Origin of the sequence: Micromonospora sp. NPDC018662 (assembly GCF_044391475.1) — a bacterium.
Taxonomy (GTDB): domain Bacteria; phylum Actinomycetota; class Actinomycetes; order Mycobacteriales; family Micromonosporaceae; genus Micromonospora.
On sequence record NZ_JBISAC010000001.1, the window covers coordinates 226679 to 323896 of the forward strand.

The 97218-nt window shown below is 72.9% G+C and carries 93 protein-coding genes, 2 tRNA genes and 1 riboswitch (1 of these 96 running past the window's edge); of the genes, 55 read left to right on the forward strand and 40 right to left on the reverse strand.

The annotated features are described in order from the left end of the window. Positions 1–25, forward strand: the 3' portion of a protein-coding gene (locus ACH495_RS01100) for an ATP-binding protein (protein WP_396855747.1). The gene continues 2525 nt to the left of window position 1, outside the view; 25 of the gene's 2550 nt are visible here — the last part of the coding sequence; its start codon lies beyond the left edge, outside the window; it ends in the stop codon at positions 23–25. A gap of 221 nt (positions 26–246) precedes the next feature. Here ACH495_RS01100 and ACH495_RS01105 read toward each other — a convergent pair whose 3' ends face one another. Continuing rightward, positions 247–741, reverse strand: a complete 495-nt coding sequence (locus ACH495_RS01105; protein WP_396855748.1) for a MarR family winged helix-turn-helix transcriptional regulator — start codon at positions 739–741, stop codon at positions 247–249. 101 nt (positions 742–842) lie between these two features. Between ACH495_RS01105 and ACH495_RS01110 the strand changes: the two genes are divergently transcribed. Then, positions 843–1424, forward strand: coding sequence for a YceI family protein (locus ACH495_RS01110; protein WP_107158171.1), 582 nt, complete (start codon positions 843–845; stop codon positions 1422–1424). Between the two features lie 285 nt (positions 1425–1709). After that, entirely contained in the window at positions 1710–3188 is a 1479-nt protein-coding gene (locus ACH495_RS01115; protein WP_396855749.1) for a glutamate--cysteine ligase, read from the forward strand. A gap of 215 nt (positions 3189–3403) precedes the next feature. Here ACH495_RS01115 and ACH495_RS01120 read toward each other — a convergent pair whose 3' ends face one another. Continuing rightward, entirely contained in the window at positions 3404–4699 is a 1296-nt protein-coding gene (locus ACH495_RS01120) for a hypothetical protein (protein WP_396855750.1), read from the reverse strand. A gap of 93 nt (positions 4700–4792) precedes the next feature. Here ACH495_RS01120 and ACH495_RS01125 point away from each other — a divergent pair, with 93 nt between their 5' ends. Together ACH495_RS01125 and ACH495_RS01130 are read left to right on the forward strand one after the other, a co-directional pair. After that, positions 4793–5494, forward strand: coding sequence for a PASTA domain-containing protein (locus ACH495_RS01125; RefSeq protein ID WP_396855751.1), 702 nt, complete (start codon positions 4793–4795; stop codon positions 5492–5494). Positions 5495–5594: 100 nt separating this feature from the next. Beyond that, a complete protein-coding gene (locus tag ACH495_RS01130; protein WP_396855752.1) occupies positions 5595–6353 on the forward strand; it encodes a PASTA domain-containing protein in 759 nt (252 codons plus the stop codon). A gap of 7 nt (positions 6354–6360) precedes the next feature. Here ACH495_RS01130 and ACH495_RS01135 read toward each other — a convergent pair whose 3' ends face one another. Together ACH495_RS01135 and ACH495_RS01140 are read right to left on the reverse strand one after the other, a co-directional pair. Further along, positions 6361–6816, reverse strand: a complete 456-nt coding sequence (locus ACH495_RS01135) for a hypothetical protein (RefSeq protein WP_396855753.1) — start codon at positions 6814–6816, stop codon at positions 6361–6363. 102 nt (positions 6817–6918) lie between these two features. Next, complete coding sequence (locus tag ACH495_RS01140; RefSeq protein ID WP_396855754.1) at positions 6919–7206, reverse strand: hypothetical protein; 288 nt, start codon at positions 7204–7206, stop codon at positions 6919–6921. 595 nt (positions 7207–7801) lie between these two features. Between ACH495_RS01140 and ACH495_RS01145 the strand changes: the two genes are divergently transcribed. The 3 genes from ACH495_RS01145 (at position 7802) to ACH495_RS01155 (ending at position 9427) form a co-directional block, all read left to right on the forward strand. Continuing rightward, entirely contained in the window at positions 7802–8683 is an 882-nt protein-coding gene (locus ACH495_RS01145; protein ID WP_396855755.1) for a helix-turn-helix domain-containing protein, read from the forward strand. After that, on the forward strand, positions 8653–8874 hold the full coding sequence (locus ACH495_RS01150) for a DUF397 domain-containing protein (RefSeq protein ID WP_107158178.1): 222 nt from the start codon (positions 8653–8655) through the stop codon (positions 8872–8874). The genes ACH495_RS01145 and ACH495_RS01150 overlap by 31 nt, the downstream gene beginning before the upstream one ends. 148 nt (positions 8875–9022) lie before the next feature. Beyond that, positions 9023–9427: a hypothetical protein gene (locus tag ACH495_RS01155; RefSeq protein WP_396855756.1), complete on the forward strand. Its 405-nt coding sequence runs from the start codon at positions 9023–9025 to the stop codon at positions 9425–9427. On the opposite strand, the gene ACH495_RS01160 is transcribed toward ACH495_RS01155, so the two are convergent. The 4 genes from ACH495_RS01160 to ACH495_RS01175 form a co-directional block, all read right to left on the reverse strand. Then, entirely contained in the window at positions 9395–9997 is a 603-nt protein-coding gene (locus tag ACH495_RS01160; RefSeq protein ID WP_396855757.1) for a hypothetical protein, read from the reverse strand. The two genes, ACH495_RS01155 and ACH495_RS01160, sit on opposite strands and share 33 nt — an antisense overlap. Positions 9998–10086: 89 nt before the next feature. Beyond that, positions 10087–10893, reverse strand: a complete 807-nt coding sequence (locus tag ACH495_RS01165; RefSeq protein ID WP_396855758.1) for a WecB/TagA/CpsF family glycosyltransferase — start codon at positions 10891–10893, stop codon at positions 10087–10089. Then, positions 10890–11999 carry an NAD-dependent epimerase/dehydratase family protein gene (locus tag ACH495_RS01170; RefSeq protein WP_396855759.1) on the reverse strand — a complete coding sequence of 370 codons (1110 nt, stop codon included), beginning with the start codon at positions 11997–11999 and terminating at the stop codon, positions 10890–10892. The genes ACH495_RS01165 and ACH495_RS01170 overlap by 4 nt, the downstream gene beginning before the upstream one ends. Before the next feature lie 71 nt (positions 12000–12070). After that, positions 12071–12156, reverse strand: a tRNA-Leu gene (locus tag ACH495_RS01175). A gap of 209 nt (positions 12157–12365) precedes the next feature. Between ACH495_RS01175 and ACH495_RS01180 the strand changes: the two genes are divergently transcribed. From ACH495_RS01180 to pknB, 7 genes are read left to right on the forward strand one after another with little or no spacing between them, the layout of a single operon-like run. After that, the gene (locus tag ACH495_RS01180; protein WP_107158181.1) at positions 12366–13169 is read left to right on the forward strand and encodes a DUF3662 and FHA domain-containing protein; all 804 of its coding nucleotides are present in this window, start codon (positions 12366–12368) and stop codon (positions 13167–13169) included. Between the two features lie 6 nt (positions 13170–13175). Continuing rightward, positions 13176–13670 carry an FHA domain-containing protein gene (locus tag ACH495_RS01185; protein ID WP_181571056.1) on the forward strand — a complete coding sequence of 165 codons (495 nt, stop codon included), beginning with the start codon at positions 13176–13178 and terminating at the stop codon, positions 13668–13670. Continuing rightward, positions 13667–15112, forward strand: a complete 1446-nt coding sequence (locus tag ACH495_RS01190; RefSeq protein ID WP_396855760.1) for a PP2C family protein-serine/threonine phosphatase — start codon at positions 13667–13669, stop codon at positions 15110–15112. The genes ACH495_RS01185 and ACH495_RS01190 overlap by 4 nt, the downstream gene beginning before the upstream one ends. A 28-nt stretch (positions 15113–15140) precedes the next feature. Then, positions 15141–16631, forward strand: a complete 1491-nt coding sequence (locus ACH495_RS01195; protein WP_396855761.1) for an FtsW/RodA/SpoVE family cell cycle protein — start codon at positions 15141–15143, stop codon at positions 16629–16631. After that, positions 16628–18133 (forward strand): peptidoglycan D,D-transpeptidase FtsI family protein, encoded by a 1506-nt coding sequence (locus ACH495_RS01200; RefSeq protein ID WP_396855762.1) that lies wholly within the window; start codon positions 16628–16630, stop codon positions 18131–18133. Before ACH495_RS01195 ends, ACH495_RS01200 begins: the two co-directional genes overlap by 4 nt. Before the next feature lies 1 nt (position 18134). Further along, on the forward strand, positions 18135–19493 hold the full coding sequence (locus ACH495_RS01205; RefSeq protein ID WP_396855763.1) for a protein kinase: 1359 nt from the start codon (positions 18135–18137) through the stop codon (positions 19491–19493). Further along, entirely contained in the window at positions 19490–21310 is a 1821-nt protein-coding gene (gene pknB, locus ACH495_RS01210; protein ID WP_396855764.1) for a Stk1 family PASTA domain-containing Ser/Thr kinase, read from the forward strand. The genes ACH495_RS01205 and pknB overlap by 4 nt, the downstream gene beginning before the upstream one ends. A gap of 63 nt (positions 21311–21373) precedes the next feature. On the opposite strand, the gene ACH495_RS01215 is transcribed toward pknB, so the two are convergent. The 4 genes from ACH495_RS01215 to ACH495_RS01230 are packed head-to-tail and all read right to left on the reverse strand — an operon-like array spanning position 21374 to position 24887. Continuing rightward, a complete protein-coding gene (locus tag ACH495_RS01215) occupies positions 21374–22024 on the reverse strand; it encodes an aminodeoxychorismate/anthranilate synthase component II (protein ID WP_396855765.1) in 651 nt (216 codons plus the stop codon). A 5-nt stretch (positions 22025–22029) separates the two neighbouring features. Continuing rightward, a complete protein-coding gene (locus tag ACH495_RS01220) occupies positions 22030–22314 on the reverse strand; it encodes a hypothetical protein (RefSeq protein ID WP_396855766.1) in 285 nt (94 codons plus the stop codon). A gap of 3 nt (positions 22315–22317) precedes the next feature. After that, positions 22318–24084, reverse strand: coding sequence for a class E sortase (locus ACH495_RS01225; RefSeq protein WP_396855767.1), 1767 nt, complete (start codon positions 24082–24084; stop codon positions 22318–22320). Then, complete coding sequence (locus tag ACH495_RS01230; protein ID WP_396855768.1) at positions 24081–24887, reverse strand: DUF881 domain-containing protein; 807 nt, start codon at positions 24885–24887, stop codon at positions 24081–24083. Before ACH495_RS01230 ends, ACH495_RS01225 begins: the two co-directional genes overlap by 4 nt. 231 nt (positions 24888–25118) lie before the next feature. Here ACH495_RS01230 and ACH495_RS01235 point away from each other — a divergent pair, with 231 nt between their 5' ends. The 5 genes from ACH495_RS01235 (at position 25119) to ACH495_RS01255 (ending at position 31531) form a co-directional block, all read left to right on the forward strand. Further along, the gene (locus ACH495_RS01235; protein ID WP_396855769.1) at positions 25119–25382 is read left to right on the forward strand and encodes a cell division protein CrgA; all 264 of its coding nucleotides are present in this window, start codon (positions 25119–25121) and stop codon (positions 25380–25382) included. A gap of 177 nt (positions 25383–25559) precedes the next feature. Next, positions 25560–27758, forward strand: a complete 2199-nt coding sequence (locus tag ACH495_RS01240) for a (Fe-S)-binding protein (RefSeq protein ID WP_396855770.1) — start codon at positions 25560–25562, stop codon at positions 27756–27758. Between the two features lie 287 nt (positions 27759–28045). Beyond that, positions 28046–29353 carry a hemolysin family protein gene (locus ACH495_RS01245; RefSeq protein ID WP_396856487.1) on the forward strand — a complete coding sequence of 436 codons (1308 nt, stop codon included), beginning with the start codon at positions 28046–28048 and terminating at the stop codon, positions 29351–29353. Beyond that, complete coding sequence (locus ACH495_RS01250) at positions 29346–30350, forward strand: hemolysin family protein (protein ID WP_396855771.1); 1005 nt, start codon at positions 29346–29348, stop codon at positions 30348–30350. The genes ACH495_RS01245 and ACH495_RS01250 overlap by 8 nt, the downstream gene beginning before the upstream one ends. A gap of 179 nt (positions 30351–30529) precedes the next feature. Then, positions 30530–31531: a C40 family peptidase gene (locus ACH495_RS01255; RefSeq protein ID WP_396855772.1), complete on the forward strand. Its 1002-nt coding sequence runs from the start codon at positions 30530–30532 to the stop codon at positions 31529–31531. Between the two features lie 69 nt (positions 31532–31600). On the opposite strand, the gene ACH495_RS01260 is transcribed toward ACH495_RS01255, so the two are convergent. Next, positions 31601–33634: an N-acetylmuramoyl-L-alanine amidase gene (locus ACH495_RS01260; protein ID WP_396855773.1), complete on the reverse strand. Its 2034-nt coding sequence runs from the start codon at positions 33632–33634 to the stop codon at positions 31601–31603. A 231-nt stretch (positions 33635–33865) separates the two neighbouring features. Beyond that, positions 33866–34001: riboswitch (cyclic di-AMP (ydaO/yuaA leader) on the forward strand. A 13-nt stretch (positions 34002–34014) separates the two neighbouring features. On the opposite strand from ACH495_RS01260, the gene ACH495_RS01265 reads away from it, so the two are divergent. Then, complete coding sequence (locus ACH495_RS01265) at positions 34015–35049, forward strand: NlpC/P60 family protein (RefSeq protein ID WP_396855774.1); 1035 nt, start codon at positions 34015–34017, stop codon at positions 35047–35049. Positions 35050–35120: 71 nt separating this feature from the next. Here ACH495_RS01265 and dcd read toward each other — a convergent pair whose 3' ends face one another. After that, a complete protein-coding gene (gene dcd / locus ACH495_RS01270; protein WP_091062417.1) occupies positions 35121–35699 on the reverse strand; it encodes a dCTP deaminase in 579 nt (192 codons plus the stop codon). Between the two features lie 78 nt (positions 35700–35777). On the opposite strand from dcd, the gene ACH495_RS01275 reads away from it, so the two are divergent. Further along, the gene (locus ACH495_RS01275; protein WP_396855775.1) at positions 35778–36323 is read left to right on the forward strand and encodes a pyridoxamine 5'-phosphate oxidase family protein; all 546 of its coding nucleotides are present in this window, start codon (positions 35778–35780) and stop codon (positions 36321–36323) included. Between the two features lie 71 nt (positions 36324–36394). Here the strand turns inward: ACH495_RS01275 and ACH495_RS01280 are convergent, their stop codons facing one another. Continuing rightward, complete coding sequence (locus ACH495_RS01280) at positions 36395–37375, reverse strand: zinc metalloprotease (protein WP_396855776.1); 981 nt, start codon at positions 37373–37375, stop codon at positions 36395–36397. A 201-nt stretch (positions 37376–37576) separates the two neighbouring features. On the opposite strand from ACH495_RS01280, the gene ACH495_RS01285 reads away from it, so the two are divergent. Beyond that, a tRNA-Gly gene (locus ACH495_RS01285) sits at positions 37577–37650 on the forward strand. A gap of 270 nt (positions 37651–37920) precedes the next feature. On the opposite strand, the gene ACH495_RS01290 is transcribed toward ACH495_RS01285, so the two are convergent. Beyond that, on the reverse strand, positions 37921–38484 hold the full coding sequence (locus ACH495_RS01290; RefSeq protein ID WP_396855777.1) for a DinB family protein: 564 nt from the start codon (positions 38482–38484) through the stop codon (positions 37921–37923). 67 nt (positions 38485–38551) lie between these two features. Then, positions 38552–39088 (reverse strand): GNAT family N-acetyltransferase, encoded by a 537-nt coding sequence (locus ACH495_RS01295; RefSeq protein ID WP_396855778.1) that lies wholly within the window; start codon positions 39086–39088, stop codon positions 38552–38554. Between the two features lie 52 nt (positions 39089–39140). Between ACH495_RS01295 and ACH495_RS01300 the strand changes: the two genes are divergently transcribed. Next, positions 39141–39701 (forward strand): NUDIX hydrolase, encoded by a 561-nt coding sequence (locus ACH495_RS01300; RefSeq protein WP_396855779.1) that lies wholly within the window; start codon positions 39141–39143, stop codon positions 39699–39701. Here ACH495_RS01300 and ACH495_RS01305 read toward each other — a convergent pair. Together ACH495_RS01305 and ACH495_RS01310 are read right to left on the reverse strand one after the other, a co-directional pair. After that, positions 39688–40761 carry a hypothetical protein gene (locus ACH495_RS01305; RefSeq protein WP_396855780.1) on the reverse strand — a complete coding sequence of 358 codons (1074 nt, stop codon included), beginning with the start codon at positions 40759–40761 and terminating at the stop codon, positions 39688–39690. The two genes, ACH495_RS01300 and ACH495_RS01305, sit on opposite strands and share 14 nt — an antisense overlap. A 40-nt stretch (positions 40762–40801) precedes the next feature. Continuing rightward, positions 40802–41122 (reverse strand): PadR family transcriptional regulator, encoded by a 321-nt coding sequence (locus ACH495_RS01310; RefSeq protein ID WP_396856488.1) that lies wholly within the window; start codon positions 41120–41122, stop codon positions 40802–40804. 124 nt (positions 41123–41246) lie between these two features. Between ACH495_RS01310 and ACH495_RS01315 the strand changes: the two genes are divergently transcribed. Both ACH495_RS01315 and ACH495_RS01320 read left to right on the forward strand, forming a co-directional pair. Continuing rightward, positions 41247–42302, forward strand: coding sequence for a MerR family transcriptional regulator (locus ACH495_RS01315; protein WP_396856489.1), 1056 nt, complete (start codon positions 41247–41249; stop codon positions 42300–42302). A 29-nt stretch (positions 42303–42331) separates the two neighbouring features. Then, entirely contained in the window at positions 42332–43213 is an 882-nt protein-coding gene (locus ACH495_RS01320; protein WP_396855781.1) for an LLM class flavin-dependent oxidoreductase, read from the forward strand. Positions 43214–43283: 70 nt separating this feature from the next. Here the strand turns inward: ACH495_RS01320 and ACH495_RS01325 are convergent, their stop codons facing one another. Both ACH495_RS01325 and ACH495_RS01330 read right to left on the reverse strand, forming a co-directional pair. Continuing rightward, a complete protein-coding gene (locus ACH495_RS01325; protein ID WP_396855782.1) occupies positions 43284–44306 on the reverse strand; it encodes a hypothetical protein in 1023 nt (340 codons plus the stop codon). A gap of 40 nt (positions 44307–44346) precedes the next feature. Beyond that, a complete protein-coding gene (locus ACH495_RS01330; protein WP_396855783.1) occupies positions 44347–44895 on the reverse strand; it encodes a phosphoribosyltransferase family protein in 549 nt (182 codons plus the stop codon). Between the two features lie 158 nt (positions 44896–45053). Here ACH495_RS01330 and ACH495_RS01335 point away from each other — a divergent pair, with 158 nt between their 5' ends. The 4 genes from ACH495_RS01335 to ACH495_RS01350 all read left to right on the forward strand — a co-directional run bounded on the left by ACH495_RS01335 (position 45054) and on the right by ACH495_RS01350 (position 49297). After that, positions 45054–45689: a septal ring lytic transglycosylase RlpA family protein gene (locus ACH495_RS01335; RefSeq protein WP_396855784.1), complete on the forward strand. Its 636-nt coding sequence runs from the start codon at positions 45054–45056 to the stop codon at positions 45687–45689. 67 nt (positions 45690–45756) lie between these two features. After that, positions 45757–46884, forward strand: a complete 1128-nt coding sequence (locus ACH495_RS01340; RefSeq protein ID WP_396855785.1) for a PP2C family protein-serine/threonine phosphatase — start codon at positions 45757–45759, stop codon at positions 46882–46884. Between the two features lie 116 nt (positions 46885–47000). Next, positions 47001–48857 (forward strand): acyl-CoA dehydrogenase, encoded by a 1857-nt coding sequence (locus ACH495_RS01345; protein ID WP_396855786.1) that lies wholly within the window; start codon positions 47001–47003, stop codon positions 48855–48857. A 170-nt stretch (positions 48858–49027) separates the two neighbouring features. Further along, on the forward strand, positions 49028–49297 hold the full coding sequence (locus ACH495_RS01350; protein WP_013283345.1) for a DUF6458 family protein: 270 nt from the start codon (positions 49028–49030) through the stop codon (positions 49295–49297). A 73-nt stretch (positions 49298–49370) separates the two neighbouring features. Here the strand turns inward: ACH495_RS01350 and ACH495_RS01355 are convergent, their stop codons facing one another. Then, on the reverse strand, positions 49371–49901 hold the full coding sequence (locus tag ACH495_RS01355; protein ID WP_396855787.1) for a SixA phosphatase family protein: 531 nt from the start codon (positions 49899–49901) through the stop codon (positions 49371–49373). Positions 49902–50016: 115 nt separating this feature from the next. On the opposite strand from ACH495_RS01355, the gene ACH495_RS01360 reads away from it, so the two are divergent. Next, on the forward strand, positions 50017–50307 hold the full coding sequence (locus ACH495_RS01360) for a DUF6458 family protein (protein WP_396855788.1): 291 nt from the start codon (positions 50017–50019) through the stop codon (positions 50305–50307). 76 nt (positions 50308–50383) lie between these two features. On the opposite strand, the gene ACH495_RS01365 is transcribed toward ACH495_RS01360, so the two are convergent. After that, positions 50384–51061 carry a hemolysin III family protein gene (locus ACH495_RS01365; protein WP_396855789.1) on the reverse strand — a complete coding sequence of 226 codons (678 nt, stop codon included), beginning with the start codon at positions 51059–51061 and terminating at the stop codon, positions 50384–50386. A 75-nt stretch (positions 51062–51136) separates the two neighbouring features. On the opposite strand from ACH495_RS01365, the gene ACH495_RS01370 reads away from it, so the two are divergent. Genes ACH495_RS01370 through ACH495_RS01380 form a run of 3 tightly spaced genes read left to right on the forward strand, consistent with a single transcriptional unit; the run spans position 51137 to position 53446 of the window. Then, positions 51137–51751: an allophanate hydrolase subunit 1 gene (locus tag ACH495_RS01370; protein WP_396855790.1), complete on the forward strand. Its 615-nt coding sequence runs from the start codon at positions 51137–51139 to the stop codon at positions 51749–51751. After that, positions 51748–52722 (forward strand): biotin-dependent carboxyltransferase family protein, encoded by a 975-nt coding sequence (locus ACH495_RS01375; protein ID WP_396855791.1) that lies wholly within the window; start codon positions 51748–51750, stop codon positions 52720–52722. Before ACH495_RS01370 ends, ACH495_RS01375 begins: the two co-directional genes overlap by 4 nt. Continuing rightward, positions 52697–53446 carry a LamB/YcsF family protein gene (locus ACH495_RS01380; RefSeq protein ID WP_396855792.1) on the forward strand — a complete coding sequence of 250 codons (750 nt, stop codon included), beginning with the start codon at positions 52697–52699 and terminating at the stop codon, positions 53444–53446. Before ACH495_RS01375 ends, ACH495_RS01380 begins: the two co-directional genes overlap by 26 nt. A 62-nt stretch (positions 53447–53508) precedes the next feature. Here the strand turns inward: ACH495_RS01380 and ACH495_RS01385 are convergent, their stop codons facing one another. The 7 genes from ACH495_RS01385 to pdhA form a co-directional block, all read right to left on the reverse strand. Further along, positions 53509–55350 (reverse strand): NHL domain-containing thioredoxin family protein, encoded by a 1842-nt coding sequence (locus tag ACH495_RS01385; protein WP_396856490.1) that lies wholly within the window; start codon positions 55348–55350, stop codon positions 53509–53511. Positions 55351–55631: 281 nt separating this feature from the next. After that, positions 55632–57179, reverse strand: coding sequence for a recombinase family protein (locus tag ACH495_RS01390; protein ID WP_396855793.1), 1548 nt, complete (start codon positions 57177–57179; stop codon positions 55632–55634). A 292-nt stretch (positions 57180–57471) separates the two neighbouring features. Beyond that, the gene (locus ACH495_RS01395) at positions 57472–60648 is read right to left on the reverse strand and encodes a hypothetical protein (protein ID WP_396855794.1); all 3177 of its coding nucleotides are present in this window, start codon (positions 60646–60648) and stop codon (positions 57472–57474) included. A 346-nt stretch (positions 60649–60994) separates the two neighbouring features. Beyond that, positions 60995–61132, reverse strand: a complete 138-nt coding sequence (locus ACH495_RS01400) for a hypothetical protein (RefSeq protein ID WP_199199845.1) — start codon at positions 61130–61132, stop codon at positions 60995–60997. A gap of 223 nt (positions 61133–61355) precedes the next feature. Continuing rightward, positions 61356–62825: a dihydrolipoamide acetyltransferase family protein gene (locus tag ACH495_RS01405; protein WP_396856491.1), complete on the reverse strand. Its 1470-nt coding sequence runs from the start codon at positions 62823–62825 to the stop codon at positions 61356–61358. 5 nt (positions 62826–62830) lie between these two features. Then, positions 62831–63820: an alpha-ketoacid dehydrogenase subunit beta gene (locus ACH495_RS01410; protein ID WP_396855795.1), complete on the reverse strand. Its 990-nt coding sequence runs from the start codon at positions 63818–63820 to the stop codon at positions 62831–62833. Beyond that, the gene (gene pdhA, locus ACH495_RS01415; protein ID WP_396855796.1) at positions 63820–64998 is read right to left on the reverse strand and encodes a pyruvate dehydrogenase (acetyl-transferring) E1 component subunit alpha; all 1179 of its coding nucleotides are present in this window, start codon (positions 64996–64998) and stop codon (positions 63820–63822) included. Before pdhA ends, ACH495_RS01410 begins: the two co-directional genes overlap by 1 nt. 483 nt (positions 64999–65481) lie before the next feature. On the opposite strand from pdhA, the gene ACH495_RS01420 reads away from it, so the two are divergent. Further along, positions 65482–66204 carry a hypothetical protein gene (locus ACH495_RS01420; RefSeq protein WP_396855797.1) on the forward strand — a complete coding sequence of 241 codons (723 nt, stop codon included), beginning with the start codon at positions 65482–65484 and terminating at the stop codon, positions 66202–66204. Here the strand turns inward: ACH495_RS01420 and ACH495_RS01425 are convergent. From ACH495_RS01425 to ACH495_RS01435, 3 genes are read right to left on the reverse strand one after another with little or no spacing between them, the layout of a single operon-like run. Continuing rightward, on the reverse strand, positions 66185–67411 hold the full coding sequence (locus ACH495_RS01425; protein WP_396855798.1) for a hypothetical protein: 1227 nt from the start codon (positions 67409–67411) through the stop codon (positions 66185–66187). The genes ACH495_RS01420 and ACH495_RS01425 overlap by 20 nt on opposite strands. A 52-nt stretch (positions 67412–67463) precedes the next feature. Next, complete coding sequence (locus tag ACH495_RS01430; protein WP_396855799.1) at positions 67464–69143, reverse strand: GTPase; 1680 nt, start codon at positions 69141–69143, stop codon at positions 67464–67466. Positions 69144–69198: 55 nt separating this feature from the next. Further along, entirely contained in the window at positions 69199–71040 is a 1842-nt protein-coding gene (locus ACH495_RS01435) for an ABC transporter (protein ID WP_396855800.1), read from the reverse strand. A gap of 211 nt (positions 71041–71251) precedes the next feature. On the opposite strand from ACH495_RS01435, the gene dnaK reads away from it, so the two are divergent. From dnaK to ACH495_RS01460, 5 genes are all read left to right on the forward strand, one after another. Next, positions 71252–73120, forward strand: a complete 1869-nt coding sequence (gene dnaK / locus ACH495_RS01440) for a molecular chaperone DnaK (RefSeq protein WP_396855801.1) — start codon at positions 71252–71254, stop codon at positions 73118–73120. 49 nt (positions 73121–73169) lie between these two features. Continuing rightward, a complete protein-coding gene (gene grpE / locus ACH495_RS01445; RefSeq protein ID WP_396855802.1) occupies positions 73170–73916 on the forward strand; it encodes a nucleotide exchange factor GrpE in 747 nt (248 codons plus the stop codon). Between the two features lie 79 nt (positions 73917–73995). Continuing rightward, entirely contained in the window at positions 73996–75183 is a 1188-nt protein-coding gene (gene dnaJ, locus ACH495_RS01450) for a molecular chaperone DnaJ (RefSeq protein ID WP_396855803.1), read from the forward strand. Between the two features lie 24 nt (positions 75184–75207). Beyond that, positions 75208–75648: a heat shock protein transcriptional repressor HspR gene (locus ACH495_RS01455; protein WP_393515507.1), complete on the forward strand. Its 441-nt coding sequence runs from the start codon at positions 75208–75210 to the stop codon at positions 75646–75648. Positions 75649–75922: 274 nt separating this feature from the next. Beyond that, positions 75923–76129: a hypothetical protein gene (locus ACH495_RS01460; RefSeq protein WP_107158247.1), complete on the forward strand. Its 207-nt coding sequence runs from the start codon at positions 75923–75925 to the stop codon at positions 76127–76129. A gap of 147 nt (positions 76130–76276) precedes the next feature. On the opposite strand, the gene ACH495_RS01465 is transcribed toward ACH495_RS01460, so the two are convergent. The 4 genes from ACH495_RS01465 to ACH495_RS01480 form a co-directional block, all read right to left on the reverse strand. Beyond that, a complete protein-coding gene (locus ACH495_RS01465; protein WP_396855804.1) occupies positions 76277–76705 on the reverse strand; it encodes a hypothetical protein in 429 nt (142 codons plus the stop codon). Positions 76706–76875: 170 nt separating this feature from the next. Next, complete coding sequence (locus tag ACH495_RS01470) at positions 76876–78087, reverse strand: cation:proton antiporter (RefSeq protein ID WP_396855805.1); 1212 nt, start codon at positions 78085–78087, stop codon at positions 76876–76878. Positions 78088–78092: 5 nt separating this feature from the next. Beyond that, the gene (locus tag ACH495_RS01475; RefSeq protein ID WP_107158231.1) at positions 78093–78593 is read right to left on the reverse strand and encodes a cation:proton antiporter regulatory subunit; all 501 of its coding nucleotides are present in this window, start codon (positions 78591–78593) and stop codon (positions 78093–78095) included. 68 nt (positions 78594–78661) lie between these two features. Next, on the reverse strand, positions 78662–78892 hold the full coding sequence (locus ACH495_RS01480) for a winged helix-turn-helix domain-containing protein (RefSeq protein ID WP_396855806.1): 231 nt from the start codon (positions 78890–78892) through the stop codon (positions 78662–78664). A 252-nt stretch (positions 78893–79144) separates the two neighbouring features. On the opposite strand from ACH495_RS01480, the gene ACH495_RS01485 reads away from it, so the two are divergent. The 15 genes from ACH495_RS01485 (at position 79145) to ACH495_RS01555 (ending at position 91970) form a co-directional block, all read left to right on the forward strand. Then, a complete protein-coding gene (locus tag ACH495_RS01485) occupies positions 79145–79405 on the forward strand; it encodes a hypothetical protein (RefSeq protein WP_396855807.1) in 261 nt (86 codons plus the stop codon). Between the two features lie 86 nt (positions 79406–79491). Further along, on the forward strand, positions 79492–82083 hold the full coding sequence (clpB, locus tag ACH495_RS01490; RefSeq protein WP_396855808.1) for an ATP-dependent chaperone ClpB: 2592 nt from the start codon (positions 79492–79494) through the stop codon (positions 82081–82083). A 241-nt stretch (positions 82084–82324) separates the two neighbouring features. Next, entirely contained in the window at positions 82325–82702 is a 378-nt protein-coding gene (locus tag ACH495_RS01495; protein WP_396855809.1) for a hypothetical protein, read from the forward strand. 87 nt (positions 82703–82789) lie between these two features. Further along, entirely contained in the window at positions 82790–83422 is a 633-nt protein-coding gene (locus ACH495_RS01500; RefSeq protein WP_396855810.1) for a DUF4178 domain-containing protein, read from the forward strand. 2 nt (positions 83423–83424) lie between these two features. Beyond that, positions 83425–83919 carry a DUF2617 family protein gene (locus ACH495_RS01505; protein WP_396855811.1) on the forward strand — a complete coding sequence of 165 codons (495 nt, stop codon included), beginning with the start codon at positions 83425–83427 and terminating at the stop codon, positions 83917–83919. Continuing rightward, entirely contained in the window at positions 83916–84341 is a 426-nt protein-coding gene (locus tag ACH495_RS01510; RefSeq protein ID WP_396855812.1) for a DUF4247 domain-containing protein, read from the forward strand. The genes ACH495_RS01505 and ACH495_RS01510 overlap by 4 nt, the downstream gene beginning before the upstream one ends. A gap of 30 nt (positions 84342–84371) precedes the next feature. Next, positions 84372–84794 (forward strand): DUF350 domain-containing protein, encoded by a 423-nt coding sequence (locus tag ACH495_RS01515; protein ID WP_396855813.1) that lies wholly within the window; start codon positions 84372–84374, stop codon positions 84792–84794. Next, the gene (locus tag ACH495_RS01520; protein ID WP_396855814.1) at positions 84794–85573 is read left to right on the forward strand and encodes a hypothetical protein; all 780 of its coding nucleotides are present in this window, start codon (positions 84794–84796) and stop codon (positions 85571–85573) included. Before ACH495_RS01515 ends, ACH495_RS01520 begins: the two co-directional genes overlap by 1 nt. Continuing rightward, positions 85570–87138 carry a polyamine aminopropyltransferase gene (locus tag ACH495_RS01525; protein WP_396855815.1) on the forward strand — a complete coding sequence of 523 codons (1569 nt, stop codon included), beginning with the start codon at positions 85570–85572 and terminating at the stop codon, positions 87136–87138. The genes ACH495_RS01520 and ACH495_RS01525 overlap by 4 nt, the downstream gene beginning before the upstream one ends. Before the next feature lie 40 nt (positions 87139–87178). Beyond that, positions 87179–88177 carry a hypothetical protein gene (locus tag ACH495_RS01530; RefSeq protein ID WP_396856492.1) on the forward strand — a complete coding sequence of 333 codons (999 nt, stop codon included), beginning with the start codon at positions 87179–87181 and terminating at the stop codon, positions 88175–88177. 67 nt (positions 88178–88244) lie between these two features. After that, a complete protein-coding gene (locus ACH495_RS01535; protein WP_396855816.1) occupies positions 88245–89051 on the forward strand; it encodes a hypothetical protein in 807 nt (268 codons plus the stop codon). A 72-nt stretch (positions 89052–89123) separates the two neighbouring features. Then, a complete protein-coding gene (locus ACH495_RS01540; protein ID WP_396855817.1) occupies positions 89124–90032 on the forward strand; it encodes a hypothetical protein in 909 nt (302 codons plus the stop codon). After that, on the forward strand, positions 90029–90838 hold the full coding sequence (locus tag ACH495_RS01545) for an SDR family NAD(P)-dependent oxidoreductase (RefSeq protein WP_396855818.1): 810 nt from the start codon (positions 90029–90031) through the stop codon (positions 90836–90838). Before ACH495_RS01540 ends, ACH495_RS01545 begins: the two co-directional genes overlap by 4 nt. A gap of 157 nt (positions 90839–90995) precedes the next feature. After that, positions 90996–91535, forward strand: coding sequence for an orotate phosphoribosyltransferase (gene pyrE, locus ACH495_RS01550; RefSeq protein ID WP_396855819.1), 540 nt, complete (start codon positions 90996–90998; stop codon positions 91533–91535). 57 nt (positions 91536–91592) lie between these two features. Further along, the gene (locus tag ACH495_RS01555) at positions 91593–91970 is read left to right on the forward strand and encodes a helix-turn-helix transcriptional regulator (protein ID WP_007073957.1); all 378 of its coding nucleotides are present in this window, start codon (positions 91593–91595) and stop codon (positions 91968–91970) included. 231 nt (positions 91971–92201) lie between these two features. On the opposite strand, the gene ACH495_RS01560 is transcribed toward ACH495_RS01555, so the two are convergent. The 3 genes from ACH495_RS01560 to ACH495_RS01570 form a co-directional block, all read right to left on the reverse strand. Further along, positions 92202–92984 carry a DedA family protein gene (locus tag ACH495_RS01560; RefSeq protein WP_396856493.1) on the reverse strand — a complete coding sequence of 261 codons (783 nt, stop codon included), beginning with the start codon at positions 92982–92984 and terminating at the stop codon, positions 92202–92204. Between the two features lie 139 nt (positions 92985–93123). Continuing rightward, positions 93124–95640, reverse strand: a complete 2517-nt coding sequence (locus ACH495_RS01565) for a polynucleotide kinase-phosphatase (protein ID WP_396855820.1) — start codon at positions 95638–95640, stop codon at positions 93124–93126. Continuing rightward, the gene (locus ACH495_RS01570) at positions 95637–97073 is read right to left on the reverse strand and encodes a 3' terminal RNA ribose 2'-O-methyltransferase Hen1 (RefSeq protein WP_396855821.1); all 1437 of its coding nucleotides are present in this window, start codon (positions 97071–97073) and stop codon (positions 95637–95639) included. The genes ACH495_RS01565 and ACH495_RS01570 overlap by 4 nt, the downstream gene beginning before the upstream one ends. Positions 97074–97218 lie beyond the last annotated feature (145 nt).

Below are 97218 nucleotides of genomic sequence, written 5' to 3' on the forward strand. Positions count from 1 at the left end.
GCGGGGACGCGCGGGCCGGGCCTGATCGGGGCCGCTGCCGGTGGAGGGCGCGGGGGTGGCGCGAGCGAAGTAGCCCCCTGGTGCTGCCCCTCGCTCCACGCTCGCGCCAGCACCCCCCGGTGCCCCCCGCGCCGGAAAGCTTAGCCAGCCACCCTGAGGTTTTCGGGGGTAATTGACCGCCTTTGCCCCGGCGTGCCGGCGGTTCTGCCGGTCATTCTGCCGGTGACCGGCGAGTAGCTGTCGGGCTCAGCAGGTGGTGTTCCCGGCCGGCTCGGTGCTGCCGGCCGTGGCACCCGGGTGGACCGCGTCCCGGACCCGACGCAGCCCGTCCAGCAGCCCGTCGAGCTGGGTCGGTTCGAGCTGGCCGGTGAACCACTGCTCGATGATCTTCAGGTGCCCGGGCAGGATCTCGTCCAGCCGGGCCAGGCCGGCGGCGGTCACCACCGCGAACGAGCTGCGCCGGTCGGAGGGGCAGGCCCGGCGGCGGATCAGGCCGTCGCGCTCCATCCGGTCCACCACCCGGGTCACCCCGCTGGTGGAGAGCGACGTCTGGGCCGCGAGGTCGGTCATCCGTAGCTGGTTGTTGGGGGAACGGGCGAGCCGGGTGAGCACCTCGAACTCGACCGGGGAGAGCCCGTGCTCCTCGAACTGGGCGGCGAACCTGGCGGAGAGCCCGGCGTGCGCCTCCACGAGCAGGCCGACGGCGGTGATCCGGGGGTCGTCGAACACGTTCTGATCCACGTCACCATCCTAGCAACACTTGACACCGGGAATATTGCTGTGGCTATAGTTGCTTAGTCAGCCGTTGGGCTACTAAACAATCTTCTCCGGAGGAGCGCATCATGACCAGCAGCACCGAGGCGACTACCCGCGACTGGGAGGGTCTCACCATCCCCGCCCCCGGCACGTACCTCCTGGACGCCGCGCACAAGCGCGTCGGCTTCGTCGCGCGGCACATGATGGTCAGCAAGGTACGCGGTGAGTTCGCCGACGCCACCGCCACCATCACCGTCACCGACGACCCGCTGCAGTCCTCGGTCACGGCCAGCATCCAGGCCGCCAGCATCAACACCGCGCAGGCCGACCGGGACGGGCACCTGCGCAGCCCGGAGTTCCTCGACGCCGAGCAGTTCCCGACGCTGGAGTTCCGCAGCACCGGCGTGAAGTCCCGCGAGGGCAACGAGTTCGTGCTCGCCGGCGAGCTGACCGTCAAGGGCGTGACCCGTCCGGTCGACCTCCAGGTCGAGTTCGAGGGCGTCGGCCGCAGCCCGTTCGGGCAGGACATCTTCGGCTTCTCCGCGCACACCGAGATCGACCGCGAGGACTTCGGCCTCACCTGGAACGTCGCGCTGGAGACCGGCGGCGTCCTGGTCGGCCGCAAGGTCAAGATCGAGATCGAGGGCGAGGCCATCCGCCAGGGCTGACCCTCGCCAGGCCACGGGCCCGCACCGTCCCCGGACGGCGCGGGCCCGTTCCCGTTCCCATCCCGCCGCTGCGGGGGTCGGGGTGGGCGCCGGCGCGGTGCGGTGCGGATTGTCACGTGTTGTTCGCTGGTTAACGGCGCTGGGCGAGGTGACGGCGGGGTACAGGTGCAGACCAGCGTCCGGCCCGCGGTTCGCGGGCCGGACGCTCTTACGCACATCACGTGAATGGTTCACAATGCGTTGCGGAACGCCAACGGTTCCGTCGCACCGGCGCCGGGAGGACACATGGGCAGGGACGTCGAGCAGGGCGCCTTCTCCCGCGAGGATCGGGTCCGCTACCGGCAGAAGGTCCGGCGATGCCTGGACGTCTTCGCGCTGATGCTGGACGACTTCGGCTTCGACGCCGACCGACCGATGACCGGGCTGGAGATCGAGCTGAACCTGGTCGACGCCGCCGCCGAACCGGCCATGCGGAACGACCAGATCCTGGCCGACATCGCCGACCCGCTCTTCCAGACCGAGCTGGGGCAGTTCAACCTCGAACTCAACGCCTCGCCCCGGCTCATCGAGGGCACCGGTTTCACCGACTACGAGCAGGACCTGCGCAGCAGCCTCGGCCGCGCCGACGAGCGGGCCGCCAAGTCCGACGCCGCCATCGTGATGGTCGGCATCCTGCCCACCCTGACCGAGCGGCACCTGGTCGCGGACAACCTCTCCACCGACGAGCGCTACCGGGTGCTCAACGACCAGATCGTCGGCGCCCGCGGCGAGGACATCGAGCTGGACATCAACGGCGTCGAGCGGCTGCGTACGCACACCGACTCGATCGCACCGGAGGCCGCCTGCACCAGCCTCCAGTTCCACCTCCAGGTCGCGCCGGACAGCTTCGCCGACCACTGGAACGCCTCCCAGGCCATCGCCGGCGTGCAGGTCGCGGTCGGCGCCAACTCGCCGTTCCTCTACGGCCGGCAGCTCTGGGCGGAGACCCGGATCGCGCTCTTCGAGCAGGCCACCGACACCCGGCCCGACGAGCTGAAGGCCCAGGGCGTACGCCCCCGGGTCTGGTTCGGTGAACGCTGGATCACCTCGATCTTCGACCTGTTCGAGGAGAACGTCCGCTACTTCCCGCCGCTGCTGCCGATCTGCGAGGAGGAGGACCCGGTCGAGGTGCTGCACGCCGGCGGCGTGCCCAAGCTCGGCGAGCTGCGGCTGCACAACGGCACCGTCTACCGCTGGAACCGGCCGGTCTACGACATCATGAACGACCGCCCGCACCTGCGGGTGGAGAACCGGGTGTTGCCCGCCGGTCCGACCGTGGTGGACATGCTCGCCAACGCCGCGCTCTACTTCGGCCTCGCCCGCGGCCTCGCCGAGTCCGACCGTCCCATCTGGAGCCAGCTCACGTTCAGCTCGGCCGAGGAGAACTTCCACGCCGCCGCCCGGCGCGGCATCGACGCCGTGCTGCACTGGCCCAAGCTCGGCGACGTGCCGGTCACCACGCTCGTCCTCGACACGCTGCTGCCGGTGGCCGCCCAGGGGCTGGACCGGTTCGGCGTCACCCCGACCGAGCGGGACCGCCTCCTCGGCGTGATCGAGGGACGCTGCCGTACCGGCCGCAACGGCGCGGTCTGGCAGACCGAGACGGTGTGGGCGGCCGAGCGGCACCGGGGCATGGACCGGAAGGCCGCGCTGCACCACATGGTCCAGCGCTACGCCGAGTTGCAGCGCACCAACGAGCCCGTCCACACCTGGCCCGTCGACTGATCGACGGCCGGCCCGGCTGGTAGCTCACCCACTCGGGCGTGTCGCCGTCCCGGGAAGAGGTCGCCCCGGAGCGGTATACCTCTTAGGCATAATTATGCCTAAGAGGTATACCGCTTCAAGGCGGTGTCTTCCCGTGCGGACCTGACTGGGCGTGTCGCCGGTTCGTCGGCGTGGTGCCGGCCCGGGGGTCGGCCGAAGGTCGGAGCCGGGGCGGATCAGCGGGCGCGGCGGCGCGTCTTCGGTTCGACGGCCGGCGACGACGGCCCGGGCTGTGGCCCAGCCGGAGCCCGCTCGGTGCCCGGCTCGCCCGTGCCCGGCTCGTCGTCGCGACTGCCGGCCGGGTCGTCCGGCGGCACGACCTCGGGCTGCCGCTGCTGTGGCACCGCCCGGCCACGACGATCGGCGCCGGTCCGGGCGGCGCGACCCGGCGACCCGGGCCGCTCACCGGCGAGGCCGGGCGACACGTTCGGCTTCTCCACGGTCATCGGCGGCGAACCGAGGTCGGCCTCCCTGGCCGGCTCGGAGCCCGAGGTGCTCTCCCGCTCCGGATCGACGGACCTCTGCGGCGTAGGCCCGGCCGGCTCCGCCGTGTCGGGACCGGCCGTAGTAGGCGTCGCGCCGCTCGGCGCGGTGGCCCGACGGTCGGCGCGCTGGGCCAGCGCGGCCATCAGCATCGAGCCGCCCACGCCGGCGATCACCGCGTACGGGGCGATCAGGTGGGCCGACAACTGCTCGGCGGCGATTCCGGCCAGCCGCGGCACGGCCAGCAGGTACGCCAGCGCGACCAGCAGCGGACCGGCCGCACCGGAGGCGGCCGCGCCGACCCGCACCTCCGGGGCCCGGGTCGCGCGCCGGGCGGCCAGCACTCCGATCACCAGCGCGGAGACCAGCGAGAGCAGCGCACCCGGCCAGTAGAAGTAGTCACGGATCCAGAACCGGGCGCTGTCCGCGCTGATCTGCCAGATGCCGAGTTGGGCGGTGGTCAGGCCCCGGCCGGAGAGCACTCCGTCGACCACCGACACCACGGCGAGCAGCCAGAGCCAGCCGGTGGTGGCGATCAGGTTGGTGGCGGCGGCGCGGGTGTGCAGCGCCCAGGTCGCCAGCAGTACGCCGAGCACCAGCCCCGCACCCGCGTACGCGGCGGCGACGGTCTGCGGTGCGGTGGTGTCCGGGACCCGGGCGGCCCGGGCCGGCACCGCCACCAGCAGCACGGTGACCAGCGCACCGACACCGGCGGCGAGGGCGAGCCCGAGCCTTGGCAGAAGGCCCGCCGGCTCGTCCCCGCCGCCGCGCAGGCGTTGGGCGCAGACCGCGCCGGCGATGACCGAGGTGGCGGCGATCCAGGTGGCCCAGGCGAGGCTCGCCACCCAGGCCGACTCGACGCGTACGGTGCCGGTGGGCGCCCAGTTGATGATGCCGAGCCCATAGCCGAAGCCGAGCTGCGCGGCGCCCGCGCCGGCAGCGACGCCGAGCGCGGCGGCGGTCGATCCTCCCCAGCCCCGTCTGGCCATGCCGGGCAGCGTAGCGTCCCGAGGTCGGCCCGGCGAGTCGTGGCAGCGGCCGGCCGGGCGCGGGTGGCTTGGCGGCACCGGTTACGGTCGCCGATGACTGAGGCGGGGGACGCGATGACGGACGAGCAGCAGCCGGTACGCGACGAGACCGGCCCGGACCGGACCCGGCTGCTCGTCGGCGGCGGACTGGCGGCGGTCCTGCTGGCCGTGATCGGGGCCAGCGGTGGCTGGATCCTGGCCGGCGAGCCGGACCGGCCGACCGCCTCGTCGGAGGCCGCGTCGCCGCCGGCCGTCCCGTCGTCCGTCCCGACCGGGGCGAGTCCCACGGCGGGCCGGACCGGCGAGGACCGCCCGACCGGCACGCGCTCGCGTACGCCGGCCGGGCTCACCGTGCCGGAGCTGGTGGGCACCGATTTCGTGCGGGCCCGGCAGGAGTTGCGGGACCGCCGGCTCGGCTGGCGGCTGGTGTTCGGGAGCGGCTCGGGACGGGCCGTTGAGCGCACCTCACCCGGGCCGGGGGCGCCGGTGAGGCGGGGTGTCACGGTCACCGTCTGGGTCGCCGGGCCGGCACCCGAGGTCACCGTGCCCGACGTGGGCGCCGAGTCCTGCTCCGACGCCGCCGACGAGCTGGTGGAGGCGGGGCTCTATCCCCGTTACCGCACCGGTCGCCAGGGGCCGGTCACCGGGCAGGACCCGGTCGCCGGGGGCCTCGCCCACTGGAACGATCAGGTGTCGTTGACCTGTGGGAACGAGCCGTCCGGCACGCCGTCCGGCAGCCCGTCGCCGACGCCCTGACGCCGGCCGGCGCGCTGATCCCGGCCGGCGTGGCCGGGGCCCGCTACCGTGGACGTTCGAGGGCCCGTGCCCCGTTCCCGGTGCGGGAAGGACGTGTGTCATGAGCGACGACCGTCAGGAACCACCCGCGGATGACGCGGACGCCACCCGGGCGCTGCCGCGGAACGCGGCCGGAGCCGGTGCGGACGCGGATGCCACCCGGGCGCTGCCCGCCGGGGCGCCCCGGCCTCTCGACGCCACCAGCCGGCAGGAGCCGGTCGGGGGCGCGGCCTGGTCCGGCCGGGCCGGGGTGCCGCCGCCACGGCCGGCGGGCTATCCGGAGCCGGGCGCCGAGTGGTACGGCGACGAGCAGGCCGGGCGCCGTTGGTGGATGCCGATCCTGCTGGGCGTCCTGGCCCTGATCCTGATCGGGCTGATCGCGGCCGGGGTGTGGCTGGCGTTGCGGGCCGCGGACCGTGACTCCGGTCCGGGAACGCCGTCGGCCGCGCCCAGCGTGTCCGTGCCGGCCAGTGCCACCTCGGCCAGTGCCACACCGACCAGCGCGGCGCCGTCCAGTTCCCCGCCGAGCACGCCGCCGACCACGGCGGCGGAGGTGCCGATGCCGCCGCTGGTCGGGCTCCCGGAGTCGGCCGCCCGGTTGGTGCTGGACCGGCTGGGCGTGGACTACCGCGTGCAGCGCCGGTCGTCGGACCGGCCGGCCGGAACGGTGATCGCCACGGATCCGGAGGCCGGTTACTCGGTCGGTGCGGGCGAGCGGGTCACGCTCGTGGTGGCCGCCTCCGCCGCGCCCACCACCGGCGCGCCGACGACCGGTTCGACCACTCCGGGTTCCGCACCGGCCACCACCGCCACGCCCTGACGTTCACTCACCACTGTCTGCGGCGGGTGCCGACCAGGCCGAGCCCGGCCAGCGAGATGGCGAGACCGAGCAGGCCGGAGTAGAGCAGCGGCCGGCTGAGGTCCGCCGATCCGGTGGGGCGGTCGGCCAGCGTGTCCTCGCCGGCCCCGCCGCCCGCACCGGACGGGGGCGACACGTCGGTCCCGTCCGCCGCCGACGGCTGCTCGACCTCGGCCGGCTCGTCCTCGGCGGGTTCGTTCGCGGCCGGCTCGTCCCCGGCCGGTCCGGCGGTCGGCCGGGCGTCCGCGCCGGCCACGGTGATCTCCGGAGCCGGCACGGGTACGGCCAGTTGCTCGGTGGCGGAGAAGGCCGGGTGACGGACCACGAGGGCGAGCGCGGTCGCGAATCCGAGGAAGACGAAGAGCCCGAGGGCATAGCCGGTGCGGGACCGGTGGTGCCGTCGCGCGGCGGGCAGATTGACCATGACCATCCCTGGTTCAGGGTCCGTGGCGCGCGGGTGGAACGTGCCGGGGTGGGCGTACCGATTCTATGGCGGCGGCACGCCCACCGGCCGGAAATCGTGAGGTCAGCCCACCCGGACCGGGGTCCGGACGACCGGCCGGCGGGCCGGCCGGACGGTGTGCTGCCGGGGGACCGGCGCGGCCTGGATCTGCCGCAGCCCCTCCTGCTGTACGAAGATCGACCGCCGGTTGACCGCGTCCCCCGCCGCGTTCAACTCGTAGCCGTCGAGCCAGAGCCAACCGTCGTAGGCCGGCCAGTCGAGCACCCGGATCATCCGGAACATGATCGGTCGGAAGAACTGGACACTCGCCGCGCGCGTCACGTGCAGTACGTCACCGGAGCGGGGAAGCACATGGGCTCCTGGGAGGGTTCGGCCGGCGCGGGGCCGGCGAGGTTGAACGGGTCGGTACGGTCCGGTGACGGGGGGTCTACCTCGTGGACCGGCGGTCGGTCGGTGCTGGTCGGGCCGTACCCACGGTGGCGAGCCGCCACCCGACCATCACCCGGCTGCTCCCGGTTACCGCTCCCGCCGCCGCAGCCAAACTGGCGTGCAGCGGTGGGGTCTTCTTTCCGGGGCAGGTCGCACGGCACGGGACGGCTCGCCTCCGGTCGTCCCGCGCATCGTGGTGTCACCACGCGCGGAGATCAAGCGAAGACGGTGAGTAACCCGTGCCATACGCACAGAGTGCATCAGCGACGTGCGTCATGCAAGTTGCACGTCGACTTTTGCCGATAGGTGAGCGGGACACGTGAACGGGACGCTTGAAGCCTTCGGTGCCGGGCCGGCACACTGGACGCCGGTTTCGCCCGTCGCGGCCGGTCGACGACCGGCACCACCCCTGCCGCGAACGCTTGCCCGCCGTTCGCCGGTCGCGCCCACGGCGGGTGTGGAACCGGGCGCGACCGACCGGAGGTAGCGGGGTGACTGTGAGTCCTGGGGCCGCGTCGTGAGCGAACGGCGTAGCCCGACCATCCGTCGGCGCCGACTCGGCGCCGAGCTCCGCCGGCAACGGGAAGCCGCCGGCATCACCATCGAAGTGGTCGCCGAGCAGTTGGAGTGCTCGGCGTCCAAGGTCTCCCGGATCGAGACCGGGCACACCACCGCGACACCCCGCGACGTGCGGGACATGCTCCGCATCTACGGGGTGGTCGGCGCGGAGAGCGACGAGCTGGTGCAGATCGCCCGCGAGGCCCGGCAGAAGGGGTGGTGGCACCCGTACAGCACCGTGCTGGTCGGCGCGTACGTCGGCCTGGAGGCCGCGGCCAGCCAGATCCGGGCGTACGAGCAGCAGGTCGTGCCCGGCCTGCTGGAGACCGAGGAGTACGCCGGGGCGATGATCCGCGCCGCCCGTCCGGACTTCACCGCCGACCAGATCGACCAACGGGTGCGTGTCCGATTGGGCCGGCAGTCGTTGTTGACCCAGGACGATCCGGTCGATCTGTGGGTGGTGCTCGATGAGGCGGTGCTGAGCCGGCCGGTTGGCGGCGACGCGGTGATGCGTGGCCAGCTCGAGCGGCTGGTGGAGGTGGCCCAACTGCCGAACGTGACGGTGCAGGTCCTCCCTTTCGAGGTGGGGGCACACGCCGGTATGGACGGCACCTTCACGATCCTCAGCTTTCCCGAACCGAGTGATCCCGATGTCGTGTACGCGGAGAACGCCACGGGTGGGCTCTTCCTGGAGAAGAGCGACGAGCTTCAGAGGTACAGCTTCATCTTCGATCACATTCGAGCAGCGGCCATTCGACCGGAGGAGTCCGTCGCACACATCGCGAGACTGGCAGAGGAGCCGCTGTGGAAATGGCGACCAAGGAGTTCCCCGTGGACCTGACGCAGGCGACGTGGTTCAAGAGCTCGAAGAGTGGGCCGAACTGCGACAACTGCGTGGAGGTCGCGTACGTGACCGGGGCGGTCGGCGTCCGGGACTCGAAGGACAAGGCGGGCCCCGCCCTGGTCTTCGCCCCGGGTGACTGGCACGCATTCGTCGCCCGGGCCAGGGGCGGAGCCTTCGGCCAAAGCTGATCGAACCCCTGAGGAACGGTCCCGCCCGCCAACGTCGCCGGGCGGGGCCGCCTTCGTCCACGGTCACCGACGCCGGACACCCGTCGCCTGTTCCGTTCCGCCTCGTTGAACCGCACGGATCGGCAACCGAACGAGGTAGGCGAGACGGATGACGACGATCGGTTCAGAGAACCTCACCAACGGCCCGGGCAAGCCCGAGCGGTTCGGTGGCAAGTACCGCGGGGCCCGCCGGGACACCGTCCTGACCGAGGTGGTCTCCACCGACGGCGAGGACCTCACCGGCCGGGACGCCGGCGCGCCGGAGCCGCCCGCCCCGCCGCTCTCCCTGCCGTCGCTCGACCCGAACCCGCTGACCGAGCCGTCGTTCCCGCCCAGCGGGTGGCCGGTGGAGCAGCAGGAGTCCCTGGTGGACCATCCGCTGCTGCGCGGCCTGCTGCTGGAGTTGCCGCCCAAGGGCAGCGTGCCGCCGCCCGGCTGGCTGGACCGCTGGTTCGAGGCGACCCGGGCGATCCTGGAACTGCTATACGTGCAGGGCGCCGGCCGGACGCGTTGACCCCGCCGTCGCCCGGGGCATCGCCCGTTCGGCGAGCCGGTTGTGCCGCAGCGCGTGGCGTACCCCGATGGCGGACACGCCGAGCACCGCGACGGTGAGCGCCGGGCCGGCCACGCCCGGCGCGGCGAACAGGTCGAGCCCGGCGGCCGACAGCACCGCCACCAGCACCGCGAGCGCGGTCGCCTGGATTGGAAGCGCGATCAGCGGGTGCGCGGCGGCGGCCCGCAACCCGTGCGGGGCCGGGGTTCCCGGCGCCGCGGCGAAGGCGCCCGCGCCGGCCCGCAGCCGCCGGAGCCGGCGTACCGTGCAGACCGCGACGAGCGTCGCCGGGGCCGCCGCGACCGTGAGCCCGGCGGCGGCCCGGTCGAGCGCCGTGTCGCCGGCACTCTGCAGGCCCGCGGCGAGGACCGCCGCGGTGAGCGTGAGGCCGGTCAGCACCAGGGCGGACAACCATCCGGTACGCCGGCGCAGCGCGCGGGCGCGGTCCAGCCCGGGCAGGCCCTCCGCGACCAGGCCGGCGGCCAGCCAGACGGCGGCGACGGGGAGCAGCAGGGCGAGACGGTCATCCATGGGCCCAGCCTTGCCCAGTTCGACGTCGGCCGAATCCGGGACGGCACCCCGGTCGACCCGGAACGTTCTCCCGTAGGGGTCCGGCCGGGTCAGACGTCGAAGGTGGACGGACGCCCGGTGGCCGGCGCCGGCGGGGTGGCCTTCCACAGGCCGGTCTTCTGCGCCGCGAGGCGGGCCAGGTAGGCCGGGTTGAGGATGACGTAGCGGCGCCAGAGCCGCTTCGGCTCCAGGCCGAGCCGCCAGAACCACTCCAGCCCGGCGCGCTGCATCCACGGCGGCGGGTTGCGCAGCAGGCCGGCGTGGTAGTCGAACGCCGCGCCGACGGCCATCAGCGGCATGTCCAGCAGCGGTCGCATGGCGTACGCGAAGACCTCCTGCCGGGGGCAGCCCAGCCCGACCAGGACGAGGCGCGCGCCGCTGCTCCGGATCCGGTCGGCGATCTCGGCGTCCTCGCCCGGGTGGACCGCCCGGAACTTGGACGGCTCGACGCCGGCGATCTTCAGCGCGGGGAACTTGCGCTCCAGCGCCGGGATCAGCCGGGACAGCGTCTCCTCGGTGGAGCCGTAGAGGTAGACCGGCAGCCCCTCGTCGGCGAACCGGGCGAGCACCCGCAGGGTCAGCTCCGGCCCGTAGACGCGGTCGGTGAGGCCGGCGCCGTGCAGCAGGTTGAGCGCCCACCGCACCGGCTGGCCGTCCGGGGTGACCACGTCGAACGCGTTGAGCCGGGCGTTGTGCGCCGGGTCGAGCACCCCGGTCATCACGCCGTGCACGGCCAGCGCGGTCAGCGCCAGTGGCCGGCGCTCGCGGGCGGCGTCGACCACCGCCTCGGTGGCCCGTCCGTAGTCGGTCGCGTCGACGCCGACGCCGAGCACGTTGCGCTTCGTGCCGCCGCTCATGCCTTCGGCACCCACTTGTCGGCGTTCGCCTCGTAGATCTCCCGGAGGATCATCGGCACGTCGTAGGTGATCTTCCAGGCCGGGTAGTGCTCCTCGAACCGGGCCATGCTGCTGACGTACCACTGGTGGTCGCCGGTGCGGGCCTGCTCGACGTAGTTGATCCGGGCCTCGCGGCCGGTGATCTCCTGGGCGACCCGGAACGCCTCGATGTGCGAGGTGTTGGAGTGTCGGCCGCCACCGAGGTTGTAGACCTGGGCGGAGCGCGGCTCGCGGAAGAACGCCTCGAACGCGGTGAGCACGTCGTGGGAGTGGATCGCGTCCCGGACCATCTTCCCCTTGTAGCCGAAGAGGTTGTACGTCCGGCCCTCCATCACGCACCGCATCAGGTACGCCAGGAAGCCGTGCAGCTCGGCGGCGGAGTGCGCCGGGCCGGTCAGCGTGCCGCCCCGGAAACAGGCGGTCCTCATGCCGAAGTACCGGCCGTACTCCTGGACCATCACGTCCGAGGCCACCTTCGAGGCGCCGAAGATCGAGTGCAGCGACTCGTCGATCGACATGTCCTCGGTGATGCCGCCGTACCAGTGGTGGTCCTCGGGCAGCTCGTAGCGGGTCTCCAGCTCGATCAGCGGGAGCGTGTTCGGCCGGTCGCCGTAGACCTTGTTGGTGGAACAGTGGATGAACGGCGCGTCGATGGCGTGCCGCCGGGTGTTCTCCAACACGTTGAGCGTGCCGCCGGCGTTCACGTCGAAGTCGGTGTACGGCTCCTTGGCGGCCCAGTCGTGGCTCGGCTGGGCGGCGCTGTGGATCACCACGGCGATGTCCCGGCCGTACCGCGTGAAGACCCGCTCCAGGCCGTCCCGGTCCCGGATGTCCACCGCGTGGTGGGTGTACGCGGCGCCGAGGTCGGCGGCGAGCCGGTCGAGGCTCCACGCTGTCGAGCCGTCCTCGCCGAAGAAGTACCGCCGCATGTCGTTGTCGATGCCGACCACGTCGAGACCGAGGCCGGCGAAGTGCCGGGCCGCCTCGGAGCCGATCAGACCGCCGGAACCGGTCACCAACGCGACACTCACACGCCACTCCTGGTCCATGGGAGGCAGGGAAACCATCGGAGCATAGCGTGACGTCCGGTACGCCCCGATACGGCGCGAGGGCCCCGCAGCCTGCGGAGCCCTCGTTGTGGTGGGGATGGGGGGAGTTGAACCCCCACGTCCTTTCGGACACACGGACCTGAACCGTGCGCGTCTGCCATTCCGCCACATCCCCGTGGCACGACCCGGAACACCATATCGCATCCCTCGCCCGCCATCTGCGGCGGGTGCCGGGACATACTACGCTGTCCACTGGTCACGCCACGAACGATCACCGCTCGTGGCGGGCGAAACTGTAGCACGCTCGCGGGCCTGGTCACGAACGGGTCGACGGTAGCCGGCCGAGCGGCGTGTGAGCTGCGGAGGCGGTGTCCGGATACCATCATTGCCTCGGGACCCGAGGAGGAGCCGGTGAGCGTGCTGCAACGCTTCGAGAAGCGTCTGGAAGGCCTGGTCGAAGGGGCCTTCGCCAAGGTCTTCAAAGGGGTGGTCCACCCCGTGGAGATCCTCAACGCCATGCAGCGGGAGGCCGAGGCGCACAAGGCGATCCTGGCCGGTGGGCGCACGTTGGTGCCCAACCGCTACGTGATCGATCTCTCGCCGTACGACCACAGTCGGCTGGCGCCGTACGCCGCCGCGCTGGCCCAGGAGCTGGCCCAGTCGCAGGCGGAGTTCATCGGCGAGCAGGCCTGGACGGTCTACGGCGACGTGATCGTCGAGGTCGAACGTGGTGAGGGGCTGGACACCGGCATGTTCCGGGTCACCGCCGAGGTCTACACCGGCGGCGACGTCGCCCCGGTCTCCGCGCCGGGCGGCTACGACCAGGGCGGCTACGACGCCGGCCCGGCGTACCCGGCCTACGACCAGGGTGGCGGCTACGGCCCGCCGCCCGGCCACGGCGGCGGCCGCAACGTCCGCCTGGTCTCCGGCGACGGGCGCACCTACCCGCTCCAGATGGGCTCGACCGTGATCGGCCGTGGCGACCAGGCCAACCTGCGCCTGCCCGACGTCGGCATCTCCCGGCGCCACGCCCGGCTGGACTTCGACGGCGGCCAGGTCGTGCTGACCGACCTCGGCTCCACCAACGGCACGATGGTGAACGGGCAGCGGGTCTCGGCGGTCGCCCTCAACCCGGGCGACATGATCCAGCTCGGCACCACGACGCTGACCTTCCGCGTGGACGGCTGATCCCCGTTGCCGGAGCTCGTCATCACCGTTGCCCGGTTCGGGTTCCTCATCCTGCTGTGGATCTTCGTCTTCACGGTGGTCGGAGTGATCCGCCGGGACCTCTTCGCGGGGGCCCGGTCGGGTCGGCTGGTCGCCGCGCCACGCGGGGTCGGCGCGTCGACCAACCAGCCCGCCCCGCCCGGTAAGCCGGCGAAGGCCAAGCGGGGTCGCGCCGCCCACCAGATGGTGGTCACCGCCGGTCAACTCGCCGGCACCCGGATCACGCTCGGGGAGGCCCAGATCACCATCGGTCGGGCGGAGGACTCGACGCTGGTGATCACCGACGACTACGCCTCGGCGCGACACGCCCGGCTGGTTCCCCGTGACGGGCAGTGGTACGTCGAGGACCTCGGATCGACTAACGGCACCTACCTGGATCGCGCTAAGGTCACCGGACCAACCCCCGTCCCCCTCGGCGTGCCGATCCGGATCGGCCGCACTTCCCTCGAATTACGGCCATGACTCTGACCCTGCGCTATGCGGCCCACAGTGACCGCGGTCTGATCCGAGACGGTAATCAGGATTCCGTCTACGCCGGACCGCGGCTGCTCGCCGTTGCCGACGGCATGGGCGGCATGGCCGCCGGTGACGTCGCCAGCAACATCGTCATCGGTGCCATGGCGCCCCTCGACGAGGACGTCCCCGGTGACGCCCTGGTCGACGCGCTCCGATCCGCCGTCGGCACCGCCAACCAGCAACTCCGCGACACCGTGGACGCCAACCCGCAGCTGGAGGGGATGGGCACGACGCTCACCGCGACCCTCTTCTCCGGCAGCAAGCTCGGCATGGTCCACATCGGTGACTCGCGGGCCTACCTCCTGCGCAACGGCGAGTTCGCGCAGATCACCAAGGACGACACCTACGTCCAGATGCTCGTCGACGAGGGCCGGATCAGCGCGGAGGAGGCGAGCAGCCACCCCCAGCGCTCGCTGCTCACCCGCGCGCTCGACGGTCGCGACATCGACCCGGAATACAGCGTCCGCCAGGTGCTGCCCGGCGACCGCTACCTGATCTGCTCGGACGGTCTCTCCGGCGTGGTCAGCGCGGACACCATCGGCGACACCCTGCGGGAGTACCCCGACCCGCAGCAGTGCGTGGAGCGCCTGGTGCAGCTCGCGCTGCGCGGCGGCGGGCCGGACAACATCACGGTGATCATCGCCGACGCGACCGACCAGGACATCGTCGAGGCGTCCCCGATCGTCGGCGGCGCCGCCGCCCGGGACCGGGGCATGGCGACGTCGGCCGACGACTCCACCCCGGCGGCCCGCGCCTCGGCGCTGTCCGCGCCCCGGGCGCCCGCGCCCGAGGAGCCGGCCGACGACCGCGACGACGAGCCCGAGCCGCGCCGGCGACGGCCGCTGCGGACCGTGGCGATGGCGCTCGCGCTGGCGGTCATCGTCGCCGGTGGCCTCTTCGGCGGCTGGACGTACACCCAGCGGCAGTACTACGTCGGCGCCACCGACGACGGCCAGCTCGCGGTCTTCCGCGGGGTGCCCGGCCAGGTCGCCGGGCTCGACCTGTCGGACGTGCACGCCCGCAGCGAGTCCCGGCTCGACGACCTGACCCTGGCGGCCCAGGAGCGGGTGAAGCAGGGCATCCAGGCCAAGAGCGAGCCGGACGCCGAGCGCCGGCTGGCGGAGCTGACCAGCGACGACCCGGCCAACCCGAACCTCAAGCCGCTCTGCCCGCCCGGCTCGGCGCCCGGCACCGTGCCGGCCACGCCCAGCCCGACGCCGGTGGCGACCGCCGGAGCGCTGTCCCCGGCGGTCACCGGCAGTGCCGTGCCGCCGACCCCGCCGCCCGGCACGCCGACGCCCACGCCGACGTTGACCATCACGCCCGACGCCGTACCCTCCGACACCGTTCCGCCGGCCGATCCCGCCGGTTGCCGGTCGCCGGAGTGAGCGCCGGCTCGATCCCGAGGACTCATCCGTGACCGCAGCCGCCGCACCGGCCGCCTCGCCCGCCTCGACGGGCGAGCAGTCCGGCGTACGCCTGGCCCGGTCCCGGCGTAACGCCGAGCTGTCCCTGCTCCTGCTCGCCATGGTGTTGGTGGCGGCATACTCGGCGATGATCGAGGCGAAGGCGCTGGACACCATCACGCCGGACTTCTGGGTCCCGGCGGCCGCGCTGGGGCTGGTCTTCCTGGGCCTGCACCTGGTGATCCGGTGGCTCGCGCCGTTCGCCGATCCGGCGCTGCTGCCGGCGGTGGCCCTGCTCAACGGCATCGGGGTCGGCTTCCTGCGCCGCTACGACCTGGCCCAGGCCGCGCCGGCGGAGCGGGCCGACCTGGCCATCTTCGCCGGCACCGGTGGTCGGCAACTGGCCTGGACGCTGGCCGCGGTGGTGCTCGCCGCCGGGCTGCTGGCGATCCTGCGCGACCACCGCTCACTCTCGCGGTACGCGTACACGCTGGGGCTGGCCGGCATCGTGCTGGTGATGATCCCGGCGGTGCTGCCCGGCCGGTTCTCCGAGATCAACGGCGCGAAGCTGTGGATTCGGGTCGGCGGGTTCCAGATCCAGCCGGGTGAGTTCGCCAAGCTCGCCCTGCTCACCTTCTTCGCCTACTACCTGGTGCGTAAGCGGGAGGTGCTCTCGCTGGCCAGCCGGCGGGTGCTCGGCATCGACTTCCCGCGCGGGCGCGACCTCGGGCCGGTCCTCGTGGTCTGGATGGTCAGCATCCTGGTGCTGGTCTTCGAGAAGGACCTGGGCACCTCGCTGCTCTACTTCGGCATGTTCGTGGTGACGCTCTACGTCGCCACCGAGCGGGTGAGCTGGCTGCTCATCGGTCTGATCCTGTTCTTCGGCGGCGCCTACCTGGCCTACCTGCTGGGCAGCACCGTGGGTGGCCCGTTCGCCAACTTCTACGACCGGGCGCAGATCTGGCTCGACCCGTTCGCCGAGCCCTACGACCGCGGCTACCAGCTCGTCCAGGGCCTGCTCACGCTCGGCACCGGTGGTCTCTTCGGGGCCGGGCCGGGCGGTGGCCAGCCGACGCTGCTGCCCGAGGTGCAGACCGACTTCATCTTCGCCGGCATCGGTGAGGAGATCGGCCTGTTCGGCCTCTCCGCGCTGCTGGTGATCTATCTGCTGATCGTCGAGCGGGGCCTGCGGGCCGCGCTGGCGGTGCGCGACTCGTTCGGCAAGCTGCTCGCCGGCGGCCTGGCGTTCACGCTCGGCCTCCAGGTCTTCGTCATCGTCGGTGGCATCAGCAAGCTGATCCCGCTGACCGGTCAGACCACCCCGTTCCTGTCCGCCGGTGGCTCCTCGCTGATGGCGAACTGGCTGCTGATCGCCGTGCTGCTGCGGGTCTCCGACGGTGCCCGCCGGCCGGTCACCGGCGGTCGCGGCCCCGCGGCCCGGCCCGCCGGCGGCCCGCCCGACCAGCTGCACGGTGCTCCCACGGAGGTGATCCGGCCGTGAACGCACCCCTGCGCCGCGTCGGTGTGGTCGTGATGATCCTGTTCGGGTTGCTCTTCGCGAACCTGAACTGGATCCAGGCCTACAAGGCCGACGAATACCGCACCAGCGACTACAACGGCCGGGTCCAGGTCGCCGAGTACGACCGCAAGCGCGGCAACATCGAGGTCGGCGGCACCGCGTACGCGCTCAGCAAGGAGACCGGCGGGGAGCTGAAGTACCTGCGCACCTACCCCCAGGGGGAGATGTACGCGCACGTGCTCGGCTGGAAGCCGGTGAACGGAAGCGCGAGCGGCATCGAGCGGGTGGAGAACGACTTCCTCGCCGGCACCAGCGACGCGCTCATCGCCAGCCGCATCAAGGACATGTTCACCGGTGACGAGACCGGTGGCGGCAACGTGCTGCTGACCCTCTCCAAGCGGGCCCAGGAGACGGCGTTCAAGCAGCTCAACGACAACCAGGTCGGGGCGAAGAAGGGCGCGGCGATCGCGATCGACCCGCGTACCGGCGCGGTGCAGGCGCTGGTCTCCATGCCGAGCTTCGACCCGAACCCGCTGGCCAGCCACTCCAGCACGGAGGCCGACCGGGCCTACAACGCGCTGGAGAAGGACAAGGACCGGCCGCTGGCCAACCGCGCGCTTTCCGAGGTGCTGCCGCCCGGCTCCACCTTCAAGGTCGTCATGGCCGCGGCGGCGCTGGAGAACGGCATCGGCCAGCAGACCCAGATCCCGGCCGGTTCGAGCTACACCGCGCCGGGTGCCGGCGTGCCGATCAAGAACGCCGCGCCCTCGATCTGCCCGGAGTCCCAGGTGACGCTGCGGGACGCGGTGACCGAGTCCTGCAACACCGGCTTCGCGCAGCTCGGCGTGCGGCTCGGCGCGGACAAGGTCAAGGAGAAGGCGAAGCAGTTCGGCTTCGAGCAGGAGGACCTCACGGTCGGCCAGAACGGTGACGGCGGTCTCCCGGTCGCGGCCAGCCGTACCGGCGAGATGCAGAACCCGGACGGCAGCACCGACCAGGCCGCGCTGGCGCAGTCGTCGATCGGCCAGAACAACGTGCGGATGACGCCGTTGCAGGGCGCGCTGATCGCCGCCGCGGTGGCCAACGGCGGCAGCCAGATGCGCCCGTACCTGGTGAAGCAGCTGCTCGGGCCGGACCGCACCACGGTCTACGACGCGGCCAAGCCGCGCGAGCTGCGCCGCCCGGTCAGCAGCCAGGTCTCGGCCGACCTGCGCTCGATGATGCAGAACGTGGTGAAGGAGGGCACCGGTCGCCGGGCCGCCATCGACGGGTACGTGGTCGGTGGCAAGACCGGCACCGCGCAGTCCGGCCCGAACACGCCGGACCACGGCTGGTTCATCGGCTTCGCGCTGGACAAGGACGGCACGCCGCTCTCCGCCGTCTGCGTGGAGCTGGAGCAGGCCGGCAGCGGCGGCAGCTCGGAGGCGGCCCGGATCGCCGGCCGGATCATGGCGGCCGCCATCGCGGACTCCGGGAGGCGCTGACGTGCTGAGCCCGGGGGTGCAGCTCGGCAACCGCTACCGTCTCGACGAGCGGATCGCCAGCGGTGGCATGGGTGACGTCTGGCGCGGCACCGACCAGGTGCTGGGCCGGACGGTCGCGGTCAAGAGCCTGCTGCCCGCCCTGCTCGACGAGCCGGGCTTCGCCGAGCGGTTCCGGGGCGAGGCACGGACCATGGCCACCATCAACCACCCGGGCGTGGTCGACGTCTACGACTTCGGCAGCGACCAGCAGATCGCGTTCCTGGTGATGGAATACGTCGAGGGCGACGCGCTCTCCGCCACGCTCGGCCGGGTCGGCCGGCTCACGCCCGCCCGCACCATGGCGTTGCTGGCCCAGGCCGCCGACGCGTTGCACGCCGCGCACGAGAAGGGCATCGTGCACCGCGATGTGAAGCCGGGCAACCTGCTGGTCCGGCCGAACGGCACGCTGGTGCTCACCGACTTCGGCATCGCCCGGTCGGAGCTGGTCGGCCAGCTCACCGCCGCCGGCTCGGTGCTCGGCACCGCCTCCTACATCTCGCCCGAGCAGGCCACCGGCGCGGTCGCCACCCCCGCCTCGGACGTGTACGCGCTCGGCGTGGTCGCCTACCAGTGCCTGGCCGGCCGGCGGCCGTTCGAGGGGGACAACCCGCTCGAGATCGCCATGAAACACGTGCGGGACGCCCCCCGCGCGCTCCCCGGTGACATCCCGCCGCAGGTGCGGGCGATCGTCGAGCGGGCCATGGCGAAGGACCCGGCGGCCCGCTGGTCCAGCGCTGCCGCGCTGGCCGGTGTCGCCCGGCAGGCCAAGCTCGCGCTCTCCCAGCAGGCGCGCGGCGGGCGGCCGATCTCCGGCGTACCGGCCTCGCCGGCCGCGCCGACCGCGCGGGCGCAGGTGCCGAACGCCGCGCCCCGCCCGCAGCCCCGGCCACCTGTGGTGCCGGCCCGCCCACCGGTGGCGCCGCGCCCGACCATGGTCGCGCATCCCGCCCCGCAGGCCCGCCCACCGGTGGGTCCGCGCGGCGCGGCACCCGTCCCGCACCCCCGGCCCCCGCACAACCCCCTGGGGTACGCTCGCCCGCCCGTCGCGGCCCCGCCGCCGGCGCCCCGCCGCTCGCGGTCCGGGCTCTGGACGACCGCCATCCTGGTGGCGGTGCTGGTCATCCTCTGCTCGGGCGTGATCTCGTTCTGGTACCGGAAGTACGGTTCGGCCGCCCCCGGTCCGGCGAGTGTGAGCGTGACCTCCGGCGCGGTGCGCGCGTACGGGGGCGACTATCCGGTCCGCACGTCGTACCGTCGTGAGGTACGCCTCCAGCCGGCCGGCGGCGGTTCGACGACGAGCGAAGGACGAGAGACGCGATGACAGCGCAGGCCCGCCTGCTCGGTGGCAGGTACCAGGTCGGCGAGCTGCTCGGCTACGGCGGCATGGCGGAGGTGCACCGAGGTCGCGATCTCCGGCTCGGGCGGGACGTCGCGATCAAGATGCTTCGTGCCGACCTGGCCCGCGACGCGACGTTCCAGATGCGGTTCCGCCGCGAGGCGCAGAACGCCGCCTCGCTCAACCACCCGGCCATCGTCGCCGTCTACGACACCGGCGAGGAGACCGCCCCGACCGGCGAGACACTGCCGTTCATCGTGATGGAGTTCGTCAACGGGCGGACCCTGAAGGAGGTCCTCGGCGTCGAGGGGCGGCTCCAGCCGCGCCGGGCGCTGGAGATCTGCGCCGACATGTGCGCGGCGCTGGAGTTCAGCCACCGGCACGGGATCATCCACCGGGACATCAAGCCCGGCAACGTGATGCTCACCCAGACCGGCCAGGTCAAGGTGATGGACTTCGGCATCGCCCGGGCGCTGGCCAGCGGCGCCACCACCATGACGCAGACCAGCGCGGTCATCGGCACGGCGCAATATCTCTCCCCGGAGCAGGCGCGCGGCGAGGCGGTCGACGCCCGCTCCGACGTCTACGCGGCCGGCTGCGTGCTGTTCGAGCTGCTCTGCGGGCACCCGCCGTTCGTCGGGGACAGCCCGGTCAGCGTCGCCTACCAGCACGTCCGGGAGCAGCCGCCGACGCCGAGCACGATCAACCCGGACGTCAACCCCGCGGTCGACGCCATCGTGCTCAAGGCGCTCTCCAAGAACCCGCTCAACCGCTACCAGAGCGCCGGCGAGATGCGGGCGGACCTGCTCCGCGCCGCCGCCGGTCGGCCGGTGCTGGCCACCCCGGTGATGCCGGCCGAGGAGACCATGCCGATGGCGGCCGCCGCGGGCGGCTACCAGGCGGCTCAGCAGACCCAGATGATGGGCCCGCAGACCCGCCAGCAGCCGCCGGCCCGGGTCGGGGACCCGCGCAAGCGCCGGAGTTCCTCGTGGGTCATCGCCACGTTCGCCGCGCTCGGCGTGCTCGCGGTGATCGCGTTGGGCACCGCGCTCTGGCTCAACCAGGCCGGCACCGAGAAGGTCTCCGTCCCGCAGCTCGGCGACCGCACCCAGGCCGACGCGCAGGCCGCGCTGACCCGGGCCGGGCTTCGCTACGTCCCTGGCACTCCGGTGCAGAACGCGGAGTGCAAGGAGGGCACGGTGGTGGGGCAGAGCCCCGGGCCGGGCCTCCGGGTGGACAAGAACACCCCCGTCACGGTCCAGATCTGCACCGGCCCGGGCGAGGTCACCATCCCGCAGAGCCTGGTGGGCGGCACCTACACCAGCGTGAAGGCGCAACTGGAGGGGCTGGGGCTCACCGTCGACCGCAAGGACGTCAACGACAGCGCTCCGGAGGGTCAGGTCACGAAGGTGACGCCCAAGGAGGGCAGCTCGGTGCCGCCGAAGACCAAGGTGACGCTCGAGGTCTCCAAGGGCAACGTCAGTGAGGTGCCGGACGTCAAGGGCTTCACCGAGGACCAGGCGAGGAAGCAGCTCACCGGTGCCGGCTACCGGGTCCGGGTGGTGGAAGGCGACGAGGTCGAGTCGGCCCAGGCGGGCAAGGTGAGCGGCCAGTCCCCGTCCGGGGGGAAGAAGCTGGCCAAGGGCGAGACCGTGACCATCGAGGTCGACGTGCCGCTGCCGGAGGAGTCCGAGAGCCCGTCGCCGAGCCCGACCCCCACCGCGTCGCCGAGCACACCGGGTGCCGGTGGTGGCGGCGGCTTCCCGATCCCGTCGATCCCGCCGACGCGCGGCAACGGCTGACCACTGACCGACTCGACGTGGCGGTGCCCCACCGGGGTGCCGCCGCGTGGCGTATCCGGATGGTCAGGTGGTGGCGAACGCGGCCCGGCGTCGCGCGTCGACCTCGGCGGCCAGTTCCGGGGCCCGCTCCAGCGCCTCCGGGTGGCCGCACGCGGCGAGCCAGTTCGCCAGCATGAGGTGACCACCCTCGGTCAGCACCGACTCGGGGTGGAACTGGACGCCCTCGATCGGCAGCGTACGGTGCCGCATCGCCATCACCACGCCGGAGCCGGTCCAGCCGGTGACCTCCAGCTCGTCGGGGAGCGTCTCGGGCAGCACGGCGAGCGAGTGGTAGCGGGTGGCGGTGAACGGGTCGGGCAGGCCGGCGAGCACACCGTCGCCGCGGTGGCGTACCTCGGAGGTCTTGCCGTGCAGCAACTCGGGCGCGCGGGTCACGGTCGCGCCGAACGCCTCGCCGATGGCCTGGTGGCCGAGGCAGACGCCGAAGAGCGGCAGCTTGCCGGCGTACTCGCGGATGACGTCCAGGCAGATGCCGGCGCGGTCCGGGCTGCCCGGACCGGGCGACAGCAGGACGCCGGCCGCACCGGCCCGGCCGACCGCGGCGACGTCGATCTCGTCGTTGCGGCGGACCTCGCAGTCCACGCCGAGCTGGCCGAGATATTGCACGAGGTTGAAGACGAACGAGTCGTAGTTGTCGATCACCAGGACGCGCATCGGGGTCACCTGTTCGGGGTGGAGGGCGGGGCGTTGTTCGTCTCGGTGCTGTAGGGGAGTTCCTCGTCCTCGGCGGGCCGCCCGGTCGGGTCGGTGAGCCCGCCGCCGGGGGCGTCGCCGGGTACGCCGGAGTCCTGCGTGACCTGCACGTCGTCGAAGGGCAGCAGCGGCTCCGCCCACGGGAAGACCACGAACCAGAGCAGGGCCACGGTGGCGGTGGCCAGCAGCACCGACCCGATCAGCTTGCCGGGCAGGCCCAGGGGCAGTTTCCGCCAGATCCACGCGTACACGGGTCAGCCCTCCAGCTCGGCCGGTCGGCCCGCCGACTTGGCCTGGGCGTGGTCGAAGCGGGCGTGGACGATCAGCCGCTGGTAGTTGTCGAACTTGGGGTTGCAGGTGGTCAGCGTGAGCAGCTTCTCGGTGGCCCGGCTGCCCGGCTTGCCCGGCACCGGCGCCACGACCTCGACCTGGGACGGCTTGACGATGCGCTGCTGGTAGACCCGGTAGACGAGCCACTCACCCTTGGTCTCGACCACGATGGTGTCGCCGGCGGTCAGCTCGTCCAGCCGCCAGAACGTGGATCGGATGCGGTGCCCGGCGACGGAGAAGTTGCCCACCTCGCCCGGCATGGCGCTGTCCGGGTAGTGGCCCGGGGCGTAGCGGATGTCGTCCGGGGTGACGCCCTCGACCACGACCCAGTGCTTGTCGAGCTTGGGGATGTAGAGGCCGGCGACCGGCTTGCCCTCGGCGGGCGGCTTCGGCTTCGTGCTCGGGCCGGGGGTCGGACCGACCGTCGGGTCCGCCGCCCACTCCTGGGCGAGCTGGCCGGTCAGGTCGTTCTGGTGGGCGTCGACGATGACCGACTTGCCCCAGATCTCGTAGCCGGCGAAGAGCAGCACCACCAGGCCGAACGTGATCAGCAGCTCGCCCGCGCCGCGGACGGCCGTGCGGAGGCGGGAGCCGGTGGTGGGACGCGTCAGCTCGGAGTAGACGCTGCGGTATCCCTCGCCGGTCTGTTCCGGCCGGAGCTGCACCACCCGCTCGCCGCGCCGGGGCCGGGGCGGCTCGGCGGGCGGCTCGCCGTCGCCGTCGCCGGGGTCCGGCACCGGGGGCACCGCGCCCATCAGGCCGGTGGCGTCCAGCCGTGGATCGGCCGGCCGGCGGGGCACGGCGGGCAGCACCGCGGTCGCGCCGGGGTCGGCCGGCGCGGTCGGGTCCGGGCCGCGGCCGGTCGGGCCGTCCGAGCGGGGTACGCCGGAGCGCCGCTCGGCTGCTCCGCCACGCCGCTCGGGCCGCTCTCCCACCGGGGCGATGACATCGGTCGGGGCGTCCCCCGGCGCGGCCGGTCGGACGCCGGGGGGCGCGTCGCCGCGCCGCCCGGGTTCGTGGCGATCCGGGCCGGTCCGGCGGTCGTAGCGGTCGTAGCGGTCACCGGTGTCCGGGCGGAAGGGCGCTCCGCGGCCGGGAAGGTCGGCCGGTCGGCCGGCGTCGGGCGGGCCGGCGAACCGTCGGGGGTCGGGGCCGGCCGGCGCAGCCGTGTGTCGGGCATCCGGTCCGGTCGGGTGGCGGCGGTCGGGGCCGGGTGGGCCGGCCGGGTGTCGGGTGTCCGGGCCGGCCGGGTGTCGGGTGTCCGGGCCGGCCGGGTGTCGAACGTCCGGCCCGGGTGTGCCGGCCGACGGGCGGGCGGCGGGCCTGTTCAGGTTCTCCGGCGGCCGGTGCGGTGGCCCGTCCGCGGGCCGGCCGGGCTGGCGGGCCGGCGGGTATCCCTCGGTGCGGGCGGTGGCGGCCGGCGGTCGACTCTGGTTGCCCGGGGTCGACGGTCGGGCCTGGGCGGCCGGCGGTCGGGTCTGGTTTCCGGGCCAGGGGGGCGGCGGCGGGGCGGCCGGGTGAGCGGGGCCGCGTCGCGCCGGGGCGGAGTGGGGCGGGCCGGCGTCCGGCCACGGCAGGTCGAGCGGCGCCGGAGCGGGTGCCGGGCGCTCCACCTTCCGGAGGAACGCGGTCGGCTCGTCCGGCCGGCTGCGTCGGCGGTCGTCGCGCTCCCGGGGGTCGTCGCCGGTCACCGGGGCACCGTCGCCGATTGCAGCGCGGTGGAGTCCTCGAACGCCGGCACCGTGACGGTGGAGATCTGCTCGCTGTAGCCGAGCTGATAGTGGTCGGCCACTTCCTTGAACACCCGGACTCCCTCAGAGGCGGCGAGCGCCCGCTGGAACTGTGCGGGATCGCCGATGGCCACGATCTTGAAAGGAGGGGAGTAAACCCGGCCGTGCAGCAGCAGGGTGTTACCGACGCAGCGTACCGCGCTGGTGCTGAGCACGCGGACGTTCATGATTGACATGGCTTCCGCGCCGCCGGCCCAGAGCGCGTTCACCACCGCCTGCACGTCGCCCTGGTGCACGACCAGGTCGTCGTTGCTGGCGCCCTTGGGCAGCGGCTGGCCGGGGCCCCAGTCGGCGTCGTTCAGCTCGATCGTGATCCCGGTGCCGGTGAGGGCGGTGAACCCGGCGGCCTGCCGGGTGGCGGCGGCCCGGTCCCGCTGCGTCTTCACCGGCCCGTCGGTGCCGGCCAGCGCCTCGGTCTGTTCCTCGACCTCGTCGCGCAGTCGGGCGGCCTTCGCCTCGCTGGCCGCGACCTGCTCGCGTCGGTCCTCGATCAGTTGGGTGAGCTGGGGCCGCCGGTCCTCGCGCAGCGGGGTGCCGCCGGCGGTGGTCGCGGTGGTGGTGAACAGCAGCCCAGCCGCAGCGGCGATCAGGGGTACGCCGATCGACCAGCCGGGGCGGCGCTGGCGTGCCCGCCGGGGCAGCAGACCGGCGACCGCGCGGCGAAGGACCTTCTGCCAGGAGGCGGCGCCGGACGTGTACTCCACCGGGCGTTCCCTTTCCCGTCGTCTCGTTCCGGCCCGCGCCGATGCGAACCGACCTTCTCGACCCGAAAAGTCCGCTCTTTTCGGTAACTCCGTGCACCGGCCCGACCCCATTCGTGGCCTGGACGGTCCGTCGGGACTACGCTAGCTGTCGACACATTATTGGCCATGGACCGTCGCCCCCGCGCCCGGTTGTCAGGCCGGACGAGGTCGTACCCCCCTCTGGAGAGCGTCGTGCCCAAGTCTCAGGTCCGCAAGAAGAAGGTGTACACCCCGCCGACGGACGTCCGTCCGACGGCGACGGCGTCGACGCGCAAGCCTAGCCCGATCTGGCTGCCGGCCACCGCCGTCGCGTTGATCGTGGTGGGCATCGGCTGGCTGGTGGTCTACTACCTGTCCGAGCAGGCGTACCCGGTCGCCTCGTGGAACTACTGGAACCTCGCGGTGGGCTTCGGCGCGATGGTCTCCTCGCTGATCCTGCTTTCCCGCTGGCGCTGACCGGCCCGTTTCCACCCCGGCTCACATCACGCCACGCCGCCCCTGCCCGGCGCCCGGGCGCCCGCCCACCTAAGGTGTCCGCAGGGCGGCGTGGCCGATGCGAGAAGACTCACGTTACTGCTGAGTAACCTTCCGCGTAGGCTGCACGGACAAGCAGCAGACCGGGAGGCCAACTCGATGGGCAGCGTCCAGATCGTCACCACGATCCTCGCGGCCGCCATCACCGCCGTGGCGGTGTGGCTTGCGGTACGCGCGGTCATGAAGATGACGGCCGTCATCCGGCTCGGGCAGCCCGCGCCCGAGCGCTTCGCCGACAAGGGCGCCCGTACGGCCAAGATGCTGGTGGAGACCGCCGGCCACACCCGCATGCTCAAGTGGAGCGTGGTCGGGGCCGCCCACTGGTTCGTGATGGTCGGCTTCATCGTGCTGTCGCTGCTGGTGCTCGAGGCGTACTTCGAGGTGGTCACGCCCGGCGGCGGGCTGCCGATCGTCGGGCACTGGACCGTCTTCGGCCTGGCCACCGAGTGGATCGGCATCCTCGGCCTGATCGGCATCGTGGTGCTGATGGCGATCCGGCTGCGCAACCGGCCGACCCGCCCCGGCGGCCTCTCCCGGTTCACCGGCTCGACCATGTGGCAGGGCTACTTCGTCGAGTGGGTCGTGCTGCTGGTCCTGATCTTCGGCTTCGTCATCCGGGGCTTCAAGGTCGCCACCGACCACTTCGAATATCCGGTCTGGGCCACCCCGCTCAGCCACGCGGTCGGCGCCGTGCTGCCGGACTGGTCGGCCGGCGTCAGCGTGGCCGCCCTCATCAAGATCGCGATTTCGATGACCTGGCTCATCGTGATCTCGCTGAACGTCACCATGGGCGTGGCCTGGCACCGCTTCCTGGCGTTCCCCAACATCTTCTTCAAGCGCGACCCGGGCAAGCCGGCCGGTTCCGGCCTGGGCCCGCTGCGCCCGATGACCAGCGAGGGCAAGCCGCTCGACTTCGAGGAGGCCGACCCCGAGAAGGACCAGTTCGGCGTCGCCCAGGTCGAGCAGTTCACCTGGAAGGGTCTGCTCGACTTCAGCACCTGCACCGAGTGCGGTCGCTGCCAGTCGCAGTGCCCGGCCTGGAACACCGGCAAGCCGCTGTCGCCGAAGCTGCTGGTGCTGAGCCTGCGCGACCACGCGTACGCCAAGGCGCCCTACCTGCTGGCCGGCGGCGGCAAGGACCTGACCGGTGAGGAGAAGGCCACCGAGGCGCAGCTCGCCCACATGGACGTGCTGGCCCTGGCCGAGGCCGACCGGCCGCTGATCGGCACCGCCGAGGAAGGCGGCGTCATCGACCCGGACGTGCTCTGGTCCTGCACCACCTGCGGCGCCTGCGTCGAGCAGTGCCCGGTGGACATCGAGCACGTGGACCACATCGTCGACATGCGCCGCTACCAGGTGCTGATCGAGTCGAGCTTCCCGTCCGAGGCCGGCGTGATGCTGCGCAACCTGGAGAACAAGGGCAACCCGTGGGGCGCGCCGCAGAACACCCGCGAGGACTGGACCAAGGGGCTCGACTTCGAGGTGCCCCGGGTCGGCGAGGTCGAGGACTTCGAATACCTGTTCTGGGTCGGCTGCGCCGGCGCGTTCGAGGACCGGGCCAAGAAGACCACCCGCGCGGTCGCCACGCTGCTCAACGAGGCCGGCGTGAGCTTCGCCATCCTCGGTGAGGGCGAGACCTGCTCCGGTGACCCGGCCCGCCGGATCGGCAACGAGTTCGTGTTCCAGATGCTTGCCCAGCAGAACGTGGAGACGCTGAACGAGGCGTTCGACGGCCGGGAGAAGAGCAAGCGGAAGATCGTCGCCACCTGCCCGCACTGCTTCAACACGCTGGGCAACGAGTACGGCCAGCTCGGCGGCGAGTTCGAGGTGGTCCACCACACCCAGCTCCTGGCCCACCTGGTCAGCGCCGGCAAGCTCACGCCGGTGCAGCCGGTCGACGGCGGCGTCACCTACCACGACCCCTGCTACCTGGGCCGGCACAACCGGATCTTCGCCGCCCCGCGCGAGGTGCTCGGCGACTCGATCCAGGGCGAGCTGACCGAGATGCCGCGCAACAGCGAGCGCTCCTTCTGCTGCGGCGCCGGCGGCGCCCGGATGTGGATGGAGGAGAAGATCGGCAAGCGGATCAACGTGGACCGGGTCGAGGAGGCCATGTCCACCGGCGCGAAGACCATCGCGGTCGGCTGCCCGTTCTGCTCGACGATGCTGAACGACGGGGTGAACGGCAAGGGCGCCGGCGAGGACGTCGAGGTGGTCGACGTGGCCAGCGTGCTGCTGCGCTCGGTCAAGCCGGACGCGCCCGCCGGCGAGAAGCAGACCGCCCCAACGCCCGGCTGACGCCCGCACCCCGCACCCCGCACCCCGCACCCCGCACCCCTCGCGCTGATTCACGGAAAGAGTGGCTATGGCGGGCGCCATGGCCACTCTTTCCGTGAATCAGGGGCGCGACGAAGGGGCGCGACGAAGGGGCGCGACGAAGGGGCGCGACGAAGGGGCGCGACGAAGGGGCGCGACGAAGGGGCGCGAGGAAGGGGCGCGACGAAGGGGGCGGCCTGCGGGTGGCGCACCAGCGGCGCTCGCGTGCCACAATCACGCGCATCGACGGCCTGCTGGTTCTGACGCTGTTGCCCCTGGTCGGCTTCGTGCTGCTGACCGCCGGCAACGCCTTCTTCGTCGCGGCCGAGTTCGCCCTGGTCACCGTCGACCGGGCGGAGATCGACAGGCGGGCCGGCGAGGGCGACGGCCGGGCCGACACGGTCCGCCGGGCGCTGCGCGACCTGTCCTTCCAGCTCTCCGGCGCCCAGCTCGGCATCACCATCACCGCGCTGCTCACCGGCTATCTGGCCGAGCCCGCGCTGGCCCGGCTGGTCGCGCCGCTGCTGCACCCGTTCGGCGGGGCGGACCGCTTCTCCGGGCTGCTCGCCCTGGCGCTGGCCACGCTGCTCTCGATGCTCTTCGGCGAACTGGTGCCGAAGAACCTCGCGCTGGCCCGCCCGATGCCGGCGGCACTGGCCACCGCCGCGCCGATGCGCGCCTTCTCCCGCACCTTCGGCTGGCTGATCCGGCTGCTCAACGACTCCGCCAACCGGCTGGTCCGCCGGCTCGGCGTGGAGCCGCAGGAGGAGCTGGCCAGCGCCCGATCCCCGGAGGAGCTGGGGCTGCTGGCGGCGATCTCCGCGCGGGCCGGCGCGCTGCCGCCGGACACCGCGATGCTGCTGCGGCGCACCATCCGGTTCGGCGACAAGCGGGCCGCCGAGGCGATGACCCCCCGGGTGGACGTGATCGCGTTGCGCGCCACCGCCTCCGTCGCCGAGCTGCTCGAGGAGTCCCGGCGGACCGGCCGGACCCGGTTCCCGGTGTACGAGGAGACGCTCGACCTGGTCACCGGCGTCGCCGGGGTGCCCGACGCGCTCGGCGTGCCGCTGGCCCGCCGCGCCGCCACCACCGTCGCCGCAGTGGCCCGGGAACCGGTGTACGTCCCGGAGAGCCTGGACCTGGACGGCGTGCTGGCCGCGCTGAAGGACGCCGGCGCGGACCTGGCCATCGTGGTCGACGAGTACGGCGGCACCGACGGCGTGGTGACCGTCGAGGACCTGGTCGAGGAGCTGGTCGGGGAGATCGCCGACGAGTTCGACCCGGCCGCGGTGGACGACCTCGGGCCGGCGGAGCTGACCGTGCCCGGCGGGGAACGGACCGTCCTGGTCGACGGCGTGCTGCGCGCCGACGAGCTGGTCGAGCAGACCGGCTTCCGGCTGCCCGAGGGGCCGTACGAGACGTTGGGCGGCTTCCTGATGGCCCGCCTCGGGCACATCCCGGTCCCCGGCGAGACGGTCGACGAGGCGGGCTACGAGTTCACCGTGGTGGAGGTCGACCGGCACCGGATCGAGCAGGTCCGGGTGCTGCGCCCGGAGGAGCCCGACGACGGTGCCTGAGCTGCTGGTGGCCCTGGTGTTGCTGCTCGGCAACGCGTTCTTCGTGGGCAGCGAGTTCGCGTTGATCGCGTCCCGCCGTACGGTGATCGAGCCGCTCGCGGCGACGTCGAAGCGGGCCCGCTGGGCGCTCGCCGCGATGAACCAGATCCCGCTGATGATCGCCGGGGCGCAGCTCGGCATCACGGTCTGCTCGCTCGGCCTGGGCGCGATCGCCGAGCCGGCGCTGGCGCACCTGCTGGAGGTGCCCTTCGAGGCGGCCGGGCTGCCGGCCTCGGCGGTGCACCCGGTGGCGTTCGTGATCGCGCTGGCCGTGGTGGTGTTCCTGCACACCGTGGTCGGCGAGATGGTGCCGAAGAACATCACGCTGGCCGGCCCGGAGCCGTCGGCGCTCTGGCTCGGCCCGGCCATGCTCGCGTTCTGCCTGGCCACGAAGCCGCTGCTGCTGGCGATGAAGTGGTCGGCGCGGCAGGTGCTGCGGTGGTGGCGGGTGGAGGCGACGGACGCGGTGAAGACCGTGTTCACCGCCGAGGAGTTGGCCGGGCTGGTCTCCCAGGCCCGTACCGAGGGGCTGCTGGACGCCGAGGAGCACGCCCGGATCACCGGCGCGCTCGCGCTGCACACCCGTACCGCCGCCGACGCGCTGCAACCCTGGTCGACGGTGACCACGGTGGCCGAGGACGTCTCACCGGCCTCGCTGGAGGTGTTGGCGACCCGCACCGGCCGGTCCCGCTTCCCGGTGGTGCAGCGGGCCACCCGGCGGGTGCTCGGTTTCGTGCACGTGAAGGACGTGCTCGGGTACGCCGGCGCGAGTCGACGGGCCCCGGTGCCGACCGAGGTCTACCGGCCGCTGGCGGTGGTGCCCCCGGACCGTACGCTGGCCGATCTGCTGCTGGCGATGCGCCGCGAGCGCCGGCACATGGTGCTGGTCAGCGACGGTCGGCGACCCCTGGGCGTGGTGACGCTCGACGACGTATTGACGGCCATTATGGGCAAGTGAATGAATACCCTTGGTGTGCAACCGATTGCGGACGCGTGATTGAACAACGGGCCGCCTTGATTCCACCCCGGTGCCTTCCCTAATGTGATGCACCGACCGCCGTGGGTCGTCCGCCTCGATCTTCCCTCTCGCGAGGCGCCCGCCGGTCGGTTGCAAAGGAGTCCGTGCCGGTGGCAACCATGCCCCCTCAACGTCACGCCCCGAGCGCTCCCCCCGGCCGGCCGGCCGGGGTCCACCGGGTGGTACGCCGTCTGGTCACCCTGGTCGCGGCCGTCGCGGTCGGCGCCGGGATGCTGGCGGCCCCGGCGCACGCGGCGCCCTCGGTGGACGAGATCGACGCGCAGATCGACAAGCAGTGGGAGAAGCTCGAGCCCACGATCGAGCAGTACAACAAGGTCCGCGCCCAGCTCAAGGTCAACAAGAAGAAGTCCGCGGACCTGCAGAACAAGATGGTGCCGCTGGAGCTGGCCTCGACGCTGGCGATGAACAAGGTCGGCGACATCGCCTCCCGCTACTACATGCGCGGCCCGTCGCAGGAGATGGGCGCGCTGCTGGTGAGCACCAAGCCGGGCACGCTGGCCGAGCAGTTGGTCATGCTCGACCGGATCGCCGACGACCAGCGCCGGCAGATCGCCGGCGTGCTCGCCGCCCGCGACAAGTACAACGCGCAGAAGCAGAAGCTGGACGCGTTGATCGCCACCGAGGTCAAGCAGGAGGCTCAACTCGCCTCGCAGAAGAAGCAGATCGACTCCGAGATCAAACGGTTGACCGGGATGCTGCCGGTGACCTCGATCCGGCCGGCCGGCTGCCCGTCCATCGACGGGGTGGTGAGCAGCGCCGCGCGTACCGCGATCAAGACGGCGTGCGCCCAGGTCGGCGACCCGTACGTGTGGGGTGCCACCGGCCCGAACTCGTTCGACTGCTCGGGCCTGACGCAGTACGCCTACAAGGCGGCGGGCATCTCGCTCACCCACTTCACCGGTGCGCAGTGGAACGAGGGCCGCAAGGTTTCCCGATCCGAGGCCAGACCCGGTGACCTGGTCTTCTTCGGCAGCGACCTGCACCATGTCGGGCTCTATCTCGGCGACGGGATGATGGTGCACGCGCCCCGCACCGGCAAACCGGTGCAGGTGTCGAGCATCAGCACCCAGCCGCTCGCCGGTTTCGTCCGGGTCAGCTGACCCGCACCCGTTCGACGGAAGGCCCCCGGTCCACGTGGACCGGGGGCCTTCTCGTGTCGGTGGCGAGGCTCAGCGCGGTGCGCCGAGCGGCGACGGCAGGATCAGCACGTCGTCGAGGTTCACGAACATGATCCGGTGGCCGAACTGGACCTGCACGTAGCGGTTCTTGCCGCGTACCACGGTCCGGTCGCCGGGGGCGGAGCCGTCGTAGGAGACCGCCCGGTAGTACTCGCCCGGCAGCACACCGCCCACCGCGTACCGCTGGCCGGCGGCGAGCGTGTACTGGAGCGGGGAGATGGCCTGGTAGGGGATGGTCTCCGGATAGGCGGCCTGCTCCGGGTAGGCGCGACCGTACACCGGGATGGTGGCCTTGCCGGGGCGCGGCGTCACCACGAAGCCGGTGGCCCACCTGGCGGTGGGCGCGGCGGCCGGGTTGTGGAACCACGCCTTCTGGCCGAGGTACCAGATCGCGGTCCAGTCACCCTGCCGGCCGGCCACCGCGTACGTCTGACCGGCGGAGGCGCGGGCGCCGTGGTCGGAGATGTACATCGTGTCCGGCGTGCCGTCCGGGCGCAGCCCGAGGTCGTTGACCAGCGGGGCGTCCGCGCTCGGCGCGGTCCGCAGCACCACCGCCGACGAGCCGCGCGACGGGCAGGGCGCGGCCGGCGGGGTGGGCGTCGGGACGCCCGGCGGCTGCTGGTTGCAGCCGACGAACGCGGGCCGGTTGGTGGCGAAGTCCGGGTCGATGGTGACCAGCCCGGTACGTGACGTGCCGGTGGTCCGGAACGGCGCCTTCATCAGGTCGAAGTAGTGCGACCAGTCCCAGTAGGGGCCCGGGTCCCAGTGCATGCCCCCGACCGCGGCGGCGGTGATGCCGGGCACGTTGTCGTGGCCGATGATGTGCTGCCGGTCCATCGGGATGCCGAACTTCTGCGCCAGGTACCGGACCAGCTTGGCCGAGCTGCGGTACATCGCCTCGGTGTACCAGGTGCCCTGCCCGGCGAAGCCCTCGTGCTCCAGGCCGATGGACTTGGCGTTGACGTACCAGTTGCCGGCGTGCCAGCCGACGTCCTTGGCCTTGATGTGCTGGGCGACGTAGCCGTCCACCGACCGCAGCGTGTAGTGCCAGCCCAGGTAGTCGGCCCGCTTCACCAGGTCGACGCTGGGGTCGAAGTAGCCCTCGGTGTCGTGGATGACGATGTATTCGATCTTCTGCTGCTTCGGCCGGTTGCCCAGGTCGTGGTTGCCGTAGTCGCCCGGGTCGGCGCTGAGCTGCTCGTAGGGCGCGGGAATCCACTCGCAGGCCAGCCGCACCGGGCACTCCAGCCCGTCCGGCCGCGCGGCGTGGCGCAGCCCGAGCCGGGCCAGCCCGGACCGGTCCGGCTCGGCGGTGGTGGCGGCCAGCGTGACCCGCTGCCCGTCGTCGGTAGTCCGGGCCGCGCCCTGGCCGAGCTGGTCGTAGACCTCGTCGGCGAAGGCCGCCGCCGCGTCGGACGTGTCCGCGCCGGAGTAGCGGGCCACCGCGCCGTACCAGGCCGCGGCGTCGCTGCCGGCGCCGACCGGCCCACCCAGTGCCTTCTGGTACGACGCCAGCAGCGCCGCGCCCCCGCGGATGTTCGCGGCCGGGTCGGTGCGCAGCTTCTGCGCGTCCAGCCCGGTGAGCGTGGCGGCGGCGTCGAGCGTCTGGAGCGAGGCGGCCGGCAGCGGCGTCTCCCGGCTCGGCGTGGCGGCCGTGGCCGGGTCGAGCGTGAGCGGGCGGGATTCGTCGCCGCGCGGGTCCTCGTCCTCGTCGACATGGGCGCTGCCCGGCGTGGCGAGGACGTGCGCGGCGTCGGTCAGGTGCATCGGGCCGTAGCCGCCGCTGGTGCTGGGCTGGCCCGGGTGGGTGTCCCACCTCGACTCCAGGTAGGAGACACCGAGCAGCACGTTCTGCGGTACGCCGTACTCGGCCGCCGCGGCGGCGTACTGCTGCTGGCGGTCGCCGGTGGGCCGGTTCGCCTGCGGCGCGGCGCTCACCGGGCCGGTGGTGGCCAGCGCGGTGGCCGTCGCCACGGCGGCGGCGAGCAGCATCCGTCTGCTCGACGGCGGGGCTGAGAGGTGCATCGAACCTCCTGGACAGGGATGGGCGTCACTGCGTTCCCACCCTCACTCCACCCACCCGTGAGGTCAATACCTTTCCGGGTAGTAATCCGACATGAAAGAAAGCTTCATTCATGTCTGCGCGGCACATTCGGTACGGAGTGTCACGGCCGTTCGGGTTGCGGATCGATAACAGGAATCCCTACTCTGGTCAATCGTCGGCCGCACGTCTCACCGTCCAACCCGGTCGGTGACGGCCCGACACCGCCGAGTCGCCCACGGGCGAACCGGGGACCCAGGTACCTGGGGTGAATCCGCAGCCACTGCGGTAGGGCGTCTCCCTTCCCGCCCGAACCCGTCAGCTAACCCGGTAGGCGGTCAGGCAGAAGGAGTACGGACGCCCGGTGGCACACCATGCCCCGCGGCCGACGTCGAGCCGGTCGACCGACCGGTCCGCCGCCGTGCCGCGTTCCCGCTGGTCCCGTTTCACCACCACACTCGCCGCCCTGGTCGGCGCCGCGGTCGTCCTGACCGGTGGCGCGACGGCGGCGCACGCGGAACCCTCGGTCGCCGAGATCGAGGCCCAGATCGACCGCGACTGGAACAAGCTCGAACCCGTCATCGAACAGGTAAACGCCGTCCGTGAGCAGCTCGCGGTGCGCCGCAAGCAGGCCGACGCGCTCGGTAAGCAGATCGCTCCGCTCCAGGCCCGGGTGGACGCCGCGCTCGGCCAGGTCGGCGGGCTCGCCGCCGACGCGTACAAGGGCGACAACCTCTCCACCGTCAACGCGCTGCTGGGCAGTCGTTCGCCGAGCGAGCTGGTCAGCGGCCTGGAGCTGCTCGACCGCTTCGCGCAGCACCAGCAGGAGCAGGTCCACGACATCGCCGCGCTGCGCGACGAGCTGGCGGCGAAGAAGAAGCCGCTGGACGCGATGGTCGCCGACCTGAGCCGCACCGAGGCCCAGCTCGCGGCGAAGAAGAAGCAGATCGACGCCGAGATCGCCAAGCTCCAGAAGCTGCGGCTCAAGGTGTACGGCAACGGTGGTGGCGGCCCGCTGCGCCCGGCTCCCTGTCCCGCCGGGTATCCCGGTGGCGCGGCCGGGGTGGCGGTCAAGTTCGCCTGCGCCCAGATCGGCAAGATCTACGTGTGGGGCGCGGCCGGCCCGGACCACTTCGACTGCTCGGGTCTGACCATGGCGGCCTGGGCGAAGGCCGGGGTCTCGCTGCCGCACAACGCCCGTCAGCAGCACAACGTGACGACGCGGGTCAGCCGTGCCGAGCTGCGCGCCGGTGACCTGGTCTTCTACTACGGCGACCTGCACCACGTCGGAATGTACGTCGGTGACGGCTGGGTGGTGCACGCCTCCCAGTCGGGCAAACCCATCACCATGAAGCGCGTCGACGACGGCGACATCAACAGCTACGGCCGCCCCGGCTGAGGTGTAAGGAGGGGCCCCCTGTTAACGCATTCTGCATAGGAGGGGGCCCCGCTTAACAGCAGCGGACGGCGTCAGCGGGTCGGCCAGGTGCGCCAGCTCTGCCAGGACCGGCTCGGCGTCGGGCCGCGCTGGCCCTGGTAGCGCGAACCGTAGACGGCCGAGCCGTACGGGTGCTCGGCCGGTGACGAGAGCCGGAAGATGCACAACTGACCGATCTTCATGCCCGGCCAGAGCGTGATCGGCAGGTTCGCCACGTTGGACAGCTCCAGCGTGACGTGGCCGGAGAAGCCCGGGTCGATGAAGCCGGCGGTGGAGTGCGTCAGCAGACCGAGCCGCCCCAGCGACGACTTGCCCTCCAGCCGGCCGGCCAGCTCCTCACCCAGCGAGATCACCTCCAGCGTGGAGGCGAGCACGAACTCGCCCGGGTGCAGCACGAACGGCTGCCCCTCGGGAACCTCCACCATCGACGTCAGGTCGTCCTGCTGCATCGACGGGTCGATGTGCGTGTAGAGGTGGTTGTTGAAGACCCGGAACAGCCGGTCCAGGCGTACGTCGATGCTGGACGGCTGCACCAGCGTGGGCTCGAAGGGCTCCAGCGCGAGGGTGCCCGCCTTGATCTCGGAGACCAGGTCGCGGTCGGAGAGCAGCATCGGAACACTCTAGCGACCGGTGTGCGTGACCAGCGTGTCGGACTACATCTTCGTACACGTGTTCGATAGAATGTCGGCATGGCTTCCTGGTCCGAATTCGCCGCCGACGAGCCCCGACTCGCCGCCGAGATCCGCCTTCTGATCCAGCAGTACGGGCCGGGCTTCGGCTACCTCGCCACGGTCCGCGCCGACGGCGGCCCCCGGGTGCACCCGGTGTCGCCGCTGATCACCGACGACGGGCTCTGGTGCTTCGTCATCGATTCGCCGAAGCGCCGCGACCTCGAACGTGACGGCCGCTACGCGCTGCACTCCTTCCCGCCCGAGGAGAGCGACGACGAGGCTTACGTGGCCGGCCGGGCCCGTCCGGTGACCGACCCGGCGACGGTGTCGCGGCTGACCCGGCTCGGCCGGGCGGCGCCGCAGGGTGACTGGCGGCTGTTCGAGTTCTCCGTCGACGTGGCCATGCTGACCCGGCGCGATCCGGTGGCCCTTCCCGGCGTCGGCCGGCCGCAGGTGCGGCTCTGGCTCGACCCGGGGGAGGCGGCACCCGCTCGGCTGGGCGCGCTCGTCCCGGAGGGCCGGCGTGGCCGGCACGGCTTCGACACCCGCCGCCCGGCCGCCTGACCGGGCCCGGAAACGCCGGTGCCGGCCCCGTCCGCAGACAGGGCCGGCACCGGTACGTGGTGCGGCGGCGGTCAGGCCGCGCGGTAGGCGTTCCACGCGGTCAGCATGCGGCTCGCCTGGCCGGCGGTGAACTGGTACATGCAGGAGTCGTACGTGTAGTCCATGAAGTTGGTGATCGGGTCCTTGCCGGTCGTGGAGCAGGTGTCCCGACCGGTCGGGCACTCGTACGCCGGGGAGGCCTCGGCCGGGGTGTCGGAGACGCTGTCACCCGAGCCCGAGCAGCCGCCCTGGAAGGTGTGGTAGAGGTTCAGCCAGTGGCCGATCTCGTGGGTGCCGGTGTCGCCCTGGTTGTAGTTGGTCGCCGAGCCACCGGGCAGCGACTCGTTGAGCACGACCACGCCGTCCATCTTGTCCAGCGTCCGCTTCGGGAAGGTCGCCCAGCCCAGCAGGCCGTCGCTGAGCTCACCGAGATACATGTTCAGCGTGTTCTTGCCGCCCTCGCGCAGCGAGGTCTTCATCGACCGCTCCGCCGAGGAGCCCTGCACGATCGGGTACCACGACGCGTTGGTCACCCGGTTGATCTTCGTGAGCTGGAAGCTGAACGCGGTGGCCGCGCCACCGGTCGAGCCCGCGTACGCCTGGTTGAGCACGCTGATCTGCTGGGTGATCAGCGAGTCCGGGATGTTGCCGCCGGCGCGGGTGCTGTTCTCCTGGATGACGTGCACGACGACCGGGATGGTCACGGTCGCCAGCGGGGCGACGGCGCCGGTCCGGAAGTTGGCGCGCTCGCGCTGGGCGGCGGCGAGGTCGGCCTCACGGTCGCGAACCTGCTTGGCGGTCAGGTGGTTCGGGTCGAGCTTGGCGTGGCCGCCCTTGGCGACGCGGGCGTCGGCGTGGGCGTCGGCCGGCTCGGCGCAGACGCCGGCCGGGGCGGCCGAGAAGGCCGAGGCAGCGGGGACGACGCCGACGGCGGCGGTGCTGAGCAGCAGCGCGAGGGTCGACGTCGCGACACCGGCGGTACGCCGGGTCAGCAGGTTGGGACGGAGTCCCATGGGCCCACCTCTTTCTGACGGCGTGCCAGGGGGTGTGTCACGCCGAGTCGGAAACGTGTGGCAGACGTTACATCCCATCGACGGATTTGAGAACGCCCATATGTTGCCGACGTGCAACATCGCTTGATCAACTCTGCCGGGCCTCGCCGGCGGGTACCTGGGTGCACGGGGGTGGTGACCTCAGGTACAGTGGTGCCGCTCGCGGGTGTAGTTCAATGGCAGAACATCAGCTTCCCAAGCTGACAGTGCGGGTTCGATTCCCGTCACCCGCTCCACGCGCGAGGCCCCAGCTCAGGACAGGTTTCCTGGCTGGGGCCTCGATGGTTGATATGGCCTCCTGCGCCGGCCGCGCCCGTTACGTAGGAGCTGGGCGCGTTGCAGGCGGTCTGGAAGTTGGAGCGGCGTAGGACGGCACCCTTCGCGCCGGTGAAGACGAGCGCGTCCTGGTTCTCGTCGACGGAGTCGTCCAGGTGTGCGCGGATATAGCCACGGAGCGTCACGGAGGGTGGAGGTTGCCGAAGCTCGATCGCCGGTTACCGGGAAAGTCATGCTCGGCGCGGTAAGGCTCCGTCCTGCCAGCGGTAGAGGTCGCGCAGCAGGGAAATCTCGGCACCGTGATGGATCAGCTCCCTGTTGACGTGCAGGATTCTGTTCTCCATGGGAAACCGCTCAAGACCCACCGTGGGCGGATTCTCCAGGTCGGCGTTCGAGAGGTCGCGGACCCCCGCGTTCCATTTCTCATACATCTCATCGAGCTGTTTCAGCGCCTCGTCAGCGGTCCCCGCGTAGGCGAATGTCTCGGAGTCGACGTCCTGGCCGCCGAAGTACCAGCCGACCCGATAGCCGAGGCACGAGACGATGATGTGTGCCAGCCGCCAGGCAATTGTGGTCACCGGCGCCGGCTCCGGTTCGGGGAACACGTAGTCCATCGTCCATCCCCCCGCACCTTCTGACATCGGTGCGGCCGACGTGCCACGTGGGCGGATGCTCCAGCAGCCACGTACCGGCTCCCAGAAGTACTCCTCGTCGGTAAGACCCTCCAGCCGTGGCCGCAGGTTCTTGCGCCAGTACCAGTCCAACTGTTCCGCGAGCTGCTCGCTTCTTTTCATTTCCGCACAACATACAACGGAGACCTGGCCAAGACCCTCGCCGACGCCGGGCCATTGTCTGCCGGCCTCACCGCTGATCACCCGGGTGCGTGCCGCCGACCTGATGGCGCTGCTCCGGAGCCGGGTGCAGGTCGAGGACGTGCCGCAGCCCCGGCTTCCCGTCCAGCTCCACCGCACCGGCCTCCACGAACCCGGTACGCCGGAGCACCGCCAGGGACGCCGGGTTCGCCAGCGCCGCGTCGGCGACCAGCCGGCGCAGCCCGTACGCGTCGCGGGCCAGCTCGCAGACCCGCCGCACGCCGTACTGGGCCAGGCCGCGTCCGGCGGCGCGTTCGGCCACCCGGTAGCCCAGCTCGGCGCTGCCGTCGGCCACGTCGACCAGGTTGAACCGCCCGAGCACGAAGCCGTCGTCGTCGACCAGCACGTGGAAGTGGCAGAGGCCGCGGTCCTGCTCGACTTGCAGGGCGGCGAGCCGGTCGGCGAACTCGTCGAAGTAGTCGTCGCCGCGGTCGGGCACGTAGCGGGCGAAGTAGGCCCGGTTCTCGCGCTCGAACCGGTACAGCACGTAAGCATGGTGGGCGGCGAGTCGTTCGAGTTCCGGCACCGGGCCAGGCTAGTCGCCGGCGTCCGTCGTACCCGGATGGCAGCATCGCGGCATGCGCGACGAGATCCGGGCCCTGGTCGAGGCGTTGGCGCCGGGCGACGAGCAGGAGGCCCGGCACCGGGCGGCGGCGTTGGTCTGGCTGGCGGGCACGGCGGACATCTTCCGCCGGGTCGCACCGCGCACCCCGTCGCCGCACCTGGTCGCCTACTTCCTGCTCCGCGACCCGTCCGACGGCGCGGTGCTGCTGGTCGACCACCGCAACGCCGGCATGTGGCTGCCCAGCGGCGGCCATGTCGAGCCGGGCGAGGACCCCGTGCACACCGTTCGCCGCGAGCTGCGCGAGGAGCTTGGCGTACCGGCGGTCTTCGCCCGGCCGTTCGGCGAGCGGCCGGCGTTCCTCACCGTCACCGAGACGGTCGGTCCGCCCGCACAGCGACACACCGACGTCAGTCTCTGGTACGTGCTGGACGCCCACCGTGAGCAGCGCTTCACGCCGGACCCGGTCGAGTTCCGGGGCGTCCGCTGGTGGACGCCGGCCGAGGTGGACGACGCGCCGGCCGGCACGGTCGAGCCGCACCTGGGCCGGCTGCTGGCCAAGCTCAGCCGGGGCTGAGCGTCAGCGGATGCGGCTCGCGGCGCGGCACGAGCGCGATGGCCGACAGCGTCGCCGCGCCGGCCAGGCCGACCAGGAAGAACAGCGACAGCGCCGGCTGGCCGAGCCACTCCCAGAGGGGATGCCAGCTGGGATGCGGTTCGTCCAGGTGGTGCCCGACCAGGGAGGACGTGGCGAGCACGGCGGGCGTCCACCAGAGAAGGAGGGTGATCCCGAGCAGCAGTGGCACGCCGCGTCGACCGTCGGTGCGCCGGCTCACCCAGCCGAAGGCCAGCCAGGCCAGGGCGCCGCCGACCAGCCCGGCGAGAGCGGCGACGGGAAGCACGGCCGGCGGCGTCGCCCGCTGGACCTCCACCCAGAGGTACGACCCGGAGGTGTCGGGGTCGTTGACGGTGGCCCTCAGGACGGTGTCGCCGCGCCGGGCGACCAGCACGGTCTCGACCGGCTCGCCCGCCTGGCGACACCTGGCGGAATCGCAGGTCCGGAGCACTGTCGAGGTCGGCTCGGACACCTGCCAGCCACCGGCCTCCAGTCGTTGCACGGCTGTCACCAGCGTGCGGTCCGCGGGCATCGGCATCGGGCCGGACGATGATCCGGAGGCCGAGCCCTCCTGGTATTCGCCGCCGTCACCGAGTACGAGCCCACGCCACTGGCTGAGTCGCAGCGGCTGGTTGTAGTAGACGAAGAGCGCGGGAGCGGTCGACACGTCGTCGCTCAGCCGGTGGCCGGGGAACGCCTCGGTGAAGACGGCGGTGAACTCGGCCCGGTCGGGCTGCGGCGGGGACGTCTCCCAGGCGAGCCGGGCGGCGAGCGCGGCGGTGAACAGTCCGCAGATCAGCGCCGTCAGCGTCGCCCAGACGCCGATGGTGCGGCTCGCGGGCCGGCCGAGCCGACAGCGGAGCCCGCCGCGGACCAGGTCGGCGGCCTCGCGGAGCGTGGGTCGGGTGCGCCCGGGTGGTGCCGAGTCCAGCAGTAGTCCCATGATCTCCGGGCCGCGTTCCCGCCGGTAGGCGCGGGGATAGGCGAGGAGCAACCGCCGGTACTGGTGGGCGAGCGACATGGTCTCCCCTACGGTCTGCGTGGCGCGGGCGGGACGCGGTTCAGGCGGTGCGGGGGCGCAGGGCCCGCAGCCGGGTCTCGGCGACGGTGGCGAGCTGGCGTAGTCGGACGGTCTCGGCCGTGAGCGCGTCGACGCCGGTCGCAGTGAGGCGGTAGTAGCGACGCAGCCGCCCGTCCACCATCTCTTCGCGGTCCGGTTCGACGAGGCCCTGGGCGACGAGCCGGTCGAGCGCGGTGTAGAGCGTGCCCGGCAGCAGGCTCACCCGCCCGGCGGAGAGCGTGGCGACCTCCTGGATGATCCCGTAGCCGTGCCTCGGCCCGCCGGTGAGCGAGGTGAGGATCAGGAACGTCGGCTCCCGCATCTGGGTCATGTCGACAACATATATAAGTCTTCGATATATGGTCAACGCTCTTGACCCGACCCCTGCGGCAAGGCCGAGCGTGGTCCGTGCCGGCCACCGGGGCCGGCACGACGAGGAGGGCGACGTGCGGCTGCTGACCATCGGGGCGTTCGCCCGCGCGGCCCGCCTGACCACCAAGGCGCTGCGGGTCTACGACGAGAGCGGGCTACTGCCGCCGGCCGCCGTGGACCCGCACTCCGGCTACCGCTACTACGCGCCGGAGCAGCTCGACCGGGCGCGGCTGATCGCCGCGCTGCGTCGCGCCGGCATGCCGCTGGCGGAGATCCGGACCGTCTGCGGCCTGCCGCCGCACGCCGCCGCCGAGGCGCTGGACGCCTGGTGGCGGCGGGTCAGCGCGGACACCGCCGCCCGTGCGCGGACCGTCGCGCTCCTCGTCGACCAGCTCACCGAGAGGGGCACCACCATGTCCGAGCACACCACCTTCCGGTACGCGGCGCGCTGCGAGACCGGCACGGTCCGCGACTCCAACGAGGACATCGCGTACGCCAGCGCCACGCTGCTCGCGGTCGCCGACGGCGTACGCGGCCCGGGTGGGTCCGCCGCCAGCGCGGCGGCGGTGGACGCGCTGCGGCCGTTGGCGGCCGCCGACGCGGCGGGCGACCTGCTCGCCGCGCTGGGCGACGCGGTGAGCCGGGCCGACCGGGCGGTACGTGCGCAGGCCACCGACGTCGACCGGCCGGCCAGCACGCTCACCGCGATCGTGCGGCGGGGCACCCGGCTCGCCCTGGTGCACGTCGGGGACACCCGTGCCTACCTGCTGCGCGGCGGCGAGCTGTCCCGGCTCACCCAGGACCACACGTACGTGCAGACGCTCGTCGACCAGGGGCGACTCACGCCGGCCGAGGCCGGGGCGCACCCGCAGCGGGCGCTGCTGGCCCGGGCGCTGGGCGCGGGCGCCGAGGTGGAGGCGGACCTGGCGCTGCGGACCGCGCTGCCCGGCGACCGCTACCTGCTCTGCTCGGACGGGCTCGCCGCGGTGGTCGACCCCGGCGTGCTGCACGCCGCGCTGGCCGGGTCGGACGACCCGGAGACCGCCGTCGGGCACCTGGTCGACCTGGCGTACGCGGCGGGCGCGCCGGACAACGTCGCCTGCGTCGTCGCCGATCTGGTGACGACGTAGCGGGCGGTCCGGGCCGTACCCTGGCGACCATGCGAATTGGCATCGTGATCCTGCCGGACCAGCGGTGGTCGGAGGCGCGCCGGCGGTGGGCGCAGGTGGACGAGTGGGGGTTCGACCACGCCTGGACCTACGACCACCTGGGGTGGCGTGACCTGGTCGACGGGCCGTGGTTCGACTCCTGGACGACGCTGACGGCGGCGGCCTCGGTCACCTCCCGGGTTCGGCTCGGCACGCTCGTCGCCTCGCCGAACTTCCGCCACCCGGCGGCGTTCGCCCGGCAGGTGACCGCGTTGGACGACGTCTCCGGCGGTCGGGTGCTGCTCGGGCTCGGCGCGGGCGGCATCGGTTTCGACTCGGCAGTGCTCGGCGACGAGACGCTGCCGCCCCGGCAGCGGGTCGACCGGTTCGCCGAGTTCACCGAGCTGCTCGACCTGATCCTGCGGGAGGACGGCACGACCTGGCGCGGGGAGTGGTTCGCCGCGGTGGACGCCCGCAACAACCCCGGCTGCGTCCAGCAGCCCCGGGTGCCGTTCGTGATGGCCGCGAACGGGCCCCGGTCGATGCGCCTGGTCGCCCGGTTCGGGCAGGGCTGGGTCACCACCGGCCTCGGCGGCGACGACCTGGCGGGCTGGTGGGACACCGTGGCGGAGCTGTCGGAGGGGATGACGCGGACGCTGGAGCAGGCCGGCCGGGACCCGGCAACGCTGGACCGCTACCTCTCGCTGGACTCGGCTCCGGTCTTCTCGCTGACCAGCGCCGACTTCCTCGCGGAGCAGACGGCCCGGGCGGCCCGGCTGGGCTTCACCGACGTGATCACGCACTGGCCCCGGGCCAGCAGCTGGTACGCCGGCGACGAGGCGGTGCTGACCGAGGCGGCGGCGCTGCTGCCGGAGCTGCGCCGCTCGATGTAAGGCGGGGCCCCCTGTTAACGCATTCTGCATAGGCGGGGGCCCCGCTTAACACCTCAGGTGCCGACGCCGGTCAGATCAGACGGCCGGCGTGGGCGGGGGCGGCCAACACCCGCTGGTCACCTGTGGCCGCGTACGCCTCCAGTGCCGCGTCGGCCAGCTTCACCACGTGTTCGTCGCCGTGCCGGGCCGCGCGGGCGAACACCTCGGCCGGGTCGGTGGGCCCGTCGACAGGCGTGGTGGCGGCCGGTGCGGGTGCGGCGTACACCGAGGTCACGGCCGCCGTCGCGGACCAGGCCGCGGCGACGCTCGGCGCCCGCAGCGCCGGGTCCAGGGCCGGCAGGGTACGCAGCACCGCGGTCGGCGCGGTGACCGCGTGCACCAGCATCACCGGCTCACCGTGCCCGAACCGCGGGTAGTCCAGCGCGGCGCGGTGCACCACCTCGGTGAGCGTGCGGGCCGCCTCGTCCGGGTGGGCCGGTGGGCGCAGTGCCGTGACCGCTGCCGACCACCCGGGCTCACCGGTCAGCCGGCCCAGCCGCTCGCGGATGCCGCCGGTCCGGTCGCTGACCCGGGGCACCCCGGCCAGCGCGGTGGCGACGTCGGAGTGGCCGGTGAGCGGGCCGGCGCCGGGAACCGGCTGCCAGCGGGCCGCCCAGTAGCCGAGCGCCTGACCCAGCTCGGCGCGGCGGTCCGGCGTCTCCCCGTCGGTACGCAGCACCCGCACCACGTGTCCGACCCGGATCACGCCGTGGGTGGCGCCGGCGGCGATCCCGGGCAGCAGCCGTGGCCACCATTCGCCGAGCACTTCCCGCCACGGCCGGTCGCGCAGCTCGCGGTCGAAGTGGTCGAGCCAGTCGCCGGCCCGCTTCGGGTCGCCGAGCGCGGCCCGCCAGTCGTCGATCGGCCGCAGCCCGCGGGGCAGGTCGTCCAGCCGGCGCAGGTAGCCGTCGAGCCAGCGGTGCACGCGGGCACCCTGCCCGTGCCGGACCAGCGCCTCGGCGGCCATCGGCCCGTGGTTGGAGAGCCAACCCTCGAACTCGGGGCCGGTGCGGTGCAGTCGGTGGTACGCCTCGTCGAGGATGCCGTCGTCCATCCGCCGATCGTCGGGGTTGAAGCGCGCTTGAGGTCAACCCTCAGGGCAGGTCGTCCCCGGTGAGCAGCGCGCGTACCCGCAGCCGCTCGGCGACGGCCGCCGGGCAGGTGGCGACCAGCGCGGCGGCGCCGACCGGCTCGGCGTCGGCGTCGCGGACCAGCCGGCACAGCGCGTCCAGTTGCGCGCCGGTGTCGACCCAGTCGTCCACCAGCAGCACCCGGTCGCCGGGGCCGAGCCGCCGGCCGTCCACACCGATGCGGAGCCGCTGTCCCCGGTGGTCCGGCGGGGTCTCGGCCCACCGCGTCGGCCCGATCCGGCGCCGCCGGCCGCCGTCCTTGTACGCGGGCAGGAACCCGGCGCCGGCGGCCACCGCGACCAGCGGGCCGAGCAGCAGCCCGGTCACCTCGGGGGCGAGCACCACGGTCGGGCGCGCGTCCGGGAAGAGGCCGGCCAGCGCGGGACCGACCTGGGCGAGCACGTCGGGCTCGCGCCACCAGCCGGTGAGGTCGCTGACCAGGTGACTGCTGGCCGGGCCGGGGTCGGCCCAGCGGAACAGTTCGATCAGGCGACGGTTCAGCACGTCTCCCATCCTGCCCACGGTCCACCGTTCGGCCCAACGGTGGTGGCTTGATCGGCTACACGTACCACAGCAAATGCGGGCATACCATCATGATCACGTTGACTTCGGAAGTGCTTCTCTCGTTACGGTCCGGGCCGGTTTGTTCAGCTGACGAAAGGACCGGGCCGGTGGCTGCTAGGCACCTTCGTACCCGTGCGTTGTTCTCCTCGCCCGCCGGCATCGCCGCCACCGCGGCGATCGGCGTGGCACTCGCGGTCGGTGGCACCGTCGGTGCCGTGCAGCTCACCTCCGACGAGCCGCCCGCCGCGCCGGCCCTGGTCGAGGCGCTGCCCAGCACGCCCGCTCCCACCTCGGCCGCGCCGTCGCCGAGCGCCTCCGCCACCGCGAGCCTGAGCCCGTCGCCGAAGGCCACCCCGAGCCCGAAGCCGACCCGCACCCAACCGGCGTCCCGGGGCAAGGCCCGGACCGCGGCGCCGAAGCCGACCGCGACGAAGAAGAAGACCGCCGCCCCGAAGGTGGTGGAGAGCGGCTCCTGCGGCGCGTCCTTCTACGATGAGGGCCAGATGACCGCGAACGGCGAGACGTTCGACCCGAACGCGCTGACCGCCGCGCACAAGACGCTGCCGTTCAACACCCGGGTGCGGGTCACCAACCCGGCCAACGGCAAGTCCGTGGTGGTCCGGATCAACGACCGGGGGCCGTACATCGACGGTCGGTGCATCGATCTGTCCCGTGCCGCGTTCGCGGCCATCGCCTCGACCGGTCTCGGCGAGGTGGACGTCCGCTACGAGGTGCTCGGCTGACGGCCGGTCCGGCAGAACTTCCGCGACGGACGGGCCGCGTTCGTTCTCCGGTCCACGTCCATCAGGCATGCTGTCCGATGTACGCACGCAACCCTTCCAGCCGGGCCGCGGCCCGCTGAGCCCCGGATCCCGCGCCGGCCTCGGCGCGGCCCTCGCGCTGCTCGCGATCGTCTCGGCCGCGGAGGCGGCGGACGGCCGGCCGGTGCACTACCTCGCGCTGATGGCCGCCGCGCCGGTCCTCGCCGGTGCGCTGGCGTCCTGGCAGGTGGTGCTGGTCGTGGGGGCGCTGGCCACCGCGGCCGGGGTCGCCTTCGCCGCGGCCGAGAAGGGCATGCCGCTGGTGACCGCCGTCAGCGTGGCCGCCATCGTGCTGGCCACCGCGATCTCCGCCGCCACGGCGGCCGTGCGGCAGCGTCAGGCGGAGCGGATCGCCGAGCTGACCCGGCTCGCCGCGGTCGCCCAGCAGGCGGTGCTGCGTCCGCTCGGTCCGCAGGTCGGCACGCTGGCGGTGGCCGCGCGCTACATCTCCTCCACGGCCACCGCCGAGATCGGCGGCGACCTGTACGAGGTGATGGACACCCCGTACGGCGTCCGCATGATCATCGGGGACGTGCGGGGAAAGGGGCTGGACGCGGTCCGGTTGGCCAGCATCGTGCTCGGCTCCTACCGGCACGTGGCGTACGAGCGGGCCGACCTGCGGGCGGTGGTGACCGACCTGGACCGGGCGGTGGCCCGCAACGTCGGCGACGAGGACTTCGTCACCGCCGCACTGATCGAGGAGCGCGGCGGCACGCTCACCATCGTCAACTGCGGGCACCCGTCGCCGCTGTTGCTGCGCCGGGGTGCGGTGATCCCGCTGGAGCCGCCGGCGCCCGCGCCGCCGCTGGGCTTCATGCCGGTGGTCCGGCCCCGGGTGGAGCGGCTGGAGCCGGGCGACCGGCTGCTGTTGTTCACCGACGGGCTGGGCGAGGCCCGGCGGGACGGCGAGTTCTTCCCGACCGCCGACCGTGCCTGGCGCCTGCTCGGCCACGGGACGGTCGGCGACGGGCTCGCCTCTCTGGAGACCGCCCTGGTCGAGTGGGTGCAGGGCCGGCTGGACGACGACATCGCGCTGGTCCTGATGGAGTACGCCGGCCCGCGCAGCGCGGCCGCCGCCCCGGTGCCGAGCTGGGAGGTCGGCGCCGCCGACGGGTGAATGGGAAGTGTGTAATCGCTGTCACTTCCGCGATCGGGTTGTCGTTGCCTACCGGTGAGTAATACAGTCTGGAGTTACTGATCGGTAACACCTGTCCGGAAGCGGGGCCAGCGAGCATGACCCACTACAAGAGCAACCTTCGGGACCTCGAGTTCAACCTGTTCGAGGTGTTCGGGGCGGACCGGACGTTCGGCCAGGAGCCGTACACGGACCTGGACGTCGACACCGCCCGTAGTTTCCTCTCCGAGGTCGACCGCCTGGCCCGCGAGGACCTCGCCGCCAGCTACTCGGACAGCGACCGCAACCCGCCGGTCTTCGACCCGGCCACGCACACCGCGCCGCTGCCGGAGTCGTTCAAGAAGTCGTACCAGGCGTTCATGGACTCCGAGTTCTGGCGCCTCGACCTGCCGGAGGCCCTGGGCGGCACGAACGCCCCGCGCGCGCTCTGGTGGTCCCTGGCCGAGCTGGTGCTCGGTGCCAACGCCCCGGTCTGGATGTACGCCTCCGGCCCGTCCTTCGCGCACGTGCTGCACGTCGAGGGCACCGAGGAGCAGAAGAAGTGGGCCCGGCTCTTCATCGAGAAGCAGTGGGGCTCGACCATGGTGCTGACCGAGCCGGACGCCGGCTCGGACGTGGGCGCCGGCCGCACCCGGGCGATCCAGCAGCCGGACGGCTCGTGGCACATCGAGGGCGTCAAGCGCTTCATCACCTCCGGTGAGCACGACCTGAGCGACAACATCGTCCACTACGTGCTGGCCCGACCGGTCGGCGTGGAGGGTGTCGGCGGCCCCGGCACCAAGGGCCTGTCCCTCTTCGTGGTGCCGAAGTTCCACTTCGACGCCGAGACCGGCGAGCTGGGCGAGCGCAACGGCGTCTACGCCACCAACGTCGAGCACAAGATGGGCCTGAAGGTCTCCAACACCTGCGAGGTGACCTTCGGCGAGCACGGCGTACCGGCCAAGGGCTGGCTGCTGGGCGAGAAGCACGACGGCATCCGCCAGATGTTCATGATCATCGAGTACGCCCGGATGATGGTCGGCACCAAGGCCATCGCCACGCTCTCCACCGGCTACCTGAACGCGCTGGAGTACGCCAAGAACCGGGTGCAGGGCGCCGACCTCATCCAGCAGGCCGACAAGACCGCCCCCCGGGTCACCATCACCCACCACCCGGACGTGCGTCGCTCGCTGCTGATGCAGAAGTCGTACGCCGAGGGCCTGCGCGCGCTGGTCTGCTACACCGCGAGCTGGCAGGACAAGGTCGCGGTCGCCGAGGCGGCCGGCGACGAGAAGGCCACCAGGCTGGCCAAGCGGGTCAACGACCTGCTGCTGCCGCTGGTCAAGGGCGTCGGCTCGGAGCGGGCGTACGAGCTGCTCGGGCACGAGTCGCTCCAGACGTACGGCGGTTCCGGCTTCCTCCAGGACTACCCGCTGGAGCAGTACGTCCGGGACGCCAAGATCGACACCCTGTACGAGGGCACCACCGCCATCCAGAGCCTCGACCTGATCTTCCGGAAGATCGTCCGGGACAACGGCAAGGCCCTGATGGCGGTCGCCGGCGAGATCCAGGAGCACATCGCCTCCGAGGCCGGCAACGGCCAGCTCAAGGAGGAGCGGCAGGCGCTCGGCAAGGCGCTCGCCGAGATCCAGAACATGATCGGTGTGATGACCGGTTGGCTGGGTGAGGCCCAGGCCGGTGACGCCCGCGCGCTCTACAAGGTCGGCCTGAGCAGCCGCCGGTTCCTGCTCGCGATCGGCGACCTGGTGGTCGGCTGGCTGCTCCAGAAGCAGGCGGACGTGGCGCTCAAGGCGCTGGCCGGCGAGGTCTCCGCCGCCGACAAGGCGTTCTACACCGGCAAGGTGGCCGCTGCCCGGTTCTTCGCCCGCGAGGTGCTGCCCCGCATCGGCGCCGACCGGCGGATCGTCGAGGGTGCCGACCTGGAGATCATGGACCTCCCGGAGGAGGCGTTCTAAGCCCTTGCGGGTTCTTTCTCCCCTTCACCGCGCCGGCCGGTGGGCGACAGCCCGCCGGCCGGCGTCGTTGGTGGCGCCGGAGGTGGATAGGCCGGCCGGTGGGCGGGTAACCGTCGCGGACCACGACCGGAGTACGCCCAAGGGCCACCGCACGGGGGAGTGCAGCGCACATGGGCATTGGCAGCGCCATCTTTCTCATCGCGCTCGGCGCGATCATGACCTTCGCCATCCGGGCCAACGTCTGGTGGATCGACCTGCGCGCGGTCGGCTGGGTCTTCATCCTGGCCGGGCTGGGCGTCCTGCTCACCACGCTGTGGTTCTGGCAGGACCGCCGCAAGCGGGCCCGCACGCTCATCGTGGAGGAGAACCGGCTCTCCCATCCGACCGCGATGATGCCGCCGCCGCCCGACCCGCCGCCGCCGACGGCCCCGCCGTCCTGACGGCCTCACCCGCACTGTTAAGCAGGGCCCCCTCCTCTGCCGAATGCGTTAAGAGGGGGCCCCTCCTTGCACCTCAACCGCGGGCGGTGTGGCGGGCCGCGAGCGGGGCACGTGAGAGTGCGGCCCAGCCCGTGGTCGGGTGATGCACCACCAGGTCGGTGGTGCGGAGGCCGTCCGGATCCGCCCGTTCCGGGTCGAGCAGTGCCGAGAGCAGCGAGACGCCCGGGTTGTGCGCGACGAGCAGGACCGTGCCGGCCGCCGGGTCCACCGACCGGACCAGCTCCAGCAGGTCGTCCGGGTGCGCCTCGTACGCGGTCGGCTCGTACCGCACCGCGGGCGTCGGTCCCGCCGGGCCGCCCTCCGGTGGGGACCCGGTCAGGCCCAGCGCCACGCCGTGCCAGGTCTGCCGGGTGCGCCGGGCCGGCGAGCAGAGCACCACGTCGGGGAGCAGCCCGTGGCGGGCCAGCCAGGCGCCCGCCGCCGCGGCGTCGGCGTGACCCCGCGCGGTCAGCGGCCGTTCCGCGTCCGGGGCGTCCCGGGACTGCTCGGCCTTGGCGTGCCGCAACAGCACCAACGTCCGCTGCCGGTTCCTGCCGTCCGTCATCCGCCCAGCTTGCCTGATTGGTGTTCGGACCGCCTGGGTATGTCGATGTGTGCCGCTACCTCATCCATGGCCGCGGCGGGCAGAAACGCCAGCAGGACGCCAAGGAGGCGACGTCATGGGCATCGGTGCCAGCATCTTCCTCATCGCGCTCGGCGCGATCTTCGCGTTCGCCATCGACGCCGACCTGGGATGGCTGAACCTCAACGTGGTGGGCTGGGTGCTCATGCTCGCCGGGCTCGCCGGTCTGCTCACCACGCTCTACTTCTGGAACAGCCGGCGCCGCGTGGTCGCCGCTCCGGTGCGCCAGCAGGTCGTCGCCGAGCCGGTGGTGCCGGTGCAGGGCGACCGGGTCGTGCGCGAGGAGTACCGCGAGGTGCGCCGCCCGGGCTCGGGCTACCCGGCCTGACCCACCCCGAGACCCGAGGGCCCCGCAACGGCGCGGGGCCCTCGTGCACGTCCGGGCCTGGTTCGCGCGCGCCGGCTCAGGCGAACAGCGCGAAGTAGATCGCGATGTGGTGGCAGATCGCCGCGACCAGCGTGCAGGCGTGGAAGAACTCGTGGTGGCCGAAGACGGTGGGCCACGGGTTCGGCCGGCGCAGCGCGTAGAACACCGCGCCCACGCTGTAGATCGCGCCGCCCACGCTCAGCAGCACCAGCGCGGTGACGCCGCCGGAGTGCAGGATCTCCGGCAGCATCGCCACCGCCACCCAGCCGAGCGCCAGGTAGAGCGGGGCGGAGACCCAGCGCGGCGCGTGCGGCCAGATCATCTTGACCGCGACGCCGGCCAGCGCGCCGCCCCAGACCAGGCTGAGCATGATCGTGGCGTACCGGGTGTCGAGCAGCAGCACGCAGAACGGCGTGTAGGTGCCGGCGATGAACACGAAGATCATCGAGTGGTCCATCCGGCGCATGATCTGGTAGCCGCGCTCGGACCAGACCCGCCGGTGGTAGAGCGCGCTGGTGCCGAAGAGCCCGCACACGGTGAGGCTGTAGATCAGGCAGCTCACCAGCGGCGCCCAGCCGGGCCGGGTGGCGGCGATCGAACAGAGGACGATGCCGCAGACGAGCGCGGCGAAGAACGCGTACGCGTGGAGCCAGCCGCGCATGCGCGGCTTTCCGATGTCGACCGGCCGGAGCCGGAGCGGTGCGGAGCTGGTCACCTCATCAGGTTACGACACCGTAGGTTACTTGCAAGTAGTGTGGACCGTCACGCCCGACGACGCGAGGATGACCGGATGCGGATCCGACCCGTCGGGGCGCACGCCCTGCTGCTCGACTGCGACGACCCCGACCAGGTCGAGGCGTGGCGCGCCGAGCTGTGGCACCGGCGGGCGGCCGGCGAGCTGGCCGCGGTCGAGATCGTCCCCGCCGCGCTCACCGTGCTGCTCGACGGCGTGCCCGACCCGGCGGCCACCGCCGCGCGGATCGCCGGCTGGCAGCCCCGGGACACCGCAGCCGGCGTCACCACCGCCGAGATCCGGGTGCCCGTCGCGTACGACGGGGCGGACCTGCCCGCCGTCGCCGACCACTGGGGCGTCGAGGTGCCGGCCGTGGTCGACCGGCTGCGGCGCACCGAGTTCCGCGTCGCGTTCTGCGGCTTCGCGCCCGGGTTCGGCTACCTCACCGGGCTGCCGCCGGAGCTGGCCGTGCCGCGGCTCGCCACCCCGCGTACCCGGGTGCCGGCCGGCTCGGTCGCGCTGGCCGGCCCGTACGCGGGCATCTACCCCACCGCCTCCCCCGGCGGCTGGCTGCTGGTCGGGCGGACCGAACTGACCCTCTTCGACGTGCGAGCCGACCCGCCGGCCCGGCTCACGCCCGGCACCCGGGTCCGGTTCGTCGACACGCCATGATCGAGGTGCTGCGGGCCGGCGCGCTCACCACCGTCCAGGACCAGGGCCGGCCCGGCTGGGCCCACCTCGGCGTGCCGCGCTCCGGCGCGCTCGACCCGGCCGCCCTGCGCCTGGCCAACCGCCTCGTCGGCAACCCGGAGCACGCCGCCGGCCTGGAGATCACCCTGACCGGCTGCGTGCTGCGCCTCACCCGGGCGGTCACCGTCGCGCTCACCGGCGCCCTGGCCGACGTGCACGTCGAGCACCCTCCTCGCCCGGAGTCGACCGGCGTCCGGTCGGAACCCGGCCCCGCCGGCCCGCCGGCCCGCGTCGGTCCGAGGGCGGTGGCCGACGACGCCGAGCCGCCCGCTGGGCGCGTCCGGCGGCCCGGGGACGTGGGACGGCCGTTGTCGCTGCCGGCCGGCGCGGTGCTGCGGATCGGTCCGGCCCGCGCCGGAGTCCGGACCTGGCTGGCCGTCAGCGGCGGGATCAGCGTCGAGCCGGTGCTCGGCAGCCGGTCCACCGACACGCTCTCCGGCCTCGGGCCGCCGCCGCTGCGCGACGGGGACCGGCTGCCGCTTGGCACACCGGCCGGCCCGCCGCCCCCGGTGGACCTCGCCGTCACCCGGCCGGTGCCGGCCGAGGTGTGGCTGGCCGTGCGCCCCGGCCCTCGGCAGGACTGGTTCACGCCCGCCGCGCTCGACCTGCTGTGCCGCGCCGCGTACACCGTCGGGTCGGACAGCAACCGGGTCGGCGCGCGGCTGGCCGGCGCCACCCTGCCCCGCGCGGTGGCCGGCGAACTGCCGAGCGAGGGCCTGGTGCTCGGCGCGGTGCAGGTGCCGCCGGACGGCCAACCGCTGATCTTCCTGGCCGACCACCCCACCACCGGTGGCTACCCGGTCCTCGGGGTGGTGGACGACGTGACAGCGCTCGCCCAGGCCCGCCCGGGGACTACGGTGAGGTTCCATGGACCTCAACGCGGACCTCGGTGAGGGATTCGGTAGCTGGCGGCTCGGCGACGACGAGGCGCTCCTCGCGCTGATCAGCTCCGCCAACGTGGCCTGCGGCTTCCACGCCGGGGACGCGGCCACCATGCACCGGGTGTGCGCCGCCGCCGCCGAACGCGGCGTCGCGGTCGGCGCCCAGGTCGGCTACCGGGACCTTGCCGGCTTCGGCCGGCGGCACATCGCCTACGACTTCGCCGAGCTGCGCGACGAGACGATCTACCAGCTCGGCGCGCTTGATGCGTTCTGCCGGCTCTACCGCACCCGGGTGCGCTACCTCAAGCCGCACGGCGCGCTCTACCACGCGGCGGCGTGCGACGAGGCGCAGGCCGCCGCGCTGGTGGCGGCGATCAGCGGGTACGACCACGAGCTGCCGGTGCTCTGCCAACCCGGCACCGTGCTCGCCCAGCTCGCGGTCGGCGCCGGCCTGCGGGTGGTGGCCGAGGGCTTCGCCGACCGCAACTACCTGCCGAACGGGGCGCTGGTGCCCCGCAGCGCACCGAACGCGCTGGTGACCGACCCGGACCAGGTCGCCGTGCGGGCGGTCCGGATGGCCGTCGAGCGGACCGTGGTCGCCGTGGACGGCAGCGTGGTCCCCTGCCCGGTGGAGTCCATCTGCCTGCACGGGGACACGCCGGGGGCGGTGCGGTGCGCGGAGCTGGTGCGCGCCGCGCTCATCGACGCGGGGGTCACGCTCACTCCGTTCGCGTGAAAGGAGGGGGCCCCTGTTAACGCATTCTGCATAACAGGGGGCCCCTTTTAACACTTGTCAGCTCAGGACTCGTCGAGGCCGCGCAGGACCAGGGGGAGGCGGGTGGCGCCACCGGTGACCACCCGGACCGGCACGCCCCAGTCCTGCCGGGTCAGGTGGCAGGCGGCGTGCTCGACGTCGGCGTCGCAGGTCGCCGCCTGGGCGGTCACCTGCAACACCCCCTGCGCCACGTCCCCGCTGACCACCAGCCGCCGGGACAGGTCGGTGGTCGTACCGGCGCCGTCGACCAGCAGTTCCGGCGGGGACGCCGAGACCACCAGCCGGGTCGACGGCCCGTACGTCTCGTCGAGCTTCTGCCCCGGCGCCGGTGTGAAGATCACGTCCAGCGTCAGCTCCCCGGCCGCCACGTCGGTGGGCCTGCGCTCCATCCGATGCCGCGGGCCCGCCACCGTGCTCGCGCCGGCCGCGGTCAGCGCGCCGGGCGCCAGCCGGGTCAACCGGTGCGCCGCCGACTCGACCACCAGCACCTCCCCCTCCCCGGTGACCACCAGGTCGCTCGGCTCGGCCAGCCCGTCGGCCACGGTCCCGACCTGCCCGGTCGCCGGGTCGAAGCGGCGCACCGCGCCGTTGTACGTGTCCGCGATCAGCACCGAGCCGTCCGGCAGCGCGCACACGCCCAGCGGATGCTGGAGCAGGGCCTGATCGGCCGGGCCGTCGACGTGCCCGAAGTCGAACAGGCCCTGACCCACGGCGGTGTGCATCACGCCGGCCTCGATCCAGCGGACCGCGCTGGTCTCGCTGTCGGCGATCCAGAGCCGGGAACCGTCGGCCGAGACGGACAACCCGGAGGGCTGGGCCATCCAGACGTCCGGCAGCGGACCGTCGCGCAGCGCCTCGACAGTGGTGCCGGCGTACATGCCGGCGGTCCGCTTGATCGGATCGAACCACCAGAGCTGGTGGATGCCGGCCATCGCCACGATCACCCGGTCGTCGTACCAGGCCACGTCCCACGGGGAGGAGAGGTCGACCGCGCGCGCGTCGTGCGCGTGGTCGTCGACCGTCGAGCGCCACTGCCGCCCGGTACCGGCCACGGTGACCACCTCGCCGGTCTCCAGCCGTACGCCGCGCAGCAGGTGGTTGACCGTGTCCGCGACGACCAGGTCGTAACCGGCCACCTCGGCGACGTGCGGGGGCAACAGGCAGAGCCCCTGCGGCTCGGCGAAGGTGGCGGCGGCCGGCGGGCCGTCGGTGCGGCCACGGGTGCCCGTGCCGATCCGGCGCACCACGGTCTCCCCGTCCGGGGCCAGCTCGACCAGGGAGTGCCGGGCCGAGTCGGAGACCAGCAGGTGACCGCCGTCGAGCGGGACGGCCTTGCCGGGGAAGCGCAGCGCCGTCTCCGGCTCGGCCGGCGGCACGTACGGGCCCTCGCCCCGGTGCAGCGTGCCCTTCGCCTCGTGCGTGGCGATCAGGTCGTCGATGAGCCGGGCCAGCCCTTCGGCGTGCCCCTCGCCGGCCATGGTGGCCACCACGTAACCCTCCGGGTCGACCACCGACAGCGTCGGCCACGCCTTCGCCGCGTACTGCTGCCACATGTCCAGCTCGGGGTCGTCGAGCACCGGGTGGTGCACGCCGTACCGCTCGACGGCCGCGGCCAGCGCGTCCGGGTCCTTCTCGTGCTCGAACTTCGGCGAGTGCACCCCGATCACCACCAGCACGTCGCCGTACTTCTCCTCGAGCGGGCGCAGCTCGTCCAGCACGTGCAGGCAGTTGATGCAGCAGAAGGTCCAAAAGTCCAATAAGACGCAGCGACCTCGGAGGTCCTGCAATGTCAGGTTCTGTCCACCCGTATTGAGCCACTGTCGGCCTCGCAGCTCAGGGGCACGTACGCGCGGTGTTGTTCCCATATCTGTCAGCCTGCCATGCCAGCGCGGAGCGAAACGGGTGCCGTGACCCGGACGACACTCGACCCGCTGCGCCGTTGAACTACCTTCCTCGGGCTTGCTCGCGATCAGGAAGCGGGTGGCGTGTGTTGCGAAAGGGCGGCTCGCCTGCTGGTGGGTCGAAAGGAGGCTCCGCCGGTCGAGCTGGCCCTCGCCCGCCGTGCCGGTCGAGGCCCGAAGTCGTCCGCTTTGCACGGGTATCTGCGTCGCTCGGCTGGTCTACATGCTTGGTCGGCGGGGGAGTCTCAGGCGTTGGCGGGTACAGGCTCGAGCTCGTCGGCCCAGGTAAACCGGAGGCGTGCGTCTGGGTCGAATCGGACACCCCGTCGACCATTCGCCGATAGGACGGTTATGGCGTTTATGGCTAGGCCGAGGAGGTCGCGCCGGTCGCCGAGGGGAGCAATGTCCCACGCTTCGCGAGCTGAAACAGGGTCGAGTAGTGGACTGATATCTACCTCCGGCAGGGGTAAGCCGGCGAGATTGCGGCGGAGCCCGGCGACGCGGTCGGTCAGGCGTTCGTGTAGCCGTTCCCATCGCTTCACGGCCTCGGGACCGACGAACTCGCCGCGAAGATATCGGGCGTCTTCGAGGTCGACTAAGGCAGCGTTGGCGTCGTCTAAGGCGTTCTGGATGGTGGTCCGCTCGCGGATTATTTCAGGATTATGGCGAGCGACCCAGCGCTCGGCCACGACGTCGAGCAACGGATCACCTGGTTCCGTCGCGGCGAGTCGAGCGATGAACATGGCGACTACGGCGCGATCTACGGCCGCGATAAATGCGGTCGTGTGCGCCGGGCAGGGGTGACCGAGGCGCCGCCCCTGGCAGACGTAGGACTTCCCGGCGGCCGACATGCGACCTCTGCACCCTCCGCACCGCAAGAAGCCGGTCAGGAGGTGGGAAACCTGAGCCCTCACCCCACGATGGAGGCCCGTCGGGTCGATAGCTGTGCGCTCTTCGAGGATGCGCGCAATCTGTAGTTGTTCAGCGGAAGTGATGATCCCTTGCCCGATCTCGACGGTTTCGCCTGTCTCGGGATTGCGCCACGGAACCACCTTCCCCGTGTACTTACCATCGCGCTTCATGGTCTCGGGCAGGAGCCCTGCGAACGCTGGACCTTTCAAGAGTTGCGACAAAGTCCCTACGCCCCAGACACCGCCGCGCGGCGAGGGGATCTGGCGAGCATTCAGGTCACGGGCGATTCGGACCAAGGGCTCGCCGGTCAGCGCGCGCTCGGCGATCTCGCGAGCGGTTGGCGCGGTGCGGGGGTCGTGGCCAAGCCGCCCGTCGCCCTCGATGGTGAGGCCATATGGAGGTTGCCCACCGATCCACCGGCCAAGGTTGCGAAGGTGGGCCTTTGCCGAGGCAACCCGTAGTCCGAGGTTCGCGGATTCGCTGCGGGCGACCTCGGACAACAGGGTTAGGACTAGGCGGGACTGCTGGTGTGACGTGTCCAGGCCGTCCTGCACGAAGACAATCCGGCCGCCGACCTTCTCGACCTGGTCCAAAACCCGCCCGACCTGGTTCATGCCACGCCGGGACAGGCGGTCAACCTTCCAGACGATCAGAGTTCCGACGGTAGCGGTCGTGAGAGCCGATATCGCAGCGTCGAATCCGGCCCGATCTACCGCCTTGTAGCCGGACCGGCCCCGGTCGATGTGGACCGCCCGAACTTCCAAGCCGTGACGCGTGGCCCAGACGCGGCAGTCTGCCTCCTGCCGTTCAATGGCGGTCTTTCCCTCGCGGTCGAGAGATAGGCGTAGGTATAGATCCGCAAGGTGTTCATGGTGGGACATGCCGAGGACGCTAGGGTCTCAGACAGTTGAGTTGCAAGCTTCTTCTAGGATTACCTACAAATCCAGCACACTGACCCTGCCTCGCAGGTCGGCCAGCGTGACGGCCTTGCCGCCGATGTCCGGCCACCCCGACCCGCGCTCCCAGCCACCGCCACCTCCCACGGCGATCATGAGGTTGGCGGGTGACGAATCGGACCGGATGCGTCGCCAACTTCATGATCGCCGGCGTGGGGGCCGGGTGGGGACAGCGCGAAGCGCCCGTCCCCGACGGGGACGGGCGCTTCGGGTGGGGTTACTGGCCGGCCGGCTTCAGGCAGAGCACCCGGTTGGGGCCGCCGCCCTGAAGGACGACCGTGGGCTGCGACAGGTCGGCGCACTTGTCCTTGTTGTCCACCTTCGACACCACGGTGAACGCGCCCTGCTCCCCGCATTCCGCAGGCGCGGCGGTCGCGCCGGACTGCTTGATGCAGGAGCCGACCGCCGGATCGAAGCCCGCCGGCTTGTCGTCACCGTCGATCTTGCCGAGCAGCGTGAGCAGGCCGAGCGGCACGGCGAGGATCAGCACGGCCGCGATGAGCACCAGGGCCAGCACCCGGCCGTTGCGTACCTTCGGCGCGGGCGCCTCGGTGCTCGGCTCGGCGTCCGGCTTGAACGCGTCGAAGCGGCCCTGATCCGAGTCGTCGGCCGGCCCGTCCGGGGACCAGGCCGGCGGGGCCTGCTGGGGCGGCGGCGGGAACGCGGGCGGGAAGCCGCCGGGCTCGCCGGCCGGACCCTGACCCGGTACGGCGACCGAGGCACGCCCACCGGCCGACGGCCCGTACGCGTCCTGCTGGCCACCCGGGCCGCCGAACGGGTCGCGACGACCGCCGGGCCCGCCGAACGGGTCCTGGTGACCGCCGGGCCCGCCGAACGGGTTCTGCTGGCCGCCCGGGCCACCGAAGGAGTCACGTGGCTCGCCGGGCTCGCCGTCCTGCGGGTGCACCCCGTTGGCGGGGCGGTTGTTGCCGGGCGGGTCCACGAAGGACGGCACCCCGACCGGGAACGGCGGCGGACCGGCCGGCGAGGACGGCCGGTCGGCGTATCCGCGCGGGCCGTCGTCGTCGGACCGGGACTGCGGCCCGCCGAAGCCGGGCGGACCGTCCTGGCCGGGGTAGCCGTGCGGGCCGTCGGACCGCGACTGCGGCCCGCCGAAGGCGGGTGCGTCGTCCGGCCGGGAGTGCGGTCCGCCGAAGCCGGGTGCGTCGTCGGACCGGGACTGCTGGCCGGCGAAGTTGTGCGCGTCGTCAGGACGCCCCTGCGGCCCGGCGAAGCTGCGTCCGTCGTCGCCCCGGGACGGGGACCCGCCGTAGCCGGCTCCGTCGTCGGCCCGGGACGGGGACCCGAAGCCGGGTCCGTCGTCCGGGCGGGTCTGCGGGCCCGCGAAGGCGGACGGACCGTCCGGGCCGGGGTAGCCGTGCGCATCGTCCGCGCCGGACGCGTCCTCGGGCTCCGGCCGGGTCGGCCGGCCGTACACCCGGGGCTGCGGCGTGGCCGCGCCGGTCGGGTGCACCGGCTGGTCGGACGGCGGCGTGACCCGGCTGGCCACCGGCACGGACGCGCTGGCCGAGACCGGGCCGGAGGCGCCGGCCTCGGGCGACGTACGCGGGCCGGGAACGACCGGGCCGGCCGGCGACTGCGGCTCCTCGGGTCCGGGCCGGGCGCCCCAGCCGGCGTCACCGCGCTCCGGCTCGTACGCCTGGGGTTCCCGCTCGGCCGGGCCGAACTGCGCGGCGGCCGGATGGTCGGCGGGCGGTGCGGCCGCCAGTGCGGCACCCGGCACCCGCTGGCCCTGCGCGGGCAGCGGCACCGCGTGGCCGGGGGAGATGCCCGGCGCGGGCGCGGGCTGGTAGACCGGTGCGTCCTCGGCCGGCTGCCAGCCGCGCGACGGTGCCGGCGGGGCGTCGTCGGGCTGGCCCCAGGCCTCGGCGGGCGACCAGGGCTCGGGGGTCGACCGCCCGTCCTGGTTGCCGCCCCATCCGGGCTGGGCCGGCTCGTCCGCCGGCCGCTCGGACTCCCGCTGCTGCGGCCCGGTCGCGGCGCCGCCCCAGCCGCCGGCCGGCCCGTCGCCGTCCCGTTGCGGCAACGCGGGGGCGTTGTTCCAGCCGCCGGCCTGGTCGTCGGCGTCGCGCTGCGGCAGTGCGGGGGCGTTGTTCCAGCCGCCGGCCTGGTCGTCGGCGTCGCGCTGCGGCAGGGCCGGGGCGTTGTTCCAGCCGGCGGACCGGGGCTGCTCCGGCTCGCCCCAGGCGCCGGGCTGCGGGACCTCGGCGGCGCGGCCACCCGCGGCCCAACCGCCGGATCGGTCCAGGTCGTCGTCCCGAGTGGAACCGTCCCAGCCGCCCGCCCGGTTCTCCGCCTGCGGGGCGGGCCAACCGCCGGAACGGGCCGGCTCGTCGTGCTGCTGCCCGCCGGCCGCCTGCCAACCGCCGGAGCGGTGCGGGTCGTCCTCGGCGCGGGTGGCCTGGTTGTCCTGGTCGGACTGCTCCGGAGTGGACCACGCCTGGTCCGGCCGGACGGCCCCGGGTACGGAGACCTTGGCGGCGGCTCGGGCCGGCGGTTCGGCCGGCGGCCAGGTGGCCCCGCTCTGCTGACCGGGCGGAACCCAGGCCGGCTGGGCGTCGCGCGGGGTCCACCCGCCGGAGCGGCTCGGGTCCTCCGGCTGCGCGCCGGGCTGCTCGTCGCGTGACGCCCACCCGCCGGAGCGGTTCGGGTCGTCCGGCTGGGCGGCGGTGCCGGCGGCCCAGCCTCCGGAGTGGCCGGCGTCGACGCCGCGCTGGGCGGCCGGGGCGAATCCGCCGGAGCGGTTCGGGTCGTCCGGGCCGGCGGGGGTGACCCAGGACTCGTTCGGCACGGTGGCCGGGGCCGGGACGTAGCCGGTGCCCCGCGCGCCGGCCTCGGGTTGCGCCCAGGCGGGCTGCTCCGCGGCGGTGCCCCGGGGGCCGGGACGGTTCTGCTCGGTGGCCCAGGCGGGCGGCGCCGGCTCGGCGGGACCGCCGGGCGGTGCCGGGGCCCAGGCCGGCGGTGCCGGCTCGCCGGAGCGGTCCGGACGGCCCGACTCGCCCGGCCCCCACGCGGGAACGCCCGGGCCGGCGGCGGCCCAGGCGGGCGTGCCCTGCTCGGGGCCGTCCCAGGCGGGCTGCGAACCCCGGCCGCCCGGCTCGGCGGGCGGGGGCACCTGGGCGGTGGCCCGGCCGGTGACGTGCTGGCCGGCGGGTGGGGCCCAGGCGGGCGGCTGCTCGTCGGCCGCGGCCCAGGCCGGGGCCGGCGGGGCGGGCCGACCGGTCGGCGGGGGCGGGGCCCAGCCGAGGTCGGGCGTGCCGTTGTACCCGTTGTCCTGCTGCGCCGGCTGATCGCCGTACGGCACCGGTCCGCCGGTGCCCGGCGACACCTCGCCCGGCTCCTGGCCGGGGTGGTGCGGAGCCTCGGACGTCATGGGTGCGCCTCCTCCATCACAGGTCGACCGCCGATGCCGGTCGAGGACCGTCGGCATGGCTGCCGGCGTCGCCGGCGGGTACCGGCCGTGCGGGCTCCCCGCACCGTATCCGGTGGTCGCCCGGGGGCGCTCGGGGGAGCACCGGCCGTCACCGAAAGTCACCGGTCGACGTCGATGAGTTTCGTTTTCTCGCGTCGGTCCGGAGCAGTCGGTTGGCGACCGTGCCAACCGTACCGGGCGGTGCGGCGAGGTGGAATCCCGGTGCCGAACCACGCGGAACGCCGAAGACCCGCCCGGGGTGCCGGGCGGGTCTTCGAACTGGAGGAGGTGAGAAACGTCGGTGGCGTCAGCTCATGTGACGCTGGGCGATGGCGAGAAGCTCGGCGCGGACCGCGGGCGAGTTGGCGGAACGCAGGGCGTGCTCGATGGCACGGGCCCGGCGGTTGGCGTCGCGGCGGGTGCGGATTCGCTCGATCATGCTCATCTTGGGTCTCTCCTCCTGGCTATTCGGTTGTCAGCCCCTTGATGTCTCTATTTAAGCGCACCGGACGGCCGATTGCCATCGATTACAAGGTGAGCTGAGCCACGTGCCTAAGGATCGTAGGTCCAGAGCCCCTTGAAGCCGACGATTCCTTTCCCCAACGGCAACGGCCGGTGTGCCGGGCGTTCACCCGTGGCACACCGGCCGTGGCCGGAGCGGTGGTACGTCAGGTCCAGGCGAGCAGCGCCGCCTCCGGGTCGGCCAGGAAGTCCCCGATGTCGCGGAGGAACTTCGAACCCAGCTCACCGTCGACGATCCGGTGGTCGAAGGAGAGCCCGAGCGTGGTGACCAGGCGCGGCTTGACCTTGCCCTTGTGCACCCACGGCTGCTCGCGGACCGCGCCGAAGGCGAGGATCGCCGACTCGCCCGGGGGCAGGATCGGCGTACCGGTGTCGACGCCGAAGACGCCGACGTTGGTGATGGTGAGCGTGCCGCCGGACATGTCCGCCGGGGACGTCTTCCCCGACTTCGCGGTCTGCACCAGCGCCGTCATCGCGTCCGCCAGCTCGCGCAGCGTGAGCCGGCCGGCGTCCTTGATGTTCGGCACGATCAGACCGCGTTCGGTGGCCGCCGCGATGCCCAGGTTGACGTACTCCTTGACCACGATCTCGTCGCCGGCCCAGGTCGAGTTGACCATCGGGTGCCGCTCGACCGCCAGCAGCACCGCCTTCGCGACCAGCAGCAGCGGCGAGACCCGCACGTCGCGCCACTCGCGCCGGTCGCGGAGCCGGTCCAGCGCCTTCATCGCGCGGGTCACGTCGACGGTCAGGAACTCCGTGACGTGCGGGGCGGTGAACGCCGAGCGGGCCATGTTCTCCGCGGTCAGCTTGCGTACCCCCTTGACCGGGATGCGCTGCTCGCGGTCCGCGCCGAAGCTCGCGGCCGGCGCGGCCGGCGCGGTGACCGTCAGCGGCTCGGCCGCCGCCGGGGTCCCGCTCGCCGCCCGCTGTACGTCCTCGCGGGTGATCGAGCCCAGCGGACCGGAACCGGTCAGCGTGCCCAGGTCGACCCCGAGGTCCTTGGCGAGCTTGCGGACCGGCGGCTTGGCCAGCACCGGACCGACACCCGCCCGGCCGTTGCCGTTGCCGTTGTGCGCCGGAACCACCGGGGCCGGCGCCGGAACGGCCTGCACCGGGGTCGGCACGGCTTGCGCCGGCGTGGCCTGGGCCGGGGCGCCGCCCTTGCGCGGGCGGCGCTTGGCCGGCGCGTTGCGCGGGCCGTAGCCGACCAGCACGGCGGTACGTCCACCCGGCGCCACGCCACCGATCAGGCCCGGCTCGACCATGCCCTCCTCGGGCGCGACCTCGACGGCGGCCAGCGAGGCCGCCGACGGGGTGGGCAGCGCGGAGGCCGGCGCGCCGGTCGTCGACTGCTCGACCGGCCCGGCGTTCGGGTCGGTGTCGATGGCGATGATCGGGCTGCCCACCTCGACCGTGGCGCCCTCCGGGTGGAAGATCGCCTGCACCCGGCCGGCCCACTTCGCCGGGATCTCGACCGCCGCCTTCGCGGTCTCCACCTCGACGATCGGCTGGTTCAGCTCGATGTCGTCACCCACCTTGACCAGCCAGGCGAGGATCTCGCCCTCGGTCAGGCCCTCGCCCAGGTCGGGCAGGTTGAACTCCTTGATCCGGGACATGCCGCTCACCAGCCGAAGGTGCGGTCGACGGCGTCGAGCACCCGGTCGAGGTCGGGCAGGTACTCCTCCTCCACCCGGGCGGCCGGGTAGGGGATGTCGAAGCCGGTCACCCGCAGCACCGGGGACTCCAGCGAGTAGAAGCACTCCTCGGTGATCCGGGCCGCGATCTCCGAACCGAGGCCCAGGTTGCCCGGGGCCTCGTGCACGACCACGCAGCGGCCGGTGCGCTTCACCGACTCGTACGCGGCGGTCAGGTCCAGCGGCGAGAGCGTCCGCAGGTCGATGACCTCCAGCTCCCGGCCGTCCTCGGCGGCGGCGGTGGCGGCGTCCAGCGCGGTGCGCACCATCGGGCCGTACGCCAGCACGGTGGCGTCCGCGCCGGGCCGGACGACCCGCGCGGTGTGCAGCGGGTACGCGTCGGCGAGCGGGGCGTCCACGTCGACCGGCCCCTTCTCCCAGTAGCGCCGCTTCGGCTCCAGGAAGACGATCGGGTCGTCCGACGCGATGGCCTGCTGGATCATCACGTACGCGTCCTGCGGGTTGGCGCAGGTCACCACCTTCAGGCCGGCGGTGTGCGCGAAGTATGCCTCGGGCGACTCCGAGTGGTGCTCGACCGCGCCGATGCCGCCGCCGTACGGGATCCGGATGACCATCGGGATCCGTACCTTGCCCTGCGAGCGGTAGTGCATCTTCGCCACCTGCGACACGATCTGGTCGTACGCGGGGTAGACGAAGCCGTCGAACTGGATCTCGCAGACCGGCCGGAAGCCGCGGATGGCCAGCCCGACCGCGGTGCCGATGATGCCGGACTCGGCCAGCGGGGTGTCGATCACCCGCTGGTCGCCGAAGTCCTTCTGGAGGCCGTCGGTGATCCGGAACACGCCGCCGAGCTTGCCGACGTCCTCGCCCATGATGACGACCTTCTGGTCGTTCTCCAGGGCCCGTCGCAGACCGGTGTTGAGTGCCTTGCCGAGCGTGAGCGTCTCCGTGGCCATCAGTGGGCGCTCCCCTCGAACGACTCCATGTACTGCGAGAACCGGGCCCGCTGCTCGTCCAGCTCCGGAGACCCGTGCGGGTAGACGTGGTCGAACATGCTGACCGGCTGCGGGTCGGGCATGTTGAGCACCCGCTCGCGCAGGTGCACCGACTCGGCGCGGGCCTGCTCGTCGATCTCGGTGAAGAACGACTCGTCGACGATCTGCTGCTTGAGCAGGAACGCCTTCATCCGGGCGATCGGGTCCTTGGCCTGCCAGGCCTCGACCTCGCTGGCGATCCGGTAACGCGTCGGGTCGTCGGAGGTGGTGTGCGCGCCCATCCGGTAGGTGTACGCCTCGATCAGGGACGGGCCCTGGCCGTTGCGCGCGGTGTCCAGCGCGTGCCGGGTCACCGCGTACGAGGCGAGCACGTCGTTGCCGTCGACCCGGACGCCGGGGAAGCCGAAACCGCCGGCCCGCCGGTAGAGCGGTACGCGGGTCTGTCGCTCCAGCGGCTCGGAGATGGCGTACTGGTTGTTCTGGCAGAAGAACACCAGCGGGGCGTTGAACACGCTGGCCCAGACGAACGACTCGTTGACGTCGCCCTGGCTGGTGGCGCCGTCGCCGAAGTAGGCGATCACCGCCTCGCCGTCCTCGCCGCCGGTCTTGCCGTCCATGGCGACGCCCATCGCGTACCCGGTCGCGTGCAGGGTCTGCGCCCCGATGACGATCGTGTACATGTTGAACTTGAACTCGTTCGGATCCCATCCGCCCTGGTCGACGCCGCGGAACAGGCCGAGCGGCATGATCGGGTCGATGCCGCGGCAGTAGAGGACGCCGTGCTCCCGGTAGGTCGGGAACGCCATGTCCTGCGCGCGCAGCGCCCGGCCGGAGCCCACCTGCGCGGCCTCCTGGCCCAGCAGGCTGGCCCACAGGCCCAGCTCGCCCTGGCGTTGCAGGGCGGTCGCCTCGGCGTCGAGCTTGCGGACCAGGACGAGGTCCCGGTAGAGCCCGCGGTACTCCTCGTCGGTGAAGTCGACGCGGTACTCGGTCCCGTCCGGGCCGAGCGCGGTCTCGATCCGCTCCCCTTCCGGCGTGAGCAGCTGTACGAGTTCCGGTTCGCCGGTCGCGGCGGCGCGTCTGGTACGGGGTGCGGCCCGCTTGCTGCGGGTGGCGGCCCCGGGGTCGCCCTTTGCCATCGGTCTCTCCCTGTCTGTCTGCGCCGCCGGGGGTGACCCGAGCCGCGCACCTCGTGCGCCCGCCCGGCTGCTGCCGGGTCGGTCCCTGGCGACCGCGCCTAGCCCCGGTGAGGGTTGCCGCGCGGCGTGAGCCGGGGTCCGTCGGGGGACCCAGGCCCGGGAGCGCCGGCGCCGTTCCGCACCAGCCGCGGGGTGCGCGGAGGTAGCGGCTGCGTTGCCGTCGTGCCTGAATGATTGCAGAGGAGGTGAGCGGGCCCACAGTATGGCCTCCCCCGTCGGGGCGCTTCCATCGGATACGCGACGGATAGACGCTTTTGTCCGAGCGGCCGTGCCGGGATGGCGGACAAAATGTGTGTCGACACGCGGTCGCGACTGGTGAACTGAGCGTCACTGGGTCAAGCTGGCGGTGAGCATTCACGCGGCTTTTGTCCGGATATCCGGGTGTGCTCTTCCGATCCGTCGACGCTAACGAGGAGTGTGCCGGTGTCCGAGCCAGAGGGTCCTCCCGGTGCTCCCTTCCTCGGCCGCCACCGGGCCCTGCCCACCGCGCGCTACCGGCGGGTGGTCGGCGCGCACCGCGCCTCCGGCGCCGGTGGCCCGAGCCGGGGCTACCTGCTGACCGTGGCGCTGCTCGCCGGCACCGCGTCGATGCCGATCCTGGCCGCGATCAGCACCGGTTCGGCGACCGTGGGAAACAGCGCCCTCCCCGACGCCGGCACCCCGTTCATCCCGACGCCCTCGGTCGGGCCGGTGGTCGTCCCGCTGCCCTGGACCACCCAGGCCCCGACGCTCCCGGCCCGCACGCCCGCGATCGACGCCACCACCACCGCACCGCCGCGACCGGTGCTCCCGGCCGCCCCGGCCGTGCCCGACGGCAGCGACCTCGGCTCCGCGCACCGGTCCCGGCCGGCCACCGCGCCGGCGGCCCCGCCCGTACCGCCCCGGCCCACACCGGTCCGGCCGCCGCGGCCGTCGCCGGTGCCCTCGCCCACGCCCTCGGCGTCCGACCCGGTGACCCAGGAGCCGGACCCGGTGCCCGAGCCGACCACCACCTCCTCCGCGCCCACGCCCGGCCCGACCTCCGAGCCGACGTTCGAGCCGACCTCCGAGCCGACGTTCGAGCCGACCTCCGGACCCACGTCGGAGCCGAGCCAGGGGCCGTCGCCGAGCGGCGAGCCGGAAGGGCTCAGGCGGGGTCGTCGGTGAGGCGGTGCCGGTTAGCCTCGATCCAGGCGTCAAGCGCCTCCGGGTCGTCCGGGTCCACACCGTCCGCCATCAGCTGCGCCACCGCCGCGGTGGCCGGACTGCGCCGCTCACCGGTGCTGTAGAGCCGGGCGAACTCGGGCACCATCTCGGTGATCGCCTCGTCCGTCCGGGCGGCCGCGGGCTGCGCCAGCCCGCGCTGCCGGGCCGCGTATGCCGCCCAGGCACGCAGCACCCGGGGCAGCATCGCGGCGTCGTCCATGTCCAGCACCGCGCGCCGGTGCACCCAGTCGAGCAGGAACAGCTCGGCGACCATCGGGCTCCACCGCATCGGGTCGGCGTCCGGGAAGCTCGCCGCGTGATCCAGCAGCAGACCCAGGCAGAAGTGCAGCGAGGCCAGCTCGCCGTCGGCCACCTCGGGCAGGCCGAAGCGGGCGGCCTCGGGCGAGTCGAGGAAGGCGCGTACCAGCCGGGTCCGCTCCTCGTCGGTGGCCGGCGGCACGACCGTCGGCCCGGCCGGCGGCGTCGGCCCCGGCAGGGCCGCCAGGCGGGCGCCCACCAGGGCCCGGTCGGTGGCGAGCGAACCCTGGGCGGGCAGCTCGCCGAGGTCGTCGGTGACCGCCAGGTGGCGGCTCACCTCCGCGTGCATCCGGGCCGGATCCTCGGTACGGAACCAGGTCAACTCGTCCTCGGTGCAGATCTCCCGGGCCTGCTCGACGATCCGGGCCGCCGGGCCGCCGACGAACACGTCCTTGGTGATGCCGATGTTGTGGTCGACCAGGGCCACCAGGGCGTGCTCCGGCCCGCCCTGCTCCTCGTCCTCGTAGGCGAACGTGGCCAGGTAGGAGGTCTGGTCGCCGTACACGTCGCCGTACGCCCAGGTGCCGGTGAGGCGCACCCGGCCGAGCTGGCCGGCCCACGCCGGGGCGTACCTGCCGGGCCGGACCCGGGCGGCGCCCTCGGCGTCCGGCACCAGGGCGGCGAAGACGGCGCGGATGGTGGTCGCGGCGGCACTGCGCCGGCGCGACGTGGCGGCGAGGAAGCCGGCCACGAACTCGCGGACGGCGTGCTCGCGGTCGTGCTCCGCGACGGCGTAGACGCTGCCCAGCAACGCGGCGCCGAGCATCTCCGCGTCCAGGGCGGAGTCGAGCCTCGTCACGTCGCGCGCGGCGTGCAGCACCGCGTCGTAGGGGGTCTGTGGCGTGGCCATGCGTCGACCCTACGCCGCGTCGACGGCCATCACACCGGTCAGCGCGCCCGGTTCAGCGCCGGCCCGCCTCACGCAGTGCGTCCCGTGCCGCGCCGTAGCGCGCCAGCAACGCCCAGACCGGGTCCAGCACGTACTTCTCGCCGACACTGCCGACCGAGGTGAGCAGGCGCTGCTCGGCCTGGCTGCGGGCCCGCCGGGCGGCCCACCCGACCACCGGCCGGGTCAACGCCGCGACCAGCAACCCGGCCAGCAGGCCGCCGAGCAGCAGCACGGTGGGCCAGGGCACCTCGCCGAGCCTCGGATATTCCAACGGTGGCAGGCCGAGGAAGCGCAGCGCGTACCCCAGGAGCAGCCAGACCAGGCCGCCCACCGCCGCGAGGGTGACCAGCCACTGGATCCCGCCGACCACCCGCCACCAGGCCGGCCGCCGGTCCATGCCGAGGTCGGTGGCGGCGACCGCGTGGTCCAGCGCGCCCGGCAGGTCGGCCAGCCGGGACCGGGCCGCGGCGGTCACCGCGGTCGGCCACGGCGCCGGCAGGTCGGCGCCGGACCGGTCGGCCACCGCCCGGATCGCGAGGTTCAGCGCCGAGCGCTGCGCGGCGGTCGGATCGGGTACGGAGGTGGCCGAGATCAGGCTCTCGGCCGGCGCGTCCGGGTCCCGCCCCGGCAGGTGCAGCCGGCGCAGCGGGTCCGGCCGCAGCTTCCGCCAGCTCCGCACCAGCGGCCAGCCGGTGCTGCCCACCGCCCGGTGCCGGTACGCGCCCTGGACCGCCTCCGCCACGGTCGGCACGCCGGCCGCGCCGGCCAGCGCCCGGGTGAGCTCCTGGGCCGAGGCGTCGCCCGGCCGGGTGCGCGGCGGCTCCGGCCCGACCAGCGGTTCGAGGTCGGTCACCACGGCGTCCACGTCGCCGGAGAGCCGGCGCAGCGCGGCCTGCCGTTCGGCGACCGTCTTCTCCAACTCGGCCCGCAGCCCGGCCAGCCCGGCCGGGTCCGTGGCCACGGTGGGCAGCAGCGGCACCCCGCCCAGCCCGTCGGCGTCGAGCAGCCGACGCAGGTCGTCCAGGACCGTGGGCAGCTCGGTCGGGTGCAACCGGTCGGCCTGGTTGAGCACCACCACTGTCACGTCCTTGTGCCGGTGGAACTCGCGCAGGTAGCTGGTGTGGATCACGCGGTCGGCGTACTTCTGCGGGTCGACCACCCAGACCACCAGGTCGACCAGGCCGAGCAGCCGGTCGACCTCCAGCCGGTGGTGGTGCTGCACCGAGTCGAAGTCGGGCAGGTCCAGCAGGACGAGACCGTGCAGGTTGGACTCGTCGTCGCCGTCCAACGGGCTCTCCCGGACGAACCGGTGCCGGGGCAGCACCCCGACCCAGTCGAGCAGCCGTACCGCGCCGTCGAGCGGGCCCCACACGCAGGCGTGGGCCACACCGGTGGTCGGCCGACGCACCCCGACCGGGGAGAGGTCCATCCGGGCCAGCGCGTTGAACAGGCTCGACTTCCCGCTGCCGGTGGCACCGGCGAGCGCGACCACGGTGTGGCGGCCGGAGAGGGCGAGCCGGTCGCCGGCCCGCTCGACCACGGTGTGCGCGGCCACCAGTTGGGCGTCCGGCACCTGGCCGTCCACCGCGCCGAGGAACCGCTGGACCGCCTGCAGGCGCGCGATCAGGACGTCCGGGTCGACCCGCTGGTCGGGCCGGAACGCCTCGCGCATCCGTCCCACGATGTTCGTCATGATGCCGTCCTTGTTCGCGACTGCGGGGCTCGCAAACCCGGCTCACTCCTCGCGCTCACGGGCGGCGTCCGTCCTGGTCGGTGGCGGTGGGCAACGCGGCGTCGGCACTGGACAGGCCGCTGCGGTGCCGGGCCCGCTCGACCGTCTCCGCGGCCCGGCGCAGCGCCTCGCCGGCGTCGGTGGCCGGGCGGGCGGCCTCGGTGCGGGCCAGGAAGCGGGCGGCCTCCTCGGCCATCAGCGCGCCGACCCGGTCGAGCAGGTCCACCCGCGCCTTGCGGGACAGGTTGCGCACCGCTTGGTCGCCGAAGATGGCCTGGAGCACGGTCTGCCCGGCGACCGCGGTGCCGGTGCCGGCGGCGACCTCCAGCCCGGTCGGGATGAACGCCGTGGAGGCGAAGACGCCGATCATGACGGCCAGGCCGGTGGCGTTTACCGCGTACGCGGCCGTGCGGGCCACGAACCGCCGGTCGCCGCCCTCGACGCGCACCAGCTCCAGCACCGCGCGCTGCCAGTCGCGGACCAGTTGCTCGCCGCGCGCCGGCAGGTCGGCCGACGCGTACGCCAGCTCCGGTTCGAGCAGCGCCGCGCCGGCCGGGTGCGCCTTCCAACCGGTGTACGCGTTCTCCGCCGCCTCGGCGGCCACCCCGCGCAGCAGCGTGACAAGTTGGGACTCGATCGCGGTCCGCAGCTCCGCCGCCGGGGCGGGTCGTCCGGTGACCGCCGCGACCATCCGGTCGCGCAGTCGGCCGATGCGCGCCTCCAGGCTGCGGAAGAACTCACCGGTGCCGACGAACTCCTGCCAGCGGGCCAGCACCTCGCCCCGGAGCATCCGGCCGTCCCGGAGGCCCTGGTCGACGGTGCGCTCCGCGCCCCGGTAGGCGGCCCGGACCCGTTCGTCCAGCGCCTCGGTGGCGGCCACCTGCTCGTCGGCGGCGTCGGCCAGCGTCTCGACCACAGGATGCAGGGCGGCCAGCGCGCCGTCGAGCGTCTGCCGGACCACCGCCGAGCGGGCCTCCGCGTCGCCGGCGAGCCGGGCGAACCACCCGCTCAGCGGCGCGGTCATCCGGTCCGGCAGCAGCCCCTGCCCGTCCACCCACGTCTCCGGCAGCACGAACAGCGGCGCGGCGCCCAGGTCCTGCGAGGCCAGCATCTCGGACAGGTGGGCGGCGATCTCGTCGGCGGCCTCGGGCGGGACCCGGTCGAGCACCATCGCGACGGCGGTGCCCCGGGCCCGGGCGCTGCGCAGCAGCTCCCAGGGGACGGCGTCGGCGTAACGGGCGGCGGTGGTGACGAACAGCCACAGGTCGGCGGCGGCGAGCAGTTGCCCGGCGAGCGCCCGGTTGGCGTCGACCACCGAGTCGATGTCGGGGGCGTCGAGGAAGGCCAGGCCGGGCGGGAGCGCCGGGGCGGTGACCAGTTGCAGGGTGCCCGGGTGCTCGCTCGGCTCGGTGGTGCGGGTCAGGCCCGGCAGCAGCTCACCCTGGCGGAACCAGGCCGCGTCGGCCGGATTGCAGACCAGTACCGGGGAACGGGTGGTGGGCCGGAGCACCCCGGCCGCGCTGACCCGCGCCTGCACCAGGCTGTTGACCAGCGTCGACTTGCCGGCACCGGTCGAGCCGCCGACCACCACGAGCAGTGGGGCGTCGAGTCGGGCCAGCCGCGGCAGCAGATAGTCGTCGAGCTGGTCGGTGAGACCCCGGGCGGCGTGCCGGGCCGACTCGGCCGAGGGCAGGGCGAGGGGGAAGCGAGCCGCGTCGATCGCGGCCCGCAGGCCGGTGAGCGCGGCGGACAGGCCCGCCGTGGCCTCGGCGGGCTGGTTTTCGCCGTTGGGGGTTCCGGTGCGGGCTGCGACGGCGGGCGCGCCGGCACGGGTGGCGGAATCGCCATGCGTCGTCACCGCTAAAGCGTGCCCGACCGACGCAAGGTAAGACAACCGGACGGTAATAACGGTCAGGTTGCGTCGAGTCGACTCAACCTCGACTTGCGGTTTGCCGATCGCGTGGCACTATTGAGTCAAGTTCACTCAACTTGTGGCGCGGGCGCTTCCGGGCGACCCCGCCGGGCAGGCCAACTGACCTGCTCACCCGTTATGAAGCGAGGAAGCGAACATGGCACGTGCGGTCGGCATCGACCTCGGCACGACGAACTCCTGCGTCAGCGTTCTCGAGGGCGGTGAGCCCACCGTCATCGCCAACGCCGAGGGCTCGCGTACGACTCCCTCGATCGTCGCGTTCGCCCGCAACGGCGAGGTGCTCGTCGGTGAGGTCGCCAAGCGCCAGGCGGTGACCAACCCCGACCGGACCATCCGCTCGGTCAAGCGGGAGATCGGCACCAACTGGACCGTCGACATCGACGGCAAGAAGTACACCCCGCAGGAGATCTCCGCGCGGACGCTGATGAAGCTCAAGCGGGACGCCGAGGCGTACCTGGGCGAGCAGATCGCCGACGCGGTGATCACCGTCCCGGCCTACTTCAACGACGGGCAGCGCCAGGCCACCAAGGAGGCCGGTGAGATCGCCGGCTTCAACGTGCTGCGGATCGTGAACGAGCCGACCGCGGCCGCCCTGGCGTACGGCCTGGACAAGGGCTCCAAGGAGCAGACCGTCCTGGTCTTCGACCTCGGTGGCGGCACGTTCGACGTGTCGCTGCTGGAGCTGGCCGAGGGCGTCGTCGAGGTGAAGTCGACGAGCGGTGACAACCAGCTCGGCGGCGACGACTGGGACCAGCGGATCATCGACCACCTGGTGAAGACGTTCCGGGGCGAGCACGGCATCGACCTCTCGCAGGACAAGATGGCCATGCAGCGGCTCAAGGAAGCGGCCGAGAAGGCCAAGATCGAGCTGTCCGCGGCCACCACCAGCAACATCAACCTGCCCTACATCACCGCTGGCTCGGCCGGCCCGCTGCACCTCGACGTGACGCTGAGCCGCGCCGAGTTCCAGCGCATGACGCAGGACCTGCTGGACCGCTGCAAGGGCCCGTTCGAGCAGGCCGTCAAGGACGCCGGGATCAAGGTCTCCGACGTCGACCACGTCATCCTGGTCGGCGGCTCGACCCGGATGCCGGCCGTCACCGACCTGGTCAAGCAGCTCACCGGCCGCGACCCGAACAAGGGCGTCAACCCGGACGAGGTCGTCGCCGTCGGCGCCGCGCTCCAGGCCGGCGTGCTCAAGGGCGAGGTCAAGGACGTCCTGCTGCTCGACGTGACGCCGCTGAGCCTGGGCATCGAGACCAAGGGTGGCATCTTCACCAAGCTCATCGAGCGCAACACCACCATCCCGACCAAGCGCTCCGAGGTCTTCACCACTGCCGACGACAACCAGCCGTCGGTGCTGATCCAGGTGTTCCAGGGCGAGCGGGAGATCGCTGCCTACAACAAGAAGCTCGGCACGTTCGAGCTGACCGGCCTCCCGCCGGCGCCGCGCGGTGTGCCGCAGATCGAGGTCACGTTCGACATCGACGCCAACGGCATCGTCAACGTGCACGCCAAGGACCTGGGCACCGGCAAGGAGCAGAAGATGACGATCACCGGCGGCTCCTCGCTGCCGAAGGACGACATCGAGCGCATGCGCCGGGACGCCGAGGAGCACGCCGACGAGGACAAGCGCCGCCGCGAGGAGGCGGAGACCCGTAACGTCGCCGAGGCGCTCCAGTGGCAGACCGAGAAGTTCCTCGCCGAGAGCGGCGACAAGCTGCCGGCGGAGAACCGGGACCAGCTCAACGAGGCGCTCGGCGAGCTGCGCAGCGCCCTCGGCGGGCAGGACATCGACAAGATCAAGACCGCGCACGAGAAGCTGGCGCAGGTCTCCCAGCAGGCCGGCTCGCTGCTCTACGCGCAGCAGCAGGAGGGTGAGCCGGGTGCTCCCGGCGCCGGTGCGGCCGGGCCGGGTGCCGGCGCGGGTGCGGCCGGCGGCCCGCAGGCCGGCGGCGCCGACGACGTGGTCGACGCGGAGATCGTGGACGAGGACAAGAAGTGACAGTCGGTCCCCGGGCACGATCCGCACCGCACAGGGATGAGGTAACCGCATGACGGACACGCCACGAGCGGCCGACCCGGGTTCCACCGGGTCGGCGCCGGGTGGCTCCGCGGGCACCGGCAAGGACGCCGGCGACGAGCCGCGGGTCGTCATCCGCGACAAGCGCAAGCTCGGCAAGGTGACCGAGGAGCCGGCGAACGACCCGTCGGCCGCCGATGCCGCCGCCGACGCGCCCGCCGAAGGGCTGGTCGAGGAGGCCGAGGTCGTGGTCGACGGGATCGGCGGCGAGGCCGAGGTCTCCGGGCCCCCCGTGGTCGACGCGCCGGCCGAGCCGAGCGACGAGACCGGCAAGGCGCCGCTCGGCGCCGAGCTGGAGTCGCTCCGCTCCGACCTGGAGGAGCGCACCCGCGACCTCCAACGGGTGTCGGCCGAGTACGCCAACTACCGCAAGCGGGTCGACCGCGATCGCAACCTGGTCCAGGAGCAGGCGACCGGCGGAGTGCTCACCGCGCTGCTGCCGATCCTCGACGACCTGGACCGGGCCCGCGAGCACGGCGACCTGGTGGGCCCGTTCGGCAGCGTGGCCGACCAGCTCACCGCCGCGCTGGGCAAGTTCGGCCTGACCGCGTTCGGCGAGCAGGGCGACCCGTTCGACCCGACCCGGCACGAGGCGGTGGCGCACCAGACCTCCGCCGACGTGACCGAGCCGACCTGCGTGCAGGTCATGCGCCGGGGCTACCAGCTCGGCGAGCGCCTGCTGCGGCCGGCCCTGGTCGCGGTCGCGGACCCGGAGTAGTGCCGACCCGTGACGTCCCGCCCGCCCCCACCGGGCGGGCGGGACGACCGGGGTTCGACCCGTGGAAGGGGGTGGACCGGTGAGTTCCAAGGACTGGATCGAGAAGGACTACTACGCCGCGTTGGGCGTGGACAAGTCCGCCTCCTCGGACGAGATCAAGAAGTCGTACCGAAAACTGGCCCGGGAGTCGCATCCGGACCACAACCCCGGTGACGCCGGGGCCGAGGAGCGGTTCAAGACCGTCTCCGAGGCGTACGCGGTGCTCGGCGACGAGAAGAAGCGTCGCGAGTACGACGAGATGCGGTCGCTGTTCGGCTCGGGCGCGTTCCGGCGCGGCGCCCGCGGCGCGGGCCAGCCCGGTGGCGCGCCGTTCGACGTCTCCGACCTGTTCGGCGGCGGCGCCGGTGGGGGTGGCGACGCCCGGTTCGGCGGCGGCGGTTTCACCGACCTGTTCAGCACCATCTTCTCCGGTGGCGGTGCCGGCGGCGGGGGCCGTCCGCGCGGTCCGGCCCGGGGCCGGGACGTCGAGGCCGAGGTGGCGCTGGACTTCTCCGACGCGGTCCGCGGTGTCACGCTGCCGCTGTCCCTGCGCGCCCCCGGGGTCTGCGACACCTGCCACGGCAACGGCGCGAAGCCGGGCACCACGCCGGTGGCCTGCCCGGTCTGCCACGGCGCCGGCGTGACCACCCGCAACCAGGGGTCGTTCAGCTTCTCCGAGCCGTGCCGCAACTGCCAGGGCGTGGGCACGATCGTGGAGGAGAAGTGCCCGGAGTGCCACGGCACCGGCGGGGTCACCAAGACCCGCACGCTGAACGTGCGCTTCCCGGCCGGAGTGGCTGACGGGCAGCGGATCCGACTGGCCGGCCGCGGTGAACCCGGCGAGCGGGGCGGCCCGGCGGGCGACCTGTTCGTGCACGTGAAGGTCCGCCCGGACGAGCTGTTCGGGCGCACCGGGGACGACCTGACCTTGAACGTCCCGATCACGTACGCCGAGGCGGTGCTCGGCACCGACCTGCGGGTGCCGACCCTGGACGGCACGGTGACGTTGCGGGTGCCACCGGGTACGCCCGCCGGGCGGGTGCTGCGGGCCCGTGGCAAGGGCGTCGTCCGCAATGACGGCCGCGCCGGTGACCTGCTGGTCACGCTCGACGTGGTGGTCCCGGCGAAGGTGTCGGACGAGGCGCGGGCGGCGCTGGAGACCTTCGCGGCGCAGACTCCGCCCGCCGCGCGGGAACATCTCGACGCGCGGGTACGTCGATTCAGTTGACGGCGGCAGCGGAGGTGAGCGGGCATGTCGGAGGAGTACGTCGGCTCGGGTGACCCGGCCTACGAAGCCAAGATCCTGATGATCTCGGTGGCCGCGCGGATGGCGGGCATGCACCCCCAGACTCTGCGCCAGTACGACCGGCTGGGCCTGGTGCAGGCCGGCCGGGCAGCCGGCGGCGGTCGCCGGTACAGCGTCCGGGACGTGGTGCTGCTCCGCGAGGTGCAACGGCTCAGCCAGGACGACGGGATCAACCTGGCCGGGGTCAAGCGGATCATCGGGCTGGAGCGGCTCCTGGAGGAGGCGCAGCAGCGGGTGGCCCGGCTGGAGGCGGAGCTCGACGCCGCGTACCGGCGGATCGCCGAGCTGGAGTCGCTCGGTGGGTTCCCGCGCGGCGACCTGGTGCCCACCAACCGCACCTCCACGGCGCTCGTGGTCTGGCGTCCCCGCCGTACCCCCGACCGCTGACGCCCACCGCGCGCGCTCGTCCGAAGGCCGGCAACGACCCCACTGTGCTCGGGGCCGTTGCCGGCCTCCCGTCGTCTCCCCCGTTGCCCCCATGGCTGCAGAGCAAGTGGGTGGAACGCCATGGGTGTCTCCGGGCCGCGGAGAGACCCATGGTGTTCCACCGGTGCCGGCCGGCCGGAGGTTGCGGAAGTGGGAGTGCGGCGGAGTGGATTCCACTAGGCTTCCGATCAGGGATAAAAGCCCTGAAACGGAATCCGGGCTGGCGGGGGGAGCCATGGCGGAACCGGCGAAGAAAGTGGCGGAACGCGCGGAGGAACGCCTGGAGAAGGTGGCCGAGAACGTCAAGGAGCGATTCGACCGGGTGACCGAGGGCCGCTTCAGCGACAAGGTCAAGGAAGGGCGCTTCGCCGACCAGACCGACCACGGTGTGGACCGCGCCAGGGACGACGAACGGCGCAAGAAGCAGGGTGGATCGACCTGACCGATCCGTCGACGTGCGGGCCGGGACCCACGGGGGGTCCCGGCCCGTTCGCCGGAGTCGGAGTCGGAGTCGGAGTCGGAGAGATCTTGGAAGGAAAGTGCCCCTCCAGGGGCCGCTGCCTTCCAAGATCTCAACTGGCGGGCGGAGTCAGAGACGGCGGTTCTCGCGGACCAGGCCGCCCTCGCACCAGTCGCGGTAGACGAAGAGATCCGGGCGGGCCAGCAACACCCGGCTGTTGTGCGCCCAGTTGCGCATCAGGTCGTCGCCGGCCCGTTCGGCCTGCTCGACCAGCTTGCGGAAGCGGCGTTTCGGGTGCGCGCGGAAGTTCGTCCGGATGCCGTCGGCGGCGTAGATGTAGAGGCAGTGCAGGGTGAACCGGCGGGCCGGACAGGATCGGTCCATGGCCAGGTCGAACAGCGTCTGCACCAGGTGGTCACCGGCGACCAGCAGGTCCCAGTCCGGCGGCATGGAGGTCAGCGGCACCGAGTCCGGCTGGTACGCCCAGGCCCGCAGCTCGGCGGGCGAGGGATCGACCGGGTTGGCGAAGCCGTGGAACGTCTCTTCCTGCACGCTCACCGGCCGACCTTCCGCTGACGCTGGCGGGGGCACCGGCCACCCGCGGACCCTGGCTGCTGGGGCGACACGGTAACGCGGTTCGGCGGAGCAGTGGTAGACCTTCCCGGAATCAATTTGACAACCCTTGGCCGGGCCGGACCGGCTGAGCAGCCGATCAGGCCCGGCCGAGGTCAGTCGCCCACCGGCACGGTGGCCGCGGGCCGGGCGGCGGCGGCGCGACGTCGTAGCCACTGCTTGAACCAGGGCGTGTCCGTCAACCGGGCGAGCAGCGGACCGGTCACCACAGTGATCAGCACGTACGCGGTGGCGAGCGCGGCCAGCTTCGGCTCCACCGGGTAGACGGCGGCCACGGCCAGCCCGGCGATGACGATGGAGAACTCGCCCCGCGGGGTGAGCGCCAGCCCGGCCCGCCAGCGCCCGGGCTCGGCGATCCCGGCCCGGCGGGCCGCCAGGTAGCCGGTGGCCACCTTCGTCGCCATGGTCACCACGGCCAGCAGCAGCGCGGGCAGCAGCACCGGTGGCATGTCCAGCGGGTTGGTGACCAGCCCGAAGAACACGAAGAAGACCGCGGCGAAGAGGTCCCGCAGCGGCGAGAGCAGCTCGGTGGCGTGGTGCGCGACCGGCCCGGACAACGCGATGCCGACCAGGAACGCGCCGACCGCTGCGGAGACCTGGAGCTTCGCCGCGAGGCCGGCGACCAGCAGGGTCAGACCGAGCACGCCGAGCAGCAGCGCCTCCGGATCCTTGGCGGAGAGCGCGGTGGAGATCAGGTGCCCGTACCGGATCGCCACGGCCAGCACGACGACCACGGTGAGCACCGCGACGGCGAGCGCGATGCCGCCCTTCATCAGGCCGACGCCGGCGAGCAGCGCGGTGACCAGCGGCAGGTAGAGCGCCATCGCCAGGTCCTCGATCACGAGGACGGAGAGGATCACCGGCGTCTCCCGGTTACCGACCCGGCCCAGGTCGCCGAGCACCTTGGCGATCACGCCGGAGGACGACACCCAGGTGACGCCGGCCAGCACCACGGCGGCGACCCAGCCCCAGCCGAGCAGCAACGCGAAGGCGAAACCGGGCAGCGCGTTGAACACCGCGTCGATCAGGCCGGCCGGCGCCGCCGAGCGGAGGTTGCCCACCAGCTCGTTCGCGCTGTATTCCAGGCCGAGCATGACCAGCAGCAGGATCACGCCGATCTCCGCGCCGACCGCGAAGAACTCCTCGCTGGCGTTGAGCGGCAGCAGGCCGCCGTGCCCGAAGGCGAGACCGGCGAGCAGGTAGAGCGGGATGGGCGAGACGCCGACGCGACGGCTCAGGCGACCGAGCAGGCCGAGCAGCAGCAGCAGCGCACCGACCTCGATGAGCAGGATGGTGGTTTCGTGCATACGCGTCAGCCGTCCGGATCGGTCTCGGCGAGGATGGATGTGACGCCGTCGAGCCCCTGTCGGGTGCCGACCACGACGACCACGTCGCCGGATTCGAACCGGAAGGTGGGGTCGGGCGAGACGTTCACCTCGCCCTGACGCAGCACAGCCACGATGGACGCGCTGGTCCGGGTGCGGGCCTTGGTGTCGCCGAGCCGCCGGCCGACGTACTTCGAGCCGGCCGGGATCACGATCTGCTCGGTCAGCAGCCCGGCGGCCTGCTCGCGCAGCCCGGAGAGCTGACCCAGCATCAGCGACGCGCCGAGGATGTCGGCCAGCGCCTCCGCCTCGTCGTCGGTCAGCGGTATGTCGTGCTGGCAGGAGTCGGGATCGTCCGGGTCGTAGAGGACCAGGTCGCGGCGGCCATTGCGATGGGAGACCACGCCGAGCCGGCGGCCGGATTCCGTCATGAGGTCATGACGTACGCCGATTCCCGGTAAGGCGGTCTGTTCGACACGTACTCGCACGCCGGTGAGGCTACCTCTGCCGGGCACATGCTGCTCCCGAGGCCGCGCCAACCCCGATGTTCGTGGACTCAGGAGCCGTTGTCGCGGGAGGTGACATAGGTGCCCTTGCCCTGGTGCCCCTCGACCAGCCCTTCGGCCTGGAGGATCAGCAGCGCCGAGCGGACCGGCTCCGCGGAGACCTGATAGTGGGCGATCAGCTCGCGCAGCGAGGGCAGCTTGTCGCCCGGGGCGTACTCGCCCGAGGCGATCTTGTCCCTGATGTCCTGCGCGATTCTCTGGCGGTCCGAAACTCGGGGCATGGCGGCGACTCCTGGTAGGCCCCAAGATCTTCCCACGAGTGCCACCCGCCGGCCAACACTTTGCGTGGTAACCATACTCACCCGTTGTCATGCAATGCTTTGCATTGTATGTTGTCGGTGCGGACGCCATCGGCGAAATGCCTGGTAGGCAACCGGCCTCCCGGTTGGCGGTTCGTGGTCGGCACGGCTGGTCGCGCGGCCAGCCGTGCCGGCTCCCGCTCGTCTCCGTAACCCCGAAGGAAGGGAAACACGATGACCGGGCGATATGTGATCCATCTGCCGGTGCGGGCGGCCGACCTGGTCCGGGCCAAGATGCTCGGCCGCACGGCCGGCCGGTCGTTGGGCTTCCTCGCCGTGGTCGAGTTGGGCGGGATCACCGTCTCGGCCGAGGACGACCAGGGCGTACGCCACTGGGTGTTCTGCGACCGCAAGCTCGACGGTGGCCGGCGTTGCGTGCTGCGCGCCGACCACGTGACGCCCTGCACCGCACATCCCCCCGGCCGGAGATGGTGACTCAGGTCACATGGCAGGAGTTGAGCGGAATAGACTCAACTCTGGTTGTGTCGTTCCCAGTGGACACGCCGATCCCGGGGGAGCCCATGAACACGGAACGCCTCACCACCAAGAGCCGCGAGACCATCACCGGTGCCGTCGCGCTGGCGAACCAGCGCGGTCACGCCACCGTGGAGCCCTGGCACCTGCTGCTGGCCCTGCTGGACACCGACGGATCGACCGCTGCGGGCCTGCTGCGCGCCGTCGGCGCCGACCCCGCCGAGCTGCGCCGGGTCGCCCAGCGCTCGGTCGACGCGCTGCCCGCCGCGCGCGGGTCCAGCCTCGCCGAGCCGACGCTGGCCCGCGAGTTCGTCAACGCCATCGGCGCCGCCGAGCAGATCGCCCGGCCGCTCGGCGACGAGTACACCTCCACCGAGCACCTGCTGGCCGGGCTGGCCCGGGTCGGCGGCGCGGTCTCGGTCGCGCTGAAGAACGCCGGCGCCACCGAGGAGAACCTGGTCGCCGCGTTCCCGACCGTCCGGGGCGGGGACCGTCGGGTCACCACCGCCGACCCGGAGCAGACCTACCAGGCGCTGGCCAAGTACGGCGTCGACCTCACCGCCAGCGCCCGCGACGGCAAGATCGACCCGGTGATCGGCCGGGACTCGGAGATCCGCCGCGTGATCCAGGTGCTGTCCCGGCGTACCAAGAACAACCCGGTGCTGATCGGCGAGCCGGGCGTCGGCAAGACCGCCATCGTCGAGGGCCTCGCCCAGCGGATCGTCGCCGGTGACGTACCCGAGTCGCTGCGGGACAAGAAGCTGGTCTCGCTCGACCTCGGCGCGATGGTGGCCGGCGCGCAGTACCGGGGTCAGTTCGAGGAGCGGCTCAAGTCCGTGCTGGAGGAGATCAAGAACTCCGACGGGCAGGTCATCACGTTCCTCGACGAGCTGCACACCGTGGTCGGCGCCGGCAAGGGCGAGGGCTCGATGGACGCCGGCAACATGCTCAAGCCGATGCTGGCCCGCGGCGAGCTGCGGATGGTCGGCGCGACCACGCTCGACGAGTACCGCGAGCACATCGAGAAGGACCCGGCGCTGGAGCGCCGCTTCCAGCCGGTGCTGGTCGGCGAGCCCACCATCGAGGACACCATCGGCATCCTGCGCGGGCTCAAGGAGCGCTACGAGGTGCACCACGGCGTACGCATCACCGACGCCGCGCTGGTCGCCGCCGCCGCGCTCTCCGACCGCTACATCACCGACCGGTTCCTGCCGGACAAGGCGATCGACCTGGTCGACGAGTCGGCGTCCCGACTGCGCATGGAGATCGACTCACGCCCGGTCGAGGTGGACGAGATCGAGCGGGCGGTGCGCCGGCTCGAGATCGAGGAGATGGCGCTGGCCAAGGAGCCCGACGCCGCCTCCGCCGAGCGCCTGGAGCGGCTGCGCAAGGAGCTGGCCGACAAGCGCGAGCAGCTCACCGCGCTCTCCGAGCGCTGGCAGACCGAGAAGAGCCACATCACCAAGCTCTCCACCGCCAAGGAGGAGTTGGAGCGGCTCGGCGGCGAGGCCGAGCGGGCCGAACGGGACGGCGAGCTGGAACGCGCCGCCGAGCTGCGCTACGGCCGGATCCCCGCGCTCAAGGGCGAGCTGAAGCAGGCCGAGGAGGAGCTGGCCCGGCTCCAGGCCGACGGCGCGATGCTCAAGGAGGAGGTCGGCGCGGACGACATCGCCGCCGTGGTCGCCTCCTGGACCGGCATCCCCGCCGGCCGGCTGCTGGAGGGCGAGACCGCCAAGCTGCTGCGGATGGAGGAGTCGCTGGGCTCCCGCGTGGTCGGTCAGGCCGAGGCGGTCGGCGCGGTCTCCGACGCGGTCCGCCGCGCCCGGGCCGGCGTCGCCGACCCGGACCGCCCGACCGGCAGCTTCCTGTTCCTCGGCCCGACCGGCGTCGGCAAGACCGAGCTGGCCAAGGCGCTCGCCGAGTTCCTCTTCGACGACGAGCGGGCGATGGTCCGCATCGACATGAGCGAGTACGGCGAGAAGCACTCGGTGGCCCGGCTGGTCGGCGCCCCGCCCGGCTACGTCGGGTACGAGGAGGGCGGCCAGCTCACCGAGGCGGTGCGCCGCCGGCCGTACTCGGTGATCCTGCTGGACGAGGTGGAGAAGGCCCACCCGGACGTCTTCGACATCCTGCTCCAGGTGCTCGACGACGGCCGGCTCACCGACGGCCAGGGCCGCACGGTGGACTTCCGCAACGCCATCCTGATCCTCACCTCGAACCTGGGGTCGTCGGTGATCAGCGACCTCACGCTCCGCGAGGAGGAGCGCCGGGAGGGCGTGCTCGCGGTGGTCCGGTCGCACTTCAAGCCGGAGTTCCTCAACCGCCTCGACGACATCGTGGTGTTCGCCGCGCTCCAGGGCGAGGACCTGCGGGCCATCGTCGACATCCAGCTCGACCGGCTGCGGCGCCGGCTGGCGGACCGCCGGCTGGGCATGGACGTCACCGACGCGGCCCGCACCTGGCTGGCCGAGCACGGGTACGACCCGATCTACGGCGCGCGCCCGCTGCGCCGCCTGGTCCAGTCGGCGATCGGCGACCGTCTCGCCAAGGCGCTCCTGGCCGGCGAGATCCGCGACGGCGACACGGTCCGGGTCGACCTCGCCGACACCAAGGACGCCCTGACCGTCACCCCCGCCTGACCTGCCCTCCCGTGAAGGCCCGGCCTCCGGCCGGGCCTTCACCCTGCCCGCCTGCCCGCCTGCCCGCCTCCCCGCCCCCGCCTCCCCGTTGATCAAGGAGTTTGCGTCACCCGCCGCGCCCCGGGCCGACGCAAACTCCTTGATCAACGGGGCGAGGGCGGGGCGAGGGCGGGGCGAGGGCGGGGGGAGGGCGGGGTGTTGGTAGGGGTGAGGAGGGGGTGGGGTGGGCACATAGTGGGGTATGAGCGGGACGTGGGAGCGGGAACTGGACCAGGCCGTGCGGGAACTCGACGGGGCGGACACGCTGGCCTTCGGTGGGGTCGGCTTTGCGGGACAGATCCTGCCCGCGACCGAGGCGTACCGACGGGCGGAGCAGGCGCTGCGCGAACACCCGGAGGCGGCCCGGAAGAAGGTCGACAAGCTGCTCAAGAAGGGCTCGCCGGCCGGGAAGGCGTACGCGGCGACGCTGCTGGAGACCGTGGACCCGGCTGCCGGGCGGGACGCCTGGGCGCGGCTGCGCGACGACGACGGCGAGTTCACCACGTTCCACGGCTGCGTGATGGGCCGCACGACGCTGCGTGAGTACGCCGCCGACCGGCTCGGCGGCGGCACCCCGTAGCTGATCGCACACTCAGCGAACGACGCTTCGGTCGAGGTGCGCGGGGTTGTTACCGTCTCCGCCAATGCAGGTTGGGGGGAGGCGGTCATGAACGGTTCGGTGGCGTACGTGGTGGCCACGCTGGGGTGCCTGCTGGGGGTGGCCGGCGTGGTGATCGCCGTGATCGCGCTGCGCAGGTCCCGCTCGGCGCCACGGGAGAAGGCGGCACCCGGTGACCCGTTCCGGGACTCCGACGCGGACGCGCTGCGCGGCGACCCGCGCGCGCTCAAGCCCGGTGACATCGTCGAGATCCGCCAGGTGCCCTACACCGTGCGCGGCTCGGTGCACCTGGTCGAGGGCGGTTGGAGCTGGGCGGAACACCTGCTCGACGACGCCGGCGGGGTGAAGCGCTGGCTCTCCGTCGAGGCGGAGCCGGACCTGGAGATGGTGCTCTGGGCCAGTGAGCCGGGAGCCACCGTGACGCCGGGCGCCCCGACGCTGGAGATCGCCGGCCGCCGCTACAACTGGGACGAGTCCGGCCAGGCCCGGTACACCGCGACCGAGGGCACCGGTCTCGACCCGCGCGGCACCATGCGCTACCACGACTACCAGGCACCCGGTGGGGCCCGGCTGTCGTTCGAGGCGTACGGCGAGGCCGGCTGGGAGGTGAACCTCGGTGAGGAGCTGCGCCGCGCCGAGGTGATGATCTACCCGCAGGGCGGCCCGGACCAGGTGAAGTGAGCGTGCTCGTCGCCCTTCGGACCCCGTACGTCGACAGTCGCGCCGCCGACCTGAGCCTGACCCTCGGCGGCCCGGAGCTGCCGGCGCTGGCCGTCCGCGACCTCGACCTGCCCGGCGGGACACGGCTTCGGCTGCGCCTGCTCGGCGCCTCCCACCAGGTCGTCGCCGGCGCGCTGACCGAGACGGTCGCCTGCCTGCCGGGCCGCCGGCCGCACCTGCCGGACGCGCTGCACGACGTGACCGCCGGCTACCGGTTCACCGCCACGGTGCTCCGGCCGGCCGGCGACGGCCTGCGCACCCGCGTCGCGGCGCTCCGCGCCGAACTGGCCGATGACCCGTTCGCCCTGGTCGGGGTGTTTCCCGGCGACGAGGACGCGGTCACCGCGCTCGCCGTCCGACCCGACCCGCCGGGCGGCCTGGTGGCCTGGCGCACCTGGCACGCCTACCCCCAGACCAACGAGCTGGTCCTGACCGAGACGGTGGTGGAAGAGCTGTGACGTACCGACGGTGGTTCGTGGTGGGCGTGGCGGTCGCCGTCGTCGGCGCCCTGATCGCCGGTTTCGCGATCTTCTACGGCAACTTCTCGCCGCGCGGCTACGTGCAGGACCACTACTCCCGGGCGTCCGGGCGGGACATCGGCTCGCAGGCCGTCGCGTACACCTCGAACCGGTCGCCCAGCCAGGTCTCGAAGGAGATCACCGACACCTGGCAGCCGGCCGACCAGTACGTCGACGGCAGCGGCGTCTACCTGCGCTACGACGACGACTCGGTGGTGATCCTCCCGCTCGCCGTCGGCTCGGTGATCCTGCTGGAGCGAATGTCCACCGCGTACCCCCGGTACCACGGCGTCGTCGGCAACAGCTGGGGCTGGGGCCGAGGCAGCACCGTCCGGGGCGGCGGCCCCGGTGCCGGCAAGTAGCCCGTCCGACCCCCTCACCCTGGAGTCCCTGTGCAGCATCTCGTCACCGACCTGCTGGTCACCCTCGCCTACGGCGTGGTCGGCGTGGTCCTGATGGCCGTCGGCTACCTGCTGGTCGACCTGGCCACCCCCGGCAAGCTCCACGAGCTGATCTGGGCCGAGCGCAACCGCAACGCCACGCTGCTGCTCGCCTCCAACCTGGTCGGCGTCGGCACCGTCGTGGTCGCCGCGATCGTGGCCAGTGACGACGACTTCATGCTCGGGCTGGTCGGCGCCGCCGCGTACGGGTTCCTCGGTCTGGTGCTCATGGCGGCGGCGTTCGTCCTGCTCGACGTGGCCACCCCCGGCAAGCTCGGCGAGCTGCTGGTGGACCCGGACCCGCACCCGGCGGTCTGGATCTCCGCCACCGTGCACGTCGCCACCGGCGCGATCATCGCCGCCGCCATCAGTTGATGACCGGAGAGGCCGCCGCCGCGAAGGCGAAGGACAAGCGCAACACGACGCTGGTCTGGATCGGCGTCGTCCTGCTGTTCATCGGCGTGCCCTGCGGAATCGGCATCGCCAACGGCGGCGACAGCACCGACGTGCCCGCACCGACGACCGAGCAGCGGACCGCCACCGTGCCGCTGCTGGCATCCGCGTTCGAGGGCCAGGGCATCTGCTACGGCTGGCGGCTGTCCGACCGGAACACCGAGATCAGCGTCGGCTCCAACCTGGGTGACGGGACGTCGATGCGGGACGATCCGCGCTGCCCGCGCTGGATCGAGGTCTCCGCGGTCGTCCACTACACCCTCCCCAGCAGCGAGGTGCAGGACTCGGCGAGGATCGGCGTCGACGGCTCCGCCGACATCGAGAAGGCCGACCTCTACCCGATCGCGTCCGGGCTGAGCCGGTTCGGGCTGGACGAGGACGCCTTCGTCGACGAGCCCGGCTGGGCGATCACCCGGGCGACGACGGTGCTGCCGCTGCTCGCCGCCGAGGTCGGGCTCGCCGAGGCCGCCCCCGCCCCCACCGCCGCGACGCCGACCGGCACGCCGGCCCCGCTGCCGAGTGCCGGCAACGACCTGCTGCGGGACCGCAAGGGCTGGCTGTTCACCGCCGTCGGCCTGCTGCTGGTTGCCGCGCTGTTCATCACCGTGGGCGTGCGACAGCGGAACCGGCAGCCCCGGGGACCGGTGTCCGCGCAGCGCGCCGGGGCGGGACCCGCCGGGCGTACCCGGGAGGGAGCGTGACCGTCGACGTGCCCGCGCGGCCGCGGTGGCGCGCGGCCCGCGCGGCGGTCCTGCTCGCGGTCTTCGTCTGCGCGGCCTGCGGCCTGGTGTACGAGCTGGCGCTGGTCGCGCTCGGCAGCTACCTGATCGGCGACGCGGTCGGGCAGGCGTCGATCGTGCTCGGCGTGATGGTCTTCGCGATGGGCGTCGGTGCGCTGGTCGCGAAGCCGTTGCAGTCCCGGGCGGCGCCCGCGTTCGCCGCGATCGAGCTGACGCTGGCGCTGCTCGGCGGCCTCTCCGTGCTCGGCCTCTACGCCGCGTTCGCCTGGCTCGACCTCTACGGCCCGGCGCTGGTCGGCACCGCGTTCGTGCTCGGCCTGCTGATCGGCGCGGAGATCCCGCTGCTGATGGTGATGCTGCAACGCATCCGGGAGCAGTCCGCCGGCAGCGCGGTGGCCGACCTGTTCGCCGCCGACTACGTCGGCGCGCTGCTCGGCGGGCTGGCCTTCCCGTTCCTGCTGATGCCGATCTTCGGCCAGCTCAAGGGCGCGCTGGTGGTCGGCGCGGTGAACGCCGTCGCCGGGGTGGTGCTGGTCTTCACGGTGTTCCGCGACGAGCTGAGCCGCCGGGCGCGGGTCGGGCTCGGCGCCGGCTCCGTCGTGGTCGCGCTCCTGCTCGGGTACGCCTGGGTGACCGCCCACGACTTCGAGGTGACCGCCCGGCAGCAGCTCTACCGCGATCCGGTGGTGCACGCCGAGCGCAGCCGCTACCAGGAGATCGTGCTGACCCGCTCGGTGCGGGAGGTCGGCCACACCGACACCGACCTGCGGCTCTTCCTCAACGGCGACCTCCAGTTCAGCTCCGTCGACGAGTACCGCTACCACGAGGCGCTGGTGCATCCGGCCATGCGCGGGCCGCACGGCGACGTGCTGGTGCTCGGCGCCGGCGACGGGCTGGCCGCGCGGGAGATCCTGAAGTATCCGGACGTGCGCTCGGTGACGCTCGTCGACCTCGACCCGGCCGTGGTGGCGCTGGCCCGCAGCGAGCCACAACTGCGGGACCTCAACCGCCGGTCGCTCACCGACCCCCGGGTACGGGTGCTCAACCTGGACGCGTTCGGCTGGCTGCGGACCGCCACGCAACGCTTCGACGTGGTGATCGCCGACCTGCCCGACCCGGACGAGACGGCCACCGCGAAGCTCTACACGGTCGAGTTCTACGCGCTCGTCCGGCCGGTGCTGGCCCCGGGCGGGCGGCTGGTGGTGCAGTCCGGATCGCCCTACTTCGCGCCCCGGTCGTACTGGTCGATCGAGCGGTCGGTCCGCGAGGCGGGCTTCGCCACCGTGCCCTACCACGTCGACGTGCCGAGCTTCGGCGACTGGGGGTTCGTGCTCGCCGCGCCCGGCGGCACCGCGCCCGAGCTGGCCCTGCCGGCCGACGCGCCGCCGCTGCGCTTCCTCACCCCGGCGGTGCTCGCCGCCGCCGCCACGTTCCCCGCCGACCGGGGCCGGGTGGACGTGCCCGCCTCCACCCTGTTGCAGCCCAGGGTGCTGGAGTACGCCCGCGAGGAGTGGCGCGGCTACTAGGTTTCGGAGCATGCGGTCACCCCATCGGCTGGCCCGTCGGCTGCCGACCCGGGCGATCGACGCCGCCGCCTACCTCCAGGCGTTCGTGCTCTCCGGCGTGGTCACCGTGCTGGCCGTCCGGGCGTACCTCCAGGCCACCAACTATCCGCAGCTCGGCGGCGGCGGGCTGCACATCGCGCACGTGCTCTGGGGTGGCCTGCTGCTCGTCGTCGGCCTGGGCATCGCGCTGGTGTTCCTCGGTGGCGGGCCGCGCACCGCCGGCGCGGTGGTCGGCGGCGTCGGGTTCGGGCTCTTCATCGACGAGGTCGGCAAGTTCGTCACCGCCCGCACCGACTACTTCTACGCGCCCGCCGCGGCCATCATCTACGTCGCGTTCGCCCTGCTCGTCCTGCTCACCCAGGCGGTACGCGGGCGCACCGGCCGGGCCCGCCTGACGCCTGCCGAACGCACCGCCAACGCGCTGGACCTGGTGCTCAGCGGTCTCCCCGGCGGGCTGACCGACAGGCGCCGGATCGCCGTGCTGCGCCTGGTGCAGGGCACCGGGCCGGCCACCGAGGCGGCCCTCGTCCAGTTGCTGGACGCGGTGCCCCGGCGGGAACCGCCGCCGGTGCACCTCTGGCAGCGCGGCGCGGAGTGGGCCCGACGCCTCGCCGCCTGGGCGGTGGGCCGGCGCTGGCTGGTCTGGCCGGTGGTGGTCTGGCTGGTGGTGGAGCCGGTGGTGACCGTGGTGGCGGTGGTCCTCGACGGCGTGACCGGCGCGCTGGACCAGGAACGGGAGTGGGGCGCGGTGCTCGGCGTGACCGCCACCGCGCTGGTCACCGCCGTGCTCAGCCTGCGCGCCGCCTGGCTGCTACGCCGGGACCGGACCGAGGCGTTCCGCCTGTTCAAGCTGGCTCTCCTGGTCGACCTGCTGTTCGGGCAGGTCTTCAACTTCACTGTCAACCAGTTCGGCGCGGTCTCCGCGGTCGCGCTCGACCTGGCGCTGCTCGGCGTGGTCACCGCCGAGCACCGGCGGCTGCGCCGCGCCGCCGACCACTGAGCCCTTCTGCCGTGCTCACCTGGCCCGGGATCGCTACGGTGGTGATCTCATCCAGGGAGGGAGAATCATGGTCGATGCTCCGGGCACCCCGCCCCGCGCGCGTCCCAGTGTGGTGACGCTTTCCAGTTGGCTGCTCATTCTCGTCGCCGCCATCCAGGTCCTGAACCTGATCGTGACGCTGTCCGTCATCGGCAAGATCCGGGACGTGCTGAAGGACGCGTACGCCGGCACCTCGGCCGAGTCGGCCGGCGACATCGCGTACGCGTTCACCATCGGCACGTCGATCCTGTCGCTGCTGCTGGCGGCCGGTCTCGTCGTGCTCGCACTGCTGAACAACCGGGGCAAGAACGCCTCCCGCATCACCACCTGGGTGGTGGGCGGCATCCTGTTCTGCTGCACCGGTGGCAGCCTGCTCAACGGCGTCTCCGGCGGCATGATGGGCGGCGGCAACACCAGCGGCGACCTGCCCAGCACGCAGGAGGTGCAGCGCCGGCTGGAGGACGTGCTGCCGTCCTGGTTCGGCCCGGTCAGCACGCTGCTCGGCATCGTCGCGCTGCTCGCGCTGCTGGGCGCGCTGATCCTGCTGGCGCTGCCGAAGTCGAACGAGTTCTTCCGGAAGCCGAAGGCGGCCTGGGAGCCGCCGGTGCCGGGCGGCGCCTACCCGGCGTACCCGCCGGCCCCGGGCCAGTCGGGCGACCCCGGTTACCCGTCGACGCCGGGGCAGTCGGGCGACCCGGCGTACCCGTCGTACCCGTCGACCCCCGGCCAGCCGCCGGCCACGCCGCCGCCGGCCGCGCCCGGTGGCCAGCCGCCGGCCGGGCCGACCATTCAGCCGGGCGAGCGCCGTGACCCGGAGCCGCCACCCGGAAGTTGACGGCAGGATTTCAGCGACGCCGACGGTCCCTCCGAGTAGGTTGCAAGCCGACGCCTACCGGAGGGACCTGTCGTGTCGTACCCCGATCGGGCCGCGCCCCGCCGGCCGGGCGCGGTCGTCGCGGCGGTGACGGTGCTGCTGCTGATGGCGGCCGGCGCCGTGACGTACGCGGTGACGAACCTGGTGATCGCCGGCGGCACGGTGGACCGGTTCCGGGCCGCCGCGGCGGGCACCGACGCGGGCGGCGACGACATCGACCGGGTGGCCGGCCTGCTGCGGGGCTCGACAGTGCTGGCCGCCGTGCTCGGCGTGCTGGCGGCGCTGCTGCTGGTCGGGCTCGCGCTCGGGCTGCGCGCCGGCCGCCCCGGTGCACGGGTGGCCACCTGGGTGGTCGCCGGGCTGGGGCTGCTCTGCGGCTGCTGCGGGTTCGCGACGCTGGTCGGGCAGCGGGCCGCCCCGCTGCGACTCGGCGCCGACGACCGGGTCACCGCCGAGCTGCTGGGGTTGGCCGGTGACGCGTACCCGGATCTGTGGATCTCGGTGAACGCGGCGATGTTGGCGGCCCAGATCCTCGGCTACCTGGTGGTCGCCGCGCTGCTCGCGGCGCCCTCGGCCAATGCCTTCCTGCGCCGTCCGGCCCCGGCGCGGTCCGGTCCGGCGACCGGCTACGGTGCGACCGTGTCCGGCGGGCCCGCCTCCGGGCCGACGCCCTGGGGGCCGCCACCCGGCCTGACCGCACCGACCGGGCCCTCGACGCCACCCACGTCCACGCCCTCGATGCCGCCGTCGTCGTCGCCGTCCGCGCCGCCGCCTGCGTCCGCGCCGCCGCCTGCGTCCGCGCCGCCGCCTGCGTCCGCGCCGCCGCCTGCGTCCGCGCCGCCGCCTGCGTCCGCGCCGCCGCCTGCGTCCGCGCCGCCGTCGTCGTCCGCGCCGCCGTCGTCGTCCCCGTCCGGCCCGCCCCCTCCGGAGGATCGTCCATGACCGACGCCGCCGCACCCGTCCGTCGCCGGGCCCTCGTCACCGGTGCCAGCCTGGGGATCGGCGAGGCGTTCGCCCGCCGGCTCGCCGCCGACGGCTGGGACCTGGTGCTGGTGGCCCGGGACGCCGCCCGGCTCGACGCGCTGGCGGCCGAGCTGACCGGCCGGCACGGCGGCGCGGCGGAGCCGGTCCCGGCCGATCTGTCCACCGACGACGGTTGTGCGGTGGTCGAGCGCCGGCTGACCGCCGGCTCGCCGGTGGACCTGCTGGTGAACAACGCCGGGATCAGTTTGCACACCCCGTTCGTCCGGTCGGCGGTCCCGGACGAGGCGCGGTTGGTGCGGCTCAACGTGCTGGCGGTGCTCCGGCTCACCCACGCGGCGCTCGGTCCGATGATCGAACGAGGTCACGGGGCAGTGATAAATGTCTCTTCGGTTGCGGCGTTCGGGGTGCCCATGCCGGGTTCGACGTATTCCGCCAGCAAGGCGTGGGTGACGAATTTCAGTGAATCGATCGGGCAGTCGGTGGCCCCGCTCGGCGTACGCGTGATGGCGCTCTGCCCCGGCTACACGCGCACCGGCATTCACGAGCGAACCGGCATCGACATGTCGCGGCTGCCCGCCTGGGCCTGGCTGCGAGCCGACTCCGTCGTCGACGAAGGGCTGCGTGACCTGCGCAAAGGCAGGTTGGTGAGCGTGCCGGACTGGAAGTACAAGCTGGCCGTGGCCGGGCTGCGGCACGCGCCGAAACGACTGCTGCGCGGCTTCACGCGGGACACCCGGGGGGCCGTCGACCGGGCTCGCGGGTGACCGGGTCGCGTTCCCGCCGGCCGATCCGATCCGCCGGCCGACCGGGATGGACGGTCGCACAGCGTAGCCGGGCATCGCCACCCATCGGTCGCTCACTAGGTTGACCGCGGTGGACCCCACAGACGGCGTACAGACTCGGGAAGTACGCTCTATCGCCATGGGGGACCACGACGACCTGCGTAAATTCATCATCGACCTGGCTGTGGTCCACGGTCGGGTGGTGCTCTCGTCGGGCCGTGAGGCGGACTGGTACGTCGATCTGCGTCGCGTCACGCTCCATCACCAGGCTGCCCCGCTGATCGGCCGGGTGATGCGCGACCTCACCGCGGACTGGGCGTACGACGCCGTCGGCGGCCTGACCCTGGGCGCCGACCCGGTGGCCGTCGCGATGCTGCACGCCTCGGCCGGCACCGACCGCCCGCTGGACGCCTTCGTGGTCCGGAAGGCGGGCAAGGCACACGGCCTCCAGCGTCGGATCGAGGGCCCGGATGTCTCCGGGCGCCGGGTGCTGGCGGTGGAGGACACCTCGACCACGGGCGGAAGTGTGTTGACCGCCATCGAGGCGTTGCGTGAGGCGGGGGCGGAAGTCGTGGGTGTGGCGGTTATTGTTGATCGAGGCGCCGGCGACGCGGTGCGAGCCGCCGGATTGCCTTATCGGGCGGCCTATACGTTGGCTGACCTCGGCCTTGTGGCCTAAAAGTTTGCCGATTCGGATCTGCTGATATGCAGGCGGATCGATGCTGCTGGTGGAAGGATGGAATACGTGGGAACTGCGTTGGCTGAAATGACCATGCCTCAGATCTCGCCGCTTGCCGGCGAGCCGATCGAACGCGCCGACGCCGAGCGGCTGGCGGGGGTCCTCAAGGCCCTTGCCGACCCCGCCCGGCTGCGGCTGCTCAGCCTGATCCAGTCGGCTCCCGAGGGGGAGGCGTGCGTGTGTGACCTCACCGCGCCGCTCGGCCTCTCGCAGCCGACGGTCAGCCACCACCTGCGTATCCTCACCGAGGCCGGCTTGCTGGAGCGGGAGAAGCGTGGGGTCTGGGCGTACTACCGGCTGGTGCCGACCGCGATCGCGACGATCGCGGATCTGCTCACCCCGCCGCGGAAGCGGGCCACCAAGAAGGCTCGCTGACACCACGGCCCGTCCGATGACGGGCCGGCCGGCCGAGGCCCCGGCGCGATGGCACGCGCGTCGAACCCGGCCGGGGTGTTCCACCCGGCGCGGGTGACCGGTGGCGTGCCAGGGGTGGCGCCACCACCGCACGGTGACGGCTGCCGTCATCCGTGTGACCCGTTGCCCGACAGGTTCGCCACCGAAGGCCGGCCCCCGCCCGGGGGCCGGCCTTCGGTGCGTCCGTGCCGGTCAGCGGCGGTGCTGGCCGCCGTGCCCGTGCGGGTGGTCGTCGCCGTCGACGGCGTCCCGGACGGCGTCCACGGTGCCGGCCGCGGTGGCCGCGGCGATCACCGCGACCGCCTCGCCGCGCTTGCGCGCCCTCCGGTCGCGGAGGAACTCGAAGAAGATCGGCAGCACCGAGATCAGGATGATCAACGCCACCACCGGCAGGATGTACCGGTCGATCTTGTCGCCGATGGCGTCGTAGATCTGGCGGGCCAGCAGGTAGCCGATCAGCAGGATGCCGTCCACCCAGAGGACCGCGCCGACCACGTTCCACACGAAGAACTGCCGGGCGGGCATGCCGAGCACCCCGGCCACCGGGTTCAGGAACGTCCGCACGATCGGGATGAACCGGGCCAGCACCACGGCCTTGGCCGGGCCGAACTTCTGGAAGTAGTACTCCGCCTTCGCCACGTACTCCCGCTTGAACAGGCGGGAGTTGGGCTTGTCGAACATGCGCCGGCCATAGCGCGCGCCGAGCCAGTGCCCGAGCTGGGCGCCGGCGATGGCGCAGATCGGGCCGCCGATCATCAGCCCGGCCAGCGAGAGCCGGGTGCCGTTGCCGAAGATGGCGTCGGCCACCGGGGAGGCGGCCACCCCGGCCAGGAAGAGCAGCGAGTCACCCGGGAAGAAGAAGCCGACCAGCAGACCGGTCTCGGCGAACAGGATCGCCCAGACGCCGATCATCCCGAAGGTGTGGATGAGGTCCTTCGGGTCGAGCGGATTCAACGCCACGTTCTCGGAGATCATCCGGGTCTTCTCTGCTGTGTCCACGGCCACAAAGGGTACCCGCCCACCCCCTACCCCCGGCCCGCCCCTGCTGTTTCACGGAAAGAGTGGCCATTCGCGCGCCGATGGGCCCACTTTCCGTGAAACAGCAGGGGGTGGGTTACAGGCGTGGGTCGACGGGTTCGGACTCGCAGGCGAGGATCGCGAAGACCAGCTCGTGGCGACGCCACAGCGGGGCGTCCTCGGCGAGCGCGTCCAGGGCGGCCAGGCCCAGGCCGTGCTCCCGCAGCGCCAGCCCGCGCTTGCGGCCCAGCGACCGGCGGCGCAACGCGGCGAGCTGCGCCGGCTCGGTGTACCCGGGACCGTAGATGATCCGCAGGTACTCCCGGCCGCGGCACTTGATCCCCGGCTGGAGCAACGAACCCTTCGGCGAGCGCGCGGCCAGGCCGGCGTACGGCTTGACCACCATGCCCTCGCCGCCGGCCCCGGTCAGCGCCAGCCACCAGTCGGTGGCGGCCGCCACCGCCGCCTCGTCGGCCAGCTCCACCACCACCCGCCGGGTCGGCGTGAAGAACTCCGGGTCGGCCGTGCGGAGCCGGTCCGCCAGCGCCAGGTGCCAGCCGTGGTCGCGGTCGGCGTAGCTCGCCCCGGCACCGGCCAGCACCGCGAACGGCGCCAGCGTCACGCCGCGCAGCCCGTCCGTCGGCCCGACGTACGCCCGGTACGCCGCCGAGTACGCGGTCACCTCGGCCGCCCGCTCGGCCATCCGGGCCCGCAACCCGTCCACCGGCAGCCCGCGCCCGGCCGCGGCGTCCACCGTGGCCAGCACCGCCGGCAGCGCCGCCCGCCCGGCCGCGCCGACCCCGGCGTACTGCTCGCGGATCAGCCCGCCCGCCTTCGCCGACCAGGGCAGCAGCTCGGCGTCGAGCAGCAGCCAGTCGGTGCCCAGCTCGGCCCAGAGGCCGGCGGTGGTGACCGCCGCGCGCACCCGGGCCAGCAGATCCTCGTCGAGCGGGGACCCGAAGAACGGCCGACCGGTACGCGTGTGCACGGCCCCGCCGCCGAACCGGCCCGGCTCCCGCTCCACCAGCACCACGGCGCGCGAGCCCATGTGCTTCTCCTCGCACACCACCCGGTCGACGCCGGCCGCGCGGTAGTCGGCGAACGCCTGCGCCGGGTGCTCCAGGAACCCGTCGACGGTCGACGTCGAGCAGGGCGCCATGGTCGGCGGCAGCCAGACCAGCCGGCCCGGGTCCAGCGCGTACCGGCTCATCACCTCCAGCGCGGCGGCGGCGTTCTCGGCCGGCACGGTCAGCGACCCGTACGCGTGGGTCAGGTGCCGCCGACCGGTCACGTCCGCCACGTCCAGCACGGTGTCCGGCCGGGCCGGGGTGGGCGGGACCAGCGGGCGGGCCGGGGCGTACCACTCCCGCTCCGCCGGGACCGCGACCAGTTCCTTCTCCGGATAGCGCAGCGCGGTCAGCTTCCCGCCGAACACGCAGCCGGTGTCCAGGCAGATGGTGTTGTTGACCCACTCCGGCTCGGGCGTCGGGGTGTGCCCGTAGACGACCATCGCCGAGCCCCGGTAGTCGCGCGCCCACGGGTAGCGCACCGGCAGGCCGTACTCGTCGGTCTCGCCGGTGGTCTCGCCGTAGAGCGCGAACGACCGCACCCGGCCGGACGCCCGACCGTGGTAGGCCTCCTTCAGACCGGCGTGCGCCACCACCAGCCGGCCGCCGTCCAGCACGTAGTGGCTGACCAGGCCGTCGATGAACGTCTCCGCCTCGGCCACGAACCCGGCCGGCTCGGCGGCGAGCTGCGCCATCGTCTCGGCCAGGCCGTGGGTGAGCCGCACGTCCCGGCCGCGCAGCTTGCGCAGCAGCTTCTGCTCGTGGTTGCCCGGCACGCAGATCGCGTGCCCGGCCGCCACCATGCCCATCACCAGGCGGAGCACGCCGGGCGAGTCCGGGCCGCGGTCCACCAGGTCACCCACGAAGACCGCGGTACGCCCCGACGGGTGCGCCGCGTCCACCGGGCGACCCGCGTCGTCGCGGTGAAGCGCGTAGCCGAGCCGGGACAGCAGCGTCTCCAACTCGGCGCGGCAGCCGTGCACGTCCCCGACGATGTCGAACGGGCCGGTCAGCTCCCGCCGGTCGTTGAACAGCTTCTCGTAGCGGACCTCGGCGGCGTCGATCTCGTCGACCCCGCGCAGCACGTGCACCTTGCGGAAGCCCTCCCGGGCCAGCCGCCCGTACGACTGCCGCAGGTCACGCCGCATCCGGGTGAGCACCGGGCGGCCGTGGGTCCGGTCGGCGCGCGCCTCGGTGCGCTCCCAGGCCACCGCCTCCGGCACGTCCAGCACGATCGCCACCGGCAGCACGTCGTGCTCCCGGGCCACCCGGATCAGCCCGGCGCGGGCGTGCGGCTGGAGGTTCGTCGCGTCCACCACGGTCAGCCGTCCGCGCCGCAGCCGGATCCCGGCCACGTGGTGCAGCGCGTCGAACGCGTCGGCGGACGCGGACTGGTCGTTCTCGTCGTCGGCGACGAGGCCACGGAACATGTCCGAGGAGAGCACCTGGCTGGGCGCGAAGTGCCGGCGGGCGAACGTCGACTTGCCGGCGCCGGAGACGCCGACCAACGCCACCAGCGCGAGTTCGGGAATGTCCAGGACGGTCATCGGGTCGTCTCCTCCTTCCGATCGTTGCGGGTCAGCACCGCGAGCTGGGTGGGCGCGCCCAGCTCCGGGTCGGTGTCGCCGACGCCGTCGATGGTGGCGGTGTAGCCGTGCGCCGCCGCCACCCGGGCCACCCAGGCGGCGAACTCGGCCCGGGTCCACTCGAACCGGTGGTCGGCGTGCCGGAACCGCCCCGGCCCGAGCCCCTCGTAGCGGACGTTGTACTCCACGTTCGGGGTGGTCACCACCACCGTGCCGGGCCGGGCGTGGCCGAACACCGCGTCCTCCAGCGCCGGCAGTCGCGGCGGGTCGAGGTGCTCGACCACCTCCATCAGCACCGCCGCGTCGTAGCCGCGCAGCCGGTCGTCCCGGTAGGTCAGCGCCGACTGCCACAGGCGGATCCGGTCCCGCTGCCGCTCCGGCAGCCGGTCCAGTCGCAGCCGACGGGCCGCCATGGCGAGCGACCGGTCGGCCACGTCGACGCCCACCACCTCGGTGAACCGCCGGTCGGCGGCCAGCGCGGTGAGCAGCGCGCCACCGCCGCAGCCCAGGTCCAGCACCCGGCTCGCGCCGCAGTCGCGCAACGCGGCGAGCACCGCCTCGCGCCGGAGCACCGCCAGCGACGCCCGGGGCGTCTCCGGGGGCTGCTCCGGGTCGACGCTGTCGTCGGCGGGCGGCTCGTCGGCCAGGCGCAACTCGGCCAGGCGGGCCAGCGCCGCGCCGGCCAGGGCTCGGCGGTGCGCCAGGTAACGACGGGTGATCAGACCCCGCTCCGGGTGGCCGGCCAGCCAGCCGGAGCCGGCCCGCAGCAGCTTGTCCACCTCGTCCGGGGCGACCCAGTAGTGCTTGGCGTCGTCCAGCACCGGCAGCAGCACGTACAGGTGGTTGAGGGCGTCGGCGAGCCGCAGCGTCCCGGTCAGCGTCAGGTCGACGTAGCGGCTGTCACCCCATTCCGGGTACGCCTCGTCGAGCGGGACCGGGATGGCCGTCACGGTCCAGCCGAGCGGGGCGAAGACGCGTTCCGCCAGCTCGGCGCCGCCCCGGCAGCGCAGCACCGGCACCCGTACGGTCAGCGGGATGCCGGTGGCGGCCAGCTCGGGGCGGTCCCGGGACTCGCCGCGCAGCGCCGAGCGGAACACCTTGGTCAGCGCCGAGGAGAGCAGGCTGGACGCCGCGTACGGGCGGTCGTTGACGTACTGCCCGAGGGTGAAGCCCTCCGGCGCGGCCGACTGTCGGCGGCCTCGGCCCCCGCCCAGCTTCAGCGGGTCCACCTCGACCAGCAGCGCCGCCGTGCACCGCGCCTCGTCCGCCTCCGGGTAGAACACGTGCGCGGTGCCGGCGGGCAGGTCGAAGCTCTGCACGCGGTCCGGGTGCTTGACGAGGAGGTGGCCGAGGTCGGTGGCGGGGCGGTGGGTCGTGGTGAGGGTCAGCAGCACTTGGTTGATGTTCCTTGATCTTCGGTTTTCTGTCGTTGGGGTTTTTCGGGGGGCGCGGTGGGGGGGTTGGGGGGGGGGGGGGCCCCCCCCGCCGCGGGGGCCGCCCCCCCCCCCCCCCCCCGCCGCCCCCCCCCCCCCCACCCGC

Bases quoted from the DNA above. Each gene is read 5' to 3' on its own strand.
- ACH495_RS01410 (WP_396855795.1), bottom strand. From the start codon at position 63,820: ATGGCCACGGAGACGCTCACGCTCGGCAAGGCACTCAACACCGGTCTG.
- ACH495_RS01385 (WP_396856490.1), bottom strand. From the start codon at position 55,350: ATGGGAACAACACCGCGCGTACGTGCCCCTGAGCTGCGAGGCCGACAG.
- ACH495_RS01520 (WP_396855814.1), top strand. From the start codon at position 84,794: ATGACCGGAGAGGCCGCCGCCGCGAAGGCGAAGGACAAGCGCAACACG.
- ACH495_RS01130 (WP_396855752.1), top strand. From the start codon at position 5,595: ATGAGCGACGACCGTCAGGAACCACCCGCGGATGACGCGGACGCCACC.
- clpB (WP_396855808.1), top strand. From the start codon at position 79,492: ATGAACACGGAACGCCTCACCACCAAGAGCCGCGAGACCATCACCGGT.
- ACH495_RS01345 (WP_396855786.1), top strand. From the start codon at position 47,001: ATGACCCACTACAAGAGCAACCTTCGGGACCTCGAGTTCAACCTGTTC.
- ACH495_RS01355 (WP_396855787.1), bottom strand. From the start codon at position 49,901: ATGACGGACGGCAGGAACCGGCAGCGGACGTTGGTGCTGTTGCGGCAC.
- dnaK (WP_396855801.1), top strand. From the start codon at position 71,252: ATGGCACGTGCGGTCGGCATCGACCTCGGCACGACGAACTCCTGCGTC.
- ACH495_RS01400 (WP_199199845.1), bottom strand. From the start codon at position 61,132: ATGAGCATGATCGAGCGAATCCGCACCCGCCGCGACGCCAACCGCCGG.
- ACH495_RS01275 (WP_396855775.1), top strand. From the start codon at position 35,778: ATGGCTTCCTGGTCCGAATTCGCCGCCGACGAGCCCCGACTCGCCGCC.
- ACH495_RS01125 (WP_396855751.1), top strand. From the start codon at position 4,793: ATGACTGAGGCGGGGGACGCGATGACGGACGAGCAGCAGCCGGTACGC.
- ACH495_RS01340 (WP_396855785.1), top strand. From the start codon at position 45,757: ATGCTGTCCGATGTACGCACGCAACCCTTCCAGCCGGGCCGCGGCCCG.
- pknB (WP_396855764.1), top strand. From the start codon at position 19,490: ATGACAGCGCAGGCCCGCCTGCTCGGTGGCAGGTACCAGGTCGGCGAG.
- ACH495_RS01330 (WP_396855783.1), bottom strand. From the start codon at position 44,895: ATGGGAGACGTGCTGAACCGTCGCCTGATCGAACTGTTCCGCTGGGCC.
- ACH495_RS01110 (WP_107158171.1), top strand. From the start codon at position 843: ATGACCAGCAGCACCGAGGCGACTACCCGCGACTGGGAGGGTCTCACC.
- ACH495_RS01280 (WP_396855776.1), bottom strand. From the start codon at position 37,375: ATGGGACTCCGTCCCAACCTGCTGACCCGGCGTACCGCCGGTGTCGCG.
- ACH495_RS01310 (WP_396856488.1), bottom strand. From the start codon at position 41,122: ATGCGGGAGCCGACGTTCCTGATCCTCACCTCGCTCACCGGCGGGCCG.
- pyrE (WP_396855819.1), top strand. From the start codon at position 90,996: ATGGGGGACCACGACGACCTGCGTAAATTCATCATCGACCTGGCTGTG.
- ACH495_RS01545 (WP_396855818.1), top strand. From the start codon at position 90,029: ATGACCGACGCCGCCGCACCCGTCCGTCGCCGGGCCCTCGTCACCGGT.
- ACH495_RS01360 (WP_396855788.1), top strand. From the start codon at position 50,017: ATGGGCATCGGTGCCAGCATCTTCCTCATCGCGCTCGGCGCGATCTTC.
- ACH495_RS01155 (WP_396855756.1), top strand. From the start codon at position 9,023: ATGACGACGATCGGTTCAGAGAACCTCACCAACGGCCCGGGCAAGCCC.
- ACH495_RS01405 (WP_396856491.1), bottom strand. From the start codon at position 62,825: ATGTCCCGGATCAAGGAGTTCAACCTGCCCGACCTGGGCGAGGGCCTG.
- ACH495_RS01425 (WP_396855798.1), bottom strand. From the start codon at position 67,411: ATGGCCACGCCACAGACCCCCTACGACGCGGTGCTGCACGCCGCGCGC.
- ACH495_RS01300 (WP_396855779.1), top strand. From the start codon at position 39,141: ATGCGCGACGAGATCCGGGCCCTGGTCGAGGCGTTGGCGCCGGGCGAC.
- ACH495_RS01290 (WP_396855777.1), bottom strand. From the start codon at position 38,484: ATGAAAAGAAGCGAGCAGCTCGCGGAACAGTTGGACTGGTACTGGCGC.
- ACH495_RS01325 (WP_396855782.1), bottom strand. From the start codon at position 44,306: ATGGACGACGGCATCCTCGACGAGGCGTACCACCGACTGCACCGCACC.
- ACH495_RS01350 (WP_013283345.1), top strand. From the start codon at position 49,028: ATGGGCATTGGCAGCGCCATCTTTCTCATCGCGCTCGGCGCGATCATG.
- ACH495_RS01120 (WP_396855750.1), bottom strand. From the start codon at position 4,699: ATGGCCAGACGGGGCTGGGGAGGATCGACCGCCGCCGCGCTCGGCGTC.
- ACH495_RS01555 (WP_007073957.1), top strand. From the start codon at position 91,593: ATGGAATACGTGGGAACTGCGTTGGCTGAAATGACCATGCCTCAGATC.
- ACH495_RS01500 (WP_396855810.1), top strand. From the start codon at position 82,790: ATGAACGGTTCGGTGGCGTACGTGGTGGCCACGCTGGGGTGCCTGCTG.
- dcd (WP_091062417.1), bottom strand. From the start codon at position 35,699: ATGCTGCTCTCCGACCGCGACCTGGTCTCCGAGATCAAGGCGGGCACC.
- ACH495_RS01535 (WP_396855816.1), top strand. From the start codon at position 88,245: ATGGTCGATGCTCCGGGCACCCCGCCCCGCGCGCGTCCCAGTGTGGTG.
- pdhA (WP_396855796.1), bottom strand. From the start codon at position 64,998: ATGGCAAAGGGCGACCCCGGGGCCGCCACCCGCAGCAAGCGGGCCGCA.
- ACH495_RS01430 (WP_396855799.1), bottom strand. From the start codon at position 69,143: ATGACGAACATCGTGGGACGGATGCGCGAGGCGTTCCGGCCCGACCAG.
- ACH495_RS01260 (WP_396855773.1), bottom strand. From the start codon at position 33,634: ATGCACCTCTCAGCCCCGCCGTCGAGCAGACGGATGCTGCTCGCCGCC.
- ACH495_RS01150 (WP_107158178.1), top strand. From the start codon at position 8,653: ATGGCGACCAAGGAGTTCCCCGTGGACCTGACGCAGGCGACGTGGTTC.
- ACH495_RS01485 (WP_396855807.1), top strand. From the start codon at position 79,145: ATGACCGGGCGATATGTGATCCATCTGCCGGTGCGGGCGGCCGACCTG.
- ACH495_RS01460 (WP_107158247.1), top strand. From the start codon at position 75,923: ATGGCGGAACCGGCGAAGAAAGTGGCGGAACGCGCGGAGGAACGCCTG.
- ACH495_RS01160 (WP_396855757.1), bottom strand. From the start codon at position 9,997: ATGGATGACCGTCTCGCCCTGCTGCTCCCCGTCGCCGCCGTCTGGCTG.
- ACH495_RS01115 (WP_396855749.1), top strand. From the start codon at position 1,710: ATGGGCAGGGACGTCGAGCAGGGCGCCTTCTCCCGCGAGGATCGGGTC.
- ACH495_RS01495 (WP_396855809.1), top strand. From the start codon at position 82,325: ATGAGCGGGACGTGGGAGCGGGAACTGGACCAGGCCGTGCGGGAACTC.
- ACH495_RS01240 (WP_396855770.1), top strand. From the start codon at position 25,560: ATGGGCAGCGTCCAGATCGTCACCACGATCCTCGCGGCCGCCATCACC.
- ACH495_RS01305 (WP_396855780.1), bottom strand. From the start codon at position 40,761: ATGTCGCTCGCCCACCAGTACCGGCGGTTGCTCCTCGCCTATCCCCGC.
- ACH495_RS01455 (WP_393515507.1), top strand. From the start codon at position 75,208: ATGTCGGAGGAGTACGTCGGCTCGGGTGACCCGGCCTACGAAGCCAAG.
- ACH495_RS01375 (WP_396855791.1), top strand. From the start codon at position 51,748: ATGATCGAGGTGCTGCGGGCCGGCGCGCTCACCACCGTCCAGGACCAG.
- ACH495_RS01480 (WP_396855806.1), bottom strand. From the start codon at position 78,892: ATGCCCCGAGTTTCGGACCGCCAGAGAATCGCGCAGGACATCAGGGAC.
- ACH495_RS01565 (WP_396855820.1), bottom strand. From the start codon at position 95,640: ATGACCGTCCTGGACATTCCCGAACTCGCGCTGGTGGCGTTGGTCGGC.
- ACH495_RS01165 (WP_396855758.1), bottom strand. From the start codon at position 10,893: ATGAGCGGCGGCACGAAGCGCAACGTGCTCGGCGTCGGCGTCGACGCG.
- ACH495_RS01215 (WP_396855765.1), bottom strand. From the start codon at position 22,024: ATGCGCGTCCTGGTGATCGACAACTACGACTCGTTCGTCTTCAACCTC.
- ACH495_RS01320 (WP_396855781.1), top strand. From the start codon at position 42,332: ATGCGAATTGGCATCGTGATCCTGCCGGACCAGCGGTGGTCGGAGGCG.
- ACH495_RS01470 (WP_396855805.1), bottom strand. From the start codon at position 78,087: ATGCACGAAACCACCATCCTGCTCATCGAGGTCGGTGCGCTGCTGCTG.
- ACH495_RS01255 (WP_396855772.1), top strand. From the start codon at position 30,530: ATGCCCCCTCAACGTCACGCCCCGAGCGCTCCCCCCGGCCGGCCGGCC.
- ACH495_RS01370 (WP_396855790.1), top strand. From the start codon at position 51,137: ATGCGGATCCGACCCGTCGGGGCGCACGCCCTGCTGCTCGACTGCGAC.
- ACH495_RS01560 (WP_396856493.1), bottom strand. From the start codon at position 92,984: ATGATCTCCGAGAACGTGGCGTTGAATCCGCTCGACCCGAAGGACCTC.
- ACH495_RS01380 (WP_396855792.1), top strand. From the start codon at position 52,697: ATGGACCTCAACGCGGACCTCGGTGAGGGATTCGGTAGCTGGCGGCTC.
- ACH495_RS01135 (WP_396855753.1), bottom strand. From the start codon at position 6,816: ATGGTCAATCTGCCCGCCGCGCGACGGCACCACCGGTCCCGCACCGGC.
- ACH495_RS01170 (WP_396855759.1), bottom strand. From the start codon at position 11,999: ATGGTTTCCCTGCCTCCCATGGACCAGGAGTGGCGTGTGAGTGTCGCG.
- ACH495_RS01390 (WP_396855793.1), bottom strand. From the start codon at position 57,179: ATGTCCCACCATGAACACCTTGCGGATCTATACCTACGCCTATCTCTC.
- ACH495_RS01190 (WP_396855760.1), top strand. From the start codon at position 13,667: ATGACTCTGACCCTGCGCTATGCGGCCCACAGTGACCGCGGTCTGATC.
- ACH495_RS01395 (WP_396855794.1), bottom strand. From the start codon at position 60,648: ATGACGTCCGAGGCTCCGCACCACCCCGGCCAGGAGCCGGGCGAGGTG.
- grpE (WP_396855802.1), top strand. From the start codon at position 73,170: ATGACGGACACGCCACGAGCGGCCGACCCGGGTTCCACCGGGTCGGCG.